Source organism: Burkholderia sp. 9120 (genome assembly GCF_000745015.1).
In the GTDB taxonomy this organism is placed as follows: Bacteria; Pseudomonadota; Gammaproteobacteria; order Burkholderiales; family Burkholderiaceae; genus Paraburkholderia.
Genome location: NZ_JQNA01000002.1, coordinates 56,362 through 171,383 on the forward strand (window position 1 = coordinate 56,362; position 115,022 = coordinate 171,383).

Annotated in this window: 103 protein-coding genes (2 of these 103 only partly in view); 57 read left to right on the plus strand and 46 right to left on the minus strand. The window is 62.8% G+C overall.

Annotation, left to right across the window (positions count from 1 at the left end; genetic code table 11):
• Positions 1–21: the 3' end of an AAA family ATPase gene (locus FA94_RS08635; RefSeq protein WP_035549714.1), read on the plus strand. It extends 957 nt beyond the left edge of the window; the window shows 21 of its 978 coding nt (coding positions 958–978); its start codon lies beyond the left edge, outside the window; it ends in the stop codon at positions 19–21.
• The gene (locus tag FA94_RS08640) at positions 18–1,742 is read left to right on the plus strand and encodes a cobaltochelatase CobT-related protein (protein ID WP_035549716.1); all 1,725 of its coding nucleotides are present in this window, start codon (positions 18–20) and stop codon (positions 1,740–1,742) included. The genes FA94_RS08635 and FA94_RS08640 overlap by 4 nt, the downstream gene beginning before the upstream one ends.
• A 68-nt stretch (positions 1,743–1,810) precedes the next feature.
• On the opposite strand, the gene FA94_RS08645 is transcribed toward FA94_RS08640, so the two are convergent.
• The 11 genes from FA94_RS08645 to tauA form a co-directional block, all read right to left on the minus strand.
• The gene (locus FA94_RS08645; protein ID WP_035549718.1) at positions 1,811–2,239 is read right to left on the minus strand and encodes a lipocalin-like domain-containing protein; all 429 of its coding nucleotides are present in this window, start codon (positions 2,237–2,239) and stop codon (positions 1,811–1,813) included.
• A 151-nt stretch (positions 2,240–2,390) separates the two neighbouring features.
• Positions 2,391–3,071 carry a hypothetical protein gene (locus FA94_RS08650; RefSeq protein WP_231584901.1) on the minus strand — a complete coding sequence of 227 codons (681 nt, stop codon included), beginning with the start codon at positions 3,069–3,071 and terminating at the stop codon, positions 2,391–2,393.
• A gap of 385 nt (positions 3,072–3,456) precedes the next feature.
• Positions 3,457–4,218: a hypothetical protein gene (locus tag FA94_RS08655; RefSeq protein ID WP_197070192.1), complete on the minus strand. Its 762-nt coding sequence runs from the start codon at positions 4,216–4,218 to the stop codon at positions 3,457–3,459.
• Positions 4,219–4,226: 8 nt separating this feature from the next.
• Entirely contained in the window at positions 4,227–4,355 is a 129-nt protein-coding gene (locus FA94_RS39740; RefSeq protein WP_286165981.1) for a hypothetical protein, read from the minus strand.
• Positions 4,356–4,661: 306 nt separating this feature from the next.
• A complete protein-coding gene (gene flgM / locus FA94_RS08660) occupies positions 4,662–4,973 on the minus strand; it encodes a flagellar biosynthesis anti-sigma factor FlgM (protein ID WP_035549724.1) in 312 nt (103 codons plus the stop codon).
• Between the two features lie 659 nt (positions 4,974–5,632).
• Entirely contained in the window at positions 5,633–6,520 is an 888-nt protein-coding gene (locus FA94_RS08670; RefSeq protein ID WP_035549729.1) for an SDR family oxidoreductase, read from the minus strand.
• An 84-nt stretch (positions 6,521–6,604) separates the two neighbouring features.
• Positions 6,605–7,624, minus strand: coding sequence for a phosphate acetyltransferase (gene pta, locus FA94_RS08675; protein WP_035561665.1), 1,020 nt, complete (start codon positions 7,622–7,624; stop codon positions 6,605–6,607).
• 165 nt (positions 7,625–7,789) lie between these two features.
• Positions 7,790–9,622, minus strand: coding sequence for a sulfoacetaldehyde acetyltransferase (gene xsc / locus FA94_RS08680; protein WP_035549733.1), 1,833 nt, complete (start codon positions 9,620–9,622; stop codon positions 7,790–7,792).
• Between the two features lie 187 nt (positions 9,623–9,809).
• Positions 9,810–10,739, minus strand: a complete 930-nt coding sequence (locus FA94_RS08685; RefSeq protein ID WP_156126596.1) for an ABC transporter permease subunit — start codon at positions 10,737–10,739, stop codon at positions 9,810–9,812.
• On the minus strand, positions 10,732–11,547 hold the full coding sequence (locus FA94_RS08690; protein ID WP_035549737.1) for a taurine ABC transporter ATP-binding protein: 816 nt from the start codon (positions 11,545–11,547) through the stop codon (positions 10,732–10,734). Before FA94_RS08690 ends, FA94_RS08685 begins: the two co-directional genes overlap by 8 nt.
• 46 nt (positions 11,548–11,593) lie before the next feature.
• Positions 11,594–12,652 (minus strand): taurine ABC transporter substrate-binding protein, encoded by a 1,059-nt coding sequence (gene tauA / locus FA94_RS08695; RefSeq protein ID WP_156126597.1) that lies wholly within the window; start codon positions 12,650–12,652, stop codon positions 11,594–11,596.
• Positions 12,653–12,836: 184 nt separating this feature from the next.
• Here tauA and pdxR point away from each other — a divergent pair, with 184 nt between their 5' ends.
• Entirely contained in the window at positions 12,837–14,366 is a 1,530-nt protein-coding gene (pdxR, locus tag FA94_RS08700) for a MocR-like pyridoxine biosynthesis transcription factor PdxR (protein WP_035549742.1), read from the plus strand.
• A 135-nt stretch (positions 14,367–14,501) separates the two neighbouring features.
• On the opposite strand, the gene FA94_RS08705 is transcribed toward pdxR, so the two are convergent.
• The gene (locus FA94_RS08705; protein ID WP_035561669.1) at positions 14,502–15,254 is read right to left on the minus strand and encodes an IclR family transcriptional regulator; all 753 of its coding nucleotides are present in this window, start codon (positions 15,252–15,254) and stop codon (positions 14,502–14,504) included.
• A gap of 142 nt (positions 15,255–15,396) precedes the next feature.
• Entirely contained in the window at positions 15,397–16,233 is an 837-nt protein-coding gene (locus FA94_RS08710) for an IclR family transcriptional regulator (protein ID WP_035549744.1), read from the minus strand.
• Positions 16,234–16,456: 223 nt separating this feature from the next.
• Between FA94_RS08710 and FA94_RS08715 the strand changes: the two genes are divergently transcribed.
• Together FA94_RS08715 and FA94_RS08720 are read left to right on the plus strand one after the other, a co-directional pair.
• Positions 16,457–18,112, plus strand: coding sequence for a GMC family oxidoreductase (locus tag FA94_RS08715; protein WP_035549747.1), 1,656 nt, complete (start codon positions 16,457–16,459; stop codon positions 18,110–18,112).
• Positions 18,113–18,329: 217 nt separating this feature from the next.
• Positions 18,330–19,637: an MFS transporter gene (locus tag FA94_RS08720; RefSeq protein WP_035549751.1), complete on the plus strand. Its 1,308-nt coding sequence runs from the start codon at positions 18,330–18,332 to the stop codon at positions 19,635–19,637.
• Positions 19,638–19,731: 94 nt separating this feature from the next.
• Here FA94_RS08720 and FA94_RS08725 read toward each other — a convergent pair whose 3' ends face one another.
• Positions 19,732–20,496, minus strand: coding sequence for an IclR family transcriptional regulator (locus FA94_RS08725; protein WP_035549754.1), 765 nt, complete (start codon positions 20,494–20,496; stop codon positions 19,732–19,734).
• 204 nt (positions 20,497–20,700) lie between these two features.
• Between FA94_RS08725 and sauS the strand changes: the two genes are divergently transcribed.
• From sauS to FA94_RS08740, 3 genes are all read left to right on the plus strand, one after another.
• The gene (gene sauS / locus FA94_RS08730) at positions 20,701–22,146 is read left to right on the plus strand and encodes an acylating sulfoacetaldehyde dehydrogenase (protein WP_035549756.1); all 1,446 of its coding nucleotides are present in this window, start codon (positions 20,701–20,703) and stop codon (positions 22,144–22,146) included.
• The gene (locus tag FA94_RS08735) at positions 22,143–23,822 is read left to right on the plus strand and encodes an AMP-binding protein (protein WP_035549759.1); all 1,680 of its coding nucleotides are present in this window, start codon (positions 22,143–22,145) and stop codon (positions 23,820–23,822) included. The genes sauS and FA94_RS08735 overlap by 4 nt, the downstream gene beginning before the upstream one ends.
• 189 nt (positions 23,823–24,011) lie before the next feature.
• A complete protein-coding gene (locus FA94_RS08740; RefSeq protein ID WP_035561673.1) occupies positions 24,012–25,394 on the plus strand; it encodes an MFS transporter in 1,383 nt (460 codons plus the stop codon).
• A gap of 15 nt (positions 25,395–25,409) precedes the next feature.
• On the opposite strand, the gene FA94_RS08745 is transcribed toward FA94_RS08740, so the two are convergent.
• Together FA94_RS08745 and FA94_RS08750 are read right to left on the minus strand one after the other, a co-directional pair.
• A complete protein-coding gene (locus FA94_RS08745) occupies positions 25,410–26,330 on the minus strand; it encodes an NAD(P)-dependent oxidoreductase (RefSeq protein ID WP_035549762.1) in 921 nt (306 codons plus the stop codon).
• 68 nt (positions 26,331–26,398) lie between these two features.
• Entirely contained in the window at positions 26,399–27,364 is a 966-nt protein-coding gene (locus tag FA94_RS08750) for a LysR family transcriptional regulator (protein ID WP_081935827.1), read from the minus strand.
• A 111-nt stretch (positions 27,365–27,475) separates the two neighbouring features.
• Between FA94_RS08750 and FA94_RS08755 the strand changes: the two genes are divergently transcribed.
• Both FA94_RS08755 and FA94_RS08760 read left to right on the plus strand, forming a co-directional pair.
• Positions 27,476–28,210, plus strand: coding sequence for an SDR family oxidoreductase (locus tag FA94_RS08755; protein ID WP_231584902.1), 735 nt, complete (start codon positions 27,476–27,478; stop codon positions 28,208–28,210).
• Between the two features lie 255 nt (positions 28,211–28,465).
• Positions 28,466–29,134: a Type 1 glutamine amidotransferase-like domain-containing protein gene (locus tag FA94_RS08760; protein ID WP_051980489.1), complete on the plus strand. Its 669-nt coding sequence runs from the start codon at positions 28,466–28,468 to the stop codon at positions 29,132–29,134.
• Positions 29,135–29,473: 339 nt separating this feature from the next.
• Here FA94_RS08760 and FA94_RS38545 read toward each other — a convergent pair whose 3' ends face one another.
• The 3 genes from FA94_RS38545 to FA94_RS08770 all read right to left on the minus strand — a co-directional run bounded on the left by FA94_RS38545 (position 29,474) and on the right by FA94_RS08770 (position 32,778).
• Positions 29,474–29,875: a hypothetical protein gene (locus FA94_RS38545; RefSeq protein WP_156126598.1), complete on the minus strand. Its 402-nt coding sequence runs from the start codon at positions 29,873–29,875 to the stop codon at positions 29,474–29,476.
• Positions 29,876–30,031: 156 nt separating this feature from the next.
• Positions 30,032–31,810, minus strand: a complete 1,779-nt coding sequence (locus FA94_RS08765; RefSeq protein ID WP_035549767.1) for a serine hydrolase — start codon at positions 31,808–31,810, stop codon at positions 30,032–30,034.
• A gap of 374 nt (positions 31,811–32,184) precedes the next feature.
• On the minus strand, positions 32,185–32,778 hold the full coding sequence (locus FA94_RS08770; RefSeq protein ID WP_156126599.1) for a hypothetical protein: 594 nt from the start codon (positions 32,776–32,778) through the stop codon (positions 32,185–32,187).
• Positions 32,779–32,978: 200 nt separating this feature from the next.
• On the opposite strand from FA94_RS08770, the gene FA94_RS08775 reads away from it, so the two are divergent.
• Positions 32,979–33,482 carry an ASCH domain-containing protein gene (locus FA94_RS08775; RefSeq protein WP_231585110.1) on the plus strand — a complete coding sequence of 168 codons (504 nt, stop codon included), beginning with the start codon at positions 32,979–32,981 and terminating at the stop codon, positions 33,480–33,482.
• A 410-nt stretch (positions 33,483–33,892) separates the two neighbouring features.
• On the opposite strand, the gene FA94_RS08780 is transcribed toward FA94_RS08775, so the two are convergent.
• On the minus strand, positions 33,893–34,321 hold the full coding sequence (locus FA94_RS08780; protein ID WP_353611438.1) for a TetR/AcrR family transcriptional regulator: 429 nt from the start codon (positions 34,319–34,321) through the stop codon (positions 33,893–33,895).
• 126 nt (positions 34,322–34,447) lie between these two features.
• On the opposite strand from FA94_RS08780, the gene FA94_RS08785 reads away from it, so the two are divergent.
• Positions 34,448–35,068: a DJ-1/PfpI family protein gene (locus tag FA94_RS08785; protein WP_035561685.1), complete on the plus strand. Its 621-nt coding sequence runs from the start codon at positions 34,448–34,450 to the stop codon at positions 35,066–35,068.
• A gap of 178 nt (positions 35,069–35,246) precedes the next feature.
• Here FA94_RS08785 and FA94_RS08790 read toward each other — a convergent pair whose 3' ends face one another.
• Entirely contained in the window at positions 35,247–36,092 is an 846-nt protein-coding gene (locus tag FA94_RS08790; protein WP_051980490.1) for an alpha/beta fold hydrolase, read from the minus strand.
• 433 nt (positions 36,093–36,525) lie between these two features.
• Here FA94_RS08790 and lspA point away from each other — a divergent pair, with 433 nt between their 5' ends.
• The 3 genes from lspA to FA94_RS08805 all read left to right on the plus strand — a co-directional run bounded on the left by lspA (position 36,526) and on the right by FA94_RS08805 (position 38,580).
• The gene (lspA, locus tag FA94_RS08800; RefSeq protein WP_035549775.1) at positions 36,526–37,035 is read left to right on the plus strand and encodes a signal peptidase II; all 510 of its coding nucleotides are present in this window, start codon (positions 36,526–36,528) and stop codon (positions 37,033–37,035) included.
• Positions 37,036–37,206: 171 nt separating this feature from the next.
• Positions 37,207–37,737: a hypothetical protein gene (locus tag FA94_RS38550; RefSeq protein ID WP_231584904.1), complete on the plus strand. Its 531-nt coding sequence runs from the start codon at positions 37,207–37,209 to the stop codon at positions 37,735–37,737.
• A 318-nt stretch (positions 37,738–38,055) separates the two neighbouring features.
• The gene (locus FA94_RS08805; protein ID WP_035549777.1) at positions 38,056–38,580 is read left to right on the plus strand and encodes a P-loop nucleotide/nucleoside kinase family protein; all 525 of its coding nucleotides are present in this window, start codon (positions 38,056–38,058) and stop codon (positions 38,578–38,580) included.
• 386 nt (positions 38,581–38,966) lie between these two features.
• Here the strand turns inward: FA94_RS08805 and FA94_RS08810 are convergent, their stop codons facing one another.
• From FA94_RS08810 to FA94_RS08820, 3 genes are all read right to left on the minus strand, one after another.
• Positions 38,967–40,040 carry a hypothetical protein gene (locus tag FA94_RS08810; protein ID WP_035549780.1) on the minus strand — a complete coding sequence of 358 codons (1,074 nt, stop codon included), beginning with the start codon at positions 40,038–40,040 and terminating at the stop codon, positions 38,967–38,969.
• Between the two features lie 28 nt (positions 40,041–40,068).
• Positions 40,069–41,088, minus strand: a complete 1,020-nt coding sequence (locus FA94_RS08815) for a sulfotransferase family protein (RefSeq protein WP_156126601.1) — start codon at positions 41,086–41,088, stop codon at positions 40,069–40,071.
• A gap of 465 nt (positions 41,089–41,553) precedes the next feature.
• Positions 41,554–42,438: an NmrA family NAD(P)-binding protein gene (locus FA94_RS08820; protein WP_035549783.1), complete on the minus strand. Its 885-nt coding sequence runs from the start codon at positions 42,436–42,438 to the stop codon at positions 41,554–41,556.
• Between the two features lie 105 nt (positions 42,439–42,543).
• Here FA94_RS08820 and FA94_RS08825 point away from each other — a divergent pair, with 105 nt between their 5' ends.
• From FA94_RS08825 to FA94_RS08840, 4 genes are all read left to right on the plus strand, one after another.
• On the plus strand, positions 42,544–42,963 hold the full coding sequence (locus tag FA94_RS08825; protein WP_035549785.1) for a winged helix-turn-helix transcriptional regulator: 420 nt from the start codon (positions 42,544–42,546) through the stop codon (positions 42,961–42,963).
• Positions 42,908–43,399 carry a DoxX family protein gene (locus FA94_RS08830; protein ID WP_231584905.1) on the plus strand — a complete coding sequence of 164 codons (492 nt, stop codon included), beginning with the start codon at positions 42,908–42,910 and terminating at the stop codon, positions 43,397–43,399. Before FA94_RS08825 ends, FA94_RS08830 begins: the two co-directional genes overlap by 56 nt.
• A gap of 174 nt (positions 43,400–43,573) precedes the next feature.
• Positions 43,574–44,977, plus strand: a complete 1,404-nt coding sequence (locus tag FA94_RS37220; RefSeq protein ID WP_176058323.1) for a GGDEF domain-containing protein — start codon at positions 43,574–43,576, stop codon at positions 44,975–44,977.
• Between the two features lie 453 nt (positions 44,978–45,430).
• Complete coding sequence (locus FA94_RS08840) at positions 45,431–46,663, plus strand: lactonase family protein (protein ID WP_035549788.1); 1,233 nt, start codon at positions 45,431–45,433, stop codon at positions 46,661–46,663.
• Between the two features lie 55 nt (positions 46,664–46,718).
• Here FA94_RS08840 and ftrA read toward each other — a convergent pair whose 3' ends face one another.
• Positions 46,719–47,747: a transcriptional regulator FtrA gene (gene ftrA, locus FA94_RS08845; RefSeq protein ID WP_035549790.1), complete on the minus strand. Its 1,029-nt coding sequence runs from the start codon at positions 47,745–47,747 to the stop codon at positions 46,719–46,721.
• A 125-nt stretch (positions 47,748–47,872) separates the two neighbouring features.
• Here ftrA and FA94_RS08850 point away from each other — a divergent pair, with 125 nt between their 5' ends.
• From FA94_RS08850 to FA94_RS08885, 8 genes are all read left to right on the plus strand, one after another.
• Positions 47,873–48,292 (plus strand): rhodanese-like domain-containing protein, encoded by a 420-nt coding sequence (locus tag FA94_RS08850; RefSeq protein WP_502690836.1) that lies wholly within the window; start codon positions 47,873–47,875, stop codon positions 48,290–48,292.
• Positions 48,293–48,599: 307 nt separating this feature from the next.
• Positions 48,600–49,319 carry an ABC transporter substrate-binding protein gene (locus FA94_RS08855; RefSeq protein ID WP_035549793.1) on the plus strand — a complete coding sequence of 240 codons (720 nt, stop codon included), beginning with the start codon at positions 48,600–48,602 and terminating at the stop codon, positions 49,317–49,319.
• A gap of 398 nt (positions 49,320–49,717) precedes the next feature.
• Positions 49,718–50,629, plus strand: a complete 912-nt coding sequence (locus tag FA94_RS08860) for a GHMP family kinase ATP-binding protein (RefSeq protein WP_231584907.1) — start codon at positions 49,718–49,720, stop codon at positions 50,627–50,629.
• A gap of 8 nt (positions 50,630–50,637) precedes the next feature.
• On the plus strand, positions 50,638–51,642 hold the full coding sequence (locus FA94_RS08865) for a pyridoxal-phosphate dependent enzyme (protein ID WP_035549796.1): 1,005 nt from the start codon (positions 50,638–50,640) through the stop codon (positions 51,640–51,642).
• A gap of 3 nt (positions 51,643–51,645) precedes the next feature.
• Positions 51,646–54,216, plus strand: coding sequence for a lyase family protein (locus FA94_RS08870; protein WP_035549799.1), 2,571 nt, complete (start codon positions 51,646–51,648; stop codon positions 54,214–54,216).
• A complete protein-coding gene (locus FA94_RS08875) occupies positions 54,213–55,088 on the plus strand; it encodes a formyl transferase (RefSeq protein WP_231584908.1) in 876 nt (291 codons plus the stop codon). The genes FA94_RS08870 and FA94_RS08875 overlap by 4 nt, the downstream gene beginning before the upstream one ends.
• Positions 55,085–55,681, plus strand: a complete 597-nt coding sequence (locus FA94_RS08880) for a LysE family translocator (RefSeq protein ID WP_035549802.1) — start codon at positions 55,085–55,087, stop codon at positions 55,679–55,681. The genes FA94_RS08875 and FA94_RS08880 overlap by 4 nt, the downstream gene beginning before the upstream one ends.
• Before the next feature lie 55 nt (positions 55,682–55,736).
• Positions 55,737–56,693, plus strand: coding sequence for a D-aminoacyl-tRNA deacylase (locus tag FA94_RS08885; RefSeq protein WP_035549805.1), 957 nt, complete (start codon positions 55,737–55,739; stop codon positions 56,691–56,693).
• Between the two features lie 20 nt (positions 56,694–56,713).
• On the opposite strand, the gene FA94_RS08890 is transcribed toward FA94_RS08885, so the two are convergent.
• The 3 genes from FA94_RS08890 to FA94_RS08905 form a co-directional block, all read right to left on the minus strand.
• Positions 56,714–57,520 (minus strand): helix-turn-helix transcriptional regulator, encoded by an 807-nt coding sequence (locus FA94_RS08890; protein ID WP_231584910.1) that lies wholly within the window; start codon positions 57,518–57,520, stop codon positions 56,714–56,716.
• Positions 57,521–57,798: 278 nt separating this feature from the next.
• On the minus strand, positions 57,799–59,100 hold the full coding sequence (locus FA94_RS08900) for a UDP-N-acetylglucosamine 1-carboxyvinyltransferase (protein WP_035549813.1): 1,302 nt from the start codon (positions 59,098–59,100) through the stop codon (positions 57,799–57,801).
• Between the two features lie 153 nt (positions 59,101–59,253).
• Entirely contained in the window at positions 59,254–60,201 is a 948-nt protein-coding gene (locus FA94_RS08905) for a LysR substrate-binding domain-containing protein (protein WP_051980495.1), read from the minus strand.
• A gap of 113 nt (positions 60,202–60,314) precedes the next feature.
• On the opposite strand from FA94_RS08905, the gene FA94_RS08910 reads away from it, so the two are divergent.
• The 3 genes from FA94_RS08910 (at position 60,315) to FA94_RS08920 (ending at position 66,159) form a co-directional block, all read left to right on the plus strand.
• Complete coding sequence (locus FA94_RS08910; protein WP_035549816.1) at positions 60,315–63,851, plus strand: ABC transporter ATP-binding protein/permease; 3,537 nt, start codon at positions 60,315–60,317, stop codon at positions 63,849–63,851.
• A 224-nt stretch (positions 63,852–64,075) separates the two neighbouring features.
• Positions 64,076–65,482, plus strand: a complete 1,407-nt coding sequence (locus FA94_RS08915; RefSeq protein ID WP_035549818.1) for a selenium-binding protein SBP56-related protein — start codon at positions 64,076–64,078, stop codon at positions 65,480–65,482.
• On the plus strand, positions 65,479–66,159 hold the full coding sequence (locus tag FA94_RS08920; RefSeq protein ID WP_035549819.1) for a hypothetical protein: 681 nt from the start codon (positions 65,479–65,481) through the stop codon (positions 66,157–66,159). Before FA94_RS08915 ends, FA94_RS08920 begins: the two co-directional genes overlap by 4 nt.
• Here the strand turns inward: FA94_RS08920 and FA94_RS08925 are convergent.
• Genes FA94_RS08925 through FA94_RS08945 form a run of 5 tightly spaced genes read right to left on the minus strand, consistent with a single transcriptional unit; the run spans position 66,149 to position 70,358 of the window.
• Positions 66,149–66,460, minus strand: coding sequence for a DUF971 domain-containing protein (locus FA94_RS08925; protein WP_035549821.1), 312 nt, complete (start codon positions 66,458–66,460; stop codon positions 66,149–66,151). The genes FA94_RS08920 and FA94_RS08925 overlap by 11 nt on opposite strands.
• The gene (locus FA94_RS08930; protein ID WP_035549823.1) at positions 66,457–67,497 is read right to left on the minus strand and encodes a HEAT repeat domain-containing protein; all 1,041 of its coding nucleotides are present in this window, start codon (positions 67,495–67,497) and stop codon (positions 66,457–66,459) included. The genes FA94_RS08925 and FA94_RS08930 overlap by 4 nt, the downstream gene beginning before the upstream one ends.
• Positions 67,498–67,508: 11 nt before the next feature.
• Positions 67,509–67,754 carry a 4Fe-4S dicluster domain-containing protein gene (locus FA94_RS08935; RefSeq protein WP_035549825.1) on the minus strand — a complete coding sequence of 82 codons (246 nt, stop codon included), beginning with the start codon at positions 67,752–67,754 and terminating at the stop codon, positions 67,509–67,511.
• Between the two features lie 46 nt (positions 67,755–67,800).
• On the minus strand, positions 67,801–69,549 hold the full coding sequence (locus tag FA94_RS08940) for a fumarate reductase/succinate dehydrogenase flavoprotein subunit (RefSeq protein WP_035549827.1): 1,749 nt from the start codon (positions 69,547–69,549) through the stop codon (positions 67,801–67,803).
• Complete coding sequence (locus tag FA94_RS08945) at positions 69,546–70,358, minus strand: GntR family transcriptional regulator (RefSeq protein WP_051980496.1); 813 nt, start codon at positions 70,356–70,358, stop codon at positions 69,546–69,548. Before FA94_RS08945 ends, FA94_RS08940 begins: the two co-directional genes overlap by 4 nt.
• A gap of 212 nt (positions 70,359–70,570) precedes the next feature.
• Between FA94_RS08945 and FA94_RS08950 the strand changes: the two genes are divergently transcribed.
• The 9 genes from FA94_RS08950 (at position 70,571) to FA94_RS08995 (ending at position 82,158) form a co-directional block, all read left to right on the plus strand.
• Positions 70,571–71,563, plus strand: a complete 993-nt coding sequence (locus tag FA94_RS08950; RefSeq protein ID WP_035549830.1) for a succinylglutamate desuccinylase/aspartoacylase family protein — start codon at positions 70,571–70,573, stop codon at positions 71,561–71,563.
• A 305-nt stretch (positions 71,564–71,868) separates the two neighbouring features.
• Positions 71,869–72,420 carry a GNAT family N-acetyltransferase gene (locus FA94_RS08955; protein WP_035549833.1) on the plus strand — a complete coding sequence of 184 codons (552 nt, stop codon included), beginning with the start codon at positions 71,869–71,871 and terminating at the stop codon, positions 72,418–72,420.
• Between the two features lie 187 nt (positions 72,421–72,607).
• Complete coding sequence (locus FA94_RS08960; protein WP_051980497.1) at positions 72,608–75,043, plus strand: TonB-dependent receptor plug domain-containing protein; 2,436 nt, start codon at positions 72,608–72,610, stop codon at positions 75,041–75,043.
• Between the two features lie 166 nt (positions 75,044–75,209).
• Complete coding sequence (locus FA94_RS08965; RefSeq protein ID WP_035549838.1) at positions 75,210–76,211, plus strand: LLM class flavin-dependent oxidoreductase; 1,002 nt, start codon at positions 75,210–75,212, stop codon at positions 76,209–76,211.
• Positions 76,212–76,254: 43 nt separating this feature from the next.
• Positions 76,255–77,577, plus strand: coding sequence for an LLM class flavin-dependent oxidoreductase (locus FA94_RS08970; RefSeq protein ID WP_035549840.1), 1,323 nt, complete (start codon positions 76,255–76,257; stop codon positions 77,575–77,577).
• A 34-nt stretch (positions 77,578–77,611) separates the two neighbouring features.
• The gene (locus tag FA94_RS39745) at positions 77,612–79,456 is read left to right on the plus strand and encodes an amino acid ABC transporter permease/ATP-binding protein (RefSeq protein WP_081935837.1); all 1,845 of its coding nucleotides are present in this window, start codon (positions 77,612–77,614) and stop codon (positions 79,454–79,456) included.
• A 100-nt stretch (positions 79,457–79,556) separates the two neighbouring features.
• Entirely contained in the window at positions 79,557–80,453 is an 897-nt protein-coding gene (locus tag FA94_RS08985) for an ABC transporter substrate-binding protein (protein ID WP_051981162.1), read from the plus strand.
• 91 nt (positions 80,454–80,544) lie between these two features.
• Entirely contained in the window at positions 80,545–81,627 is a 1,083-nt protein-coding gene (locus tag FA94_RS08990) for an LLM class flavin-dependent oxidoreductase (RefSeq protein ID WP_081935841.1), read from the plus strand.
• A 3-nt stretch (positions 81,628–81,630) separates the two neighbouring features.
• On the plus strand, positions 81,631–82,158 hold the full coding sequence (locus FA94_RS08995; RefSeq protein ID WP_035549843.1) for a GNAT family N-acetyltransferase: 528 nt from the start codon (positions 81,631–81,633) through the stop codon (positions 82,156–82,158).
• Between the two features lie 95 nt (positions 82,159–82,253).
• On the opposite strand, the gene FA94_RS09000 is transcribed toward FA94_RS08995, so the two are convergent.
• From FA94_RS09000 to FA94_RS09015, 4 genes are all read right to left on the minus strand, one after another.
• Positions 82,254–82,898 (minus strand): thiol:disulfide interchange protein DsbA/DsbL, encoded by a 645-nt coding sequence (locus tag FA94_RS09000; protein WP_035549846.1) that lies wholly within the window; start codon positions 82,896–82,898, stop codon positions 82,254–82,256.
• A gap of 76 nt (positions 82,899–82,974) precedes the next feature.
• Positions 82,975–84,282: an MFS transporter gene (locus FA94_RS09005; protein ID WP_035549848.1), complete on the minus strand. Its 1,308-nt coding sequence runs from the start codon at positions 84,280–84,282 to the stop codon at positions 82,975–82,977.
• 114 nt (positions 84,283–84,396) lie between these two features.
• Complete coding sequence (locus FA94_RS09010) at positions 84,397–85,431, minus strand: dihydrodipicolinate synthase family protein (protein ID WP_081935843.1); 1,035 nt, start codon at positions 85,429–85,431, stop codon at positions 84,397–84,399.
• Positions 85,432–85,559: 128 nt separating this feature from the next.
• Positions 85,560–86,471 (minus strand): LysR family transcriptional regulator, encoded by a 912-nt coding sequence (locus tag FA94_RS09015; protein WP_035549851.1) that lies wholly within the window; start codon positions 86,469–86,471, stop codon positions 85,560–85,562.
• A gap of 127 nt (positions 86,472–86,598) precedes the next feature.
• On the opposite strand from FA94_RS09015, the gene FA94_RS09020 reads away from it, so the two are divergent.
• Positions 86,599–87,744, plus strand: coding sequence for a mandelate racemase/muconate lactonizing enzyme family protein (locus FA94_RS09020; protein ID WP_035549854.1), 1,146 nt, complete (start codon positions 86,599–86,601; stop codon positions 87,742–87,744).
• Here the strand turns inward: FA94_RS09020 and FA94_RS09025 are convergent.
• Positions 87,738–88,871 carry an AraC family transcriptional regulator gene (locus tag FA94_RS09025; protein ID WP_035549857.1) on the minus strand — a complete coding sequence of 378 codons (1,134 nt, stop codon included), beginning with the start codon at positions 88,869–88,871 and terminating at the stop codon, positions 87,738–87,740. The genes FA94_RS09020 and FA94_RS09025 overlap by 7 nt on opposite strands.
• Positions 88,872–89,130: 259 nt before the next feature.
• Between FA94_RS09025 and FA94_RS09030 the strand changes: the two genes are divergently transcribed.
• A complete protein-coding gene (locus FA94_RS09030) occupies positions 89,131–90,786 on the plus strand; it encodes an AMP-binding protein (RefSeq protein ID WP_035549860.1) in 1,656 nt (551 codons plus the stop codon).
• 18 nt (positions 90,787–90,804) lie between these two features.
• Here FA94_RS09030 and FA94_RS09035 read toward each other — a convergent pair whose 3' ends face one another.
• Together FA94_RS09035 and FA94_RS09040 are read right to left on the minus strand one after the other, a co-directional pair.
• On the minus strand, positions 90,805–91,545 hold the full coding sequence (locus FA94_RS09035; protein ID WP_051980498.1) for an SDR family NAD(P)-dependent oxidoreductase: 741 nt from the start codon (positions 91,543–91,545) through the stop codon (positions 90,805–90,807).
• An 89-nt stretch (positions 91,546–91,634) separates the two neighbouring features.
• Positions 91,635–92,219, minus strand: coding sequence for a TetR/AcrR family transcriptional regulator (locus FA94_RS09040; RefSeq protein WP_035549863.1), 585 nt, complete (start codon positions 92,217–92,219; stop codon positions 91,635–91,637).
• Between the two features lie 259 nt (positions 92,220–92,478).
• Between FA94_RS09040 and FA94_RS37225 the strand changes: the two genes are divergently transcribed.
• From FA94_RS37225 to FA94_RS09095, 11 genes are all read left to right on the plus strand, one after another.
• Complete coding sequence (locus FA94_RS37225) at positions 92,479–93,354, plus strand: AraC family transcriptional regulator (RefSeq protein ID WP_051980499.1); 876 nt, start codon at positions 92,479–92,481, stop codon at positions 93,352–93,354.
• 87 nt (positions 93,355–93,441) lie between these two features.
• On the plus strand, positions 93,442–94,371 hold the full coding sequence (locus tag FA94_RS09050; RefSeq protein WP_035549866.1) for a PhzF family phenazine biosynthesis protein: 930 nt from the start codon (positions 93,442–93,444) through the stop codon (positions 94,369–94,371).
• Positions 94,368–94,829, plus strand: a complete 462-nt coding sequence (locus FA94_RS09055) for a RidA family protein (RefSeq protein ID WP_035549869.1) — start codon at positions 94,368–94,370, stop codon at positions 94,827–94,829. The genes FA94_RS09050 and FA94_RS09055 overlap by 4 nt, the downstream gene beginning before the upstream one ends.
• A gap of 137 nt (positions 94,830–94,966) precedes the next feature.
• Complete coding sequence (locus FA94_RS09060) at positions 94,967–95,719, plus strand: transporter substrate-binding domain-containing protein (RefSeq protein WP_035549872.1); 753 nt, start codon at positions 94,967–94,969, stop codon at positions 95,717–95,719.
• Positions 95,716–96,372 carry a glutamine ABC transporter permease GlnP gene (gene glnP / locus FA94_RS09065; RefSeq protein WP_035549874.1) on the plus strand — a complete coding sequence of 219 codons (657 nt, stop codon included), beginning with the start codon at positions 95,716–95,718 and terminating at the stop codon, positions 96,370–96,372. Before FA94_RS09060 ends, glnP begins: the two co-directional genes overlap by 4 nt.
• Positions 96,369–97,097 carry a glutamine ABC transporter ATP-binding protein GlnQ gene (glnQ, locus tag FA94_RS09070; RefSeq protein WP_035549877.1) on the plus strand — a complete coding sequence of 243 codons (729 nt, stop codon included), beginning with the start codon at positions 96,369–96,371 and terminating at the stop codon, positions 97,095–97,097. The genes glnP and glnQ overlap by 4 nt, the downstream gene beginning before the upstream one ends.
• 47 nt (positions 97,098–97,144) lie before the next feature.
• Positions 97,145–98,329, plus strand: a complete 1,185-nt coding sequence (locus FA94_RS09075) for a serine hydrolase domain-containing protein (protein ID WP_035549881.1) — start codon at positions 97,145–97,147, stop codon at positions 98,327–98,329.
• 153 nt (positions 98,330–98,482) lie between these two features.
• A complete protein-coding gene (locus FA94_RS09080) occupies positions 98,483–98,872 on the plus strand; it encodes a MarR family winged helix-turn-helix transcriptional regulator (RefSeq protein ID WP_156126603.1) in 390 nt (129 codons plus the stop codon).
• 297 nt (positions 98,873–99,169) lie between these two features.
• Positions 99,170–100,978, plus strand: coding sequence for a chloride channel protein (locus tag FA94_RS09085; RefSeq protein WP_051981167.1), 1,809 nt, complete (start codon positions 99,170–99,172; stop codon positions 100,976–100,978).
• A 55-nt stretch (positions 100,979–101,033) separates the two neighbouring features.
• The gene (locus FA94_RS09090) at positions 101,034–101,288 is read left to right on the plus strand and encodes a hypothetical protein (RefSeq protein ID WP_035549885.1); all 255 of its coding nucleotides are present in this window, start codon (positions 101,034–101,036) and stop codon (positions 101,286–101,288) included.
• A 248-nt stretch (positions 101,289–101,536) separates the two neighbouring features.
• Positions 101,537–102,937, plus strand: coding sequence for an MFS transporter (locus tag FA94_RS09095; RefSeq protein WP_035549888.1), 1,401 nt, complete (start codon positions 101,537–101,539; stop codon positions 102,935–102,937).
• 23 nt (positions 102,938–102,960) lie between these two features.
• Here the strand turns inward: FA94_RS09095 and FA94_RS09100 are convergent, their stop codons facing one another.
• From FA94_RS09100 to FA94_RS09115, 4 genes are all read right to left on the minus strand, one after another.
• Complete coding sequence (locus FA94_RS09100) at positions 102,961–104,205, minus strand: citrate synthase (RefSeq protein WP_035549891.1); 1,245 nt, start codon at positions 104,203–104,205, stop codon at positions 102,961–102,963.
• Between the two features lie 108 nt (positions 104,206–104,313).
• Positions 104,314–104,706, minus strand: a complete 393-nt coding sequence (locus FA94_RS09105; protein WP_035549893.1) for a VOC family protein — start codon at positions 104,704–104,706, stop codon at positions 104,314–104,316.
• Positions 104,707–104,732: 26 nt separating this feature from the next.
• The gene (locus FA94_RS09110; RefSeq protein ID WP_035549896.1) at positions 104,733–106,049 is read right to left on the minus strand and encodes an MFS transporter; all 1,317 of its coding nucleotides are present in this window, start codon (positions 106,047–106,049) and stop codon (positions 104,733–104,735) included.
• A 54-nt stretch (positions 106,050–106,103) separates the two neighbouring features.
• Positions 106,104–106,862, minus strand: coding sequence for an SDR family oxidoreductase (locus FA94_RS09115; protein ID WP_035549898.1), 759 nt, complete (start codon positions 106,860–106,862; stop codon positions 106,104–106,106).
• A 290-nt stretch (positions 106,863–107,152) separates the two neighbouring features.
• Here FA94_RS09115 and FA94_RS09120 point away from each other — a divergent pair, with 290 nt between their 5' ends.
• Positions 107,153–108,115 (plus strand): 2-hydroxyacid dehydrogenase, encoded by a 963-nt coding sequence (locus FA94_RS09120; RefSeq protein ID WP_035549901.1) that lies wholly within the window; start codon positions 107,153–107,155, stop codon positions 108,113–108,115.
• A 104-nt stretch (positions 108,116–108,219) separates the two neighbouring features.
• On the opposite strand, the gene FA94_RS09125 is transcribed toward FA94_RS09120, so the two are convergent.
• Complete coding sequence (locus tag FA94_RS09125; protein WP_035549905.1) at positions 108,220–108,609, minus strand: hypothetical protein; 390 nt, start codon at positions 108,607–108,609, stop codon at positions 108,220–108,222.
• Positions 108,610–109,048: 439 nt separating this feature from the next.
• On the opposite strand from FA94_RS09125, the gene oxlT reads away from it, so the two are divergent.
• The 4 genes from oxlT (at position 109,049) to FA94_RS09145 (ending at position 114,021) form a co-directional block, all read left to right on the plus strand.
• Positions 109,049–110,380 carry an oxalate/formate MFS antiporter gene (gene oxlT, locus FA94_RS09130; RefSeq protein ID WP_035549908.1) on the plus strand — a complete coding sequence of 444 codons (1,332 nt, stop codon included), beginning with the start codon at positions 109,049–109,051 and terminating at the stop codon, positions 110,378–110,380.
• A gap of 85 nt (positions 110,381–110,465) precedes the next feature.
• A complete protein-coding gene (gene oxc, locus FA94_RS09135; protein WP_035549911.1) occupies positions 110,466–112,208 on the plus strand; it encodes an oxalyl-CoA decarboxylase in 1,743 nt (580 codons plus the stop codon).
• Between the two features lie 25 nt (positions 112,209–112,233).
• Positions 112,234–113,484 carry a formyl-CoA transferase gene (gene frc, locus FA94_RS09140; RefSeq protein WP_035549914.1) on the plus strand — a complete coding sequence of 417 codons (1,251 nt, stop codon included), beginning with the start codon at positions 112,234–112,236 and terminating at the stop codon, positions 113,482–113,484.
• 108 nt (positions 113,485–113,592) lie between these two features.
• Complete coding sequence (locus FA94_RS09145; protein ID WP_035549917.1) at positions 113,593–114,021, plus strand: PAS sensor domain-containing protein; 429 nt, start codon at positions 113,593–113,595, stop codon at positions 114,019–114,021.
• 36 nt (positions 114,022–114,057) lie between these two features.
• On the opposite strand, the gene FA94_RS09150 is transcribed toward FA94_RS09145, so the two are convergent.
• On the minus strand, positions 114,058–115,022 hold the 3' portion of the coding sequence (locus tag FA94_RS09150) for a methyl-accepting chemotaxis protein (RefSeq protein ID WP_035549920.1). Its footprint extends 835 nt past the window's final position; 965 of the gene's 1,800 nt are visible here — the last part of the coding sequence; its start codon lies beyond the right edge, outside the window — the gene reads right to left on this strand; its stop codon occupies positions 114,058–114,060.

A 115,022-nucleotide genomic window follows, 5' to 3' on the forward strand; every position in this document is an offset into this window, starting at 1 on the left:
CGCTCCACGGAGGCGCAATGAGCGCCGCCGAGCGACAAGCGGCGCGTCGTGCGGAGCAGCGGCAGAATCTGTGCGCGGCGGCCGCGCGCGCGTTCACCGGCGACGCGCAATTGCATTACCGCGCCGGCCGTTTGTGTCGCGGGTTGCGTCCGCTGCCGCTGCATGCACCGCATCTGCGCACCGATCCGCAAGTGGACGATCTGGCCTCGCTGCGCGGTGCGGCGGATGGCGCGGCGTTGCGGCTCACGCATTCGGACGCGGTTCTGCACGCGAGCCTTTGCCCTACGGAGCCGGTCGAACGTTTGCTGTTCGAACTGTTCGAGCAACTGCGGTGCGAAGCGCTGGCGCCGGTTGCGATGCCGGGGCTTGTGCACAATCTGCGGCATCGTTTCGAAACGTGGTCGCGTGCTTTTTGTCGCGCGGGATTGGCGGATGGGCACCTTGGGATTCTGCTTTATACGGTTGCGCAGATCGTCTGGTCGCGATTGTCGGGCTGGCCCGTGCTGGAGGAAAGTGAAGGTCTGATCGAAGCGACGCGCGCCGCGATCACGCCGACGTTGGGCGTGTCGCTCGCGGCACTGCGTCGGCATCGCGCAGAACAGCGCGTGTTCGCGCTTCATGCGCTCGAACTGGCGCGTCTGGTTGGCGTGATGATGCGCGAAGCGCGTGGGGACGCCGCAGAAGAGGACGTAGACGCGCTCGAAGACGATGAAGCCGTGCGCGTGATGTTCGCGCTATGGTTCGATTCCGACGCCGGCGAGCAGGTCGACATGGGTCTTGCGGCCACTGGTGACAGCCGCGTGCTGCGAGAGGCCGATCAGCGTTATCAGGCCTACACGACACGCTATGACCGCGAGCTTGTGCCCGCCCCAGGAATTCGAAGGGAGTTGCTCGCGCAATACCGCGACCAGCTCGATCAACGAATCGCCGCGCAACGCATCAACGTGCCCCGGCTCGCGTATGCGCTGAAGGCGGCGCTTGCCGTGCCGCGTCGCGATGGCTGGTCGTTCGGCGAAGAGCAGGGGCGTGTGGACGGTCGCCGGCTCGCGCAACTCGTCAGCTCGCCGGGCGAGCGGCGTCTGTTTCTGCTCGATCGTTACCGGCCGATGGCCGATTGCATGGTGAGTTTTCTGATCGACTGTTCGGGGTCGATGCGGGCACATATCGAACAGGTCGCGGTGCTGGTCGACGTGCTCACGCGTGCGCTCGATCAGGCCGGCGTCGCGACTGAAGTGCTCGGGTTTAGTACTGGAGCATGGAATGGTGGGCGGGCAAGGTTGGACTGGTTGGCCGGTGGCAGGCCACAGCATCCGGGACGTCTGAACGAAGTCGCTCATCTCGTGTTCAAGGATGCCGCGACGAGTTGGCGGCGCGCGCGCACGAATCTCGCCGCGTTGTTCAAGGCCGATCTGTTTCGTGAAGGCGTGGACGGTGAAGCGGTCGATTGGGCATGCACGCGTTTGCGCGCGCGCACGGAGCCTCGGCGGATTTTGATCGTGATTTCGGACGGTAGTCCGATGGACAGCGCGACCGCGCAGGTCAACGACGCGTATTACCTCGACAATCATCTGAAGCTGGTGGTCGCGCGCAATGAAGCGGCGCGCGATGTCGAAGTGTTGGGGCTTGGGGTAGGGCTTGATCTGAGTCCGTATTACCAGCGCTGTCTTGCGGTGGATCTGTCGACGCCGCCGGATATGGCGCTGTTCGGTGAAGTGGTGAGCTGGATTGGCGCGCGGCGGTAGGGGGCTTGGGCCGTGCGGATGGTGTGAGGTTGCACCGATCACGTCGCGCTGCGAATTCAACGCAGGGACTATGACTCTCGTTGAAGACTGAGAATCGCCCTTCCTATCGGGTTGCCTGGCACTAACGGATTCGGCATCCAGGCCGTACTGACTTCGAGCGTGTCTCCGTCGAGCTTGTAGAAGCGTTCCTGCTCAGTGCCGTTCCAGGCTTCGTTCCAGCACGAGTCGATCTTTACGATGAACCTGTCGCGTTCTATCCGATATCGTCCTGTATAGGCCATCACGGTGCGGAAGAGTGCCACCATTTTCTCGTCTGTATTGCCTGGCTCGCGTGCCTGTGCAGTGACTAGTACCATCATTCGGTCATCCGCGCTGAACATAAGGTACCCGTTGGGATCGGCGCCCCACGGTTGAGTACGCTCCTTTGAATCCTGAAGCTCGGTTTCAAAGGAAACCAATCGCCAGTTACCGTGGAGATTTGTGTCGTGCTCGGACATATTCCCTTCCCGTAGTGGTTCGCCTGAATGTAGCTGCATGTCGAATGTTTGAGATAGCGCCTGTTTTTCAAGAAGCCCGACGGCCGAATGACCAGGAGAATGTCTCCATTGCCGATAGGCTTGCTCAACGTGTACCCACCGGCTACGGATCTTACTGTTCCTGGGCGCTTGTGGCTCGCCTCCATACGCCTGCCAGCGTCGCAGGCACCCATTGCTCGGCCGGGCAGCGACTCCAGGTGTCGGCAAGGAAAATCATCGATTCGTCACCACTCGTCTGCCGAGCCTTCTCCAGCTCCAACAACAGCAGCGTACCTGCGGAGTAGGGGCAGCCACCGACCGTTCCACTCGATGTCGCTTGGCGAAGGACCACGCCCGGGGCGAAAAGGCAGCGATCGCTGACCATCTCGGGCGAGAGTGTCTGCCGCACCGAGGCATCGAGATAAAGACTATGCATTTGATTCAGGCCTTTTGCGACATTGTGTATTGCTACGGCGACCGCGTGGACACCTGCAAGGTCTCCGCCGACCATTGGAGCGAGTAACGCCTTCGCGCGGGTCATTTTGCCGGTTATTTGCCAAGCCAGATTGCGCAGCGTATTTCCCGGCGCAAGCGACGCGGCAATCACTTGCGCAGCGGCCCAGGTGGCTTCGCCGGCTTCGAAGCTGGGACTGAATAAACGGCCTATGACCTGCTGCACAAGCGGCCCGACTGCTACGGCAGAGTTTGTGTCGCGAACCCACGCTGCCAGCGGCTCCAGATCGACGGGGGCCGCGCGAAATATCTTGCAGGAAGTACGGCGCTCGTAGGTGTGGCAAACGAGATGGTCAAACATGGCGCACTCCCGGCATCGGTGCTTAATCGTTACGCCGGGTTTTGGCTTCATCCGCTTGATCTGCCGCGAATTGCAATTTTGGTCTCAGTCGGCTCAAGAATCGCAAAAGTTGCAGCGCCGGCTATCGCTGGCGCTTGCATTGGGATCGCTATCCGCTCGGCTTGCGGGGCGCTTCTTTAAGCTCGACGCTCACCCGATGGCGAAATTATGGACATGTCTGAACGTCAGACACAATCGGACATTCAAAACGGGCCATCGGCACAACCCCGAGCGGCCGTACCCGGCCGAACCCAGTCTCCGCCCGCATGAATTGGCTACTTTTTCTGAAAGTACAACCTCGATGCAAATCAGGAGGCACCACGGCGATAGACACAAGGTGCTGCCATTACGCAGCATCGCGCCCACTATCAAGGGTTCTCTGCAATCTCCGACGCTCAAGCCCGTTACGCAATTGCCCCGCAACAAAAGCGCTGGCGATCACCGCCAGATAAAACGTAACGAGGTTATGACGCCAGCTTTCGAGGGCGAATTGATGCGCAACCAGTTTCGGATCGAGCGCTGGCAGAGTGAAGTTCTTTGCCTCGACGGCGCGCATCATCCGGAAAAAGCCCACCGCGGACAGCAGCGGCAACAGGGTGACTAGCGCCAGCAGCGCAGGCTTCAGTCGACGAGCCAACGGATAGTGGCGCAATCGGAACCACAGTCCAAGGCATCCGTGTATCCAGCCGGGTGCGAGCAGAGCAAGTTGCAAACCCTGCTTGCCGCTCATGAGCAGCGCGACGATGACGCGTTCATAGTCGGGTTCAAAGCCATAGAGCGAGGACGCAAGGCGCGTTGTCACCGCATGGCGTATGAGCAGCAGCGGCAGGCTAAGGCCTGCCCAAAGGCGGATCCATTCGGCGGGTGGCAACGTCCAGTGGCGACGGTCATATATCGTGCGCAACGCCAGCGAGAAATGCAGCGCCGCCGCACCGTATAGCGCGATCGTGCCAGCCTTGCTTCGCCAGAGTCGCAGCGCCAATGCGAGTCCGTGTCCGGCAAGCTCGAGTGACCAGATCCCGAGCGCATGATTGACCAGGTGGAAAAAAAGATAGATGAGCAGCACCACACCCGACCCGAGTTGCAAACGGCGCAGAATGGAGTGCATCTGAACGTTCAACTCGCGGTAGCGGCGAATATGCCGATCATCGCTTTGCCATTTGCTTTCTGGTGAGCACGGCGCTCCCGCTTCGTGCGGGCAAGGTGCGCCGGGTGCAATCGAATAAAACGCTCGATGATGTCCATTTTGACCCTCTCTTCCGTGTGTGCTTTCCTTGCAAGACTATTCGCGAGGGCCGTTTATTCCCTCATTCGTCCGGCGACAGGCGACAGGCAAGGGCAGGCAGACGCGCGTCGTTGCCGCGTTGAGCGCGTGGAAATCTCACGGGAAGAGGGGCGACCAATCTCTCGAAAGCGTCGCCCCGATGGCTGCGCTATGACCTATGGCCGCCGGCGGGTTCGATCCGGTTACCGGGTTCCAGGAGTTGATGATCCATAGCGAGCCGCGAGGTCAGCCGGGCTGAGTCGCGCACGCCGTTGTTCAGCTTTTGCTCAAGGCGTTTTCGTTTGCAGCAAATCACGCGCGTGGCCGAGCATGCCATCGGCGATCTTGCCCGAGTCGATCTGGTAGCTACCGTCACGCAACGCGGCCTTGATCGACTCGACCTTCGCCGTATCGATGTCCGAATCGCCTGACGTGTGCACCGCCGACATTGACGAGAGACTGACGGTCGAATTCTGCGCGTCGGCAGCGCTGATCGGTTGCACGGACTCGACCGCGCCCTCCGCATCGCTATTGACGGTTGTGCCTCGTGCGCCGCTCTGTCGAGCTGTGAGCGGATAATTGCTGGATTCAATCTTCATGGTATATGTTCCCCATCTGTTGAATCCTTTAACGGTCCCGCGTTTGAAATCTTCACCCTGTCGCATGAAGCGCAACGGTGCCAGGGGTCCGTTTCAAGCCGCCAAGCCTTGCTGGGCGGGACCTGCAGCCACCTGGAACAAATTGAAACAAAGTGTGAGCAATACCACACAGCACCCCATTTACCACGTGTGAACAAACGTATCCGCCGCCCTTTACCGCCGCAATGGCCCTTTCCGCCGCGTCGCGATGTCGCTGGTCGCTCGTTAGGCGATCTCGTCGCGCTTCAATATTGCGGCGCGGAGTCGTGGCTCTGGCAATGCCGCTGCGGCGGGCATGTAACTGCCGCGCTGAAGAAGGTGGAAAGCGGAGAAGTGCAGGATTGCGGTTGCCGTGAGCAGCGTCGTGTGTGGCGGTCGCGGCCGGGCTCCCCCGCGCTGAAAAGCGGCGAGGTTTTCGGCCAGTTGACAACGCTGCGGTACGCCGGCGATGGATTGTGGACTTGCCGCTGCGAATGCGGTGCCGAAACGACCGTGAGCGCCGGTCGGCTGCGAACGGGCAGGGCGCGCTCGTGCGGCGTTTCTTGCCTTGCGGCGTCGACGGATCGGGCGGCATAGCCCGACCCTCTGCCCATCAGATAGGCTTCAAAGCGCAACGATCCTTACACGTATCGTGCTTCGTCGAGATCGGCAAGCAGCGTCGGACCCGTCGGCTTCCAGCCCAACCGTGCCTGCGTCAGCGCGCTCGACGCCGGCATATCCAGACCGACAAACATCCCCATCCATCCGAAGTGCGCCGCCGCTTCTTCCCTCGAGATCGACACGACCGGCAGGTTCAGACCGCGTCCGAGCGACTCGGCAATCTCGCGGCTGCTGATGCCTTCTTCTCCGACCGCATGGTAACGGGCACCCGGCTCGCGCTTTTCGATCGCGAGCCGATACAGACGCACAACGTCGGAAAGATGACCCGCGGGCCAGCGATTACGCCCTTCGCCCACATAGGCCACCACGCCTTTCTCTTGGGCAATGGCGACCAGCGGCGTGATCAGCCCCTGCTTGAAAGGATTGTGAACTTGCGGCAGCCGCATCACCGATACATTGATGCCGGCCTCAAGCAGCGCATTGCCGGCCAGTTCCGAGCCGATCCGCGGATTGGGGTGGGCGGTGTTGAAAACGTCTTCGCTCGCCGGTTCGCCGTGCTCACCGCTGCCCACACCCGTTCCGGACGTAATGAGCAGTGGACGATCCGAGCCGGTGAGCGCGGACCCGAGTGCGGCGATGGCACGCTTATCCTTCTCGCAATTCGCGACGAAGTTCGAGAAGTCGTGATCGAAGGCCGCGTGGATGACGGCATCCGCTTTCGCGGCGCCTTCGCGCAAGCTCGCGGGGTCCTCCAGGGTGCCGCGATGCACTTCGGCGCCCGCATCGGCAAGCGCTTGCGCGCCGGCGTCCGAACGCGTCATGCCGATTACGTGATGGCCGGCTGCGATGAGCTCGGGAACGAGGGCCGATCCGATAAAACCCGTCGCGCCCGTGAGAAAAATACGCATAGTGAACTCTCCGTGTGTGTCACCCGTTCACTATCCGATCATTTCTCCTTCCGTAGAAGTGGTGAGCTCATCATGGTAAACCGACTAACAGGATCCGACGCGCGCAAGCGCCGCTTGCGCCTGGACCGCCGTCACGGCGATCACATAGTAAATATCATCCGCACTGCACCCGCGCGACAGATCGTTAGCCGGTTTTTGTAAGCCCTGCAGCAACGGCCCAATCGCCTTCGCACCGCCGATCCGCTCCGCGAGTTTGTAGCCGATGTTGCCCGCTTCGAGACTCGGAAACACCAGCACATTCGCGTGCCCCTCGACCTGCGAATGCTTGACCTTGCGCAGCGCGATTTCGGAGACGATCGCGGCGTCGAGCTGCACGTCGCCGTCGATCATGAGATGCGGCCGACGTTCCTGCACTCGATGCGTCGCGTTGACCACTTTATCGACCGCGGCATGATGCGCGCTGCCGCTGGTCGAAAACGACAGCATGGCGACACGCGGTTCATCCATCAGCAGGCTGCGTCCGCTGTCGGCCGCGGCAATCGCGATCTCGGCGAGCTGGTCGGCATCCGGTTCGACAACGAGCGCGCAGTCGGAAAAGATCAAGCCGCCCTTGAGCGTGTGGAACGGCTCGCACAGCATCATCAGGAAGAAGCTCGACACGAGTTTGAACGACGGCGCAATGCCGATCACCTGAATCGCGGTGCGCACCACGTCGGCGGTGGTGTTGACGGCGCCGGACACGGAACCGTCGGCGTCGCCGAGACGCACCATCAGGTTCGCGAAGCACAGCGGCTTGAGGATTTCCTGTTGCGCCTGATCCAGCGTCATACCTTTCTCGCCGCGCAGCGCGAACAGTTCGGCGGCGTAGGCAGCGGCGAGCGGCGAACTCGCGGGCTCGACCAGTTCCATACCGGACAGATCGATATCGAAGCTCGCGGCGGCCTCGCGAATGCGCGCGGCGTCGCCCACCAGCACGATACGCGCGACACCTTCACGGCTCGCGCGTTGCGCGGCCTGCAGCACGCGCGGATCGTCGGCTTCGCTCAGCACGATGCGCATGGGCGATGCGCGCGCCTGGTCGATGATGCGAAGAATGGCTTTCATGGCAATGCCCGATAACGGAGGCCGCAAGACACGCAGCGAAGGGGCCGTGCAGAGGAACGCCGCGAACGGCATTCGAACCGGCGACCCGCAAGCACGGCGGGCTCCGACCGCCTCAAGCTACAAGACGAAAACCGGAGCCCGCCGACACTCAGATGCCTGCTGTGCTCAAACGTAGTCCTTGTACTTGTCGAGCATGCGCACCGGCTTGGCGAGCGCATCGCGGCGGAACGGGTCGCCCAGTTCGCGGGTACACATGATCTCGATGATCGTGGTCTTGCCGTGATTCATCTGCAGATCGATGGCGCGCTTCAATGCCGGGCCGACGTCCTCAAGTCGGTCCACCACGATCCCTTCGGCGCCCATTGCCTTCGCGATCTCCGCGAAGCTCTGGTTGTCGAGTTCACCGGCGACGAAGCGGCGGTTGTAGAAGTCCACCTGGTTCTTCTTCTCCGCGCCCCATTGGCGGTTATGAAACACCACGGCCGTCACCGGAATGTTGTGGCGCACGCAGGTCATGGTTTCCATCATGCTCATGCCCCACGCGCCGTCGCCGGCATACGAAATGGCGGGGCGGTGCGGCGCGGCAACCTTCGCGCCGATGATGGTCGGGAACGCGTAGCCGCAATTGCCCCAGCTCATCGCCGCGAAGAAGCTGCGCGGCTTGTTGAAGCGCAGGTAGCTGTTGGAGACGGAGTTGATGTTGCCGATGTCCGTCGAGACCATCACGTCTTCCGGCATGGCCTTTTCCAGTTCGCGCAGCACCTGGCGCGGATGCAGATAGGTGCCGCCACCCGGCGTGCGTTCCTGCTTCTGCTCCTCGATCATGTCGAGGCTGTACGGGTCGCGTTCGTGGGTCCACTCATCGAGTTCTTTCTCCCACGCCGCTTTTTCCGAGGCGATCTGATCGCCGCGTTCGTTGCGGGTCGCGTCGCAGGCAATCTTGCGATCGGCCAGACGCTGCGTCAGCGCAATGGCGGCCGCCTTCGCATCGCCGCAGATGCCGACCGAGATCTTCTTCACGAGGCCGAGCATCTTGTGATCGGCGTCGATCTGGATGATCTTCGCGCTGGTCGGCCAGTAATCCATGCCGTGCTGCGGCAACGTGCCGAACGGCCCGAGCCGCGAGCCGAGCGCGATCACCACGTCGGCGCGCGAGAGCAGCTTCATCGCCGCCTTGGAACCCTGATAGCCGAGCGGGCCGCACCACAGCGGATGATTCGCCGGGAACGAGTCGTTGTGCAGATAGCTGTTGACCACTGGCGCGCCGAGGCGCTCGGCGAGCGCCTTGCATTCTTCGACGGCGTCGGCCATCACCACGCCGCCGCCGGAAATGATCACGGGGAATTTGGCCTGCGCGAGCAGTTCGGCGGCTTCGTCCAGACGCTGATCGCCGCCGGCGCCGCGGTCGAGCCGCTGCGGTTGCGGAATCTCCACCTTGACCTGACCGTAGAAGTAATCGCGCGGAATGTTGAGCTGGGTCGGGCCCATTTCCGCCATCGCGCGGTCAAAGCAGCGGCCGGTGAATTCCGCCATCCGCGCAGGGTGCGTGACGTGGCCCTGGTACTTGGTGAACTCCTGGAACATGGGCAGTTGTTTGGCTTCCTGGAAGCCGCCGAGACCGATACCCATGGTGCCGGCTTCCGGCGTCACGATCACCACCGGGCTATGCGCCCAGTAGGCCGCCGCGATCGCCGTGACGCAATTGCTGATGCCCGGGCCGTTCTGGCCGATCACCACGCCGTGACGGCCCGACACGCGCGAATAACCATCGGCCATGTGGCCGGCGCCTTGCTCGTGAACCACGGGAATCAGGCGGATGCCGGCGGGTGCGAAGATGTCCATCGCGTCCATGAACGCCGAGCCCATGATGCCGAACATGTCGGTCACACCATTGGCCGCCAGGGTTTCGACGAAGGCTTCGGACGGCGTCATGGCTTGCGGGCCGCTCGCGCGGTGGTCGGCGCTGGCGTCACGCGGGGAAGGATTCTGCTCGCTCATGGGGGTGTCTCCGGCTCTTTAAGATAAGTGGAACAAAAAATACCGAAAAATGCTTGGTGTCTAAAATGTAGGGCAGGCTTTTCGGGGCGTCAATCGAAAATACAATAAGTGGAACGTTTTGTACCAATATGTTCCGATATGCGAAGGGCGACACGGCAGCGCTTTACGAGCGTTGCCGCCCGAGCCGTTAAACCCGGCCTTTCCACGGCACCAGCACGCGTTCGAGGTAGCGCATCAGCAGGTCGAAGCAGAGCGCGAAGAAGCCGATCACGATGATCCCCATGATCACGACGTCGCTTGCGAGGAACTCCGCGGCGTTGAGCACCATGAAGCCGAGGCCGCTGGTTGATGCGACCATTTCGGCGGCCACCAGCGTGGTCCAGCCGACGCCGATGCCGATCCGCATGCCGGTGAAAATCTCCGGCATCGCCGACTTCAGGATCACGTACAGCACCACTTGCGTACGCGAGGCGCCCATCGAATACGCGGCGTGAATCTGTTCGATCGACACCGAGCGCACCCCGGCGCGCGCCGCGATGGCGAGCGGCGCGAAGATGGCGAGATAGATCAGCAGCACTTTCGAAAATTCGCCGATGCCGAACCAGATGATGATGAGCGGCAAATACGCGAGCGGCGGCAGGGGCCGGTAGAACTCGATCGGCGGATCGAAGGCGCCGCGCGCGAAACGCGACACGCCCATCATCACGCCGATCGGAATCGCCGTGACGCAGGCCAGCGCGAACGCGCCGAACACGCGCAAGAGGCTCACGCCTGTGTGCTGTGCGAGCGTCGAGTTGGCGAAGCCTTCGGTGGCGACGAAGATGAACTTCGCGTAGACGGCCTGCGGCGACGGCAGGAACAGCGGTTTGATCCAGTGCAGGTTGGTCGCGGCGAACCAGAGGCCGAGAAACGCGGCCACGGTAATCAGGCTCGTCACGACGCTGCTGCCCTGGCCCGGCACGCCGAAGGTGTCGCCGGGGCGGGCGGGTTTCTTCGCCAGCACGCGGGTTTTGCGGCCTGGCCGGCGGGGTGGTTCGATTGGTTCGATCGGCGCGTTGGTGTCCATCGGCGAGACCTCGTGCCGCAGAACGGCTTGTGCGGATTTGGAACTAAACATGCGCCACCCCGGCTTCGACGGCGTGCAGCTTCTCGTCGCCGTAAATGATGTTGAGGACCTGCTCGCGCATCGCGATGAAATCGGGACTCGATTTGATGGCGCGCGCGTCGCGCGTGTCGAGAAAACCGCGGTTGAAATCCAGTTCGTAGGTGTGCGTGATGCGCCCCGGCCGCGGCGACATCACGATCAGGCGGCTCGCCAGAAACAGCGCTTCCTCCACGCTGTGGGTGATGAAGAAATACATCTTGCCGGTCTTCTTCCAGACGTCGAGCAGCAGCTCCTGAATGGTCTCGCGGGTGAGGGCGTCGAGCGCGGCCATCGGTTCGTCCATCAGCAGCATGGCCGGGTCGCAGGTGAGCGCGCGGGCAATCCCCACGCGTTGCTGCATGCCGCCCGAGAGCTGATAGATCATGTGCTTGTGGAAGTCCTGCAGGCCCACCAGCGCGAGGTTTCGCACAGCAATCTCACGACGCTGCGCGCGCGGCACGCCTTGCAGCTTGAGGCCGAATTCGGCGTTGTCGATCACGTTGAGCCACGGCAGCAGCGCGTGCTTCTGGAACACCACGCCGCGATCCGCACCGGGGCCCGCAATCGGCTCGCCGCCCAGCAGCAGTTCGCCCTGGGTCGGCGCGATGAAGCCGGCCATCAACGACAGCAGCGTCGTCTTGCCGCAGCCGGACGCGCCCAGCGCCACCACGAAATCTCCCGGGCGGATGGTCAGGTTGATGTCGTCGAGCGCCCGTACGGTCTGGCCGGGCCGACGCCCCGGAAACGTCACGCTGACGTTCCTGATAGTCATGTTTTCCATATTGCCTCCTGAAACGCGTCAATCTCTGTTGAAGCCCAAGGCGACGTCACTTGAGTTTGGCCGCGGCTTCGGCATAAGCCGGCGTCACGAACTTCGAGTAATCGGGCAGCACGGTGCCGATCTGCTTCTGGCTCTTCAGGAACTCCGAGGTGTCCTTGAGCGCCAGCGCCGCGCGGCTCGTTGTGCCGCCGCCGAGCCATTGCGCGGAGGCCTGCTCCTGCAGCGTCGGGAACGCATACAGCGACAGCGAGTCCGGCACGTCGGCAGGCGTGCCGCCGATCATCTTCGCGATCGCCGCGGCTTGCGGCGAGGTCGCGTTCCATTGCGCCGGATTGGCGCGGTATTGCTGGTCGGCGTCGGCGATGGCCTTAACGAGCTTCGCCATGAAGTCCTTATGTGCTTCGCCCCATTGACGGTCCACCGCGATGCCGTCGAAGGTCGGCTTGCCGAGTTTCGACAGATCGCCCGACGTGATCAGCACCTTGCCGCTTTTCTTCAGCTCGGCGAGCGCGGGATTCCACACGTAGGCCGCGTCGATATCGCCACGCTCCCAGGCCGCGACGATCTGGTTCGGCTGCATGTTCAGGATCTTCACGCTGGACGGATCGATGCCCCAGTGCTGCAGCGCGAACATGGTGTGATAGTGGGTCGTGGAGACGAACGGCACGCCGATGGTTTTGCCCTTCAGCTCGGCGGGTTTCGTGATGCCGGCGCCGTTGCGCACCACCATCGCTTCAGCCTGGTTGATGTTGTCGAGAATCCAGAACAGTTGCAGATCGAGCCCCTGGCTGACCGCGGCCGCGAGCGGGCTAGAACCGATCACGCCGACCTTGACGTCGCCTGAGGCCAAAGCGGTCGCCACTTTCGCGCCCGACTCGAATTGCCGCCAGTTGATCTTGTAGCCGGTGGCTTTTTCGATCGAGCCGTTCGCGATGCCGACCACCCACGGATCGACGATCTGCTGATAGGCGATCGTGATTTCCTTGTCTTCGGCGTGGCTGGGCGTCGCCACGAGCGCCGCCGTGGCGGCGAACAGCAGCGACAGCACGCAGCGCGCCGTCCATTGGAACCAGGGCCTTGATGTCGAGTTTTTATGGCGTTTCATAATAGGTCTCAGAAGGTCTTGCCGATGGAGCAGGAAGATCGTGTGGCCACGACCGGTGCTTGTCCCGATCGCGTTGGACGGGGTGAGTCGAGTATCGTCAGTAAAAAATGGAGCAAGTTAGTGCCAGACGGCGGCGATCGTTGAGTCCACATCCGCCCGGCTCCCTGTCATTTGAGGAGGAAGCATGTCCAGCCGTACCGCGACAGCCCTATGGACGCAGCGTTTTCAGCGTCCGGGCGACTCGACCATGAGCCTGCAAGGGCAGATCCGGCGGATGCTGGTGGCCGCGATTCTGGACGGCCAGCTGCCCCCGCAGACCGCGCTGCCGTCGAGCCGCGAATTGGCCGATCAACTGAGTGTCGCGCGCAATACGGTCGTGCTGGCGTATCAGCAGCTGGTCGAGGAGGGCTATCTGATTTCGCGCGAGCGCAGCGGCCATTTCGTCAATCCGGCGATGCTGGAAGGGCGTCACGGTTTCACGCCGACGCAGACGGTCGCGACGAATGGGCACGAAGACGCGCATGCGCGGCCCGACTGGGCGCAGCGCGTGCAGCGGCCACCGTCGGCGCAGCGCAACATCGTCAAGCCGGGCAACTGGCAGAACTACGACTATCCCTTCATCTACGGACAATTCGACCAGACGCTGTTTCCCACCAACGACTGGCGGGAATGCTGCATGAAGGCGCTTTCGGTGATGGAGATCCGCAACTGGGCGCCCGATCTGATCGGCCGCGACGACGACACGCTGATCGAGCAGATTCGCACGCGCGTGCTGCCGCGGCGTGGCGTGTTCGCCATGCCGGACGAGATCGTCATCACGATCGGCTGCCAGCAGGCGCTCTATCTGATCGCGGATCTGCTGGCCCGCGAGCGCACCACCGTGGGTTTCGAAAACCCCGGCTATCCGGATGCGCGCAACATCTTCGAGAATCGCAACGCGCGGCTGGTGCCGCTGCCGGTCGATGCGGGCGGCGTGCGTCCCGTCGAAGATGCTCACCTGTTCGCGCAGTGCGACTACGTGTACGTGACGCCGAGCCATCAGTGCCCGACCACGGCGACCATGCCGATCGACCGCCGTCATGCGCTGCTGGAACTCGCGCAGCAGCACGATTTCGTGCTGATCGAAGACGACTACGAGAGCGAGAACAACTTCTCGGGCACGCCGCATCCGGCGCTCAAGAGCCTGGATACCGCCGATCGCGTGATCTATATCGGCAGTCTGTCGAAGACGTTCGCACCGGGTTTGCGGCTGGGTTATATCGTCGGACCACGCGAACTGGTGCTGGAATTGCGCGCGTTGCGGCGGCTGATGGTGCGTCACCCGGCGGCTTATATTCAGCGCGCGTTCGCGACGTTTCTGTCGCTGGGTCATCACGACGCGCTGCTGCGGCGGCTGGCGTTTGCGTACCGCGAGCGTGCGTTGGCGCTGATGGCCGCGCTCGACGCGTATCTGCCCGAGGCCCGCTATCTGCCGGTGACGGGTGGCGCGTCATGCTGGGTGGAAGGGCCGCTATGGCTCGACGCCGAACGTCTCGTCGCCGATGCCGAAGCGCATGGCATTCTGATCGAACGGGGCGACGTGTTCTTTATGGATGGGCTGGAGCAGAAGCATTGCTTCCGGATGGGCTTCTCGGCGATCAAGCTGGAGAAGATCGATGAGGGCGTGCGCCTGCTGGCCGGGTTAGTGCGTAAGCAGAAGCCCGCGGAAGAATGAAGCGGTGAAGCGGCCAGGACCGTATCGCGCGCGATACGCGAACCCGGCGGCGCGCCAACATACGCACAACGCACGCTTAACGCAGGCACGTGCGCGAAGTTTGCGCCTCACGCACCTCCCGCGCCCCACACCGCGTCAGAAGGTCTTGGCGAGTTCTCTAGCCGCTTCCTGAAGCCGCGGCACAAATTCCAGCGTCCGTGACAGCGGCGCGCGCGACACCGGCGCATGCACGGCGATCGCCGCGATACACGCACCGCTGTCATCCACCACCGGCGCCGCGACGCACACAATACCGGCCAGAAACTCTTCGTTATCGATCGCGATGCGCTTGTGCGCGGTGCGATCGAGTTCCGCCTCAAGTAACTCCGGATCGGTAATCGTGTTCTGCGTGAAGCGTTCGAGCTTCAGCGCGCGCACCAGCGCCGAGCGCTGTTCGCGCGGCAGCATGGACAACAGCAGCTTGCCGCTCGCGCTGCAATACGCGGGCACGTGCGAGCCTGGTTTGAGATCGAGGCGCAACGGCCAGGGCGCTTCCATGCGGTCGAGGTAGAGCACCTCGGTTTCATGCAGCATCGTCAGATTGCAGGTTTCGCCGAGATCGGCCACCAGCCGCGCGAGGATCGCGTGACGCAAGCGCCGCGTGCCCGGATGCATCACCACGCCCAACGCGAGTTGCGCGAGGCGCGGCCCGATCACATACGCGTTCTTCTGCCCCGGTTCGCGGATCACCAGGCCGCCGGCCTCCAGCGAGGCGAGCATGCGATGCAACGACGCCTTGGGCAGCGCGACGTCTTGCGCGATGTCGGCGAGCGACACCGGGCCGTCGGTATTGACGAGGTGTTCGAGCAGCGCGAAGGCGCGCAGCGTCGGGGTATCCGCTTTGGTCATGCCTGCCGTTCCGGAAAATGGATCGGCGTCATTGTACCGTTCCGTTCCGGGCGGCCCGGCCTTCGCACGCGCGGTTTGCGCGGCGGCGGAAGCGTCGGCGGATACGTGGCCCGGATCGTACGGATCGCTCATCGGCAAGGCGTCAGCGGTCATGGTTCGCGTGCTCCATGGAGGTCGTGGCGGACAACAGCGGCGCGAGCTTCAGCGCCGCCTCCTTGAGCCGCGGCACGGTCTTCAGCAGATCGTTCAGACTCGCGCGCGCGGTGGGCGCGTGAATCGCCAGTGCCGCCAGCAGATGCGTGCCGCTCGCGTCGCGCACCGGCACCGCGACCGCCACCATGCCGCGCACCAGCTCTTCATTGTCGATCCCGATACCGCGCACCGCGAGCCGGTCGAGTTCCGCTTCCAGCAGATTCATCTCCGTCAGCGTGTTCTGGGTTTTGCGTTCGAGCGTCAGCCGCGCCAGCATCGCGCGACGTTCTACGGGCGGCATCTGCGCGAGGAACAGTTTGCCGCTGGCGGTGCAGTGCAGCGGCACGCGGGTGCCCGGTTGCAGATGCAGGCGCAACGGCTCGGCGGTTTCCACACGCTCCAGATACAGCACCGTGTCGCGGTCGAGCGCGGTCAGGTTGCAGGTCTCGCCGAGCGCATCCACCAGCGCGCGTAGCAGCGAGCGGCAGGCGCGCCCGAAGGTGTTGTTGGCCAGCGTGGTGAGCGCGAGTTGCGCCGCTTTCGGCCCCAGCGTGATGCCGCGATCCGTGCCGCGCGAGTCGGGCAGATGCGTGACATAGCCCTGCGCTTCGAGCGATTCGATCAGGCGCATCAAGGTGGCTTTGGGAATGTGCAGGCGCAGCGAAAGTTGCGACAGCGAATACGGCTGTCCCGCCGCCGCCAGTTGTTCGAGCACCGCCAATGCGCGCAACGCCCGTGAATCTTCGGTGAGGGGTTCGCTGCGTGGGGACGGGCAGTGTGCCTGCATACGCTTCCTTGCTGTCGATCGAGGAGTGCCCGGCGTCCGCGACCGTTGCGCAGCGGGGCGGTCATTGCGAAAACTGAAACAAAAAATCGTGTTTCTGTTTCACATGGGCCGATCTTAGCGGGAATTTCTTGAACAAGAAACCGGCTGAACATAAATTTCAACGAAACATACCGGTTTTTATAAAACGCTCGCAATTCAGGTTGCGTGATCGGAGACACGTCACATGGCAGATCGATTCGACTTCGTGGTCGTCGGCGCGGGTTCAGCGGGCTGCGTGCTCGCCAACCGGCTTTCCGAAGGCGGCCGCTACTCGGTGTGTTTACTCGAAGCCGGCCCCGCCGATCGCTTCATGTGGATTCATATCCCCATTGGTTATGGCAAGACGATGTTTCACCCGGTCTATAACTGGGGCTTCTATACCGATCCCGATCCGAACATGCACAATCGCCGGCTTTACTGGCCGCGCGGCCGCACGCTCGGCGGCAGCAGTTCGATTAACGGCCTGATCTATGTACGCGGCCAGAAAGACGATTACGACCAGTGGGCGCGGCTCGGCAATCGTGGCTGGAGCTGGAACGAATGTCTGCCGTATTTCAGGCGGCTGGAGCACAACGAACTCGGGGAAGGGCCGACGCGTGGCGTCGACGGGCCGTTGTGGGCCTCGACCATCAAGCAGCGGCATGAACTGGTCGACGCGTTTATCGCGGCGTCCAATTCGTTAGGCGTGGCAAGCGTCGATGATTTCAACACGGGCGATCAGGAAGGCGTCGGCTATTACCAGTTGACGACTCGGCGCGGCTTCCGCTGTTCCACGGCGGTGGCCTATCTGAAGCCTGCGCGGCAACGCAAAAACCTGCACGTCGAAACGGATGCGATGGCCTCGAAAATTCTGTTCGAGGGCACCCGCGCCTGTGGCGTGCAATACCGGCAGCGCGGCGAACTGCGGGAAGTGCGCGCGAATCGCGAAGTGATCCTGACGGCCGGCGCGCTGCAGTCGCCGCAGTTGCTGCAACTGTCAGGCGTGGGACCGGCCGCGCTGCTGCGCGAATTCGGTATTCCGGTGGTGGCCAATCGGGCGGGTGTCGGCGGCAATCTGCAGGACCATCTGCAGATCCGTCTGATCTATGAAGTCAGCAAGCCGATCACCACCAACGATCAACTGCGATCGTGGACGGGCCGCGCAAAAATGGGCCTGCAATGGGCGTTGCTGCGCAGTGGCCCGCTGGCCGTCGGCATCAACCAGGGCGGCATGTTCTGCCGCGCGTTGCCGCAGGAATCGCCAACGCCGGATATCCAGTTCCATTTCTCGACGCTATCGGCGGATTCGGCGGGCGGCAACGTTCACGCGTTTCCCGGCTGCACGTATTCGGTGTGCCAGTTGCGTCCCGAATCGCGCGGCGCGGTACGGATTCGCAGTACCGATCCGCGTGAAGCGCCGTCGATCCAGCCGAATTATCTCGACACCGAGTTCGACCGTCGCACGACGATTGCCGGCGTGCGCTTTGCGCGCCGCGTCGCGGCGGCCGAGCCGATGGCTGGTCTGATGAAGCGCGAAGTCCGGCCCGGCGCGGACGCGCAGACCGACGACGAATTGCTCGAGTTCTGCCGGGAATACGGACAGACAATTTTCCATCCGTCTGGTACAGCGAAGATGGGGACGGCCGGCGATCCGCTCGCGGTGGTCGACGAGCGTTTGCGCGTGTACGGCACGCAGGGCTTGCGCGTGGTGGACTGTTCGATCATGCCGACGCTGGTGTCGGGTAATACGAATGTGCCGATCGTGATGGTGGCGGAAAAAGCGTCGGACATGATTCTCGACGACGCGCGCGGCGTCGATCGCGGCGCGGCGGTGGCGCCCGCGGCGAAGGTGGCGGCTTAGAAGTTTGCAGGTGCAATACAGCAGGTGCAACACAGCAGATGCAAAACAACGCGGCCGAAACGCGCCGCGCAATGCAGTCGCGAGCCCGCCGTTTCACGAACGGCTCGCTGTCTGCCAACAACACCCCCGGAGGAGACAACTGGGGTTTTCGTCCGGCCGCCTGTGAGCACGAGTGCTGAACACAAGTGGCATGGCCGTCCATTGAGGAGCAACTGCTATGGCAATCGATCCCCGTACTATCCGGCGCGTGGCCTTCGCCAGTGTGATCGGCGCAACCGTCGAATGGTATGACTTTTTCCTGTACGGCGTGGTGGCCGGCATCGTCTTCAACAAGCTCTATTTCCCCGCCAGCGATCCGCTGGTGTCCACGCTGCTCGCGTATTCGACCTTCGCGGTCGGGTTCGTCACGCGGCCGCTGGGCGGCGTGCTGTTCGGCCACTTCGGCGACAAGATCGGCCGCAAGTCGGCGCTGATCCTGACGCTGATCATCATGGGGATTTCCACGGCCGGCGTCGCATTCGTGCCAACGTATGCGCAGATCGGTATCTGGGCGCCGATTCTGCTGTTGTCGCTGCGCGTATTGCAGGGCATTGGTCTCGGCGGCGAGTGGGGCGGGGCGGTGCTGATGGCGTACGAATACGCGCCGCCCGAAAAGCGCGGGCTCTACGCGAGCTTGCCGCAAATCGGTCTGTCGATTGGCCTCTGTCTCGCGTCGGGGATGGTCGCGAGTCTGTCGCGCCTGCTGCCCGAAGCGGCGTTTCTGTCATGGGGCTGGCGGATCGCGTTCGGCGCGTCGCTGGGGCTCGTGGTGATCGGCCTGTATATCCGCTCGAAAGTGATGGAAACGCCGGAATTTATGGCCCTCAAGCGCGGCGGACGGGAAGCCAGGATTCCGTTCATCGATATGATCACGCGCTATCGTAGCGAGGTGATGCTCGGCATGGGCGCACGGTATATCGACGGCGTGTTCTTCAATGTCTTCGCGGTGTTTTCGATCGGTTACCTGACGCAACACGTCGCGATGAGCCGAACAGATGCGTTGCTCGGCGTAATGATCGCGGCTGCCGTGATGTGCTTCTTCATTCCGCTGTTCGGCAGTTTGTCGGACCGGATCGGCCGCGCGAAGGTGTATTTCTGGGGTTCGCTGATTTGCGGCATCTCGGTGTTTCCGTCGTTCTGGCTGATCGAAATGCAGCCGGGCAACACGCTGCTGATCTGGACCGCGATCGTGATTCCGTTCGGCATTTTCTACGCGATGGTCTATGGTCCGGAGGCCGCGCTGTTCGCCGAACTGTTCGACGCGAAAGTCCGCTATACCGGCATCTCGTTCGTGTATCAGTTCTCGGGCATCTTCGCGAGCGGCCTTACGCCGATTATCGCGACGATCCTGATGCGCCTGAACGGCGGCAAGCCGTGGACGGTGTGCGCGTATGTGCTGTTCTCGGCGCTGGTGTCGGCGTTGTCGGCGCGTGCGATAGAGCGGAGACGGGCGGGGGCGTTCGATTCGGTGGTGCACGCGCAGTGAGCGGGCGGGCGTGCCCAGCTAGCGTGTAAGTCGCAGCGCGTGTTTGTGCCTATATGTTCGCGGTGCCGCGCTTGCGCGCTGAGTCATGACCGCCTCACTCGCGAAACGTTTTCGCGGTTTCCTCCGCCGCGTAACGCAGATCGGGCACGAAGGCGAGCAGATCGTCGAGCGTGACGCGGCCCACCGGCGCCTGGACCGCAATCGCCGCGCACGCGCGATTGCGGTCCAGCATCACCGGCACGGCGATTGCAATCAGCCCTTGCAGATGCTCCTGATTGTTGATCGCGAGCAGGCGCCGCCGTGTGGTCGTCAACTCCTTGCGCAACGCGTCGCGGTCGGTGATGGTCCGTTCCGAATAGCCGCGTAGCGGCAGCGTTTCAATCACGCGTTCGCGCCGATCCTTCGGCAGAAAACTCAGCAGCAGTTTGCCGCTCGCCGAGCAATGCAGCGGCACGTGCGAGCCCGGTTGCAAATGCATCCGCAACGGCCATTCGGTTTCGACGCGGTCCACGTAGACCACGTCGTTGCCGGACAGCATGGTCAGATTGCAGGTCTCGCCGATCTTCGCCACCAGCTGTTCGAGCAAAACGTGCCGCGCCGCAGCAGGCCCCGCGTGCATCAGCACGTTCACGGCCAGCATCCGCACGCGCGGCGAGCACTCGTACAGACGGTCGCCCGCGCCACGCGTGACGAGCCACGCGTCCATCAATTGCACGAGAATGCGGTGCACGGTCTGCTTGGGCAGGCCGAGCGCGTTGACGAGCTCCGTCATCGACAACGGGCCGCCCGCTTCGGCCAGCGTTTCGAGCACGCGAAACGCGCGCACCGCCGCTGCATTCGACTGATTCGACGTCGACATTCCGCTTCCTTGCCCACGTGGCTATAAGTCTGATTTTGCATCGGATTGAACGGTTTTCGGGACTGTGGAAAGTACCGAATTCCGCACTTTCCGATGCGCGCGAAAGCGTTGCGACGCTTAGCGCGAAAAACGGGACTTCGGTCTGCGTGCCGGTGGCTAGATTGGTAGCACTGCAATCGAAACCGCTATCCGGAGCATACCGATATGAACGTCAGGGCCACAGGAGCCGAAATCGCGGGCGAACGCACGGACGGCGAAGCCGAACGTGTGGTTGCCGCACTCGTGGCGAAAGCGCGCGCGGCGCAGCGCGTTTTCGAAAGCGCGGGGCAGGAGGCGCTCGACACCGCTGCCGCCGCGGCAGCGTGGGCCATCATGGAGCCGCAGCGCAACCGCCAACTGGCCGACCTCTCGGTGCGCGACACCGGCCTCGGCAACGCGGACGACAAGTTCCGCAAGAACTATCGCAAGACGCTGGGTTTGCTGCGCGATCTGCAAGGCGAGAAAACCACCGGCGTGATCGCGCGCGACGACGCCAGCGGGATCGTCGAGATCGCTCGCGCAGTTGGCGTGGTGGCGGCGATCACGCCGTCGACCAATCCGGCCGCGACGCCGGCCAACAAGATCATCAACGCACTCAAATGCGGCAATGCGGTCATCGTCGCGCCGTCGCCGAAGGGGTATTCGTCGTGCGCGCTGCTGATCGGGTTCATTCACGCGCAGTTCGCCAAAGCCGGGCTCGACCCCGATCTCGTGCAGATGCTGCCCGCGCCGATCAGCAAGGCCGCAACCGCCGCGCTGATGCGGCAGTGCGATCTGGTGGTCGCCACCGGTTCGCAGGCGAATGTGCGGATGGCGTATGCGAGCGGCACGCCCGCGTTCGGCGTGGGGGCGGGCAATGTCGCGTCGATCGTGACTGCCTCCGCGGATCTGCATGATGCGGCGCAAAAAATTCTGCGCTCGAAGACCTTCGACAACGCCACGAGTTGCTCATCCGAAAACAGCATCGTGATCGAAGAGGCCGTTTATCAGCCGATGCTGGCCGAATTGACTGCCTGTGGCGGCATCCTGCTCGACGCTGCGCAGAAAGCCCGCCTACAGGCGGCGATGTGGGTCAACGGCAAGCTCTCCGAACACTGCACCGCGAAATCCGCCGAGGTCGTCGCCCGCGTGGCGGGTCTGGATGAGATAGCCGAGCGGCATCCCGCATTTTTGATGGTGGAAGAGAGCGGCGCCGGCAGCGACTATCCGTTCTCCGGCGAAAAACTCTCGCCGGTGCTGACCGTCTATCGCGCGGCGAATTTCGACGCCGCCACCGATGTGGTGCGCGACATCTACGCCTACATGGGCGCCGGCCATTCGGTCGGCCTGCATTCGAGCGACGCGGCGCAAGCCGTGCAACTCGGCGTGAGCTTGCCGGTGGCGCGCGTGATCGTGAATCAGGCGCATTGCCTCGCGACCGGCGGCAACTTCGACAACGGCCTGCCGTTTTCACTGTCGATGGGCTGCGGCACGTGGGGCCGCAACAACTTCTCGGGCAACCTGGGTTTCCGCCACTACCTGAACACGACGCGGGTCGCGTACCCGATCGAAGAGCGCGTGCCGGATACGGACGACCTGCTCGGCGACTTCTTCGCGAGGTACGGTCGATGAACACGCCCGCCACGCTCCGCGCGCTGATCGACGAGCGCGCCGCGCAGTATCCCGACAAGCCTTTTCTGCTGGCCGCGCTCGACGACGAAGAAACGGTCGCCCCCGAGCGTCGTGCGACCGTGCTGACGTTCGGCGCATTGCGCGACGATTGCCGCGTGCTGGAGACGCGTTTCAGGGACGCCGGACTGCGGCCGGGCGACGTGATTTCGGTGTTCATGGGCAACGGCATCCAGACCGCGCGGCTGTTGCTTGCCGCGATGTACAGCGGGCTGGTGGCGAATCCGCTGAATCTGTTGTGCCAGCCGTCGCAGGTGCGCTACATCGTCGGGCACTCGGATACGCGGATGATCTTCGCCGCGCGCGACACGCACGCCACGATCGAAACGGCGCTCGCCGCTCTGCGCGCCGAAGGGCTGACGCGCGAGATCGCGTTGATTGAAACGGAACCGGACGATCCGGCGCCGCCGTTGCTGATGCGATGCGAGCCTGCGTTGGCGGAAACCGGAGCGCACAACGCTGCGCTGGCTGCGGCGTCGGCTTTGACTTCAGCTTCCACTCCGCTTGCGCCGCGCAGCGTCCCGCACCTTGTTACCGACGAACCCACCGACGCCTCGACCGAACCCGCCGCCAGCGACGTCGCGTTGCTGATGTACACCTCAGGCACCACCGGCACGCCCAAAGGCGTGCTGCTGACTCACCGCAATCTGGTTGCGAACGCACGCAACATTACCGCCGAACATCGGCTGAACGCGGACGATCGCGTGCTCGCGTCGCTGCCGCTTTATCACATCAACGGTCTGGTGGTGACGCTGCTCGCGCCGCTGTTTCACGGCGGCTCGGCGGTGATGACGCCACGGTTTTCCGCACGCACCTTCTGGCGCGATGTCACGTTGCATGCGTGTACGTGGATCAACGTGGTGCCGACCATCGTCGCCTATCTGCTCAATGCCGATGAAGCCTGCACCTACGATCTGGCCGCGCTGAAGTTTTGCCGCAGCGCGTCGGCGGCGTTGCCGGCCGACCATCATCGCGCGTTCGAGGCGCGCTTCGGCATCGGCGTGATCGAAACGATGGGGATGACCGAAACCGCCGCGCCAGTGTTCAGCAACCCGTACGAGATGGAGCGGCGGCGGGTGGGCAGCATCGGCCTGCCTTCGGGCGGCGAAGCGCGCGTGATCGATCGCGAGGGGCGCGACTGCGCCGCCGACGAATGCGGCGAGCTGATTCTGCGCGGCGAACAGGTGATGGGCGGCTACTACAAGCGCCCCGAAGAAACCGCCGCCGCGTTCACCGCCGATGGCTGGCTACGCACCGGCGACCTCGGTTATCGCGATGCGGACGGTTACTTCTACATCAACGGCCGCGCGAAGGAACTGATTATCAAGGGCGGCGAAAACATCGCGCCGCGCGAGATCGACGAGGCGTTGCTGCGTCATCCGGGCGTGCTGGATGCCGCAGCGGTCGGCGTGCCCGATCCGGCGTATGGGCAGGACATCGTCGCCTTCGTGGTGCCGCGCCTGAACGACGGACGCGCCGCGCCCGATCCGGCCGAACTCCGCGAGCACTGCCTGCGCGAACTGGGCCGCTACAAGACGCCGAAGGAATTCCGTTTCGTCGACGAATTGCCGCGTGGGCCGTCGGGCAAGGTGCAGCGATTGAAGCTGGTGCCCACGTGAGTGACGTTGAAGCAGGGGCGTTGAAGCAGAGGCGTCGAGCCACGCGGAAAAGTGCCGAAGGGCCAGAGAGCCGATGAACCGCGCACCGCATCGCGCCAGCAGTCGCAGCAGAACGGCAGCATCGAACGGCGGTTGATCGACACCGCTCTCGACACACAAAAGACAGCAACTACGTTGCATGGAGACAGCATGGAAACGCGCATCCGGCGTATCAAAACACGCCATATCATCCTGGCGGTCATGTGTCTGATGTACTTCATCTCATACATCGATCGTGTGAACATTGCCGTAGCCGGTCCGTTGATCCGTCATGAGATGGGCCTCACCACGGTTCAGCTTGGCCTGGTGTTCTCGGCCTTCGCGTACCCGTACGCGGCAATGCAGATCGTCGGCGGCTGGCTCGCCGACAAGTTCGGGCCGAAGCTGGTGCTGACCGTGCTGTCGCTGATCTGGGGCGTGGCCACGCTCGCCACCGGTTTCGCGGGCAGCGTGACCATGCTGGTGCTGATGCGCTTCGCGCTCGGCATCGGCGAAGGCGGTGCGTTTCCGACCGCCACCCGTGCATTTACCTACTGGATGCCGGTCTCGGAACGCGGCTTTGCGCAGGGCATCACGCACAGCTTCGCGCGCCTGGGCGGCGCCGTCACGCCGCCGCTCGTGCTCGCGGTGGTGGCCACCGGCGGCTGGCGCGATGCGTTCATCCTGCTCGGGATCGCCAGCCTCGCGTGGACGGTGCTGTACCTGTTCGTGTTCACGAACTCACCGGAGCAGAACCGCCGCATCACCCCCGAAGAAACCAGCGAAATCGGCTACCACACCGGCGATTGCGACCGCGCGAAACACGCGGCGACGCCGTGGCGCAAACTGATTCGGCGCATGTGGCTCGTGACCTTCGTCGACTTCTGTTATGGCTGGCTGTTGTGGGTGTATCTGACCTGGCTGCCGTCGTATCTGCGCGAATCGCGCGGCTTCGATCTCAAGCAACTGGCGCTGTTCACCGCGTTGCCGCTGCTGGCGGGCGTGGTGGGCGATACGCTCGGCGGCGTGGTGTCGGACAAGCTGTTCAAGATCACCGGACGCCTGCGCTTTGCGCGCTGCGCGGTGCTGGTGGTCGGCATGGGCGGATCGCTGGTATTTCTGGTGCCGATGGTGTCCGCCACGAATCCGCTCACCGCCGTGTGGTATCTGTCGGCGTCGTTCTTCTTCCTCGAAATTACCAATCCGGTGCTCTGGACTTTGCCGCTGGATATTGCCGGTAAGTACGCGGGCACGGCCGGCGGCATGATGAATACCGGCTTCGGCGTGGCGGGGATGATTTCGCCGGTCGTGTTCGGCTATCTGATCGAGAAGACCGGCAGCTACAACGTGCCGTTCACGATTTCGGCGGGGCTGCTCGCGGTCGGCGTGCTGGCTGCGTTGTTCATCGACACCAGCAAGACCGTCGAGGCCGACGAGGAACGCGAACGCGCCATCGGTGCGCCGCTCGATGGAATGCCCGCGTTTCTGCATGCGGGGCCGGCGGTGCGGCTGGAGCGGCACCACTTGCGCCGGCCGTTGCGGTGGTGGAAGTGAGGGCCGGGCGCGCGCTTACTCAACAGCCGGTTTAAGCGCCCGCAAACGCCAGATCAGACTCGACGTGTCGAACCGGTTGCCGCCCAGCGCCTGCACGTCGGCGTAAAACTGGTCGACGAGCGCGGTCACCGGCAGCGACGCGCCATTGCGTTTCGCTTCATCCAGACAGACGCCCAGATCCTTGCGCATCCAGTCGACGGCAAAACCGTAATCGAACTTGCCGTCGATCATGGTCTTGCCGCGGTTGTCCATCTGCCAGCTCGCCGCCGCGCCTTTGCCGATCACCTGCAGCACCAGCGGCATATCGAGGCCCGCGATCTGGCCGAAGTTGATCGCCTCCGCCAGTCCCTGCACCATGCCCGCAACGCAAATCTGGTTGACCATTTTCGCGAGCTGACCCGCGCCGGCGGGGCCGATCAGCGTGACGGCCGCCGCGTAATGCGCGAGCACGGGCGATGCCTCGTCGAACACCTCCGCTTCGCCGCCGCACATGATCGTCAGCTTGCCGTTCTGCGCGCCGGCCTCGCCGCCGGAGACGGGTGCATCGATGAAATGCAGGCCTTGACCGCTCGCCAGTGCCGCGAGTTCACGCGCGACGTTCGCCGACGCGGTCGTGTGATCGACGAACGCGGTATTCGCCGCCATGCCGGCAAACGCGCCGTGCTCGCCGAGTACGACGCTGCGCAGATCGTCGTCGTTGCCGACGCAGGCGAGGATCAGCTCCGCGCCGTCGGCGGCTTCACGCGGCGTGCGTGCCGCGCGGCCGCCGTATTCGGCGACCCATTGATCCGCTTTCGACGCGGTGCGGTTGTACACGGTCACGTCGAGGCCAGCCTTCGCGAGATGGCCGGCCATCGGATAACCCATCACGCCGAGGCCGAGAAACGCGACGCGACGAATGGCGGGGCGGGAAGGGTGGGTGGCGGGATGGCTCATGGAGGGCTCCTTGAAGTGGCGTCGGAAAACGGCATCATGCCCGTTAAGACGCAGGATGTGGCTAGCAGCTACGAAGTCTTGCTGCGCCGCCGGGACGATCCTGGCCGGGGTTCTCCAATAAGCGGGTTCCGCGGCGCGCTGCCGTGCCCGAAAGATTCCTGGAGAAAGGCAATGAACGTCACCAGCTTCGGTGGCAGGTGCGCGTCGGGCAGATGCACCAGATGGATAGGCCAGGTTTGCGCAGGCCAGTCGGGAAACAGACGAACGAGCCGGCCCGTGTCCAGATCTTCCTGCAGCATCATCTGAGGTTGGAAAATTATCCCCAATCCCGCGAGCGCGGCCTCGCGAAGCGCCAGACCGCCATTCACGTCGAGGCGGCCTCGCACCGGGATCTGCTCCACGCCCTTGCCGTCGGGGCGTCGAAAACTCCATTCGCGTTCGGGACCGGTCGCGACCATAAAGGCCAGGCAGTTGTGCTGGGCGAGATCGGCGGGCACTTGTGGATGCCCATGGCGCGCCAAATAGGTCGGCGATGCGCAGGCAATGCGCGGCGAACAGGCCAGCGGCCGTGCAATCAAACCCGAGTCGGGCAGCACGCCGGCGCGAATGGCGGCGTCGAAGCCGTCTTCCGCCAGATCGACAAAGCGGTCGTTGAGCGACAACTCGACCTGCACCTCCGGATAGCGATCGAGGTAAGCGGCAAGCGCCGGGACGAGCACACGCGTGCCGTAGATCACAGGACAGCTCACCCGCAGCCGGCCACGCGGTTTGCTCTGCATCTCGCGCGCGTCCAGTTCGGCGGAGTCCACCAGCGCCAGGATTTCGAGGCACCGCGCGTGATAGCGCTTGCCGAGTTCGGTCAGACTCTGACGCCGCGTGGTGCGATTCAGCAGCCGGCCTTTGAGGCGCCGCTCCAACTCGCGGATGTGGTTGCCGACCATGGTCGGCGTCATGCCGCTGCCTTCGGCCGCCGCGGTAAAGCTGCCGCATTCGACCACGCGCGCAAAAATGGTCATGCTGCTAAATCGATCCATTCGCAAGTCCTGTTAAGAGGTGCTCGAAGATAAGTCGGGTTTATCAACTTTAGTTAAAGAATAATACTGGCGTCCTTGCTTCACTCACAACTCGCTTGCAAGGAATTTTCAATGACTACGGCAGACATGAAGCTTCGGAATCAACGCGTCGTCCTGTTGGGCGGCACCTCGGGCATCGGCCTCGCCACGGCTCGTGCCGCGCTGGCCATGGGGGCCTCGGTGATCGTGGTTTCGTCGAGCGCTAAACGTGTTGCCGACGCCGTGAGCGAGCTTGGCGAGCGGGCCTCCGGATACGCGGTCGATTTGAGTGATCAGTCCGACGTGCGCGCTTTGTTCGAACAACTCGGGCCGTTCGATCATCTGGTCTACAGCGCAGGCGATGCGCTGCAAACCGGGCCGCTCGCCGGGATGGATCTCGACACGGTGCGGCGGGTTTTCGATGTGCGTGTATTCGGTGCCATTGCCGCCGTAAAACATGCCACGCCGTATCTGCGTCCCGGCGGCTCCGTGGTACTGACGGGCGGTGTCGCCAGCCTGCGGCCGCAGCGGGGTTGGGTGGCGCTTGCCAGTGCCTGTAGCGCCATGGAAGGCCTCGTGCGGGCCCTGGCGGTGGAGTTGGCGCCGGTTCGCGTCAATCTGGTGAGCCCGGGGCTGGTACGCACGCCGCTGTGGGCCAATTTGCCCGATGCCGACCGTGAGGCGCTATTTGCTGCCAGTGGGGAAGCGTTGCCGGTGGGGTATGTCGGCGAGGCCGACGATCTGGCGGGCGCTTATGTTTATCTGATGACCAACCGTTATGCGACTGGGCAGACGGTCGTGGTGGACGGCGGCGGGGTGTTGGTCTGAGGGCGGTGCTGTTGGATTGATTTGTTTGCCTTTGCCGGTAGGGATCTTTGGGGGCTTTTGTCGGAGATTCTCTCCTGGCACAGATGCGTTAAACCTTCCGAGTGCTCGGGCGGAGTGGCGGACGGTCTCGAGTCCGTGTTGGTTCGGCCAGTTTCGGACGGTCGACCAAAGGTTCTGAAATGACGATAATTCGTGGTTACGAGGTGTGCCACATAACCAGCAGAGACATCCAACCAGGGCGAATTTAAAAGCAACATGGCCTTCTATCGAAAACTGGCGTTATATAGTGACCAGGAGATGCCTGCCAATGAAGAAATGGATGCGCGTCTTCTACGGCTGATCGGGCGAGCGCAGCCGAGGATTGGTTATATTCCCGCGACAAGCGATCCCGAGCGCATCTATTTTCGGCGCAAAGCCGAGTACTACGCCGGGATTGGCGCGAATTTGGCCGTGTACGTAGACCCGACTCAAGACACATCGGAAGCGGATTGGTCGTCTCTGCTGACATGCGACGCGATCCACCTCTCTGGCGGGAATACGTTTTCATTCTTATCCTGGTTGCAGCGACAAAGCGTACTGCCGCTTCTGGCTCGGTACGTTTCCGAAGGAGGGGTGCTGATCGGTGTAAGCGCGGGCGCTATCTTGATGACGCCGAGTGTGAATTCCGCATTGCTGTGTGGCGACGTTCGGGACGAACCGTTGACGAATGAAGCAGGACTCGGCCTTGTTGATTTCAACTTCTGGCCGCACTTCAATGCCGAATGTGTGACTCAGGAGCAGTCGAAGTTGTCCTGTACGATCCCGGAACTCTATGCTTGCCCGGATGGTTCGGGGATCGTCGTCGATGGCAAGGAAGTCGAGCTATTCGGACAGGTGCATCGTTACGATTTGGGAGTAGTTCGCCCTACTCCGCTCGAGGATTGAAGTCATCCCGTTGTTTCGCACGCACTGTGCGGGTGGCGCATGTTCGGCCCGGGAGCGGCCGTTTCCGGGAAGAGCGAACATCACCTCAGGGTCGAAACGGGAGGGCCGTTGTTCGTCTCGGTTCGGCCAGAAAGGGACTGTCGACGGAGCTACTCGATACTCGATTGGTCAAGTTTGCTGCAAGATATTGCGGACTCCATAAACAACGTCAGCGCGATATTGGGGGCCAACACTTGCCACACTATTTTCAGCAGGTCGCGTGCCGCAAGGTGAGCTTGATGTTGGGCCGGAACTGAAGATCTACCTTCATTTGCTCCGCCAATTGTCGATGTGACGTGCTTAAACATCGCATCCAGACTGGGCATTTTCCGAGGTTGCAAGCCCGCGCCCAGTGCGCCGCCAGCCGCCAGCCGCCAATGACCCAATACAGCGATTCCCGTCGGCTTCAGTTTTGGGTAGGAGCATGTTGTTCAGTGCATCGCCATACCCGTACTGTTGCCCAGACTTCGCGCCTACGCAATGGATGTTGCGCCCGACAACCGGTGGCGTCTCGGCGAATAGCGTGCGCTGCGCAGCGTAGCCCGCAATTGCCCCGACCGCCGAAATATAGGTTTCGGCGTGGACACGGCGATTGCCCTTCAATCGCGGCTGAAGGTTTATTAGAAGATGACCCATTGCGAGACTGCACGCCATCTCATCTGGGGTATTTTTTAAGGGAAGTACGTTCGGCGTGGATTGCATCTGGTCTTCGATATCGGTTGGATATGATTTTTGGCGGCCCACAGTTCGTGGAATTCTATCGATTCAGGCCACGCACCCGGAATACGTTGTCGTCAATTTCCACGCGGCGTGCTGGGCTCTTTCAGCCACACCGTTCCCGTCGCCCGGCAAGACACGCTAACTCCTGAGTAACGCGTTGTCCTCGAGCGTGTCCGCGGGGACGGCGTCGCCAATGCGAGGCCACACGATCTCCACGTGTGCGTCCCAGTGACGCAGCGCCGTTACGCGCTCCTCATGGAAGACGAATTCGAACGTGACGTCAGGAAAATCGTCGCTACGAAATTGCAGGCCTTTGAGCGGCTTGAGAACCTCGGCAGGATCGCCCGGGGCGGAGAGCACGATATCGCCGTCCCGATTCAGTCTGACGCCGATCTTCGTGCCGAGAGGCGTCTCGTATGTCCCGACCAGCTTTGCGAGCACGTTTGCTTCAGGGCGTATAGCCAGACGGACAAACACCGCTTCGATCTGGTCAAGCTGTATTACCGCACGGTCGATGTCGCCGAGCGTGCTCGTCAGGAACGAAACCGACCATGCACCTTTTGCTTCGTCGTCAGGGGTGTCGAAGCGGTCGTAATGGAAATGGATCAGAGGCAGGTCGGTATGTCGGAAACCGAACAGAAGCTGCGTGCCGTCCATGGTGATATTCATTTTGCCGTACGCCGGATGCTCGTACGAGCCAACGTAGTCGGCGAGATCGTGCGACGGGCGCGTATTCGGAACCGCTCGCGACCCGGAGCGTTCTCGCGCCTCGCGCATCGTGGCCTTGGCCTTTAAGCAAAGGTCGCGGAATCGCGCCGTCCAGTCGGTCGCCTCCAGGCCAAGCGCGCGACTATAGATGTCGAAGCCAATCGCGTTGCACAGCGGTGCGCAATGGTCGCCGATCACGAACACCGATACGCCGATCTTTTCGTTCGGCAGATAGGAAACCTGCGAATGAAATGCGCGCAGATTGCCGCCGTGACTCGCCAACAGATGGCCGCGAAACACCGACGTCATGCGTCCCATGCCGTAAATACTGTTCAATTCGGTGTCGAAACCGAGCAGGTCGCTCATGCCGTTTGGCCATGCCAAGCCGGGAACGAGCGTCGCTTTCAGAACGCTCGCGGGAATCAGCTGCTTGCCGTCGATCACACCGTCGTTCATCAGCATGATCGACCAGCGCGCGATGTCCTCCAGACTCGTGACGATGCTGCCTGCGGGGCTTCTCTCGTCGTCCTTGGGTGCAGGCGGTTGCCAGAATTCGTCGCTATCGCGTCGTTCGGAGAAGGGTAATGCGTAGTCACCTTTGGCCTTGGCATCACCATACGTGAACAGGGTTCGTTGCATGCCAAGCGGTGCCAAAATCTCGTCGCGCACGAATTGATCCCACGGCTTGCCGCTCATCAACTCGATAATATGGCCAACCGCTTCGTACATCATGTTGTTGTAGATCATCCGCGAACGGAGTGGCGCCACCGGCTTCATGAAGCGGATACGCTCGAACAGCTCTTTTGTCGAATAATCCGAGTCGTCCCAGATCATGTCGTAGCGCGGCACACCCGTTCTGTGTCCGAGCATGTCGCGCAACGTCACCGCGGCATCGAGCGATGGGTCGTAAAACCGCAGACTGGGTACTGCATTGCGAATCGGCTCATCGAAACTCAGCAGGCCACGTTCGACCAGCAAACCTGCGGCGATGGCAGTGAACAGTTTGGTGTTGGACGCGATAGGAAAGAGCGTCGAGGGCGTAAACGAAAGTAAGTTTGCGGCGTCGCGATAACCGTAGCCGCGCGTCAGCACGATCTGATCGTTTCTGACAACGCTCACGCCGACTCCCGGCGCATGCCAGTCACGTATTAAGGCTTGCATGTACTCATCGACATTTCCCAAATCCAAATCACGCGAATCGCTCAGCATCGAATTTCCTTTGAGTGGAGAGTGAAGCGTCAAAATGCGGACTGTATTGCAGGAACCCGCGACGGGGCCATTGCCGGCCAGTGATTCTAGTCGGGAAACTAAAGCAGCGGCGATTCATGCATCTCGTCGCGCGAGCAACGATTCATGCCGATTGCATGGGGTGGCGGCCGGCGGCCAGAAGCGGCTGGTCGTGGCCGCGCCACCAATGTCCGCTCGCCGGGTGTTAGGTTAGCGCTAGCAATCTCAGCGCAAGATCGCCGACTCATTGCCGTAATCGGGCGACAGCGCCACGAACTGTTGCGACGTCGTAAAAAGACAAACCCGGCACTCAGGCCGGGTTTCTATGGTCGCTACCGTTCTGGCAAATTTCGCTGCTATTGCATACCAGAAGAAACATAACTCACATCAGTGACGATTCCATTCGGATCGACTGTTACGGTCAGATCCCGCTTCGAGAACTTCAAATTAAAGGCTGAGCCACTAGTCGTGTGGTATGAGTACACCAATGCCTGTTCATTCTTTTCCTTGGTGACCGGGTAGATAGCATAGCCGGCAGGCCTGCCCAGTAACTTGACAACTTCTTCGCGTGTCGTCTTGCCTTTGACGATTGCACTGCGCGTCGATTCGTCGAAGGTACTGGCATCGTCCTTGAACGAAGAGATAAAGACGTTAGACACCAGCCTGTCCTTCCAGAAGGCAAGTTCCAAAGAGCGAGCCGGTATCACGCCGGCTTCAAGTGGTGTGCCGCCTGTCGATGCATACGCATAAGACAACAGCGTTATATCCTCATCGTTCTTGGTGACCTTGCTCTCGCGAAACGGGCTGCCGTAGGTTGTCCGTGCCTCAGCGATGGTGGTTTTGCCATTTTGCAAGGCCATATCATCCGGACGTACAAAGTTCGTACCCGCACAACCGCTTAGCGCGCCGACCAGCGCTGCACCAAGGCAAATCATTCCAAACCTGTTCATTAAGTCCCCGTGGAAACGTAGAAGCAAATCAGTTTTTCGTCTTTCATGGAAGGCTATTTGTAATGTTATTGGCCTGTGCATCTTCTTCCCGTAATGAAATGTCGGCGGCATGGCGGAAAACTTTAGAAGATTTTTTTCATGAAAGACTGGAGATCAGTCGCAGCCTTGCAAGGTCAAGGCTTCGATGCTATTTGCATGAAGTGAAAATCGGTCAACAAGAGACGGTCGATGCGATCACCCAAATCGTCGACAATGAAACCCGGGTAACTCACGATGAAATGCAACGCGAACGGATGCGCATGAACAGACGAAAACGATTGACCTTTTGGGGCGCGGACGAAGACGATGACAGTTTGCCGCGTGCGGTCATGGATGGTCGAAAAACTGTCACTGCCGATACGGTCGCAGAGTATTACAAACAGTCCGGCGAATATGGCGACGGCAGTTATGCACCGGGCGATATCATCGAGGTCTACGATTTAAAGCAGAGGCTTCGCTGCATCATCAAAGCCACGAAGGTAGACACGATCAAGTTTGGGAACATCCCGGACGAGGTCTGGCGTGGTGAAACATTCTCCAGCGCTGAGGAGTTCCGGGAGGTTCATATTCGATGCATGCCACACGAGGACCTGCATGACCGTTTCGAACTGGTAACGCTGCATTTTGAATTGGTCGAGATCATCGCGCGCGACGTCATCTGCTGACGCGACGGTTCGCACAACCGAGAGGCCTTAGTGGGGCGACGGCGGTCGGTCGCGACAAGCGGCGTTCAACCGTAGGCCAGTGGCATGGACGCTAGCCCTAGGAAACCAATGGCGTGCACTAGAACTGGAGATTTGTAGATCGCGTTAGCCAGGCGGCTTAACTTGAAGGGAATGGCGTTCAAGCAGCCATTCGGTGAAGGAATTGAGTGCTGCCGAGAATTTAGCTGCCGCTGAGGTTGGATTTTTTGCGTGCTTTAAAAAAATGCTCGATGTTAGCTCATGACTTAGGCTCGCCACGGTGGAAGAGCCCCTTCGAAAAGTGAAAAAGCTCGATGTAGGAAGCTGTTGAAGCGAGCGGCATCACGCCGCAGCCCTGCCTGTTGACCACCAATCAGGCACAGATGGGCCACCTAACCAATCACTTCAGCTTCGCCTGGCATAGGGACCAAGCGGCGGCACGTCCGTATCGCGAAGTCCAGTCGTTTTGTGTCAACGCGCTGCTGAAACTCGCCTACTAACGGATCGTGCAGCGACCAGGCTCGGATGGAAACTTCTCGCCCTGGTTGTTTCTCAGCGGCAATACTCAAATAGCGTTTCAAGGTTTCGCCCGCGCTGTGACCCTGCGCCGCATAAGCGAGCATGCGCTCCGTGTAGTCTTCTTCCCAGGCGGCCAGCAAGGTGCGGACAAAGTCTTCGCGACTGCGGAAATGGTGATAGAACGATCCGCGGGTCACATTCAATCGGCGCGATAGACTCTCGGCCGAAACGCCAATATGCCCTATTTGGTCGAGGGCTTCAAAACCAGCCGCGATCCAATGGTCACGAGTTAGTTTTCTCACCAGTTATTTCACTCCATATTTAGCGCCATACAGACTGTGTATGGTGCGCAACCGATTGATACGCTGCGAACACCAGCAAAGATGGCCATTGCGTTTTGCACGCCAGCACTTTTCATGGAGCTCGCCTTGAAGAAAATCGTTCTGGTTGCTTTCGACCAATTCACTGATATCGACCTGTTCCTGATGTGGGACATTTTAGGCCGCAATACTGAGGACTGGCACGTCCGAATAGTGGGTTCCAGCTCTATCGTGCGATCGGCACACGGCCTACCTGTTTCGGTGCACGGTCCGCTTTCCGAGGCCAATAGTGCCGACGCGGTATTGTTCGTCAGCGGCAAGGAAGGGATACCCGCTGCACTTGCCGCCCCAGATTTCCTGCCGTCGTTTGAACTCGACCCCAGACGCCAGCGAATCGGCTCCATATGCGCCGGCGCGTTCATTCTCGCACGGCTTGGGCTGCTCAGCGGCCAGGCAACGACACATCCGGACGCACGGTCGAGCTTGCAAGCTCTGGGACTTGAGCCCGTGGACCAGCCTCTTGTATGGCAAGGGAACGTTGCAACCGCTGGCGGATGCCTTTCGGCGCTTTATCTGGTGGGATGGTTGGTTGAATCCTGGTTCGATGTCGACAAGCGCCGTGCGACGTTGCTCCCTGTTCTGCCAGCTGGGCAGCAAGAACTCTATGATGCCTTGATCGGGCTCAGTATCCGGCAAGGCGAAGTCGGCCCCTCAGCAACATCAAGTTAATCCATGCTCGCTCAGCGAGGCTCTGGATATCATCAAGGCGTGGACATTGGTTATCCGGACGGCATCGCCACGACCCACCTCGTGTGTACGCTGCTTTGAACCTCGCCCAACAACGTGACAGTAACGGCGGCGTCCCAGGGAATTCGCGCCAACGACCGCCGCTATGTCAAAGTCGGATTTACTTGCCGGCCGCGGCAATAGCCTGCTCGACCACCTCGGCCACCACGAAGGGCTGGGCCGCCGGAACATCATGACCCGACTTCGTTCTGACAATCTTGGCGCCGGCCCGGTTTGCCATGAATTCCTGCACCTGAGTAGGAATTGCATGGTCCTGAGTCGCGACGATTTCCCATTTGGGAACAGACGCAGGCGCCGCTAGCGTGGCCGCTTCCGCGAAGGCCGCCGCGGCAAGTGGGCGTTCGCCAGCCGCAGCGACGCTTATCTCGGGCTGGCTGAGTCCACCGGCATAGACGGTGCCGTATTTGTCCTGGTTGATGTACACGTCGGTCTGCCCGCCAGCGGCAGCGACGGAATGCAGGTTCGCGGAGACAAGTTCGGATCCCGGAAACTTCGTGACCAGGTCATTAGTGCTCTCGCCCACCACGGGGATCAGCGCGGCAACGTATACGATCGCTTTCACCGACGGCTCCAGGGCGGCGACCTGGCTGACCACCATGCCCGCGTAGGAGTGACCCACCAGCACCACGGGGCCGTCGACGGACTTGACCAGCGCGTCCAGGCCAGCGGCGTCATTGGTAATGCCGCGGAGTGGATTCGCATAGGCAATGACGCGATACCCGGCACTGCGTAGCACACTGATCTCCACGTTCCAACTGGATGAGTCGGCGAAAGCCCCATGGACAAAGATCACCGTGGGATTGGTATTGTCAGGGTGATGACGGAAACCATCCGCCGCAGTCGAGGCAGGTGCCATAGCGGTGTCTGCGGAAATAGGCGCGGCGGATGCGTTGAAGCTGACGCTGGCGGCGAGAAGTGCGGCGATGAGGCTGCTTATCTTGTTCACGGGAATACCCCTTCTCAGTAGTTTTGAACGGTGTTTGCACATCGCGCGGTCGTGCGATATCTGACGTCACGGCTATCCATTGCGTGGGGCTCTTGCCTGAGTCCCATGACGGTCGATGACTGGTCGTATGCTGCCTACTGAAAAGGACGTCGTCTTGAAGGTCCTTGCTGGCCATGGAACCCTGTTGCGCACGCGATGATGCTGAAGACGTTCCAGATTTATTTGGGCATCGGGTGCGTTGCGATTGCAGCAACGTTTTATTTTTTAACGAAATCAGACCGTCAAAGGCAAGACTTCGCAAACAGAACGGTTGCCGCTACGGCATCGTCAAATATCGGGCAGGAAGGGACGTTCGACACCCCGGGGCGATCGTCCACAATCTCGCGTGACACGGCTAAAATGTGATCCTGGCCGTCTACAGACCATTTCTCAGATGACAACGAAAAAGAGACTTGCCACTGCGCTGCTTGGCGCGGTTGTCTGGATAATCATCGACCAGCTGACAAAGGCATTATTCAAGCATCTATTGACGCCTGGCGAGGTCGTATCGCTTTTGGCCGGAAGCCTTCTGGTTCTTCCCACCTATAACCACGGCGCGTTCCTCGGCTTTGGGGCTGACATGTCTGACGCGACTCGCAATATCGTTTTCATATACGGCGTTCTTGTGCTTCTTGTTAGCTTGCTCGCATGGCTGGTGCGGTCGCCAAAGCTCGGTGGTGTCGAAGTCGCTGCGATAGCTTGCATTCTGGGCGGCGGAATTAGCAATCTGCTCGATCGCTGTGTCTATGATGGCCGGGTTTTCGATTTCCTGAACATGGGCATCGGGCACTTGCGAACGGGTGTGTTCAACGTTGCAGATGTTGGAATTACGCTTGGCGTGGCGCTACTTCTCCTCAACGGTGTGAAACGTAGGCCCACTTTGCCAGGGTCTGCGACGGCCTGACGATTTGAGTTTTGCATCGTGTGCGGATGGCTGCTTTCGGTTGCCTCGATAGTCCGCAACGGGTCGAGCTTAGCCAAAACGCATGAGGCGGCAGTTCTGCCAGGAACGGCCGGTGGACTTAACCTGCCAGATTGGTGACAATTGGGGCCTTTCTCCGTTCTGTTCACCTAGATGCACGAGAACCGCATATTTCAAACATTTGTTTTCCTTAGCTCCGTACTGTTTATCGCTTTGGGTACTACGCGCCCTGCTGAGGCATCGGGTGCGTTCGACGGAAACTGGATATTCAAGTACTCGTGTAATGGGACGACAGGTGTGTTTGCCGACCGGTGCCGCCGTGGAGAGGGAGACTCGTTCACGCTGATCAATCTGACCGAAAGCGGGAATCGTGTTTGCGGATATCACGTCGCCACAGGTTATGTACAGAACAAGGTAGACGAAGGAGACCTGGACGGTGGCGGTCCTTCAATATATGGCGCTGTCTCAGGCGATACTGCGACCGTGCGGTTCCGCAGCGCGTGGAACGGCGCTGTTGGCATCGCAACGATGACCCGTCGCAAGGGCTCGATTGTCTGGCATGTCGTAAAGCCCCTGACCGAGCAAAGCGTGTTCCCGGACGATGCCGTATTGAGCAAGTACATTTCGCGACTTCCTTACCGACCGACTCCCTGCGATGCCGCTCTGAACAAGACCGTAGAGTGACGGCTTTGGCCCAATTTTGCTCGAATCTGAGGAAGCTTCCCTGCGTCATGTACTTCCCTAGTCGGCCGAGGCTGTGTGAAAACGCGTGTTGGAAAGGGCCTTCTAAAAAATCGACTCTTTAGATGGCGCTGTATTGGCTTGGTAGCAACTCGGGAAGGGTAACGCGACACCCGAAAACCGAGTACTTTTGCGTTTTCACACAGCCTCGGTCGAACTGAATCGCTCATCAACTCTGAGCCCGGTCAACTCCGGCCACTGGAGTTCACGGCAGAAATCCGCGACAATCGGACCAAATTCGATAAGCAGGGAGCGTCGAAAATGTTGATTGCCTTAGCCGGACTGCCGGGCACCGGGAAAACAACGATAGCGCAAACACTGGCTCGCAAGCTCGCCGCAGTTTATCTGCGTATCGATACATTGGAACAGGCATTTATCGCGTCCGGGAGCAGCGCGACCCAAATTGGACCTGCCGGATATCTGGCAGGCTACGGCGTTGCGAAGGATAATTTGCGCCTTGGGTTGACCGTCATTGCGGACTCCGTCAATTCGTTGCACGTGACGCGTAGCGCCTGGAGAAATGTGGCACTTGAAGCCGCCGTGGGCTTCTTCGAAATTGAGTTGATTTGTTCCGATACGACGGCACACCGTCTTAGAGTCGAGGGACGAAGGGCCGATATCACCGGCCATGAACTGCCGACATGGCAGAGCGTGCTTGAACGTCAATATGATGCATGGGAATCAGAGCATCTTGTGGTCGACACCGCTAGCGTTTCGGCTGAACAGGCCGTCGAAACTATCATTCATCGCCTGTCGCAGGCATCTCTAGAAAATCGAATGGCTTAGCGTATCACGCATCAGATATGCTGATTGTCTTGAGCGGCGCTCTGCCACAAGCTTGACTTTCAACCGCGTATCCGCGATCTCTGACAGCCTGAAAACTGGCTGTATCAACGCAACGGCACGTTGCTAACATTCGCTCTCACGTAGCGATCAAAAGGAATGATCGATGGCAGACATATTCATCCGCGTGGCAGGCGGCTCAGACAGAAGTGTACGTCGTTGAACGGGATGGCGCGTCGGTCGGAACGTTGTCGCTCGATCTGGACGGCGAAAGGCACTGGGGACCTCAAGAACCGATCGCCGGTTATGTGCCTTGACTGTGTGTGCGGAATGGTTTTAACGGACGTGGACTCGGCAGCTCCATGCATGACGAGGCGTTCGAACGTCGCTTAAACCCACGCAGCAGACCGTCCCGACCGATCTATCTGAGCGTTGGCTGCCGATATGGCGGCTTGCTCCATGGCGGATGCTCCCGGCGGTGCCTTGAGGCGTCCCGTCGTCGTATCCACCGCCGAGTCATGGTAGTGAAGCAGCGCGATACCGGTGCGTTCATCGAACCACCTGTGCCGTCCTGCAAAATGCAAGTAGTAGTTGGCGTTCGAAGGTGCGTGTCGGAACGGAATCTGCCCGACGTGAATAGCCAGCCACATCGCCACCTGGTCGACGTGCGTTTGCTTGCGGGCTCTTTTTAGCGGTTCGATGTTCTGCAACAGCCAGAGCGCCCAATATCGCCAAGCCGTGTCCACTTGCTCGACCAGATGTTTGGGGATGCCGTACATACCACCGTTGCAATTCCCCACGAACGTCAGATCCTGCTCGGCATGCTTCCTGGTGGACCCCACCAGTTCTCGCAGCGCTATTAGCGGCTTTCGCAACAGATGAATCATCGCCGGCCTGGACGCGTGGCCAGCCTGTTTGTCCGAAGACTCGTGAGCGGCGCGCTTGCCTCCATCGCTACTCGCCACGAGCCCCAATCCGCTCGAAGCATCGACTTCAATCAGCTGCGGTTCCTCGCGCATTCCAGCAAGGCGGGCGACCTGTCGCAATACGGACAGCGGCGGGTTCGGACCGTCGACGACCTTGGCCGTCAGCTCCGCGTTGCTGAGATGAGGGCGTAGATCATCAAGAGCGATCATGTCGGTATCGAGCAGGACAACAATCGAAAAGTCGAGGTCTTTCAGATTGCCCAGCTGCGCCAGCTTATTGCAGTAACGACCGTCGCCGAACGGCTTGATCTGGTGCGTCGTGCAGCCCAGCTCTTCGAAGATACGCCTGGCTTCATCCGGCACGCTCTCCGTAAACTGGACGTGAATATCGGCCGGGTCGTCGCAGCTATGCCGACGCAGAGACAGCGCCAACTGATACCCCATGGAGGCGAACTTGGGGTGCCGGTCGACAACGAATGAAAACAACGTTTTCCGGACGTTGATGGGGCCGCGAGAATCGTGCGCTAAAGAGGGCATGGCGAATGCGTGACTCGTCAAATTTCGGCTAGGACAAGCGAACCGCGCGCAGGGCTCGCACCGCAGCCGAGACCATTCTCGAGATCGACTGAACCGCCGCGGGCGTTCGCGTCGGTTCCTGTTGAGACAAGGCGTAATGCTCGGCGTCTCTGAGCGCCAGGACGAGCGCGGATCTGGACTCTTCTTCCTTGTGTGAAAGCATGGCGCGCAGTGCCTGGAACAGGCGCTGTGCCAGTTGCGGCGCGGCGTGCGCGGCGTCGAACTCCTCAGGGGTAAATTGCCAATGCCGAAGGCGATTATCGAGGAACTCTTGCGCGTAGACGGCGACTCGCTGAGCGTTCAACGCAAGTCCCAGGCACGTCGAGACACGCGTGAGCTCCGCGATCGGCGCATCGATAAGCGTATCGTAGTCGACGAGTACCCGCCGTTGCCCGTCTGTTGCGCGAATCGCGGGCACCATGTGAGCGAGCCACAAGCGGCACGATTTCTCAATGCTGAAGCGGTCCCGACGTTTCAGCGAACGGGCCACGCTGAGCGGATTTCTGATTGCAATGACGTAGGCAATGCGTATCCCGGTGCGCTCGAACACCGGCATCCAGAACGGCAGCAATCGCGACAGGCGAGGGTCCTTGAGCGCGAAGATTCCCGTTCGACACTTCTCGCGCAGCACCGAAGTCGCGCGCTCGCGAAAGACATCGAGCATTGCGGGTGCGATCCGATCGAGATCGATGGGGGCCAATGAGTCCCAACTCGCGCCGGCAGCGTGCAGCAGTTCGGCGTTGATGCGGTGAATATCGAGATCTTCGAAAAAGCCCTTGTCGTTTTCTCCTGCGACAGGACTCCCAAGGTTGGTGCCGAAATCGGCGCCTATTGTCTCCATGGCCCGAGTAATGGCGCTAGTTCCGCCTCGGTGCATGCCTAAGACGACAATGAGCGTCGATTCAGTATGTGAACGATTGACAGCGGGGAGGTCATTTTCTAAAGAGGGATAGGAATGCGAATAGACTTCCGTCACGATATGCCCTAGTAGCGCATTAATGCGAGTCATCAGGCGGTTCGAGCCGCGAGACGCTTAACACAGTCATGCATAGGCCGAGGACGACCCAACGCAGAAGCGAAAGAGGTGCGGAAACCGTGGTCAGGTTGATGGGCTGAATAGCTTGAACCATCATAGCAGCGGACCGGGCGCTGAGTCGGCGAAACAGGACGGAAAACGGCTCGCTGGCGGAGGGATTCGATTACCGAATATTCGGGTTGCTTGCGAAATTATCAGGTTACAGAATATTCCGTAAATTGCCGAAATAAATCGGGCGCTCTTGAAAGTCTCCATGCAGTGATGTTGGACTGCCCTCTGATGGAGAGGGGAGGCTGCCTCGTTGTCTGTTGTAGCCTTATGAGAGCGTGTCCAATACATCGCTTGAGCCTGAGATTCGCAAATTCTCTTATGTGTTCGACAAGGAAAGCCGAACCGCGTCATCCGCTCGATATTTTTCCGATCCCGTAGCAAAGACAATCACCCCGCATAGCTGGACTGAGCCTCTTCCAGATAATCGGCAAGCCGCTTCGAAGCACGGCCGATAAGCGATTCAAGATGGTCCGTCACGATAGAAAGATTGCCGGCCCGAACCTCTGCTTCAATCGACACCAGGACAGCAATAAACACGTCAGGCACACCCGCCGCTTTCAACCCCGTGGCGAGTTGCTGGTCGGTCACAGGGACGACGGCAAGGGGCTTGCCTGTCGCCTGGCGAGCAAGCTCGGCGATCTCTTCGTTCGACAGCGCCTCGGGGCCCGTGAGCGTGTAGGTCCGGTTATCGGGAGTTGACGTAACCAGCGCTGCGGCAATCGCTTCAGCGATTTCCTCTCTTGCGGCGTATGACGTTCTGCCGCCTTCAGCCGCCGAATGCCATTGCCCGCTCTTCAGCGCATTGGGGAGCGACCTGAGCAGATTCTCCCGATACCAGCCGTTCCGGAAAATCACGTGCGGCAGACCGGTGGCCTTGATGGCCCGCTCGGTTTCCAGATGATCCGGCGCGAAGGTCAGCAGCGAACTGTCCGGATTGGGCTGCGATGTATAGGCAAGACGCTCGACGCCCGCGGCGACGGCTGCCATGACCGCATGGCGATGCTGCTTCAGGCGTGTGTCCGCGCCATCCAGCGCATCGGTTGAAATGATAAGGACCGTTCCCGCGCCTTTGAACGCCTCGGTCAGGCTCGTCGGATCTTCGAAGTCCGTCTTGCGAACCTCGATGCCCGCCGCAGCGAAGCCGGCAAGTTTCCCGGGGCTGCGGGTGCCGGCGATGATGCGGCTGTGTGCCACGCCGCGCGCAAGCAGATGCTTGACAACAAGTTGACCGAGTTGACCGGATGCACCGGTGACGAAAATCGTATCGCTCATGGCCTGGCCTCGTTTTGAGTGTTACTCTCGTTTTGAGAGCGAGCAGATCATCGAGCTTTGGCAGGCTTTCGTAAAGAAGGCAGTTTTTCAGGAGATAGTTACCCGATGGGAACCACCAACGCATCGCCAGGCGCCCTCAAAACGAGGCTGGAGGCGGCCCGGGCCCAATACGGTCCTTTGACGAATTGCCCGGTGCGCGATGTCATTGACGTCATTAGCGGGCGATGGAGTTCATTGTTGATGATGGCGTTAGCCGAGCATCCGCATCGGTTCGGCGAACTGCGCCGGTTGGTGCCGGACATTTCGCAGCGAATGCTCACGCAGACACTGCATGAGCTACAGCGCGATGGTTATGTGCATCGCAAGGTCTTCCCGACAAAGCCGCCCGGCGTTGAATACAGCCTGACCGAACTTGGTCGTTCGATGTTCGACGCGTTGAACGTTTTGATTATGTGGGCCGACGGGAATCATGCCGCGGTCACCGCAGCTCGCCTCGACTTTGATCGTGAGAAAGAATCTGCCTAGGAGACGCGCCATCGAACAGCAGACAAGCGGTATCGGGCGAAAGCTGGGCTTGGGTTTCGTGTTTTTATGGTTCTTCATAGGGGGGATTGCGCATTTTGCCGCGACCGATCTGGAGATGCGCATTGTGCCGCCATGGCTGCCAGAACCCAGGCTTCTGGTTCTGGTGAGCGGCGTGTTCGAATTGCTCGGCGCGATCGGTGTGCTGATACCACGCACCCGGCAGGCAGCCGGGTATGGGCTCATGCTGCTGACCATCGCGGTGACGCCCGCGAATATCTACATGTGGCAGCAAGCGAGCCAATTCCCGTCGATTCCCTACTGGGCGCTGACACTTCGCCTGCCGCTTCAGGTCGCGCTGCTTGCCTGCATCGCGTGGTCGACACGTGACGTGCGGCGACGTTGGCACGCGGGACCGCAACCCGGCTCGCGACGATAGTTCTGACGACGTTCCATCGAATGGTTCAGGCAGGCGTGCCATCGATCTGTCTCAGCCGGCGTTCAGCCAGGAGGAAACTGTAACGTCGTGAAAATGCTGGCGAGCTCCGGCATCGGAAACGCTACACTTCGCTCTCTCGTCCAGAGGAAAGTCACGCATTACGATGTCGCTCCAATGTCCATTGCCGATCCGTTAAAACTATTGTCCAGTCGGCCTGACTTGAAGGTCATCGCCCGGCTTGCCTCCCTGCAGATGGTGTCGCTCGCGCTCGTCGCACTCACGGCGGGAATTGTCCTGTGCGCCTGGCTGATGCCTGCTCTAGCGACGCTGCTTCCGCATGGCTGGTCGCTGATGAAGGTCAACACCGCGTTGTGCCTGCTGCTCGGAACGGGCAGTCTGGCATTGTCCCGAAACAGGCAAACCGCCCGTCAGCTGATGGTAAGCCGCGTTCTCGCCGGGGCGCTGCTGCTCATCGCCGGATCTGTGTTGCTTGAGCATTTGACCGGAACGGCGAGCGGTTTCGATATCCTGCTGGCCGCCGATCCGACATCGAGCAGGCCAGGACGCATGGCCCTGCAGACGTCGGTGTTTTTTCTTCTGCTTGGCGTGACATTGCTGTTTGTCCGCTCGCGCAAAAGCCCACTTTCAAACATGGCCGACGCGCTGACGCTGGCGATGGTAATTCTGACGCTGGTGGTGCTCTCCGGATATTGCTTTGGGGCAGCCAGGCTGTTTGGCGAATCGTCCGACACGCGGACCTCGCCCCATACCCTCGTTTGCATGGCGCTACTGGTGTTCGTGGAAATCGGCCGCCGGGCCGAGAGCGGCCATTTTTCCGTTCTGCTGGGCATCGGCATCGGCAGCCGGATTGCACGGAGCGTTCTGCCATTCGCGCTGCTCTTGCCGTTCCTGATGGTGAGCGGCAGCGCTTATACGACCCGACAGGGCTGGCTGTCCGCGTCGTACGCAGCGGCACTGAGCGCGTCCGTTATCTCTGTCGCGTTGTTCGGCCTGGTCGTTCTGATGGCCGGGCGGATCAACGAGCTCGAACGGGATCTGCGCGACATGTCGCTCACCGACGATCTGACTGGAATATTGAATCGCCGCGGATTTAATCTGCTCGGCGAGCAGGCGGTGCTGCAGGCGCGACGGGACGAGTCCCCTCTGACGGTGCTGTTCTTCGACCTCGACGGCTTGAAGCAGGTCAACGATAGTTTTGGCCACGAAGCAGGATCGCGATTTCTCGTGGATGTTGCAACGTTGCTTCGGAACACTTTTCGCGGCTCGGATATCGTCGCGCGGATCGGTGGTGATGAATTCGCCGTGGTGATACACGACGGTAGCGCAAAGGCCAAAATTGCCATGGCGCGGATGGATGAGAGCGCTGCGGCCATGAATCGAAACGGCGGCAGGTTTTATCCGATCAGCTATAGCGCCGGTGAAGCGAGCCGCGATCCGACCGGGGACGAATCGTTCGAGCAACTGGTCTCACGGGCCGACGCGATGATGTATGAGGCGAAACTGGCGAAGCGTCGTCACGGCAAACAACGTGCAACCGTTGGGGTGATCGGGGTTTAAGCGAGGCGGCGGTGCGATAGGTGCACCGGGTGCGACTGGGCTAACTCGGTGGAGGTGCCGGTAGGTGGCCCATGTTCGGTTCGTGAGCGTCCGCATCGAGGAAAACTGAACGTCAGCTGAGGGCGGCGGCTGCCGATCGCTACCTTGCGGAGTTGGGGTGATATATGCTTACTGCAGGAGGCAGTGATTAGCCGAATTTTGCCAATCATCGCGTGATAACTCCCCTTAAACAATTCAAAATAGATGGGCAATGATCATCGTGGGTAATTCAGCCAAACCTACATAAAAGTCGGGAGCGCATTTATGTCACGGGGTCAAGAAAGGGGTGTGCCAGACCTGTTCCGGCGTTTGGCTGGTGTTTCGCTGTGCACCGCGCTCGCGCTAGCGGGCTGCGGCGGATCGTCGGCGCCAGCAAATCCGCCGCAGCCGCCAGCGGGGCCCCCGACTTTCACCGTGGGCGGCACCGTATCGGGGCTGGCCACCGGCACCACGCTCACGCTGAATGACAATGCCGGTGATCCGCTTACTGTGAGTGCGAATGGCGGGTTCACCTTCGCTACCCCGGTGCCGCTCAATGGCGCTTACGCCGTCACCATCGGCGCTCAGCCCGCAGGACAAACCTGCACGTTGTCGAACGGCTCCGGGTCGGGCGTGACGGCCAATGTCGCCAGTGTGGGAATCAACTGCGTAATCGGCCCGGAATTCGCCTATGTAGTGAACATACTCGGCAACTCGGTTTCGCAGTACGCCATAGGCGCTAACGGGGCGCTCACCCCCATGGCTGTCCCGTCTGTGCGGACGGGAGAGGAACCAGATTCCATCGCCATCGATCCTTCGGCTCGCTTCGCCTATGTGACAAACTCAATCGACGGCACGGTTTCGCAGTACACGATTGGCGCTGACGGTGCGCTCACCGCCGCGAGTTCCACGAGCGTATCGAGCCCATCGATTGGCGGCTTCATAATGTCCGTCACGGTCGAACCTTCAGGTCGCTTCGTCTACGTGGCACAGGGAACTACGATTTATCAGTACGCGATAGGCACTAACGGCGCGCTGATGGCCGTGAGTTCGCCGACTGTGACGACGGGACGTTATTCGGAGTTCATCATCACCGATCGCACGGGTCGCTTCGCCTATGTGCCCTGCCAGGACAACTCGGTCTGGCAGTTCACGATTGGCACGAACGGTGTGCTCACGGCCATGAGTTCGCCAAGCGTGCCTACGGGAAGCCTTCCAGAATCCATCGCCCTCGATCCTTCAGGCCGTTTCGCCTATGTGCCAAACAGGGACAGCAACTCGGTTTCGCAGTACACGATAGGTGCTGACGGCGCGCTCACGGCCATGAGTGCCCCGACCGTGCCAGCGGGACTCGGTCCACAATCCATTACCATCGATCCGTCTGGCCGCTTCGCCTACGTGGCAAACGGCACCGACGACACAGTTTCGCAGTACACGATAGGTGTTGACGGTGCGCTCACGGCCATAAGTCCCACGACCATCTCGACCGAAGACTCTCCAACAACCTTCGCGGTTGATCCTTCAGGTCGCTTCGCCTATACGGCAACCTCGCCCTACGGCACGGTTGTGCAGTACACGATAGGTCTTGACGGCGCGCTCACGACCATGAGCGGCCCGGCCGTGCAGGCGGGACCGACGCCCGTGTCCATTGTGATATTTCGCCGGTAGAAGCGTAATCAGGAGTCAATGACCGAGGCCACCCTTGTCACGCATCGCATCGTGATCAGCCAGGCTGAGTATCACCCCGCGTTCCCCGCGACCGCCGCTCGATTCCGGAATCGAATTTCTGAGCCCTCGCGCCATGGCCGAACTTCTCCCGGTATGCTGCCGGACTCGTGAGCGCGATACGTCGGAAGTGCCTGCGCATCGACTCCTCCGAGCCGAACCCCGCCAGCTCGGCGATGCGGCCAATCGGCAATGGCGTTTGCGCTTCGAGCATCTCACGGGCCACCGCCACGCGTTCACGCACAAGCCATTCGTACGGTGCCATGCCGGTGGCGTCATGAAATTGCCGTTGCAACGTGCGCGGGCTCATCGCAGCCCGTTCTGCCAGCGAGCGCAGCGTGTGCGGCAAAGCAGGATGCTGGCGCACCCAGTCCATCAACTTCGCCAGACGTCCGCTTTCGTCCCGCGGCATGGGACGCGGCACAAACTGCGCCTGACCACCCTCCCGATGGGGCGCCACCACGAGCCGCTGTGCGACCCGATTCGCCACCGCGCCACCGTAATCGCGTCGCACCAGATGGAGCAGCATGTCCAGCCCCGCTGCCGATCCCGCCGACGTGATGATCTGTCCTTCGTCGACATACAGCGCGTCGGACTGCACGCGCACTAGTGGGTAGCGCTGTTGCAGTTTCGTCGCGTATCGCCAGTGGGTCGTCACGGTCTTGCCGTCGAGCACGCCGGCCGCTGCCAGCACGAACACGCCGGAGCAGATCGAGCAAAGACGCGCGCCCCGCTGGTAGGCGGCGCGGATCTTCTTTAGCAGCGCGTCGGGCGGCAATTCGTCCGCATCGCGCCAGCCGGGCACCACGATCGTATCCGCGCGATCGAGCAGCTTGAGCGTGTAGGGTGCGGCGACCGTGATGCCGCCTGCGGCGCGGAGCGGGCCGGGCTCGCCCGCGCAAACCGCGAACCGATACCAGTCGACGCCCAGCTCCGGACGTTCGAGCGCGAACAGTTCGGTCACGCAGCCGAATTCGAAAGTACAGAGCCGGTCGTAAACCAGCGCGACGACGAGATGCTTGTCCATGGCGCGATGTTACCGGAGATTGACGATTACGCCACTTATCCGGTTCGCGACTCGACGCCAGAATGAGGCTCCTGGATCACTTTTCCAGGCCCATGTTCACCGGACCACTCATGCAGGATTCAAACATGTCGACTACCAACGCCGTCACCGCCGTTCCCGCCGCCGACAGCGCGGCCGCGCTTGCGCACTTCCGCGCGACTTTGCAATTCGAAACCGATTGCTCCGATATCGCCGGCGCGCTCGCCAGCGGCGCGCCCGGTTTCGTCCTGCTCGATGTGCGCGGTCCGGCGCTGTTCGCGAAGGGCCATGTGCCGGGCGCGCTCAATCTGCCGCACGGCAAAATAGTCGAGTCGAAGCTGGTGAACTATCCGTCCGATACGCTTTTCGTCACGTACTGTGCGGGTCCGCATTGCAACGGGGCGACACGCGGCGCGATACGGCTTGCGCAACTGGGCCGGCCGGTGAAGGTCATGATTGGCGGGATCACGGGATGGCTCGACGAGGGCTGCAGCCTGGCTGTGAGCGAGGCCGTCGCCGTTCCCTGACCCAGGAAAAGCGACACACGCCGCCGCGTTGCGCCGCCCGGGGTGAAGTATTCCAGCGACCACCCGCATAATGTCGCTCTGGTTCGCTAACCCAAGGCAGCCGAAGATGAACAAGCTTTCAATAATGAAATCCCACCGCGCCGCGTTCAAAATCAAAACGCGGGCCGCTGCTGTCTTACTGGCAACGAGCGTGCTCTTGCCTATCGCGCTCCTGTCCGCAGCCCCATCCGCATTCGCACAAACCCAAAACGCAAGCGCCTCGCAACCGGCGGCTCCGACAAACCCCCTCAACCGACCAGGGCCCGCCATGACCTCCGTATTCGCGCCGCACGGCACGCTCCGCGCGTCGATCAATCTCGGCAATCCGGTGCTGGCCAGTCTCGATCCGGCCACCGGTCAACCGGTCGGCGTATCCGTCGATCTTGCCGCCGAATTCGCCAAACGCCTCGGCGTGCCGCTGCAACTGGTGCCGGTCAAATCGGCGGGTCTATCGGTCGACAACGTCAATCAGGGCAAAGCCGACATCGGCTTCTTCGCCGTCGATCCGAAACGGGGCGAAGAGATCGCGTTCACGAAGCCGTACGTGCTGATTGAGGGCTTCTATCTGGTGCGCGACGCGTCGCCGATCAGCAGCAACGCGCAGGTCGATCAACCGGGCGTGACGGTCGCGGTCGGCAAGGGCAGCGCCTACGACCTGTTCCTGACGCGCGAACTTCAGCACGCCACGCTGGTGCGCATTCCGACGTCGCCGGCAGTGGTGCAGGGTTTTCTGGATCAGCATCTGGACGTGGCCGCGGGCGTCAAACAACAACTTCAGAAAGACGCTGCCCACACAGGTGGATTACGCATACTCAATCAGCGCTTCATGGTGATCCGTCAGGCGATGGGTGTGCCTAAGGCGAGAGGCGAGGACGCGGCCGCGTATCTCGCGCGCTTCGTTGAGGAGATGAAGGCGTCGGGCTTCGTGAAGGCGTCGTTGGCGCGGCACCATATCGACGGCGCGGCCGTCGCGGGTGAGGGCGACTAGCAAGCGCTGTCGTCGGGTCCTCGCCGGTACGAAACACAAATCGGCGCATGAAGTTTTACGCGCCGACTTCTCACGCAAACGTTTCCGCGTTTATGATTCAATCTTCATAACGATTCAAGACTCATAAACACGACGCGCGTCGCAGAACGCGGCAATCAGGCGTCGTTCATACACCGCGTAATCCACTGCGCTTATTGCCTTGATCGCGCAGCAACTCATGTCCCGCGCATCGATTCCCATCGCCTCAACGGCCGATCAAGCAAAGGCGAAGCCCACTCGCCGCCAGACAGCAATTTTCAGATAGCACTGCGCAATTTCCCCTAAGAACTGACCGGCCAACCGTCGCTATGCTCCGGGCTCGGCTTTATCAAATCGTCGCGTCTTTTACGAGGAGATATATGGTTGTTCTATTCGGGCACGATGAGCTGGACGAGGTGCTTCAGCGTCACGATTCCGCACCGCGGGCATCGACGGGTCAGTGCCATGGAACGTTCGGCGAATTGATGCAAGGCGTATTGCCGGACAACCGGCATATTCTCGTCACGCTGCCGATCAACCTGAAGAGCGTGATCGAATTCAGCGCCGCGCGCACCGACCGGGTGGGCGCCGACGTCAGCCGCAAGACCAAGGCGTGTCGCGCCGTCGAAGACTATTTGCGCCTCGCGGACCTGCCGCCCGGCGGCCTGCTGAATTTCAGATCGACGTTCCCGGTCGGCAAAGGGCTGGCGAGTTCCTCTGCCGACATGGTCGCGGCAATCCGCGCGGCAGCCGGCCATTACGGCCAGACGCCCGCGCCGGAAACGATCGAATCGGTGCTGCGCTTCATCGAACCGACCGACGGCGTGATGTACGACGGCGTCGTGTCGTTCTATCACCGCGAAGTCAAACTCGACGAACAGCTCGGCGCCACGCCGGGCCTCGCCATCGTGTCCGCCGATCGCGGCGGCGAATGTGACACCGTCGAATTCAACCGCCGCAAACACGAGATGCCCAGCGCGGTACGCCACGAATACCGGGACATGCTGGCCGGCATGAAAGAGGCGATCCGCGCGTCCGACCTGCGCACCATCGGCGCCATCGCGACGCGCAGTTGCGATCTGTCGCAAGCGTTCAATCCGCATCCGCACATCGACCTGATGCGCGAACTGCGTGCCGGGACCGACGCGCTCGGCCTCGTGGCGGCCCATTCCGGCACCTGCATCGGCCTGCTTTACGACACCGAGGACCCCGAGCGTCACGCCAAAACGGCGCACGTTCAGGCGTCGCTGCGCGCGCTACAGATTGAATCGAGTCAATACACGACGGTATAGGAATCCAGATGCTCAGATATGAATCCTCGCTGGACGCGATGCGGGACGCCACGCTGTTTCCGATTGACGATGCGCTGCACATGGTGTCGTTCAAGGCGATGAAAATCGTGCCCGCGAACTTCATCATCCAGAAGGCAATCGCGCGCGGCGATCTGAAACCGGGCGGCACGGTCGTGGAAACGTCGAGTGGTAATTTCGCGCTCGGCATGGCGATTGTCTGCAACCGCCTGAAGCATCGTTTCGTCGCGATCGGCGATCCGGCTATCGAGCCGTCCTACCAGCGCCAGTTGGAAATGCTGGGCGGCCAGGTCGAAATCATCACGGAAAAAAAGGGCAGTCAGGGTTATCAGAAAGCGCGCCTGGACCGTCTGCATGAAATTCTCGACGACGAACCCGGCTCGTTCTGGTGCCGCCAATACGACAACGAGGACAACGCGAACGCGTATGGCGAGCTAGGCCGCGAGTTGCTCGCCGCCGTGGGCCAGCAGTTGGTGCTGGTCGCGCCGGTCGGCTCGGGCGGTTCGAGCTGCGGGATCGCCAGTGCATTGCGCGCGGCCGGCGCGGACTGCACGCTAGTGGGCGTCGATACGTTCAACAGCATTCTGTTCGGCCAGCCGGACGGACCGCGCAAACTGCGCGGCCTCGGCAACACGGTGATGCCGAAGAACCTCAGGCAAACCCTGTTCGACGACGTGCATTGGGTCGGCTCGGACTTCGCCGAGCATTTCACGCGCAAGCTGTATTCGTCCACTGGACATTTTCGCGGACCGACCACCGGCGCGGCTTTCGCGGTGGCGCGCTTCGTCCGCGAGCGCTATGCAGCGACGCCCGTGGTGTTCCTGAGTCCGGACGACGGTTCGCGCTACGTCGACACGACCTACGCCGCCGACCCCGCCAACGCCACCTACGACACGCTCGCACCGCAACAGATCGCGCAGCCGACCGCGTACGCGCCTGACGCCGACTGGGCATGGATGAACTGGCAACGCGCCGATATTCAACAATACCGTTAAGCCATGGCGATCATTTACGTCGAATCGAACACCACGGGCTTTGGGCACCGCTTGCTGGAGGTGTCGTGTCTGTATGACAGTGTCCATTTCTTCATTAGCGACCCGGCGCGCTATGCCTTTCTGGACCAGTTGCCGGCCGGGGTGAATGTCGTACGTTGCGATACGCGTTCAGTCGACGCGCTTCGCGAGGCGTGTGCGCAGATCGACGCGATCCGCTATGTCGTGTCGACGAGCGATGCGTTCATCGACATCGCCGCGCGGCTGTCCGACGAACTCGGTTTGCCGACCAACTCCGCCGCGGCCATTGCGCTATGCCGCGACAAGCTGCGCTTGCAGGACGTGCTGCGCGACAGCGGCGTCGCGTATCCGCACACCACCACGATCCGCTCCGCCGACGCCGTGGCGCGCCTGAGCTTTCCGGTGATCGTCAAGCCGAGGCAAGGCACGGGCAGCATCGGCGTTCGGCTGGTTGAAAGCGCGCAGGACTTTCCGGATCAATTCGACGACGACATGATCTGCCAGCGCTTCATTCCGGGCACGGAGTTTTCGGTCGAATCGTTCAGCGACGCCGACGGCCATCAGATTCTCGGCGTCACGCGCAAGTTCGTCACCAAGCCGCCGCACTTCCTCGAACTGGCCCACGTGTTTCCGGCCGACCTCGACACCGCGATTCGCTCGCGGATCGTCGATACGGTGCGGCGCGCGCTCGACGCGGTCGGCTACAGCTTCGGCCCCGCGCATACCGAGGTGAAGGTACACGACGGCGCGGTATCGATCATCGAAATCAACGCGCGGCTCGCCGGCGGCATGATTCCGACGCTGATGGAGCGCTCGTTCGGCTGGTCGATGGCGGAGCTGTATATACGCAGCTATCTGGCCGGCCGCAGCCAGTTCGTGGTGCCGACGCCCGCGCTCTACAGCGCCGTTGCGTTCGTGGTGCCGGAGGTAGGGCGTCGCTATGTCGGCATCGACTTTCCGAGCGATTGCGCCGACGCCGGCATGTTTCGCAGCGAAGGCGTCAACGCGGGCAAGTTCGACTTTTCCGACCGCGCGGGTTATGTGATTTCGGTTGGCCGTAGCGCAATGTCGGCGCTGCGGCAAAGCCTGTCGCTGCGTATGCGTTCTGCTGTGCTCTATGACGACCGGCGCGAACCGCCGCCCGACGCGCAGACGATTCACGAGATCGTCTACCGCAAAAACGGGCCGAGCTTCGGCGCACTGACCGACACGCTGCTCGTGATCGAAAAAGCTCACCTGACGATGCTGCGTCAGCAACGCATGCTCAGCGCTCCCCAGTTCGAGGCGTTGAAACAGGCCGTGCTCGCGCTGGAAGCCGATCCGGGTCTGCTACGCAATCACAACTCCGGCCGCGGCGATTACTTCGATTACGAAAACTACGTGATCGACCGGTGCGGACGCGAAACGGGCGGCATGATCCAGGCGGCTCGCTCGCGCAACGACATCAACAGCACGCATCTGTCGCTGACCTTGCGCGAGGCGCTGTCGCGGGTGAGTTCACGCACCGTCGATCTGGCCGCCGTGCTGGCGCGCCGTGCCAACGAAACCGCCGACATACTGTTGCCGATTTACAGCCAGTATCAAACGGCCATGCCGGGTTCGGCCGGTCACTATCTGGTCGCGCAATGCCAGATCCTGCTGGATACGCTGGGTGCGTTATCGGCTTTGCATGACAGCCTGAGCGTGTCGCCGCTCGGCGCCTGCGCGGGCGCGGGGACGACGTTCGCCACCGACACGCACAGCACCGCGGCCTTGCTCGGCTTCGCGAGCGGCCCGTCGAATTCGTTGCGGGCGATCAGCGACAAGAATCATGCGCAGCGCGGCGTGTATCTGCTGACCGAACTGAGCGGCAACCTGAACCGGATCGCCAGCGACCTGCAACTGTGGACCATGCGCGAGCTGGCGCTCGTCGCATTGCCGGACGCGATGTATGGCGGCTCGTCCAACATGCCGCAAAAGCGCAACCCGTACCTGCTCGAATGGCTGCGTCTCGGCCACGAACGCAACGCCGCCCGCTTGACGATGGCCGTATCGTCGCTGTCGCATCTGCCGACCGGCAACTCCTATCAGGCGAGCCGCACGGCTATCGAAACGCTGGTCGAATCGACCGTGCAGATCGTGGATATGCTGACCGTGCTGACCTATGCGATCGACGGCGCGCGTTTCGATGCCGACGCCGCACGTCGCGCGCTTGAAGCGGGTAACGGTTGCGCGACGCTCGCGGCGGAACGGCTGGTGCAGCAGCACGAGGCGTCGTTCCGCGATGCCCACTCGCGGGTGGGCCGCGCACTCGCGCCGGCCGCCATGACCACAGCGCCCACATCCGGCGACGCAAGCGCGCGAGCTTTGCTCGCCAGCATCAACGACGAACTGACCACCGGCCACGTATTCGAGCGGCTCAGCGGCGGCGGCGGCCCATCGGCGGATAACACGCGCGCGGCATGGAAAGCCCTCGACGCGCAACTCCGCGACGCCCGCCGACATCATCTGGCGCGCGACGCGCGTGCCGCCGCGCTCGCGCGCGAACTCGATCGCCGCTTCAGGAGAACCCTGTGAACAGCTTGACCCCATCGCCCCAATCGCCCCCGTCCACCCCATCCAGCCCGTCGATGCCGGCCATCACCGTGCTGTGCTCGGACGGGCCGCATCATCTGTATCTGGCGGGCGAAATCCTGAAGACCTTCGGCAAGGTGCGCCTCATCGTCGAACCCGGCCACGCTCAGGTGTCGCGTTTGTGGCGTAACCGCCAATACCGCGCGTATGGCTGGACGCGTTATCACCAATGGCGGCGCAGCCTGTTCGGCTACGACGCGTACCGTCAGCGCTATTTCACGCAAGGCGAAGCGCCGCTCACCTGGGACGCGCTGCTCCGCGACGCCCGCGTTCGGCTGATCGAAACGCCGTGGATCAACGATCCCTGCGTCGTCGAAACCTTGCAGGAAGAGGGCGCCGACGCGTATATCGTGATGGGCACCAAGAAGATCGGCGAGGCCGTGCTCGCGCAGATTCCGCCGGACCGGATTCTCAATCTGCACGGCGGTCATCTGCCTCACTACAAGGGCAATCACTGCTTCTTCTTCGCGCTGCATCACGGCGAATTCGACAAGCTGAGCACAACGCTGCACCGCGTGGCGTCCGGTCTCGATACCGGCGAGATCGTCTCGCACCACACGGTGCAATTCCAGCAAGGCGACAATTCGGAAACGCTCTATTCGCGCGCCGAAAAACGGGCCGTGGACAACCTCGTCGCCCGCCTCAAGATGGACCCGGATGTCACGCGCTGGGACAGCGAACCGCAACCCGACGCGGGCGCGACTTACCGGATGCGCGATCGCGGCCCGCTGCTCGAAATCGCGCACCGCTTCGCACTGTTGCGCCACCTGCATGCGGTGTCGGCCGTGCGCCGGAAAGGGAATCAGGCTCGATGAACAGCGCCCTGATTGCCCAGCTTTCGCAGGTCGCGCTGTTTTCGATCCCGCTGACCATTTCGCCGGGGCCGAACAATCTGATGATGACCACCAATTGCGCCCAGTTCGGTTTCCGGCGCACGCTGCCTTCGCTGGTCGGCATTTCGCTCGGCGTGTTCGTGCTGTTCATGGTGGTGGCGCTGGGTCTCGGCGGCGTGCTGGCCCGCTATCCGCAACTGCATCTCGCACTGAAAGTGGTGGGTTCCGCGTACATTCTGTATCTGTCGTATCTGCTGTTCACGTCGCATTCGTCGAGCGCGCAGAAGAAATCGACCGAACGGCCGATCACTTTCGTTCAGGCGGCCTTGCTGCAGGTGTTGAATCCGAAGATCTGGCTGCTCGCGGCAACGGCCTGTTCCACGTTTCTCCCCCTGACCGGCAACGTGCATGTCGACGCGATTCTGCTGTCGCTCACGCTCGGCGCGATCTTCTTTCCGTGCAACTCGATCTGGGCGCTGTTCGGACTCGTGATGCGCGGGGTCATGCGCGGCCGGGCGTTTTACCGGACCATGGGGTTGATGACCGCGTCGTCGGTCTTTTTCGTGCTGTTTTGAGTTGGCTAATTCGCCGCGACGTCACGGCTTGCGCGCATTTCTATCAAGGACGGCCATGAACCACATCGTGCTAGCTTTTTGCATCGACCCGGCAAAAGATCCTGTTTCGTCGCATGTGCTCGCGCGACTGCTGGCCTCGGGCGCTTTCACGCCGACCGACGACAGCGTCGACGGCCACCCCGTGTTGCGTGCGCAACTGGGCAGCGTGCGCTGCGATCTGCTGCAACTCGACGACGTGCTGAGCCACGACTATCCCCGCTACGCGCCGATCCTCAACGACGGGTTCGGCACCGCCGACGCGGTCATCATCGTCAACTGGCACGAAGGCAAGAACGCGCCCGATCCAATCTTCACCGTGCAAACCACGGGCGACATCGAAACCGGCACCTTCAGCCCCGTCGATCCCACCGTGACGCGCGCGCTGTTCCTCGCGGTGGAAGCGCAGCGGCAAAAGGCCGGCCTCGGGCAATTCTCGACGTGGATGGAGGCGACGCACTGGTCCGGGCCACTGTACGGCGCCGCGTCGGGCAAGCTGGTCAACCTCGTGAAGCCCTCGGTGATCGATCTGGAGATCGGCAGCACGCCGCGCGCGTGGTCGTATCCGGCCGCCGCCGCGGTGCTCGCGCGGGCGCTGCTCACGGCGTTCGAGTCACCGCGGAAACCGGCGATTTCGCTCCTCGGGATCGGCGGCACGCATTTCGAAGCGGGCTTCACGCAACTGCTGCGCGACTACGGCGAATCGCAAGGGCTCGCGTTTTCGCATCTGCTGCCGAATCACTGGCTGGTTGCGCATCGTTATGAATCGTCGGCGCGGCTGCCTGATCTGCTGGCCTGCGCCCGCTCGATCAAAGGCGGCGTGGACGCGATTGCGTTCCACGACAATCTGAAAAGCAGCTACAAACATCAGGTGCAATTGCTTGCCAGCGAGCTTGGCGTGCCGGCGTTCTCGCACCGCAAACTGCGATCGGACGACATAGCCGGTCTGATTCGCGACGCCCGCGTCGAATCGTGATGCGTGATGGACGTGGCCGATCAAAGCCCTCGAAGCGCTCTCGGCGGATAGCCGAAGTGCTTCTTGAACGCGGTCGTGAACTGGCTATGCTGCGCGTAGCCGCATTCGAGCGCGATGGTGGTGATCTTCTGCGGACTGTTCTTCAACAGGTTGTGCGCACGGCTCATTCTCGCGTGGGTCAGAAACGCATGCGGCGAGTGGCCGAAGGTGGTCTTGAATTTACGCAGAAAGTGATACCGGCTGAGACTCACCAGGCTCGCCAGATCTTCGAGCCGCACCGGTTCGCCGAGGTTGTCGCTCAGATAGTCGCGCAGCAGTTTGGTCTGCTGGGCCGAGAAACGGCCGCGCGTATTCGGCGCGTCCAGATCCGTGGCGGCATACGAGCGGATCGTGTTGAGCAGAATCCAGCTCATCAGACCGTCTACGCCGAGCAGCAGCGACTTGTCGTCCCAATCGGCGAGCGCGATGCTCGCGGCCGCTGCGCTAATGACCGGCGACGCCTCCTGGAACACCTCGCGGAACGAATAACTCTCCGGCGGCTGGCGCAGCGACTGCAGCAGGCTTTCCTCGAAGTTGCGCGGATCGAAATACACGTGCAGGAAATTCAGCCGCTCGGTGATCTGCCACTGCGACTGGCCTTCGCCAATAGGGAACAGGCAGACCGCGTTCTTGAAGCCGCGCCGCAAAATCTGCCGGCCCAGCACCTGGTTGCAGTTTTCCCCGCCCGACAGATACACGCTCAGCACGTTTTCGTTCGAGCTTTGATACTCGGTGAGCGTATTGCGGCCGGTCCATTCCGACACCACGATGCCCGACGGCAAGTGCATGGACCGGACGAGCTCGGCACCCGCCGATTTCAGCGCGCCTCTGACGTTAATCGAGTTTGAAGACCGCATCTTGCAAATGATCGCTTATCGGCTGGTGGTAGAGCGGGGGGCGGCGCGCTGTGCCATGGAAATCAGCAGAAGCGGGCCGCCGGTCCGGAATGCGTTGTGGCTAATAGAGGTGGCCAACGAGGTGGCTATTGTGTCAGAAGATGAGGGTGGTGAGCGCGCGGCTGGGCGGGGTAGCCAGCGCGCATAAAGCAACCTGTTTTCAGCGGCTTTTATTCGCTGCTGGTCCACTCCACGTTCGCGCCCACCGAACGCAAATTCTCGACGAAACGCGGATGCGCGCGGCGGATCGGCAGTGCATTCATGATCTCCGAGCGTCCTTCAATACTGGCCGCGACCATCAGCAACGCAATCGCCACGCGAATGATGTACGGGCTCTCGACGCGCGCCGGGCTCAGCGTCAGCCCGCCGAACGTGATCAGCCGGTGCGGATCGGACAGGAACACGTGCGCGCCGAACTTGGACAGTTCGCTGGTCCAGCCCATCGCGCCGTCATAAACCTTGTTCCAGAACATTGCGCTGCCCTCGGCCTTCACGCCGAGCGCGACGAAGATCGGCAGCAGATCGACCGGCACATACGGCCACGGCGCGGCTTCGACCTTGGTGAGAATGTTCTGGGTGAACGGCCGGCGCACCTGCAGCGCGCCGTTGCTATGCGCGCGCGACCAGCCATCGCGATGCACCACGTCGACACCGAACTTCGCGAAGGTGCGGTCGATCAGCGGGAACTGCTCGGGCGCCGAGTTCCTGACCACGATGTCGCCGCCGGTGATCGCGCCCAGCGCGAGAAACGTGGCGATTTCGTGGAAGTCTTCGCTGAAGCGGAACTCGCCGCCGCCGAGCCGCTTGCCGCCCGTCACGCTGAGCCGCGAGGTGCCGATACCGTCGATGCCTACGCCGAGCATCGCGAGAAAGCGGCAGAACTCCTGCACGTGCGGCTCGGACGCCGCGTTGGTGAGCGTGGAGGTGCCGTCGGCCGCCGCCGCGCACAGTGCGAAGTTTTCGGTGGTGGTCACCGACGCATAGTCGAGCCAGTGATCGTTGGCGGCCATGCGCCGCTCGGTACGCACGATCAACGACTCGTCGGTGCGCTTGACGCGAGCGCCGAAACGCTCGAACACCTCGACGTGCGGGTCGATCTCGCGCACGCCGAGCGTGCAGCCTTTCACGTCGCTTTCCAGCCGCGCCACGTTGAAACGCGCGAGCAGCGGCGGCACCAGCATGATCGACGAACGCATCTCCTCGGGCAGCTTGTTTGTGACCGGATCGAAGGTGGTGGCGTGGTGATGCAGATCGAGCAGGCCGGTCGAGAAGTCCACCGACACATCGCTGCCCAGCGCGCGGAAGATGTCGAGGATTTTCTTGACGTCGGTGATCTCGGGCACGCCGATCAGGCGTACCGGTTGATCGGTGAGGAGGGTAGCGCAGAGAATCGGCAGAACAGCGTTCTTGTTGGCGGACGGCGTGATTTCGCCGCGTAACGGCAGGCCGCCGTGGACGATCAGGTTGGACATGTTCGGAAAGCTTTGAAGAATGAAGACGCGAGGCCGTTATGATGCCATCGCCGGGGCGTGCCTGCTGCAACTATCCGCGGGGCCAGGGCAGGACCCGGCGAATCGCACGCCTGAGCGCTTATTGAGCGCTCATTGAGCGTTTAGCCTGAGTGTTTACACGCCCGCCGCCACCGTCGACGAACTCGCCTGCGCCGCCGGCAACGCCGCCTCCAGACGCAGAAACTCGATCAACGGTTCGAGCAGCTTATGCCGGCGTTCCGGCGCCGTGCGCAGCACGAAGCACCACGACGCCGGCCGCGACAGGTCCGGAAAAAGCCGCATCAGACGGCCGCTGCGCAGATCCGCTTCGATCAGCGGCAAGCGTCCGAGCGCGATTCCAGCGCCGCCGATCGCCGCGCCGAGCACCTGGCTAAAGCCGCTATAACGGACGATCTTGGTTTCGAAGTCGCTGGGCAAGCCGAACTGCCCCTTCCAGTTGCGCCATTCGAATTCGGGCGCGTTCTCATGGGTTTCCTGCAGCAGACGGCAGCGGCACACCGCCTTCGACGCGAACGGATGCAGTTCCGGCGCGCAGACCGGGAAGACCTCCTCGCGAAACAGCACGAGATCGTCGGCACGCACCTTGTCCACATGAATATGCACGATGGCGACATCGACCTCATGACGGGCGAACTCCGGCTCGCCATCCAGCGTGATCGCGCTCAACGGCGTCTCGGGATAGCGCGCCGAAAATTCGGCGAGACGGCGCGCGAGCCACATCGACGAAAACGAACCGTTGGCCGCCACGGTCAGTTTCTTCGGTACGCCCTTGACCTGCGAGCAGGCCTCTTCCAGCAGCGACAGCGCGTGGCTCACGGCGGGCAGCAGGCTCGCGCCCGCCTCGGTGAGGCCAATGCCGCCGAGGCCCGTGCTGCGTTCGAGCAGCCGCGCGCCGAGCAGGTCTTCGAGGCCGCGAATCTGATGGCTGACCGCGCTGGTCGACACACTCAGTTCGGTCGCGGCGCGGGCGAAGCCGCCGAGCCGCACGGTCGCTTCGAAAGCGCGCAGCGAGGCCAGCGGCGGGATATGCGACTTGGGGGACGTGGGAGACTTGAGGGTCATGCGGGGTATTGTAGGATACTCAACACCCGTTGAAAAACCATCTTTTGCCTCGCTTCGCGCGCCCCTGTAACGTCGCATCCATCCAATACGACAAGCAATCAAAGGGGGCAGGCATGTATTTCGACGGCAGGTTATGGGCGATGCTGGCCGGGCTGAGACTACGCGTGGCAGCGGCAGTCGGGCTGGGTCTGATCGCCATGGTGTTCGGTGTGTTGCGTTTCGTGTTCCTTGGCCGGATGCTGGCGCTCGCGCTGCAGGGCGCGCCGGTGCGCCAGATCGCGCTGGCCGCGGCGGGCGTTGCGGTTTGCGTGCTGTTGCGCGCCGCGCTCGATCATCGTCGCGTGGTGGTCGCGCAGCACACGGCAGGGCGCGTGCAATCGGTGCTGCGGGCGCGGCTGTTCGACCGGATCGTCGAACTCGGCCCAGCCTGGTTCGGCGCGGAGCGGACCGGCGGCGTGATGCTGGCGGTGATCGACGGTGTCGAGCAGTTGCAGACCTTCTTCGGCGCGTACGTGCCGCAGTTGATCATCGCCGCCTGCGCACCGCTGATGATCTTCGCGGTGCTGGCCTGGTGGGGCGTACCGACCGCCGCCGTGCTGCTGGTCGCCGCGCTGGCCACGCTCGGCTTGCCGATGCTGGTCCACAACGCCGACAAGCAGGCGGCCATTGCAAGGGCGCGTGCGTTCAAGGCGTTCGGCGAGGAGTTTCTCGACGCGGTCCAGGGCCTGCCCACGCTGAAGGCGTTCGGCCAGAGCGGCGCGTTCGCGCAGAAGCTCGCCGAACGGGCGCGGGCGTTATCCAGCAGCACCTTCTGGGTGCTCGCGCTCGGCTTGCTGACGCGCTTCTTCACCGACCTCGGCACGGGACTCGGCGCGGCCGCGGCGATTGCCGTCGGCGCGTGGCGGGTCAGCCATGGCGAGATGAGCCTCGAAGCCCTGCTGATCGTTCTGATGGCGGGCACCGAGGTGTTTCGTCCGTTGCGCGATCTGCGTAACGTGCTGCATCAGGGGATGATCGGCCAATCGGCGGCGACCGCGATTCATACGCTGCTGGAGGCGCGCAGCGACGCCCCCGCCACGGGCGCCGGGCAAGTGCCGGATCTCAGCCCACGCATCACGTTCGAGCAGGTCGGCTTCAGCTATCCAGGACGTCGCGCGGTCGCGCATACCGGTCTGAGCTTCGAGATCGCCGCGGGCGAAACCGTCGGCATCGTGGGGCCGAGTGGCGCGGGAAAGTCGACGATTCTGCGTCTGCTGTTGCGCCAGCACGATGTGCAGGCCGGCACGATCCGGATCGGCGGACAGGACATCCGCACGCTCGACCCCGACCAGATTCGCGGCATGATCGCGATCGTCGCGCAGGACACCACGCTGTTCGACGGCACCATTGCAGACAATCTGCGGCTCGGGCGGCACGACGCCGCCGAAGCGGACGTGATCGCCGCAGCCAAAGCCGCCAATATCCACGATTTCATCAAGGCGCTGCCCGACGGTTACGCCACCCGCATCGGCGAACGCGGCGCGACGCTGTCCGGCGGCCAACGCCAACGGATTGCGATTGCCCGCGCGCTGTTGCGCGACGCGCCGATCCTCGTGCTCGACGAAGCGCTGTCGGCCGTCGACGCCGAGAACGAAGCCGTGATCCAGCAGGCGCTGGACCGGCTGATGCGCGGCCGCACGACCTTGATTCTGGCGCACCGTCTGTCGAGCGTGATCGGCGCCGATCGGATTCTCGTGCTGGACCAGGGGCGCGTGGTCGAGAGCGGCAAACACGCCGAGTTGATCGCGCGTTCAGGGGTCTATCGGCAGTTGATGGGGCCGCAGGTCGCCGCACCCGTCGAGCGTTCCACGCTAGCCGCGCCGGCCCGTGCCGCGTCGCGTGCGTCGGGGCCCGAGGAACGCGCGCTCGCCGTCGACGCCGCCGAGATCGGCTGGGTCGACACGCTGCGCAGTTTGCTGCGCTTCGTGCGGCCGTGGCGAACCCAATTGACGCTGACGGTGCTATGCGGCATCGGCCGGGTGCTGGCGTTTATCGGCGTCGGTGTGCTGGGCGCGCTGGTGGTCGCGGGCATTGCGTCGGGCCGGCCGGTCACGACGCTGACCATTGCGCTGCTGATCAGCGCACCGGTCGCGGCAACGCTGCACTGGCTGGAGTCGTGGATGGCGCATGCCATGGCGTACCGTCTGCTGTCCGAGATGCGGATCGCGCTGTTCGCGAAGCTCGAACGGCTCGCGCCCGCGTATCTGTTGCGCCGTCGCTCCGGCGATCTGGTGGCGCTGGCCACCCAGGACGTCGAGACCGTCGAGTATTTCTACGCGCACACCGTGGCGCCGGCGTTCGTCGCGCTGCTGGTACCCGCCGCCGTGCTGGCGCTGCTCGCGTGGACCGCCTGGCCGCTCGCGCTGGTGTTGCTGCCGTTTCTCGCGTCGGCCGGTTTAACGCCGATCCTCGCGCGCGGCAAGATCGACCGTCTGGGTGGTCGTGCGCGCGCCGCGTTGGGACAGGTCGGCGCGCATCTCACGGAGACGATCCAGGGGCTCGCCGAACTGATCGCGTTTCAGGCGACGGGGCGTCGCCGCGCGGTTTTTCTCGATGATCTCGCCACTTACCAGGCGCAGCGCTCGGCCTTGCAGGACGATCTGTCGCGCCAGAGCGCCGCGCTAGAAATCGCGACCGGCCTGGGCGGTCTCGCCGTGGCGTTGCTTGGCGCGGTGCTGGCCGCGCGCGGCTGGTTCGCGCATGAATGGCTGCCGTTGCTGGTGCTGGTTTCGGTGGCGGCCTTCATGCCGGTGGCGGAGATCGGTCAGGTGGCGCGCCAGTTGGCCGATACGATTGCGTCGACACGCCGACTGCATGTCGTGGAGTCCGAGCCTGAACCGATCGTGGATGGCGATCAGCCGGTGCCGTCGAACCCATCGGTGCGTTTCGACACGGTGAGCTTCGCTTATCCGGGCCGCAGCGCAGGCGCACTGGACGAGGTGAGCTTCGCGGTGCGTCCTGGTAGTACGGTGGCGCTGGTCGGCGCGTCGGGCGCGGGGAAATCGACGGTGGCGAATCTGTTGCTGCGTTTCTGGGACCCGCAGCAAGGGCGCATCACGCTGGGCGGCGTCGATCTGCGTGACTTGCACTCGGACGGCTTGCGCCGCCACATCGCGCTGGTCGCACAAGACACGTATCTGTTCAACGACACGCTGGAGGCCAACATCCGTCTCGCCGGCCGCGACGTGTCCGATGCCGATGTGCGCCGGGCGCTGCAACGCGCCGCGCTGAGCGACTTCGTGGACAGTCTGCCGGAAGGCCTGGCCACACGCGTGGGCGAACGCGGCGTGCAGTTGTCCGGCGGGCAACGTCAGCGGGTGGCGATCGCGCGCGCGTTTCTCAAGGACGCGCCGATCCTCATCATGGACGAAGCGACCTCGCATCTCGACACGATCAGCGAACAGCAGATTCGCGCGGCATTGGAGGAATTGATGTCGCAACGGACGTCGATCATCATCGCGCATCGTCTGTCGACGATTCAGAACGCCGATACGATTCTCGTGATGGACGCGGGCCGTGTGGTTGAGGCCGGCAGTCATGACGAGTTGCTGGCCGCGCGCGGTGCCTATGCGCGGCTTGTCGCGAACCAGTCGTGGATGGTGACCGCGTAGCACGGCTTAAGGCGACCTCGGCGACCTATCCGTTTTGCTAGTGTCCGATACGTGGCGTGGCACGTATCGTCACAGTCTTTGCCGGAATCGGCAAAACTTCCGGTTGCTCTCGTCGCCGCCGTGCACTACAAATCTAAACCGGAGCGCGTGCATGGCGTGGCGCGCACGGTCAAGATCATCCGGTATCCAACCTTCCGAATCAGACAAACCAGGAGACTCCCGTCATGGGTATGCGCCCCGATCCCACGTTCCACGCATCGCCGAAACTCGCGATGGAGGCGCCGCCGGAAGATTACGCGTACACGTTGCTGCTGAGCCCCGATTTCTCGCAACCCGACGCGCTCGCCGTGATCGACGTGAAACCCGGCTCACCCACCTACAGCCAGGTGGTGCACACGGTGACCATGCCCAACACCGGCGACGAATTCCATCACTTCGGCTGGAATGCGTGTTCGTCGTCGTTGTCGCCGCTAACCGGACATGCGTTTCTCGAACGGCGCTATCTGATCATTCCGGGGCTGCGTTCTTCGCGCATCTACATTGTCGATACCAAGCCGCATCCCACGCAGGCGCGCATTCACAAAATCATCGAGCCCGAGGAAATTTTCCGCAAAACGGGGTACTCGCGTCCGCATACGGTGCATTGCGGACCGGAAGGGATTTACATCAGCACGCTGGGTGGCGCGGGCAAAGACGGCACCGACGGGCCGCCGGGCATTTTCATCATGGATTGCGAAACCTTCGAGGTGCTCGGCCGCTGGGAAATCGATCGCGACATGCAGGCGAAGCACTACGACTTCTGGTGGAATCTGCCGCGCGACTACATGGTGTCGAGCGAGTGGGCGTTGCCGCCGCAGTTCGAGAACGGGATCGTCCCCGAAGATCTGCTTTCCAATCAATACGGGCACCGGGTCCACTTCTGGGATCTGCGCGCCCGGCGCAACGTGCAGACGCTCGACCTCGGCGCGAATCATCAGATGGCGCTCGAAGTGCGGCCTGCGCATGATCCCAGCCGCGAATACGGCTTCCTCGGCGTGGTGGTCGACACGACCAATCTGGAAGGTTCGATCTGGACCTGGTGGCGCGAAGGCGGGCAGTTCCACATTGAAAAGACCGCGACCATTCCGGCCGAGCCCGCTGCCGCGGAATTGTTGCCGCCGCTGCTGCAAGGTTTCGGCGCGGTGCCGCCGCTCGTCACCGACATCGATCTGTCGATCGACGACAAATTCCTTTACGTCGCCTGCTGGGGCACCGGCGAATTGCGCCAGTACGACGTGACCGAGCCGCGCAAGCCGAAGCTGACCGGCTCGGTGCATATCGGCGGCATCGTGCGGCGCACGCCGCATGCGAACGGCAAGACGTTCGGCGGCGGCCCGCAGATGATCGAGATCAGCCGCGACGGCAAGCGCGTCTACTGGACCAACTCGCTATATTCCACGTGGGACGACCAGTTCTATCCGGAGGGCGTACCCGCAGCCAAGGTCATGGCGCATGTGGAGCCGGGCGGCGGTCTCACGCTGGACAAGGAGTTCTGGGTCACGTTCCCCGACGGCTACCGGTCGCATCAGATCCGGCTGGAAGGCGGTGACTGCTCGACCGATTCGTTCTGTTATCCGTCGGTGGGCAGTTGATCGGCGCAGGTTGGTCGCAGACCGGCCTGTGGCTGGCGGTGCTCGCGAGCGGCCTCTATCACGGGCTCAACCCCGCTATGGGATGGCCGCTCGCGGTGTCGAGCGGATTGATGCAACGACGCGCGCGGGCACTCGCCGGCGCGCTGCTTTATCTCGCGGCAGGACACGTGCTGGCCATGCTCGCGGTGATGATGCCGTTCGCGATGCTGGCGGTTCTGCTCGCGTGGCAGCGTGAGATCCAGGCCGGGGCAAGCGTACTTGTGATCGGCTTCGGCGTGTGGCTGCTGATCCAGCGACGGCATCCGCGCTTGCTCGCGAGGATTCCTCCGTCGCGGCTGGCGCTGTGGTCGTTCTCCGTGGCCATCGCGCACGGCGCGGGGTTGATGCTCGTGCCGGTTTATCTCGGACTGTGCCGCTCGTACGGCATGGATCACGCGCATCGGGCCGCGCAGACGCTGATCGATGCGAATCTCCAGATGGCCTTGCTGGTTTCCGCCGTGCATGCCGCCGCGATGATGGCGGGCGGTGGTCTGCTGGCGTGGCTGGTTTACCGCTACCTCGGCCTGAAATTCGTGTCGCGGAGCTGGTTCAATCTGGATACGGTCTGGGCCGTGAGCCTTGTGCTGGTCGGCACGCTTTCGCTGGCGCTGATCGCGGTCGACGGTTTCAGGCTGTGAGCGCAGTGGCGGTGACTGTGCTTGCGATCTCCGGCAGAGCCTGGAGATACGGCCAGGGAAAAATGCCGCGATCGTGTCCGTCGCTGAAGACCAGCTGCACGCCGTAACCCATCGGCTGGACTGTGCTTACGACCACATCTTGCGCGTGCACAGTTTCACCGGCCTCCCTACGCAGACGACGGCATCCCGCACACGGACACGCGTCGCGCAACGTGCGGTGTGCGATCCGCTGCGCGGCCGCGCCGGGCCAATGCAAAATCACGGCGTCGGCACTCAGTTCGACGCGCTTCGGTATGTTCATCGGCTGGCGTCCTCGATCTGCTGAAGCGCGATTCGCACCGCTTTACGCACGTCGGGGTCCGCGTCGTTCAACGCGTCGCGCAGTGCGGGCAGCGTCGCGGGTTCGCGCAATTCGCCCAGCGCGAGCGCGGCTTCCTTGCGCAGATTGCTGATCGGATTCGACAACAACGCGGCGATAGGCAACGCGGCGGCGCGTTCGCCCATGTGTCCCAGTGCACGGACCGCGCGCAGGCGGACTTGCCAGTAGTCGTCGGCGAGTGCGGCGATCAGTGCGTCATGCACCTTATGCACCTTATGCACGTCATGCACGTCATGCACGTCATGCGCGGCGTTCGCGCGCAGTTTGCCGAGCGTCGTCGCGGTTTCTTCGCGGACTTGCCAGACCGGATCGCTCAGCGCTTGCAGCAATGCGGTCAGCGTCGCCGTGTGCGTGGCCGGTGCGAAGCCCAGCGCGCCGACTGCCGCGCGACGGATATCCGCGTTGGTGTCGCCGGTGACGGTGTCGGCGAGCGGCGCCAAGGCGCGCGTGTCCTTCAACCAGCCGAGCAGCACGACGGCTTCAGTGCGCACGCTGTCGTCGGTATGGTCGAGCGCTCGCAACGCGGGTTCCAGCGCGTCGGCGTAACGCAGCTCGCGCAAGCCGCGCAACACGGCGGCCTGTACGAACGGTTCGGCGTGATCCGTCCAGCGGTGCAGCACTGGACCGCACGCGTCGTCCTTCAAGGCGGACAGACTCTGCGCGGCGGCCGTACGCACGTCGTGATCGGCGTCGAGCAACGCGTGGCAGAGCGCGTCGACAATCCACGCTTCTTCCCACGAACCGAGCACGCGCGCCGCTTCGCGCCTGACCTCGGCCGATACATCATGGGCCAGCGCGTGCGCGATCAGCGGCAGGGTATCCGGTTCTTCGAGATCGGCCAGTTCGAGCAGCGCGATCCGGCGCACGACGGGATCGGTATCGGCGAGACGCGGCAGCAGCGCAGCGGCTTCGGGCGCCAGCGTGTCGGGATCGTGCGTCAGTAAAGTGGAATCGGTCATGAACGGGGCGGCTAGCGAAGCAGATAGGGAATCTCGACCTTCACCGCGCCGGTCGGGCAATCCTGCTCGCACGGCATGCAGTACCAGCATTCGTCGAACTGCATGTAGGCCTTGCCTTTGCTCACGTCGATCGCGAGCAGGTCGAGCGGGCAGACGTCGACGCAGACGGTGCAGCCCTTGTCCGCGATGCATTTGTTTTCATCGATCGTGACGGGCGCGCTACTGCGCTGGAAAATCTCGTGGGGCGTATAGGACATCGCGGGGCTTCCTTCCTTTCGTTCTGGCGTTCTTACGTTCTTTCTTTCAGGCAGTGGCATCGGCGAGCGGGCGGCTCTCCGCTTCGGGGATGCGCAGCTTGCGGTACGAGTCGAGTTCGGTCTCGGTGAGCGCCACGACATACGGTTCGACCGCGCGCTTCTCGCTGACCATGCGGCCCGCGTCGTCCTTGCGCAGATGCGTGTGGCAGAACCAGTCGGCGTCGTTGCGCTGCGGATAGTCGACCCGATGGTGATACAGCCCCCAGCGGCTCTCGGTACGAAACAGCGACGCCCGCGCGGCCATTTCCGCGCAGTCGCGAATCGCGCGGACTTCGGCGGCGCGCATCAGCTCGTGCGGATGGTTGGCCTTGATCGCGGCGATGTCGTCGGCGATTTCCGCGAAGCGTTGCAGGCCGATTTCCATCTTGCGCGTGACCTTGGGCGGTTGCAGATAATCGTTGACCATGCGGCGCAGCTTGTATTCCACCTGCGAAGGTGCGAGACCGTTGTCGCGTTCGAGCGGCGCATAGATGCGCGCGCGTTCGGCGTCGATCTGTTCCTGATCCAACGCAGCATGCTCGCGACCCGCTGCATACGCCGCCGCGTTCTGTCCCGCGAACCAGCCGTACGTGAAAGCGCCGAGCATGTAGTTATGCGGCACGGCGGCCATATCGCCGGCAGCGTAAAGGCCCGGCACGGTCGTCTCCGCGCGCGCGTTCACATACACGCCCGAGGCGCTGTGGCCGCTGCAGAAACCAATCTCCGAGATATGCATCTCGACCATCTGTTGACGGTAATCGGTGCCGCGTCCCGCATGGAAACGTCCGCGACTGGGGCGCTCGTTCGTGTGCAGGATCTGCTCGATGGTCTGAATGGTTTCTTCGGCGAGGTGATCGAGTTTCAGGAACACGGGGCCGTTGCCGCTTTGCAGTTCCTGGTAAAACTCCCACATCATCTGACCGCTCCAGTAGTCGCATTCAATGAAGCGTTCGCCCTTGCCGTTGGCCGTGAACCCACCCAGCGGGCCGGTCACGTAAGCACACGCAGGGCCGTTATAGTCCTTGATCAACGGGTTGATCTGGAAGCATTCGAGGTTCGCGAGCGCGGCGCCCGCGTGATAGGCCATCGCATAGCCGTCGCCGGCATTGGTGGGGTTTTCATAAGTGCCCATCAGATAGCCGGACGCGGGCAGGCCGAGTCGTCCGGCCGCGCCGCACGACAGGATCACCGCCTTGGCGCGCACCACGTAGAAATCCGCGGTACGGCAGTCGAAACCGAGCACGCCGCACACGTTGCCCTGCGCGTCCTTGAGCAGACGCGTGGCGACGATACGGTTCGTGATCGCCACCCGCGCGCGCTTCAATTGCCGGTACAGCACCTTCTTGATGTCGTGGCCTTCGGGCATGGGCAGCACGTACGATCCCATGTGATGCACTTTCTTCACCGCATAGTCGCCGGTGCCGTCCTTCTCGAACTTCACGCCCCAGCGATCCAGTTCCTCGATGGTCTTGAAGCTGTGTTTCGCGTACGCATAGACCGCTTCCTGATCGACGATACCGTCGTTGGCGATCGTGATTTCGCGTGTGTATTGCTCGGGCGTCGCGTGGCCGGGAATCACCGCGTTGTTCAGGCCGTCCATGCCCATCGAAATCGCGCCGCTGCGCTTGACGTGTGCTTTTTCCAGCAGCAGCACCTTGAGGCCGGGATTCGCTTCCTTCGCCTTGACGGCGGCCATCGGGCCCGCCGTGCCGCCGCCGACGATCACGATGTCGTAGTCGAGTACATGGGTAATCATGGTGCTGTCCTGGTTGCGTCGGGTTTGACCGTGTGGTCGGCGCCGGCCGTCCTGTCCCGGTCGACCCGCAGCCGGTACTGGAACGCGTCGCCGCGAAAGTAGAGGTGCTCGTAGTCAATCGGCGCGCCGTCGGCGTCGTGGGTCAGACGGTCGATGCGCAACACGGGCCCACCTGGTTCAACACGTAACGCGTCGGCGATTTCGTCGTCGGCGAGCATCGCGTCGATCGCGATGTCGGCATGACCGAGCGGCATGCCGCAGTCGTTTTCGAGGATCAGGAAGATGTCGCGCGTGACCAGGTCCGCGTTCGCGAGGCGCTTGCCGAGTGCTTCCGGCAGCCACGTCAGTTCGAGCGACACCGGCTCCCGATCGAGCAAACGCACGCGATGAATTTCGACAACCGGCGCGCCTTCGTCGAGCTTCAGCCGCGCGGCGACCTGGCGATTGGCCTCGACCACACGAAAGCTGCGCAACCGGTTGACGATCTCGTGGCCCATCGACGACATCGCTTCGGCGAAGCCTTGCAGCGAACTCACGTTCTGAAACGCCCTGGGCTTGGAAACGAAGGTGCCTTTGCCATGCAGCTTGAACAGCAAGCCTTCTTTCTGCAGATCGCCGAGCGCCTGGCGCACGGTGATGCGGCTCACGCCGAACATCGCGCAGAGCTCGTGTTCGGACGGCATCTGGCTATGCGGCGCGTAACTGCCGTCGAGGATGCGTGTGCGTAGCGTTTCCTTGATCTGCGCGTAGAGCGGCAGAGGCGAGGGCGAAGCAAACTGGGGGAGCGGGCTAGACAGCGAGTTCGTCATGGTTCAACTTGTTATGACAAGATGAGTCGCAGTCTAGTGAGCGGATTGGGCGGATCAAACCAACTATTTCTGCTATCGATCTGCGCAATCGTGCAAGCGGCGCGCGCGTTCCTTTCCGATGCGCTGATGGGAATCCAAATGCGCAATGCCAGGTTCACGGATAGTCGGGATTCCGGTAACGTGTCCCACTCCCGGTCGTTCATGGAGCCCCGATGACTACCTTGCACAACGAAATCGATCTGGATGCCGATGGACGTCACGTCGGCTATCTGCGCCTGCCGCATTCGGTGCACCGTTCCGCGTACGGCTGGATCCCGATTCCGATCGCCTCGGTGCGCAACGGCGAAGGCCCCGTCGTGCTGCTGATGGGCGGCAATCACGGCGATGAATACGAAGGTCAGGTTTTAGTCTCCAGCCTGATTCGCGACATCGAGCCACAGTGGGTGCGCGGCCAACTGATCTTCCTGCCGATGGCGAATTTCCCCGCCGCAGCGGCGGGTCTGAGAACCTCGCCGCTCGACGGCGGCAATCTGAACCGCAGTTTCCCCGGCGATCCGCAAGGCACGCCGACGGCAGCGATCGCCGACTACATCGAGAACACGTTGCTGACTCGCGCGCAGTATCTGATCGACCTGCATTCGGGCGGCAGTTCGCTGCTCTACGACGGCGCGAATATGCTTGCGATCGAACCGCGTGACCCCGAAGAAGAGCAACGCCTCAAAGCCTTGCTCGCCGCGTTCGGGTTGCCGCGGGCGTTTCTGCATCGGCCGAATCCGGTTCATTCGGCCAGCGCGGCACGGCGGCAGGGCGCGCTGTCGATCCTCGCGGAACTCGGCGGTGGCGGCACCGTGCAGGCGAGACTGTTGCGCGAAGCACGGCAAGGGCTGCTGCATCTGCTCGGCTTTATCGGTCTGCTGAGCGGGCCGCTCGTACCGGACGCGCCGCCGTCGCAAACGCGTTTCTTCAGCGTGTCCGGCTCGCGCCATTATGTCTACGCCTACGATCGCGGTGTCTATGAGCCGCTCGTCGAACTCGGCGATCAGGTCGTGGCAGGGCAGCCCGCGGCACGTATTCATTTCCCCGACACGCCGTTGCGCGAACCCGTCACGACGTTTTTTGCGGGAGCCGGGCAGGTGGTCTGCAAACGCGTGCCCGCCGCGGTGGAGCGCGGCGACTGTCTGTTCCATCTCGCCGAACCGGTTTGAAGCCGGGCAGACATTCGTTCACCGGCGTTATCCTGGAGAAACGCGCGTTTCATTTGCAATAACCGGCATCCGAACGCGCGATTTCTGAATTCCCATCTTTCTCTAATGGCTAAATCTCGCCGCTATAGCGCGAATAACGACGCCAATAAAACTCCATTAATCATGGAATAACCATTCGCTAAATGTTTGGTTCATTCCGCATTACCGGCCTGTTATCTTGTTTCCAGTTCGACAGCATTCGAAGTCGGACAGGATAAAGATCCACCGGACAATCGACCGGCGTCCGCGCCATCCCCGCATCTATCATGACCTACGAGATTATCGATACCACACCGCTCGATCCCATCGCCCAACCGCTATTGGCCGCGTTGGAGATCGAATACACGACGCGTTATCGCGAGTTCCGCAAAGACAGCGCCGCGTCGGTGAGTGAAGAGATGTTGCGTTATCCGGCCGAACTGTTCGCGCCGCCGGAGGGCGCCTTTATCGTGATCCAGCGCGACGGGCGGACGGTCGGCGGCGGTGCGTTCAAGCGCTACGACACGGACACGGCGGAACTCAAGCGGATCTGGACCCACGAGAGCGAACGTCGCCAGGGACTCGCTCGCCGCGTCGTGGAGGAACTCGAAAAGCGCGCGTTACGCCAGGGCTATCGCCGCGTTTACCTGACCACGGGTTTCAGGCAGCCGGAAGCGGCTGGGCTCTATGCGAGCACGGGCTACGAAGCGCTGTTCGATCGCTCGATCGCGCCGGAGATTCATTTCCGGCTGCCGTTCGGCAAGGACTTGCTGGCGCCGGGCCGCCTCGAATCGCTCAGCGATCTGCGCCGCGCCGAGCCGCTCGGTCAACGGTCGTAGCGCGAGACTCCCGGCTTGCCCAAGAGCTGGAAACGGCAGTTGGAACACTAGCTGGACCGTGAGGGCAGCGATCGCTGCCTGGCGGGAATTCGCTTTCCATCGTTTTCATCACCACGTTACTGCCTTGCGCACGGCTGCGATCAGCCGGTGTGCCGGCGCCCTTCGTCCATACAAAACGGAACAGTCGATGCGCGGGACAAACAGCAAGCATCGGGCGACTCAGCCCGTCATGGAGGTTCGCAGGACCATGCTGTCGATGGCCGTGCTGGCGGTCGCCTGCAACGGCACGGCATGGGCGCAGGGTGCGCCTGCGTCGGGCGCCGTGGCCAACAGCGTCAACACCGTGCAGCAGGACACGGTCGTCGTCACCGGCACGCGCACCGATACCAAAGCGAGCCAAAGCCTGACGCCGGTCGACGTGATCAGCGGCGCGCAATTGCGCTCCACCGGCCAGAACAATCTGCGCGACGCGCTGGTCCAGTTGTCGCCGTCGATCTCGCGCGAAACCTACGCAGGCGACGCCGCGTTGCTCACCGACGCGCTGACGCTGCACGGCCTGAGCCCCGACCACGTGCTCGTGCTGGTGAACGGCAAGCGCCGCCACACCACGGCGAATATCGCGCTCGACGGTGGCCTCAACCAGGGCTCGACCGGCGTCGATATCGACATGATTCCGGTCGGGCTGATCGATCACATCGAAGTGCTGCGCGACGGCGCGGCGGCGCAATACGGCTCGGACGCGATCGCGGGCGTCATCAACGTCATCCTGAAGCGGAGTTCGCATGGCGGCGAGTTGCAGACCACCAACGGCCAGACCTACGCGGGCGACGGCTTCAAAAACGGCGAAACGGCCACCATTGGCCTGAATCTCGGCGGTAACGGCTTTCTGGATCTGAGCGCGGACTACAACCGTCAGAACCATACGGTACGCACCGGCCCCGACGACTATTTCGGCTCGTTCAAGCCGGGGCACGGCTACTACAACCCGATTGAAGGCGACCCGGCCAGCACGCGCGAAGCGGTCGGCTACAACGCCGGCTACTACGTCGGCGACGACGTCGAGTTGTACGGCTTCGGCACCTACGCGCACCGCAATGCGCAGGCGTATCAGAACTACCGTCCGCCTGGCGTGCTGCCGCAAATCTACCCGAACGGTTTCGTGCCGACCGAGACGGTCAACGAAAACGACTTCTCGGTGACTACCGGTATCAAAGGTCAGAACCTGTTCGGCTGGTCGTGGGATCTGAGTTCGACCTACGGCGGCGACCACGATGTTATCGGCATGACGAACTCGGCGAACACGGGGCTGTTCGCAAGCCAGGGCTATACCCCGACCAGTTTCCATCTGGCGACGGTCAGCAACACGCAGTTGACCAACAACCTCGATTTCTCGCGCGCGTTCCAGTTGCCGGTGCTGCCGGCGCCGGTGACCGTGTCGTGGGGCGTCGAGCAGCGCCGCGAGACGTACACGGTGGGGGCGGGCGATCCCGCTTCGTATCTGGACGGCGGCTCGCAGGCGTTGCCGGGTCTCGCGCCCGTCAGCGCGAGCGACAACTCGCGCAACGTGGTCGCCACGTATATCGATCTGTCCACACATCTCACGCCGAAATGGACCGTCGATCTGGCCGGACGCTTCGAGCATTACAGCGACGTGGGCAACACGACCAACGGCAAGTTCTCGACGCGCTACGACTTCACGCCGGCATTCGCCGTGCGCGGCAGCGTCAGCACGGGTTTTCGCGCGCCGTCGCTGGCCGAGGAGTACTACAGCAACATCAACGAATCGCCGGCCTCGGTCGAGGGCCTGCTGGCGGCCAACTCGGGCGCGGCCCGACTGATCGGCGCCGCGCCGCTGAAGTCGGAGAAGTCGACCAACTACAACCTCGGCTTCGTGCTGACGCCGGTCAAGGGCCTGCACCTGGCGCTCGACACGTACCAGATCGATATCCGCAACCGTATCGTCGAAGGCGGGACCGCGTCGGGCGCGGCCGCGATCGCCGCGATGCAGGCCGCGGGGTTGTCGGTGCCGAGTTCAATTCCGGCCTCGGCGGTGTCGGCGAGCTACTTCACCAACGGCGCGAACACCCGCACGCGCGGGCTCGATCTGACCGGCACCTATCACACGGGTTTCGGCGCGTTCGGGCAGGTGGACTGGGACCTCGGCGTGAACATCAACACGACGTCGGTCACGCATATCGCAACCGGTGCGAATGGCGGGCCCGAACTCAACGCGCAGCAGATCGCGTGGCTGAGCACGTCGACGCCGAAGAACAAGATCATCGTCGGCGGTACGTGGCATCTCGACAAGTGGGGCGTCAGCCTGCACGAGACCCGTTTCGGCTCGACGTCGAGCGAGGAAACCTACATTGTCGGGCCGAATGCATTTTCGACGACACAGTTCCTTCACTTCGAGAATGCGGCGCGCTATATCACCGACGTCGAAGTCCGCTACGACGTGACGAAGAAATTCCAGATCGCGTTGGGCGCGAACAATCTGTTCGATGTGTATCCGACCAGGCTGCCTTACGTCGCGCAACTCGAAGGCGCGCAATACGATTCGTTCGCGTCGACGACCGGCGTGAACGGCGGGTTCTATTACGCGCGCGCCCGCTACCTGTTCTGACGATTTGCTGATATGCAAAGAAAAATTTGCTCGAACGGAATCGGGCGCGGATGACCATAATGGATCAACGGTTTCGTTCGCCGCGTTCGGCTCGTTCGGCGCTTCGTTTGGCTTATTCCCCACAACTTATCCCCATGTACCTGGCGGTACACCAGGAGGGCTCACTGTGTCCTATTCACTTTCGATTCTCGACAAGAGTCCCATCGCCGACGGTAAAACGGCCCACGACGCGCTGCGTTTCACGGTGCGTCTCGCGCAGCGCGCGGAGGCGTTGGGCTACAAGCGTTACTGGATCGCCGAGCATCACGGCGCGCCTGGTCTCGCGAGTTCCGCGCCGGAAATCGTCGTCTCGCATCTGCTCGCGCATACATCGCGCATTCGCGTCGGCTCGGGCGGCGTGATGCTTCAGCATTACAGCCCGTTCAAGGTGGCCGAATCGTTTCGCGTACTCGCTGCGCTGGCGCCGGGGCGTGTCGATCTCGGCGTCGGCAAGGCGCCGGGTGGACTGCCGCTGACCACGCGCGCGCTGCAGTGGTTTCACGACAAGGCGAAGAAGCCCGACTTCGCGCATCAGCTCGCCGAACTCGACGCGTTCCTGAAGTGGGGCGTGGCCGAAGATCATCCGCTGGCCGGCGCGGTGGCGCTGCCCACACCGCCTGAGCCGCCGCAGCGCGTGTTGCTGGGCGGCAGTCCCGAGAGCGCGGCGCTCGCCGCGCAGCACGACTGGCAGTACTGCTACGCCGGCCATTTCAATGGCGACGAGGCCAACATCGAGCGTTCGTTCGACGCCTACCGCAGCGCGACGGGCCGCACGCCGTTGCTCGCGGTGTATGCGTTCGCGGCGGAGTCGAAGGCCGAGGCACAGCGTCAGGTCGGCGCACTGCGGGTGTTCAAGGTGCGCCTCGCCGGTGGACAGACCGTGAACCTGCCGAGCCCGGAAGCGGCGGCGGAATTCGCGCGGCAAATCGGCGTGACCGACTTCCGGCTCAACGAACTGCGGCCGCATGTGATCACCGGCACGCCCGATGAAGTCCGCGGCGAACTCGACGCGTTGCACGAACGCTTCGGGATCGAGGAATTCGTGATCGACACCCCGGTGACGGATTACGCGTTGCGGCTCGCATCGGTTGAAGCACTCGCCGCAACGCGGCAACCCGCCAGCGTTTAATCGCATCCCGCTTCTCCCCATTCCCCCTTTGACGGACCCGACCATGACTCAGCGAAACCTCACTTTCGGCATCATGCTGCACGGCGCAGGCGGCCACATGAATTCGTGGAAACATCCCGCCGGTCCCGCGGACGCCAGCGTCAACCTCGACTTCATCACCGGTATCGCGCAGAAGGCCGAAGCCAACGGCGTGGCGTTCGCGTTCGTAGCCGACGGCCTGTATATCAACGAGAAGTCGATCCCGCATTTCCTGAACCGCTTCGAGCCGATCTCGGTCCTGTCGGCGCTCGCGACCGCGACCTCGAAGATCGGGCTGGCCGGCACGCTGTCGACGTCGTACAGCCATCCGTTTACGGTGGCGCGGCAATTCGCGTCGCTTGATCTGATCAGCGGCGGGCGGGCCGGATGGAATGTCGTGACGTCGCCGCTCGAAGGGTCGGCGAAGAACTACGGCGGCGAGCATCCCGATCACGAACTGCGCTACGAGATCGCCGACGAATATCTCGACGTCGTGCAGGGCCTGTGGGATAGCTGGGATGACGACGCGTTCGTGCGCGAGCGCGACAGCGGCCGTTTCTTCGAGCGCGACAAGCTGCATACGCTCGATTACAAAGGGCGCTTTTTCCAGGTCGCCGGGCCGCTGAATATTCAGCGCTCGCCGCAAGGTCAGCCGGTGATTTTCCAGGCGGGCTCGTCGGATTCGGGGATCGCGCTGGCCGGTAAATACGCGGACGCGGTGTTTACGCATTCGCCGTCGCTGGAGGAAACCAAAGCTTTCGCGCAACAGGTACGGCAAAGCGCGGTCCTGCATGGCCGTGCGGCGGACGACGTGAAGATCTTCCCGGGCATCGGCCCGATCGTCGGCGCGACGGTGGAGGAAGCCGAGGCGAAGTATCGCGTGATCCGCGACCTGCTGACCGTGGACGATGCGCTCGCCTATCTGGGCCGCTTCTTCGAACACCACGACTTCACGCGATACGAGCTCGACGCGCCGTTCCCCGAACTGGGCGAACTCGGCGCGAACAGTTTCCGTTCGACGACCGACCGCATCAAGACCGAAGCGAAGCGCAAGGGCTCGACGCTGCGCGAGGTCGCGCTCGAAGTCGCGACGCCGAAGTCGCAATTCATCGGCACGGGCGAGCAGATCGCCGACGAACTGATCCGCTGGTTCGACGCCGGCGCGGCCGACGGTTTCATTCTCGGCTTTCCGGTGCAGGCCGAAGGGCTCGACGATTTCGTGCGCTACGTGATTCCGGCACTGGAGGCACGCGGCCGCTATAGCCGCACCTTGGCCGGCACGACGCTGCGCGATCACCTGGGTCTGCCGCGCCGCGAAAGCCGCTACGCGGCCGCGGAAACGGCATGAACCACGACGGTTTGCAACGCAGGAGGGCAACATCATGAGCGACACCACCACGCCGTTTGCCGGGTCCGTCCACTCGGGCCAGCTACCGGACACCACCGAGCGGCACGAGTACGCGCACTACCGGATCGTGCCCACGCGGCATCACGCGCGCACCGCCGGCACGGTGCTGGCCATCGTGCTGATCGGGCTCGTCCTGAACTCGGTGCTGGGCAATCCGCGCTGGGGCTGGGGCGTGTTCTCGGCGTGGTTTTTCGCGGAACCGGTGCTCTCGGGCCTTGGACGCACGCTGGTGCTGACGGCGCTCGGTGCGCTGTTCGGCTTCGCACTGGCGACGCCGCTCGCGCTTGCGCGTGTGTCCGGTTCGCCGTTGCTCGCCAGTTGCGCGTGGGCGTTCATCTGGCTGTTCCGCTCGATTCCGCTGATCGTGCTGCTGCTACTGCTGAACAACCTGGGTTATCTGTACGAGACCATCTGGATCGGCGTGCCGTTCACGCATATCGCGCTGCTGAATGAGTCGACCACCGATCTGATCAGCCCGTTCTTCGCGGCCGTGCTCGGGCTCACGCTGAATCACGCGGCGTTCGCGGCCGAAGCGATTCGCGGCGGGCTGCTGTCGGTCGATCACGGGCAGCGTGAAGCGGCCGCCGCGCTTGGCTTGCCGGGTGGACGGCAGGTGCGGCGCATCGTGCTGCCGCAGGCCATGCGCGCGATCCTGCCGACCGCGTTCAACGATGTGATTGGTCTCGCGAAAGGCACGTCGGTCGTGTATATCCTCGCGATGCCGGATCTGTTCTACACGGTGCAGATCGTCTATCACCGCAACCTGGAAGTCATTCCGCTGCTGATGGTCGCCACCGTCTGGTATCTGATCATTCTGACCGTGCTGTCGGCGATTCAGGTGCATATCGAGCGGTATTTCGCGCGTGGCGCGACACGCGACCAGGTGGCGGTGTCGCCGTTGAGCGCGCTGTTTGGGCGCTGGCTCGGTGCGCGCGGCAGCGCGCGGGCGGAACGCCTGGCGCAACGGGATGCGCAACCGCGTGCGGTGAACACGGCGAGTACGGCATGCCCATCTGACACGGCGGCAGTGGAAGCGGCGGGCTGGGCGCAGCGGCGAATCGGCGGCCGGGTCGGCATTCACAACCTGTCGAAGAGCTTCGGCGCGCTGAAGGTGCTCGATGACATCTCGCTGTCGTTCGCGTCGGGAAGCGTCACGGTGATCCTCGGACAGTCGGGCTCGGGCAAATCGACGCTGCTGCGCACGATCAACCATCTCGAACGCGTCGACGATGGGTTTATCGATATCGACGGTGAACTGGTCGGGTATCGGCGCGATGGCCGCACGCTCTACGAACTCAAGGAAAAAGATATCTTGCGACGACGGCGCGCTGACGTCGGCATGGTGTTTCAGAGCTTCAATCTGTTCCCGCATCTGAACGTGCTCGGCAACGTGATCGAAGCGCCGCTCGCGGCGGGCGTGCCGCGTGCGCAAGCCGAGGCGGAAGCGCGCGCATTGCTCGCGCGCGTGGGACTCGCCGACAAGGCCGACGCGTGGCCGCGCCAGTTGTCCGGCGGTCAGCAGCAACGCGTGGCGATTGCCCGCGCGCTGGCGCTGAAGCCGAAAGTACTGCTGTTCGACGAGCCGACTTCCGCGCTCGATCCCGAACTCGTCAACGAGGTGCTCGACGTGATCCGCCAGCTCGCGCGCTCCGGCACCACACTAATCATCGTCACGCACGAAATCGGCTTTGCGCGCGAGGTGGCCGACACGATCGTGTTCATGGACGGTGGACGTATCGTCGAATCCGGTCCGCCGTCGAACGTGCTGGGCGACCCGGCTCATCCGCGCACGCGCGAGTTTTTATCGAAGGTACTCTGACCGTATGCGACGACGACAACGACAACTCGACACGCAGAATCCGAATCCATCGCTCAAGCTACGCCGTACGTTCCTGCTTGAGCTAACCGCGCTGGCCGCAATGCCGCTCGCGTGGCATGCCGGTATCGCGCAGGCCGCCGCGCAGTCTTTCGACTTCAGCGCGGAGCAGAAAGGCCGCGTGCGCGCACCGAAAGACGCCGAAGCGCTAAAGGCCGCCGCAAGCTACCGCTTCGTCACGCCCGGCGTGTTCACCGTGGCGGTCGCGCCGGCCGCGCCGCCTATCGCCACTTATGCGACCGATGCGCACAGCGTGGTGGGCGCCGATCCCGACTACGCTCAACTGCTGGCCGACGCGCTCGGCCTGCGGCTTCAACTGGTGCCGGTCGCGTGGGCCGACTGGCCGCTCGGTCTGACGTCGGGCCGCTACGACGCGGTGATTTCGAACGTCGGCGTGACCGAGGGGCGCAAGAAGAAGTTCGACTTCACCACCTACCGGCTCGGTCTGCACGGCTTCTATGTGCGCAACGACAGCCCGATCAAAGCGATTCGCGAGCCGCGCGATATCGCGGGTTTGCGGATCGTCACCGGCTCCGGGACGATTCAGGAGCACATCCTCCTCGAATGGAGCCGGCGCAACGTCGCGCAAGGCCTGAAGGCGGCCACGCTGCAGTACTACGACGACGACCCCGCGTCGGGACGGCTCGCGCTGCTGTCGCGACGCGTGGACGCGATCTTCAATCCGGATGCGCAACTGGCCTACGAGGCCGCGACGCAAGGGCAGACCCGGCGCGTCGGCACGGTCAACGCGGGCTGGCCGCTCAAGGCCGACGTCGCGATCGCGACGCGCAAAGATAGCGGGCTTGCGTCGGCGCTGACGGCGGCGACCAATCAGTTGATCCACGGCGGGCAGTATCGCGCGGCGTTGACGCGTTGGGGTGTGCAGGCGCAAGCCATCGAGCATTCGGAAACCAATCCGCCGGGGTATCCGGATGCGTGAACCGGGGGGGCGTTGTCCGATATCGGTTTGTCGGCACCGGGCGTTTCAAGCGCGGCATCGACGCAGTTTCAGAACAATAACGAGGTCCACTATGTGCGCGGTTCGCATCGATCATCTCGCTTTCCTGACGCCGGGTAATTATCCCGACGATGCGCCGCTCGCCGGTTTCGAGCGCACGCTCGACCTGTTTCGCGCCGGCGAGTCGCTCGGCTACGACAGCGCGTGGGTACGTCAGCGACATCTGGAGCGCGCGGTGTCGTCCGCCGCGACGTTTCTGGCGGCGGCGAGCCAGCGCACCACGCGTATCGGACTCGGCGCGGCGGTGATCCAGATGGGTTACGAGAATCCGTTCCGGCTGGCCGAAGATCTGGCCACCGTCGACGTGCTGTCGCACGGCCGCCTGAATATCGGCCTGAGCGCGGGCGCGCCGGCGCACGGCATTCTGCTCGGCGAGCGGCTGTTCGATGCCAATCCCGAGTTGATCGATTTTTCGCACGCGCGTGTCGAGCGCTTGCGGCGCAATCTGGCGGGCGAATGGCTCGGCGAGGAAGACAGTTTTGTCGAATCGGCGGCGGGTCGCGTGCGGCCGCGCGTGAGTCCGTATGCACCGGGGCTGACGGATCGGCTCTGGTACGGCGGCGGCTCGCAGCGCTCGATCGAATGGGCCGGCCGCAACGGCTTCAATCTGCTGATCGGCAACATCACGACCGGCGAGGGCACCGACAACTATCGCGACGCGCAGGTGAGCCAGCTCGAAATCTTTCGTTCGCACTGGCGCGAGACGCGCGCGCCGCGCATTGCGCTGGGTCGCGTGATCGTGCCAACGGATGGCGCCGATGCTCGCACCCGGCAGCGCTATCGCGAGTTCGCCGAACCGCGCCACGCGCGCACGCTGGCGCCGCAGGGCGAACGGCGCACGCTGTTCGTGCCCGATCTGGTGGGATCGGCCGATGAAATCGTCGGCCGTTTGCTCGATGACCCGGTGCTCAACCAGGTGAGCGAACTGCGGCTCGAGTTGCCGTATGATTTGCCGTTCGAGAACTATCAGCAGATCCTCGAAGACGTCGTCACGCGAGTCGCCCCCGAACTGGGCTGGCGGCCGGCCGACGCGCCGGGACCGCAACTCACCACACCCGCGGAACTGCCGGTTCGTTACGCGCAGGCAAGGAGATAGGGTATGTCAGCGGTGCTTCCCTCCGTCGCAACAGACGATCAACTCGTCTACGTTTCGGTTCTCGATCCGTTGGCACGTCCGCTGTTCGACGAACTGGCTCAGGAATATGGCAGCCGTTACGCCGGCCTGATCGACGAGCAGGAGATCGCGCAGGAAATGCAGCGCTATCCGGTCGAGGCGTTCGCCGCGCCGGAGGGGGCGTTCGTGCTGGTATTGCGCAATGGCGAAGCGATTGCGGGCGGTGCGTTCATGCGCCATACCGATCCCGGCACCGTCGAATTCAAACGCATCTGGGCGAGCAGCCGGCATCGCCGTCAGGGGCTCGCGCGGCGTGTGCTGACCGAACTGGAAGCGCAGGCCGTGCGGCTGGGCTATACGCGCGTGTTTCTTGGCACGGGGCCGCGTCAGCCTGAAGCGATCGCGCTTTATCGAACCAACGGCTATACGCTGCTGTCGGCGCATGACTTCGGTGAGGATGAGCCGCCGGGGTATCTGTTCGAGAAGGCTTTGCCCGCGTTGCAGGGCGGATAGCGCAAGCGGCCGGGGAATCTAGCCGCGGCCTCAGGTTGAACGCGGCGCGCCTCGTGGGTTAGAAGGCGGTCGCCGCTGTTATAGCACGTGTGTCTTTACATCTTTTTCGCCCGCACCGACGCCACCAGGTAATCCAGCACCTGAATCGTGCCCGGCAAGCTTTCCGTGCTGGCGGGACCGGTTAAATACTTGCCCTGCACGGCTAACGTAGGCGTCGCGTTGACCTGATAGTCCTTGATCAACCGGGTGTCGCGCTGCAACGCGCTTTGCGTCGAGAACGAGTTATACGCCTGCAGGTATTTGGTTTTATCCACGCCCTGGGTGGCGAGGAAGGCCGCTTGCGAATCCGGCGTCAGCAAATAGTCTTTCTTCACGTAGATTTCGTTGAAGACCACGGGCGTCAGGCGCGATGCCAGGCCCAGCGCGTCGAGTGCATGAAACATCCGCGAATGCGGCACGAAATCGTCGCGGAAGGCGACCGGGACTCGCTGAAACACCACGTCCGGACCCTGCTTTTTCACCCATGCTTCCAGATACGGATCGAACTCCGCGCAGTGCGGGCAGCCGTACCACATGAATTCCGTGACGACGATTTTGCCGGGCGCATCCACCGGTTGCGGCGTGGAGAGAACGGTGTATTCCTTGCCGGCCACCGGTGCCGACGTCGATGCATGGGCAGTGGAAAGCGCGCCGGCAAACAGCGTAACGGCGAAGATCGAGGCGCGGAAGAGGGTTTTCATGATCGCAAAAGGGAGGGAACGGGCCCCGAGCAAAACATAGAAAAATTAAACGATGCTTAAGGGGTTTGGACTGGCCTCAGCGATTCACCAGCCGTGCCGGAATAAACACCAGAATCAGCACCGCCGAGAGCGTCAGCGTACACGCCGTCAGCACCAGCCCGGACGCCAGCGTATGCGTGTACCCCTTGAGCCAGCCGATCACGGTCGGACTGATAAAGCCCGCCAGATTGCCGGTGCAATTGATCAACGCAATGCCGGCCGCCGCGCCGCTGCCGCCGAGAAACGCGGTGGGCAGCGCCCAGAACATCGGCAGCGCGGTGACCACGCCGGAGACGGCCAGCGTGAGGCCGAGCATCGACAGCACGGAGCTGTGGCCGTTGGCCGCGCACAGGCTGAAACCGGCCGCGGCCACCAGCGCGGGCACGACGATATGCCAGCGGCGTTCGCGCGTGCGGTCGGCATGGCGGCCTACCGTGAGCATCGAAACCAGCGCGACCGAATACGGAATCATGGTCAGCAAGCCGATCATCAGCGGATCGTCGATGCCCGTGCCGCGAATAATGGTCGGCTGCCAGAAGCCGATCGCATACGAGCCCATCACGATGCCGAACAGCACGAGGCACAGCAGCCAGACCCGCGCCGACCCGAACACCGCGCGCACCGAACCGTGTGTGCGGACCACGCCATCGGCATCGATTTCGCCTTGAATCAGGCGCTTTTCCGCGTCGGTGAGCCAGCTGGCGTCGGCTACGCGATCGTCGAGACAGCAGTAGATCACCACGCCCAGCACGATGGACGGCAACGCCTCGACGATGAACAGCCACTGCCATCCTTCGAGTCCCCATGCGCCGTTGAACGCATGCATCAGATAGCCGGACAGCGGACCACCGAGCAAACCGGAGACGGGAATGCCGGCCATCAGCAGCGCGGTCATCTTGCCGCGCCGATGTGACGGAAACCAGTACGTGAGGTACAGGATCATGCCCGGGAAAAATCCGGCTTCGGCCACGCCGAGCAGAAAGCGCACGATGTAAAACATCAGCGGCGTGCTGACCCACGCGGTGACCATGGAAAGCAGCGCCCACGTCACCATGATGCGGGCGATCCAGCGTCGCGCGCCGAAGCGGTGCAGCAGCAGATTGCTCGGCACCTCGAACAGGAAATAGCCGATAAAGAAGCAACCGGCGCCGAGACCATACGCCGCTTCGCTGAAATGCAGGCTGCTGAGCATTTGCAGTTTCGCGAAGCCGACATTGACGCGGTCCAGATAAGCGACCACGTAGCCGACGAACAGCAGCGGCATGAAGCGCCACGCGACGCGGCGGAACAATGAGTCGGCGGACGTCGCGTCGAGCGCGACGGGGTAGGACGTGTGACTGAGCAAGGCTTGTCTCCTGGCCCGCCGTACTGGTTATTTTGAGTGCGGTGGCGGGCGAACGATGTGAGAGTGTACGGGGCCGTGAGCCGCGCTTCCAGGGCCGGGCCTCACGGGTCAGGGTCAGGCGGTGCTGCTCTCCTGACGACGCGGCTTGTGGTTTGCAAAGCCGTTCTGCGGCTGAAAACCCGCCGCAAGCCTCACCGCGCCTTCCATTTCGAAACCGTCGCGCGTGAGCGCCTGTTGCAATTCGCGTTGCTGTGCGTCGTCGAGTTCGACCAGCGGCGCGCGCATTGTGGTCCATTGCGCGTCGCCCGATTGCCAGGCGATCGCGGCCTTCATCGCGGCGATGATCGGGTAGCGCTGGAAAATCGCGCGCGTGTCGTTCAGGCGCTGCTGCCGGTCCGCGGCGTCGGCGTCGCGCCAGTGCCGCGCGAGACTGACGATCGCCGCCGCGTTGACGTTGCCGGTCGCCGTGATGCAGCCGGCGCCGCCGTGTTGCAGCGTGGGCAGCAGGGTCGTTTCGGTGCCGGCGAACACGTCGAAGTGTTCGCTCTGGAATGTCTCGATCAACGCGGCCGTGTGTTGCCAGTCGCCGCCGCTGTCCTTGATGCCCGCGACGACGCCCGGATAGCGCTTGAGCAATCGCTCGATCAACCCAAAGCTGAGACCGACCTGCGAAACCGGTGGGATGTGATACAGGTAAAGACGCAGGCGGCTGTCGGCGACCGCGTCGATCACTTCGGCAAAGCCGCGAAACAGGCCTTCGTCGCTCACGCCTTTGTAGAAGAACGGCGGCAGCATCAGCACACCGGCGCAACCGCTGGCCACCGCATGACGGGTCATGTCGATCGCGTCGGGCAGCGCGCAGGCACCCGTGCCCGGCATCATCCGCTCGGGCGGGAGGCCGGCTTCCAGCAACGCGTCAAGCAGCGCGCGCTTTTCGTCGACGGTGAGCGAGTTCGCTTCCGAGTTGGTGCCGAACACGGCGAGCCCGACGTCCTGGTCCAGCAGCCAGCGGCAGTGATTGACGAAGCGGACCGGCGAGGGCGTGCCGTCCGCATTGAACGGCGTGAGGACCGGCGACAGGACGCCGCCTAAGCCACGGACGCCACGTAAGCCGCGTGTGTCGGGTAAGCAGGACGAGGGCGTGCTCATGTTTTTGTCTCCTTCGGTGTTCAGAGTGGCCGCGTCCTTGAATGCCTTTTGACGGCATTCAGGCGCCGAAGCAGTATTGCGTGACCATGAACAGCGAAGAAGCGTGAGCCGCTTGCTTCAAACGTTAATTATTTTTGTGTCCCGGGTCGCGGCGGTTTCGTCGCGGGCATCGCGTCGAGCTCCTGCGCGGTCTTCAGAAACGCCTGCACCAGCCGCATACGCGCCGACGAACGCCCCCACAGCAGGCCCACCACGCGCTTCGGGAACGCATGCGGCAGCGGCCATCGGGCGAGCGCGAGTCCGGAGAAACGCGTCATCAGCCAGTCCGGCACCAGCGACACGCCCAGCCCCCGGTCCACCATCACCGCGATCGCATCGAGGCCGTCGAGTTCGCAGCGCTGATGCGGCTGGATGCCGTGCTGACGCAAGTAGCCGTCGGCGAGCTGACCGCCGACGACATTGCGGTCGTAACGCACGAATGGTTCGCGCCGCAGCACCTCGTGCGGATCGCCGACCTGCATCGATGCGGGCGTCAGCAGCACCAGCGGTTCTTCGCGGAAGGTGTGCCAGTCGCAGCTTTTCGGCAGCTCGAACAGCGGCTGCACCAGCATGGCCGCGTCCAGATCGCCGCTCACCACCTTGCGGTACAGATCGACTGAATTGCCGGGCTCCAGATAGATATCGATCTGCGGATGCCGCGCGAGCAAAGCGGCCAGTACGTCCGGAATCACGCTCGTCATCATGGTCGGCGTGCCGCCCAGCCGCAGTTGACCCGCCAGCACGGACGCGTCGTTCAGATCGGCGGAGAGGTCGCGAATGTCGTGCAGCACCGCACGGGCGCGCGCCAGAATGCGCTCGCCGGCCTCGGTCGTGCCGACCGTGCGGCCGGACCGGCGCACCAGCTTCGCGCCGAGTTCCTGTTCCAGCATCTTCACGCGCTGCGCCACCGCAGCCGGCGTCAGATCGAGACGCCGCGCGGCTTCGGCGATCGAACCGAGTTCGACCACATAGACAAAGCTCTGCAGATAGCGCGAGTCCATCGAATAGAATTTTTATCTTTTGAAGAAGCCAAAGGATACTGTTTTTGATGCCACGCGGCTATCACACTTCGATCTCACCGAACGCGCATCAGACGCGAACGGTCCGCCAACATGGAGGAGTGTGGAAATGCCAAAGATTGAATCGGTATCGGTTTGCGCGGCGGGTGTGCCGCTCGATCGGGTGACTTCGTTTGCTACCCGCACGGTGACGACACGTCACTACGGCCTGGTCAAAGTGCGTTCGACCGATGGCGTCGAAGGAATCGGTTTCTGTTATGTGGGCAGCGCGGGCGGTGAGCTGCTGCGCGTGGCTGTCGAGCAGTTGCTCGCGCCGGTGCTGATCGGCAAGGACTCGTACGCGGTGGAAGGCCTGTGGCAGGCGATGTACCAGGAAGCCCTGCTGCACGGCCGCGCCGGCACGGTAATGCGCGCGCTCAGTATTCTCGACACGGCGCTGTGGGACCTGAACGCGCGCAGTCACAACGTGCCGCTGCACAAGTATCTCGGCGCGGTGGAACTCGAAACGGTGCCGGCGTATGCGAGCGGCGGCTATTACCTCGACGGCAAATCGGCGGGCATGCTCGGCGAGGAAATGGCGAGCTATGTCGAGATGGGTTTCAAGGCGGTGAAGATGAAGGGCGGCCGTCTTTCGCCGCGCGACGAAGAAGCGCGCGTGCGCGCCGCGCGCGAAGCGATCGGCCCCGACGTCGAACTGATGATCGACATCAACAACGGCTGGACCGACACGACCCAGGCGTTGCAGCATTTGCGGCGTATCGAGCAATACGATCCGTACTTCGTCGAAGAGCCGTTCTCGCCGGACGATATCGACAATCACGCGCGACTCGCCAAGCTCACGCGCGTGCCGGTCGCCACCGGCGAGATCGGCTATGGCCGTTGGTATCACAAGGAACTGCTCGACAAGGGCGGCGCGGCGATCCTGCAAACGGACGCGGTGGTGTGCGGCGGCATCAGCGAATGGCGACGAATCGCGGCAACCGCCGCGAGCTACGGCGTGGTGATGTGCCCGCACTGGTTTCACGACGTGCACGCGCCGTTGGTTGCGGCCACACCGAATGCGCGCTATGTCGAGTACTTCTGGGACGATCAGGTGCTGAACTTCCGGCGGTTGATCGACCGGCAACTTGGCCACAAGAATGGCCGCATCGTGCTGCATCAGACGCCCGGACTCGGCTTCAATTTCGACGAGCGGGAAGTCGCGAAAGTGGGGAAGTGGACGGTGATCGACGCTGCCGGCACCGGCAATCACTGATCGCCGTTCGACCCGCTAGCCGCCGTCGTGCGGTTTTGCCGGACCTCATGGGGCGTTTTGCCCGTCCACCGCTTGAACGCATGCCGAAAACCCACGGCATCGCTAAAGCCCAGCGTCAGGGCAATGTCTTCGGTGCCGAGCGTGGTGGTCGTCAGATAGTCGATGGCGAGCGCTTTGCGCACGCTGGTCAGCAATTCGCTATAAGAGGTGCCCTCGGCGTCCAGTTTGCGACGAAGCGTGCGTGAGGTCATGCACAGGTTCCCGGCGATCTGCTCGATCACCGGGAACTGGCCGGGCGTGCGAATCAGCTCCTGATACACGCGCCGGCTGAGGCCCGCCTGCCAGCGGAATGTTTCGAGCAGACGGGCGCACTCCGTCGACACCTGCGCGGCCGTGATCGGGTTGGCGAGTTGCGGCGCGCGCGACAACCACGCCGCCGGATAGCTGAGCGTGTTGCGCGGCTGGCCGAAGGCAAGCGGACATTCCAGCGCCTCGGCCAACGCGGCGGCATGGGGCGGCTCCGCTTGCGTGAAGGACGCATGCGCGGGCACACACCAGGTGCCCATCACATCTCTGGTGACGGTTGCGTGCACGGTGATTTGCAGGTCGATCAGGAAGCGGTAGAGCTGATCGTCCACCTCGGGCAGCAGGACTTCTTCGCGCTGCGGAAAGAGCCATGACGCCACACCTTCGTGCTCGACCCAGCACAGATCGAGCACGCCATTGACCAGTTCGAAGTATTTGACCGCCGTGTCGAACATGCCGGCCATGGTGCCGGCACAGAGCAGCGCGTAGCCGTACATGCCGTAACTCGACGCATGCATCTGACGCCCAACCCGAACCCCCAGGTCCGACTCGCCGTACTGGCTGACCGCATTGCGCGCGGCGGTGAGAAACTGCAGCGGCGACGTCAGCGTGAACGGGTCGGCGATGGCCTCGACGTCGAGACCGGTGCCGGCCAGCACCGCGCTCGCGTCCAGACCGGCTTGCGAGGCGACCCCAATCAGCACCGCGAGCTTGGACGGCGAGAAGCGTTTTTCCCGCAGGACGATGGCCGACGACGCGTGTTTCCATCGATTGCTTTGACGTCGTGTTGCCGGCGCCAGGGTCGCCGTGCTGTGCTGCATGTGAGGCCTTGTGTCCGAATCGATATCCATGGTGGGTGCCAGATTTTGCGCTCGTCCGTGCTTCGATGCCATAGGGTTCACCCTGATCGTCGGCGCGGGGGCTGGCTTTTGTGGTCCGGCTGGCACGTTGCCCATGGCGCGCAAGCGTTGCGTTTGTCCATTTCAATCACGGTTTTGGCCGCGTAGAGCATTTGCAAGTTGCGGCGTCGCGCGCCATAGTCGCAGCATCCGATCCTCTGCCTTTGCGCGAAAAACCGACATGAACAAGAGACACTGGCTCCAGTCGTATGGCTCGATTCCCGCCGAGATCGACGCCGACCGTTATCCATCCGTGAATGCGCTGCTGGACAGCGCCATGCGCGAGTTTGCCGGGAAGCCCGCCTTCCACGCGTTGGGCCAGACACTGACTTTCGCCGATGTCGACCGTGGCTCGCACGCGTTTGCCACGTATCTTCAGCAAGTAGCGGGCATCAGGAAGGGGGACCGGGTGGCCGTGATGCTGCCCAATCTGCTGGCGTTTCCGATTGCCTTCATTGCGATCGCCAAGATCGGCGGGGTCCAGGTCAACGTCAATCCGCTCTATACCGCGCGCGAACTCGAGCATCAACTCAACGACGCGGGCGCCGAAGTCGTCGTGGTGTACAACGGCTCGACACCCACGCTGGCCCAGGCGATCGGCAAGACGCGTATCAGAACGGTTATCACGGTCAGCCCAGGCGACTGGGGTAACAACGATCGCAACAGCGGCGGTGCTGCGATTCCAGGACCCGCCGTCGATGCATCGTTGAGCGATGCCATCACGTTCTCCGCCGCCATCGCTCAGGGTGAGAGGTTGCAACTGGAACCGGTGGAGGTGGGCGGCCACGACCTGCTGTTCCTGCAATACACGGGCGGCACGACCGGTCCTTCAAAGGGCGCCGCGTTGTCGCACCGCAATCTGGTCGCCAACATCGAGCAGTTCAAGGCCTTCATGCCCGATGTGCAGCGCCCCGGCGAAGAGGTGGTCGTCACCGCGATTCCGCTGTATCACATCTTTGCGCTGATGGTGAATTTCCTCACCTTCTTCTCGGTCGGCGCGGCGAACTGGCTGGTGGCCAATCCACGCGATGGCGATGCGTTCATCGACGTGCTGAAGGCGGCGCGGCCGACCGTCTTCGCCGGCGTCAACACGCTCTATGCGAGCCTCGTGGCCCACCCGCGACTGACGGAGGTGGACTGGTCGCGTCTGAGGCTTGGCGCGGGCGGCGGCACCGCGGTGATCGACGTCGTCTCGGCGCGCTGGGAAAGCCTCACCGGCAGCTTTATTCGCGAGGGTTATGGCTTGTCGGAGACGTCGCCCATTCTGACGTTCAATCCGCAGGCCATTGCCGCGTTCACGGGCACCGTCGGGTTCCCCGTGCCGTCCACGGATGTGATGCTGCTGGACGAGCAGGACAGGGCGGTCGGCGTGGGGGAGGCCGGCGAGATCTGCGTCAAGGGGCCGCAAGTCATGCTCGGCTACTGGAATCAGCCGGAGGCGAATGCGAAGGCGTTTACCGACGAGGGTTATTTCCGCACCGGCGACATCGGCGTCTTCGACGCAGAGGGCTTCCTCAGGATTGTCGACCGCAAGAAGGACATGGTGATCGTGTCGGGCTTCAACGTCTATCCGAACGAAGTGGAAGCGGTCGCGACCGCGTTCCCCGGCATCGCCGAATGTGCCTGCGTCGGCGTGCCGGACGAACGGACCGGCGAGGCGCTCAAGCTCTTCGTGGTGATGGCGCCGGATGCTGATGTCACGGAACAGGCGCTAATCGCCCACTGCCGCGCCAGCATGGCCGCTTATAAAGTGCCGAAGATCGTCCGCTTTGTCGACGCGCTGCCGAAGTCTCCGGTGGGCAAGATTCTGCGGCGGGCGCTTCGTCAGGTGGAATGAGCGGCTCGCGAGAGACGGTCACAACGCCATGCCGCCATCGATGGTGATGCTGGAGCCCGTCATATAGCCTGACTCCTTGCTGGCGAGGTAGGCCACCAGGCCGCCGATCTCATCCGGATCGGCCGCGCGCTTGAGCGGAATGAGCGGCGTGATCCGTTCGATATGTTCGACCGTCATGTCCGTGACGGTCGGCCCCGGCTGAATGTTGTTGACGGTGATACCGCGGTCGGCGAGATCGACCGCGATACCTTTCACCATGACCGCGACGGCGGCCTTGGTCATCGAATAAACGCTCGAACCCGGATGTCCGCTGCGCACCGCCGTGTTGCTGCCAATCGTGATGATGCGGCCACCTTCAGTGAGACGCGCGGCCGCCGCCTGAATCGCAAGAAAGACGCCCCGCACATTGACGTTCAACATCCGGTCGAGATCTTCCACGCTCACCGTCGCCACATCGCCACGCAACAGAATGCCCGCGTTGACCACCGCGATATCCAGTCGCCCAAAGCGCTCCACCGTCTGCGCGACCGCCGCTGCGATCGCTGCCGGGTCAGCGCTGTCGGCCTCGATGGCGAGGCCGGCCCGTCCGGTGGACTCGATCGCCGCGACCGTCTCGGCTGCCCGTTCCGGCGCCGATACATAGGTCACCGCGACATCGGCGCCCTCGTTGGCCAGCCGTCTCGCGGCCGCCGCGCCAATGCCTCGCGAACCGCCGAAGACAAGGGCAACCTTTCCTGTGAGCTGGCGAATTTCATTCATTTGCATCTCCGTTTTTGACAGATCAGTCCATAATGGGGCGCACGCAAACCACGTCGGGCGCTTCTTGCCCGACGTGGCGCTAACGCGGCTTAACGTGCTCTAAAGCGATTGATGGCGAACCTGGCGAGTACCCGCAGACTTTTCGCGTCGCTACCCGCACGCGCGCCGAGTTGAATGCCTTGCATCGTCATCTGCAAAAAGGCGGCGGCTTCGCGGGCGTCGAGGCTCGGGTCGATTTCTCCGCCGGCCTGTCCCTCACGAATGCGCTCCACCAGGCGTCGCGACAGCTTCGGCCCGGCTTTGCTCCGTAGCATCAGCAGCTCCGGGTCCGCGGCGCCAAATTCACCCACCGCGCCGACGCCCATGCACCCGAGTGCGCGCTCGCTCTCGTCTTCGGCAATCAGACCGAGCAGAAGCGCTTCCAATCCTCCCAGCGGTGACGTCGCGCTGTTCAGCCGCTCCAGATGGCCCGCCGTGCTTTCCCGTTGATATCGTTCCAGTGCTTCAAGGTAGAGTTTCCGCTTGTCGCCGAACGCGTTGTAGAGACTCTGCCGCCCGATATTCATCGCAGCGAGCAGGTCTTCCGTTGAAGTCGAGGCAAAGCCTTTCTCCCAGAACACGCGCGTCGCGCGCTCCAGCGCCTCTTCCCGATCGAACTCTCTAGGTCTCACCATGAACGGAGATTATTTGTTATGGACTGATATGTCAATAACAAATGTGCGGCCGACTCCGACACGAAAGAAGCAACAGCGGCGCTACCTGTCGGGATGTAAGACAGGGCGAAGCCCGATACCCGCCGCTATTTTGAGTTGCTATCCTGCGTCGGAACCCGTTCATCCCCGGCCGACGCCTTGTCCAGCGCCTTGCGAATCAAACGTCGTCGCGGCCGGCGAACGGTGTGACACCGATTTCGTATCGCCCAGGAGTACCGCCATGCTGCGTTCGTTCGATCAACTCTGTCAGCCGGTCAACAAGGACCTGCTGGTCGCTGCCGACGACGGCCACGCAACACTCACCGGCGGCGGCACCTACGCGATGCCTTGGCACTGGCACGACTGCCTGATGTTCATTCTGCCGAGCCATGGCGCGGTAGAGCTGCGGCATGAAGACCGTCGCGCGGGCACCTGGTTGTCGCAGGACCGCTTCGCGGTGGTGCCGCCCGGCCGTGCCCATCAAACCCGCGCGGGCTGCGGCACGCACACGCACGTCGCCGTCTACGTGACCGGCGACGCGCTGCACAAGCTCGACGTCGGGGTCGGCTCGCTGGGCGAATTCCGCCGCCGCACGCGCAACCCGATCCTCGTGCGCCGGACCGCCGCGATCCGCACCTTGCAGGAACTCTCGTTGCGCAACGACCGCGACGCCTACGGCAGCGCGGCGACCCGCCAGGCGCTCTCGTCGGCGCTATTGATGCAGTGCATCGGCGAGGTGATCGCGGGTAAAACGGAACCCGGAACCTCGCCGCGCGAACACGGCATGGCGCTCGTGGCCGACCTCGAAGCCTTCCTGACCCGTCATGCCGATCAGGACATTCCGCTCGACACGCTGGAAGAGCGTTTCGGCATCTCGCGTCGCCACATGACGCGCCTGTTCCGCGAAAACACCGGACGCTCGATCGGCGAATTCCAGCAACAGGTGCGTTACGAGAACGCCCGCCGTTTGCTCGCCGACACGGACCTGCCGGTCGGCGAGGTGGCGTTCCGCGTCGGTTTCGAAAGCGGCGCGGCGCTCTCGCGCGCGATGCGCCGTATCGGCGGCCAGTCGCCCTCCGAGTTGCGCGCCGGCGTGGCCCGTTCGGTCAAATCTTAGGGCCCGCTCGACCGCGCGGCGCGGCGCCGATCCCCGTAATCTGGCCGGATGGAAACACATCCCCCGGTCAGCGGGGCGCACGCCGCCATGTCTTTACGTCATACCGTCGAACTCGTCAGCGTGTTCGCCGCCGGTCCCGGCGGCGGCAATCCAGCACCTATCGTGGTCGACGCCGCCGGCATGTCCGACAGCGACATGCAGCAGGTCGCGCGGCATTACGGCCACGAAAGCGGCTTCGTGCTGCCGGCGCCACCTGATTCCGATTGCGATTACGAGTTTCGCTTCTGGGTCCCGAACCACGAAATGCCGATGTGCGGCCACGCCACGGTTGGCGCGGTCTGGCTGCTGCATCGAAACGGGCATCTGCAGCGCGACCGGCTGACCGTCCAGACCCGCAGTGGCCGGGTCGGCGTACGCATCACCGGCGCCACACCGGAAGGCGCCGCGGTCGAAATCTCCCAACCCGTGGGCCGGATCGAAGCCTTGCCGCAAGCGCAACTCAGCCGCGACGAGATCCTCGACGCGCTCGGCATTAGCGCCGCGCAACTGGCGCCGCTGCCAATCCAGAACGCCTGCACCAGCCGGGTCAAGACGCTGATTCCATTGGCCAGTCCCGCCTGTCTCGACGCGCTCGAACCGCGCTTCGAGAAAATCGAGGCCCTGTGTGAGCGCATCGGCTCCACCGGCCTCTATCCCTACGCGACCTTCGACGCCGGCCGGCAAATCTTCGACGCCCGGCAGTTTCCGCGCGCCTCCGGTTATCCGGAAGACGCGGCCACGGGTATCGCGGCTTCCGCGCTGTCGTTCGGTTTGCTCGCCAACGGCATGGTGGACGCGTCCACGCGAACCATCACGATCCGTCAGGGACGCGCGATGCAACGGCCGTCGCAGATCTCGGTGCGCTTCAGCTTCGACGCCGAAGCCGGCGCCGACTCCGGCCGCCCCGACGGCTGCTGGCTCGGCGGTCCGGTTCGCCTTGAGGCACACAGCAGCGAGCACAGCGGAGCGCCGTCATGACGATCGACATTCCAGCCCGGCTCGCGGAACTGGGCATGACGCTGCCGCCCGCGCCGACGCCGCGCGGCGCCTATCAGGGCGTCGTGATTCACAACGGTATCGCCTACGTCAGCGGTCAGGTGAGCCGTACCGCCGACGGGATCATCGCCGGGCCGGTGGATCGCGACACGCCGTCCAGCGTCGTCCAGTGCGCGGCACAAACCTGCGTGCTGCGCGCGTTGAGCGCGCTCGTGGCCGCGCTGCCGGCGTCGAGCGCGGTCGAACGCATCCTGTTCCTGCGCGGCTTCATCAATGCCGTGCCCGGTTTCGTGAATCACAGCGCGGTGCTGGATGAAGCCTCGGCCGTGCTGCACCACGTGTTCGGCGATCACGGCCGGCACGCGAGATCGGCACTCGGCGTCTCCAGTCTGCCGGGCAGCGGCCTGCTCGAAATCGAACTCACCGTGGCGCTGATGTAAGAGGTAATAGCGCACGAGCGGCATCCGCCTCCCGCTGAAACGCGGCGGCAGCCGTAGCGACACCGACGCATGACACACCATCCGGTCGCGCTGAAAACGACGTGCCGGGCACGATCACCTACCGTGGAGTAACAACCATGAATCGCCGTCAATTGCTGCAACTCGGCCTGGCTGCCGGGCCCGCCATTCTGCTGTCCCGCTCAGTACTGGCTGCCGATGCCGAACTGGTGGTCGGTTCCAACGTGGGCGCGCCGCCGTTCGCGTTCAAGCAGGGCGACACCTATTCCGGCTTCGACGTCGAAGTCTGGGGCGAGGTCGCCAAAGGCCTGAACCGCACATGGCGTTTGCAACCGATGGAGTTCGGCGCGCTGATCCCGGCGCTGCAGACGCACAACCTCGACGTGATCGTCTCGCAGCTCTTTATCAAGCCGGAGCGCCAGCAGGTGATCGACTTCTCGACGCCGTACTACAAGAGCGGCCTGATCGCGCTGACCCGCATCGACAACACCAGCATCCACACGCCCGCCGATCTGGCCGGAAAACACATCGGCACCGAAACGGGCACGGTCGCGGTTGCCTACATCAAGGATCACGTCAAGGACGCCACGCTCGAACAACTGCCCAGCATCAACAATGCGCTGCTCGCGCTGGAAGCGGGTCGCACCGACGCGGTCGTCTACGACAAGCCGCAACTGCTGTACTACGCCAACACCGCCGGCAAGGGCAAGGTCCGCGTGGTGCAGCCGCCGCTCGAAGGGCTCGATGTCGGCATGGGCTTCCAGAAAGGCAGCCCGCTGGTCGCCGCGGCCAACCTTCAGCTCGCCGCCATGCGGGCCAACGGGCGGCTCCAGGCGCTCAACCGCAAATGGTTCGGCGAGGCAGCGTCATGAGTTTCGACTGGGCAGCAGTGTTTGCCGCGCTGCCGGACCTGCTGCAGGGTCTGCGGCTCACGCTCCTGATCGCACTCGCCGGGCTCGGCGGCGGCATCGTGCTCGGCGTCCTCGCGGGCGTGGCGCTAACCTACGGCGGCCGGCTCGCCGTCATTCCGGCGCAGGTTTACGTGGCCTTGATTCGCGGCACGCCGATCGTGGTGCAGGTGATGTTCGTCTACTTCGCGCTGCCGATCATGATGGATATCCGCATCAGCGCGACCAGCGCCGCGATCATCACGCTGATCGTCAACTCGGGCGCGTATAACGCGGAAATCATCCGCGGCGCGCTGGATGGCGTGCCGCTCGGACTGCGCGAGGCCGGACTCGCGATGGGCCTGCCGTTTCACAAGGTGCTGGCTCACGTCATCAGCCCGATCGCGTTTCGACGCGCGCTGCCGGCAATGGGCAACCAGTTCGTCAATCTGGTCAAGGACACCTCGATCTTTCTCGTGATCGGCGTGGGTGAGTTGACCCGGCGCGGCCAGGAGATCATGGCCGAGAACTTTCGGGCGGTGGAAATCTGGACCGCCGTCGCGATCATTTATCTGCTCGTGATCAGCCTGCTCGCGCTGAGTCTGCGAGTGCTCGAACGGAGAGTGCGTTTGCCATGAGCATGATCGAATTCAAGCAAGTCTCGAAGCGCTTCGGTCACAACGTCGTGCTGCACCCGCTCGATCTCGCTATCGAACGCGGCGAGGTCGCGGTGATCGTCGGCCCGTCCGGCTCGGGCAAGTCGACGCTACTACGCTGCATCAACGGACTCGAAACCATCAGCGCGGGCGATCTGCGCGTGGACGACATCAGCGTGCTGGGCGCCGCGCGCGACGTCAGACGTATCCGGCTCGAAGCCGGCATGGTGTTCCAGCAGTTCAACCTGTTTCCGAACCTGACGGCGCTGCAGAACGTCATGTTCGGACCGATTCGCGCACGCGGCCAGACCAAGGCGGAAGCGCGCGAGATCGCCGGGGCGCTGTTGCACAAAGTCGGCCTGGCCGAGCGCATGCAGCACTACCCGTCGCAGCTTTCCGGCGGTCAGCAGCAACGCGTCGCGATCGCGCGAGCGCTGGCGGTCCAGCCGAAGCTGATGCTGTTCGACGAACCGACCTCGGCACTAGATCCCGAATTGCGCCAGGAAGTTCTCAAGGTCATGCAGACGCTCGCCGGCGAGGGCATGACGATGGTTGTCGTCACCCACGAAATGGGCTTCGCACAGCGCGTGGGTTCGCGTCTGCTGTTCATGGAAGCGGGCCGCGTGGCGCACGACGGCAAGCCCGCCGAAATGCTGTCTGCGCCGCCCGGGGATCGCTTTCGCGAGTTCCTGCAGCACGTTCATTGATGCATTTGCGTTTTCACGATCGACCGCCTCAGGAGTTTGTAGTCAAGATGATCTCTTCAAGCTTCGAAAACGACTACGGTTTTCGCCGCGACAGTGTGCGGCACGGCAACTGGCGCGAGGCGCCCTGGAACGTCTGGGCGTTTCGCCACGTCCACGAACTGATTCCGACGGCGCGCATCGTGGCCACGCCCGGTCTCGCGGAAGAACCGAAGCTCGACGCCGACGCGCTCAGCGCACACGAATTGATGCACGACGGCGAACGCCGCACGGTCGCCTCGATTCTGCGGCAGACCTCGACCGACGCGCTCACGGTAATGCGAGCCGGAAAGTTCGTCGCCGAGTTTCACGGTCCGCATTTCACGCTGCAGAGCCGCCATATTCTGTTTTCGGCCAGCAAGTCGGTGGCGGGTCTGCTCGCGGGGATGCTGGTCGGCGATGGGCTTCTCGACCCCGAGGCGCTCGTCGCGCACTACGTGCCGGAACTCGCGCATTCGACTTTCGGCGATGCCCGTGTCAGGCATGTGCTGGATATGCGCACGAGCCTCGAATTCGACGAGGACTATCTCAACGCGAACGGCATCTACGCCCGTTATCGCCGGGCCGGTCTGCTGGATCCGCGGCGCGACGGCGAGCCGGCCGAGACGGTGATCGAGCTGCTCGCGTTGCTGCGCAAAGGGGCAGGGGAGCACGGCGGTCCGTTTCATTACTGCTCGCCCAATTCGGACGTGCTCGGCCTCGTGATCGAGCGCGCTTCGGGCCAGCGCTATGCGGACTTCGCGTCAACTCGTTTGTGGCAACCGTTGGGGCTGCGCCAGGACGGTTGCGTGACGGTGGACATCGCGGGCACCGCGCGCTCGGGCGGCGGCCTGTGCATGACGGTGCGCGATCTGGCGCGGATCGGCGAGCTGGTGCGTCTTGGCGGCGTGGTCGACGGACGCCGGCTGATCGCGGCCGACTGGATGAACGACACGTTGACGGGCGGCAGTGCCGAAGCGTGGCGCCAAGGCAGTTTTTCGGACTGGCTGCCGAACGGCAAGTATCGCAACAAGTGGTATCAGGTCGGCAACGCCAGCGGCGCGTGCTTCGCGATCGGCATTCATGGCCAGTGGTTGTACGTCGACCCGTTACGCGAGACGGTGATCGCCAAGTTCTCTTCGCAGCCGGACCCGACGAACAACGAAGTCAAGCGGTTGAACCTCGCGTTGTTCGAATCGATTGCGGCGGCTGGCTGAACGCTGTCCTCGCTTGACGGACGCTCGCGTGCTGCGTGGGAAAACGTCGTTTCATGGAGTGCATCGTGAGTATGATGGCGAATCAACCCGCCCATTCCGATCACGAGAGCCGATAGCATGACGACGCGCAGGAAACCTGCAGTTCCAGTAGGCATGCCGGCCAAACAGGACCTCGAAGCGATGTCGCTGTTTCGCTATCAGCTACGTCGATTTCTTCGTTTCTCGGAGGAAGTGACTCATGCCGAAGGGATCACGCCGCTGCAATATCAACTGATGCTGCACGTCCGCGGTTTCTCGGGCCGTGACTGGGCAACGGTCGGGGAACTGGCGGAGCGGCTTCAGGCCGCGCCGCACGGTACCGTCGCGCTGGTATCGCGCTGCGAGGCAAACGGTCTGGTCTCGCGCCACGCAAGCCGGGCCGACGGGCGTCAGGTCGAAGTCCGCCTGACACTCAAAGGCGAGCAATGCCTCGCGCGACTCGCGTCGAAGCACAAGCTGGAAATCGAGGCGTTCGGATGGGCGTTCGACCGCACGCCGTCTTGAGCAGGAGGACGGCGGAATCCCGCCTTGCCCGTCCTGGTCCGGAAAGAAATTGGGAAACCCGGCTTCCGCACACTATGATAGATCACAGGGTGACATATACCGTCATGCCGCGCTCGGCATTTGAGTAACGCGATGTTCGTTGTCGGGAAAGGGACTCGTCGGCGGCGAATCGAGGTGCAGGAGGTCCACGCCGACGGTTCGACCCGCGAACCCGCAGTGCTCTGGGGACCTCATACGATGCCGGGCGACGCCGATCGGTCTGATCAGACAGAAAGAAGCGAATCGCGCCACGTCAAGGTGGCGCCGCTTCAGCCGCGCGCGGTCAGCCATCAGGACGACGATGCCGTTGAGCCCATTGCGCTCCGTTGGCTATGCCTGCTCGCGTTTGTCGTCGGTATCGTCACGGGCTTCGGCGCGGTGGTGTTCCGCGCCTTGATCGGGCTTGTGCATAACGCGTTCTTTCTCGGCCGTCTGTCGTTCGCTTATGACGCCAGTCATTTCACCGCGGCATCGCCGTGGGGTGCGTTCGTGATTCTCGTGCCTGTGCTGGGCGGCCTCGTCGTCACGTGGATCGTCAGCACGTTTGCGCCGGAGGCCAAAGGTCACGGCGTGCCCGAGGTCATGGATGCGATCTATTACAAGCGCGGTGTGATTCGCCCGGTCGTGGCGGTCGTGAAGTCGATCGCGTCTGCTTTCGCGATTGGTTCCGGCGCCGCGGTGGGTCGCGAGGGGCCGATTATCCAGATCGGCTCGGCGCTCGGTTCGACGCTCGGCCAGGTCGTGCGGATGTCCGCCGGGCAACGCATCACGCTGGTGGCGGCGGGCGCCGGAGCCGGCATCGCCGCGACCTTCAACACGCCGATCGGCGGCGTGCTGTTCGCCACGGAACTGATGATGCCGGAAATCAGCGTCAACACGTTCTTACCGGTGGCGATCGCAACCGGCACGGCAACGTTTCTGGGGCGGCTGTTCTTTGGCGACGCCCCGGCATTCTTTGTCCCGGCGCAACTCGGCGCCATTCCGAATCAGCCGGGCAGCGTGTTGACGCTGATTCTCTACGCGTTGCTCGGCACCTTGACGGGCGCCGCGGCAGCGCTGCTGATCCGCGCGTTGCATTGGGCGGAAGACGCCTTCGACCTTATCCCCGGACGTTATCAGCGGCACGTCTGCGGGATGCTGCTGGTCGGCATGACGATGTATCTGCTGTTTCGCCTTGCGGGTCACTATTACGTGGAAGGCGTGGGCTACGCCACGATTCAGGCGACGCTTTACGGTCAGCTTCAGGGCGGCGCATTTCTATTGATGCTGGCGCTGTGCAAGACGCTGGCGACATCGGTCAGTCTGGGCTCGGGTTCGTCAGGCGGCGTCTTTTCGCCGTCGCTCTTTATCGGCGCCACGCTGGGCGCAGCCTTTGCGTCGCTGGTCGCGATGGTCATGCCCGGTGCGCCGGTTAGCGCGCCGGCTTTCGCGATGGTGGGCATGGGCGCGATGGTCGGCGGCGGCACCGGCGCCGCGATGACCGCGGTGGCGATGATCTTCGAAATGACGCGCGACTACGACATCGTGCTGCCGATGATTCTCGCGGTGGCGTTCAGTTTGGGCGCGCGCCGGCTGTTGTCGCCGGAAAGCATCTATACGCTCAAACTGGTACGGCGCGGCCACCCGATTCCGAATGCGATGCATGCCAACATGTTTCTCGTGCAGAACGCGGCTCAGGTGATGGAAACCGACGTGTTCGTGCTCGACGCCCAGGTGCCGTTCCGTGACTTGCTGACCCGTTCGGAGGGCCCGGCATTCCGGCACGTGGTGGTCACGCGCGAGCACGAGATCTATGGCGTCTTGCGCATCAACACGGGGCTGCGCCGGGCGGTGAGCGAGAGCGAATCGGATATCTCGCTCGGCGCGCTGGCACAGAGGAATTTCATCGTCGTGCGAGAGCATGACGTGGCGTTCGGTGTGATCACGCAGTTGTGGAAACAGCACGCAATGATGGCGGTGGTGGTGGGGCGTCACGAGGGGCATGGCCCCGCGCGCGTGCTTGGGATCATCGCGAAAGAGCACATCGCCGACGCGGTGGCGAGTAGCATCAGGATATTCCCCGGCTAGGCGGCAGGGGCGAATAGCATGCCGCCGCGCGGGGTGTATTGCGAAGGAGCGAACCGTGAAACTGTCCCATGAACTGGATGCGGCATGCAAACGCATCGGCAAGGCGTTGCACCTCAACGGGTTGAAAAGCGTGTCAGGCGAGAGGCGAACAACGAGAGAGGCGCCCGCGTGCGGATGGGTGATTGTCTACCGCACGGCGCAGGGGTTTTGCTGCATGTACGAGGGCGCACCGATCGAATTCGACGAAATGCTCGACGTTCAGATCTGGTCCGAGGAAATGGAGGTGCAGACTTATTTCATCGGCTTATGAAAGCCTTACGCTCGATCAGGACGCCGCACCCAAGCAACGCACACGACGCTCGTGTCGTGTCCCGCACCTAGCCTCAGCGCCTCAGTGTTCATGCGTATTGCAGAACCGGGCGATCCTATGGGAAATTGCAAAACGTGCCTTGGCTACCGGTGAACGATGAAGCCGCGTCGTCTTCATTCAGCCGGTAGGGCCACGGCGAACGCGCTCATTTCATTGCGGTCCTTTCTAACAAGAAACAAGAGGCGACTATGTCCAACCAGCAGGCCGCTGAAATTGCCGCACGTCTCGACCGGCTTCCCCCTTCGCGCACTGTCTGGGCCATGGTGATCCTGATCTCGCTCGGCGGTGTGTTCGAGTTTTACGATCTGTTTTTCACCGGCTATGTGGCCCCGGGGATGGTGCAGTCCGGGCTATTCAAGCCCGAATCGCTCGGCCCGTTCGCCGCGCTCGCGCCGCTCGCCGTGGCGGGGTTCGGCACCTTTGTGTTTGCCACGTTCGCGGGCCTGTGGGTCGGCGCGCTGACCTTGGGGTATGTGGCGGACCGCTTCGGGCGGCGCGTGATCTTCACCTGGTCGCTGGTCTGGTACATGGTCTGCACGATCATCATGGCGTTCCAGACAACCGGGTACGCACTCAATATCTGGCGCTTCGTCGCGGGCATCGGCATTGGTGTCGAACTGGTGACGATCGACACGTATATTTCCGAACTGATTCCGAGCCAGGAGCGCGGTCGTGCGTATTCGGTCAACCAGTTCATCACGTTCTCGGTCGTGCCGGTGGTCGCCTTTCTCGCCTACGCGTTGAACGGCACCAGGCCGCTCGGCCTCGACTATTGGCGGGTGGTGATCCTGATCGGCTCGGTCGGCGCCGTTGCCGTCTGGTTCTTGCGGCGCAACATTCCGGAGAGTCCGCGCTGGCTCGCACGGCATAACCGTTTCGACGAAGCCGAACGGATCGTCGCCGAGATCGAGCGGCGCGTCGCGCTCGAGAAAGGCATCACGCTGCCGCCGCCGCAAGCGGTGGAACCCGAGAAAGAGGGGCGCGGCGCGTTCCGGGAAATCTTCGCCCCCGGTTATCGGCGCAGGACGATCATTCTGTCGATCTTCAATATGGCGCAGGTGATCGGCTTCTACGGCTTTGCCGCGTGGGTGCCGACGCTGCTGATCCATCGGGGCATTCACGTCACGGCAAGCCTCGGCTATGCGTTCGTTATCGCGATCGCCAATCCTTTTGGTCCGCTCATCGGCACGTTGTTCGCCGACAAACTCGAACGCAAAACCCAGATCTGCGGCGGACTCATCACGATGGCCGTGGTGATCGCGGTCTTTTCGCAAGTGTCGACGCCCTGGATCCTGACCGTACTCGGCGTGGTGTTTACGCTGGCGGCGAACATCATGTCGTATGCCTATCACGGCTACCAGGCGGAGCTTTTCCCGACCCGGATACGCGCCCGGGCAATCGGCTTTGTCTATTCATGGAGCCGGATTTCGGCCGCCTTTGCCGGTCTCGCCATCGGCATTCTGTTGCACGGTTACGGCGTGCCGGGCGTTGCGGCTTTCATCGGGGTTTCCATGCTGGTCGCCATCTGCATGATCCTGCTTGGGCCCGCTACGAAGGGACTCTCGCTCGAAACCATCAACCAGCATTGAAGCCCGTGCGGTGGTGCGCCTGCTCAGCGTCCCACCGTTTTGAACACGCGATTCCTGTCGAGCGTGACCGGATCGAGCGGCTTACCGGCATCGGCCTGGGGTTTCGTTGCGCTCGCGTCTTCCAGCGCGCGTCCGGTGTAACGTCCGCGTGGCCGGATGACCTTGCCCACCCGCAGTTGCTCGATGCAATGCGCGAGCAAGCCCACGCTGCGCGCCGTGGCGAATAGCGCGAACGACGCATCGCGAGGCAGCGCCAGTTGCGCCGCGAGGCTGGCGAGCGCGACGTCGATATTCGGCTTGAGCCCGGTCAGCGCCACCACCCGCTCGATGAACGACATGATCTCAGCAGGCGGATCCAGCACGTCGAGCAGGGCCGCCGCGCGCGTATCGCCGTCCGGATACAGATGATGGCCGAAGCCCGGAATGGGAATGGCCGAGCGTAAGTGATGGGCCACCACGTTTTCCGCGCCGAGTCGCTCGACGTCGTCGAACACGGCACGCACGCGACCCGACGCGTCGCCATGTAGCGGGCCGGAGAAGGTGGCGAGCCCCGTGAGCAGGCAGCCCGGCAACGAGGCGCCGGTGGACGCGGTAATCCGCGCGGCGAACGCCGAACTCGTCATCTCGTGGTCGGCGACGAGCACCATCGCGCGGCGGATCAACTCGGCGCCGGCGCGGTCCTGGCCCCAGCCGAGCGCGAGCTGTTCATGCGTGCGTTGCCCGGGCGTGTCGCCGCGCGCGCCGAACGCTCGCGCGATCAGCGCCACGAGCCGGCCGGCCTCGACATGCAAGGCGCTGTCGGTACGCCCGAGCGTGGAGTGCCCACAAGCCGCGAGCGCCGCCAGCGACGTGAACGCGCATTGCCTGCCGCGCTCCTCGCCTTGTAACGGCAGGTCGCCGGTGTCGAACGCAATCGGTGCGCGCGCATTCCAGAGAATGGCCGCGACCTCTTCGAGCGTGGCCGTTTCCGAGAGGCGGATGCTGTCGCGTCCCCGGTAATACGGGCGATCTTTCGAGAAGGTCGTAATGCCGCTGTAAATGCAGGGCTCCGCACCGAATATCGTGCCGGCGGCGAGCGCCTCGCGCTTGCGTCCCACCTGTTTCTTGCGGCACAGCGCGGCGACGTCCTCGGCGCGATAGAGGCTCTTGCGCGGATCGAGCGGATCCGGCATCACCGCGATATTGCCGCGGCTGACGTACGCGTAGACGGTCTGCGCCTGCACGCCGAGTTGTCGGGCCGCTTCGGTTAGCGTGATCCAGTTTCGCATGGGATATCAGGCGCGATGCTGCGAGAGAAAAGGGCCGCAAAGAACGGTCGACGCGGCTCGCGGGTTGCCTGCACCCACGGCCGATGCTGGGTCGATTCTGGTCTTGTTTCAGGTAAAAGTCATCTCGGCGGGACGGCGTTCCAGAATCTCGATGAGGATATCGCCCGGCGATCGCACGAAGCAGGCTCGAACACCGGCGCGAACCTGCTTGACCGGTTCGACGATCTCCGCGTCGCAGCGCACCAGGTGATCGAACGCGGCGTCGAGGTCGTCCACGAGCACGCCGAAATGGTCGATGCCCTCGGCTTTCTCGCCTTCAGGCGACCGGCCGCTTTGCGCGCCCGGCAGCGCCGTGATGAACAGATTGATGCCGCCGATACGCACATCCACTCGCCCGGGCCGACGCACGATATCGGCGTTCAGGCAGCGCCCGAACCAGGCGGCGGTGGCTTCGGCATCCGCCGAGCACAGTTGCAGATGATCCCACTTGAATTCGATCATTCAGTTTCTCCGGATAGTCGACAGCATTACAGTTCGATGCGCGAAAGCTTCCCCAGCAGCACGGAGTACGAGAGCGTCCCCAGCAGGCAGATGCCGCCCATCAGGTTGAGTGCCCAGTAGAAGTGGCCGGTGTGCTGGGTGATGTAGCCGATCATCAGCGGCGTGGTGACCGCCGCGATGTTGGCCGCGAGGCTGGTGATGCTGCTGGTCAGGCCCACGTATTGCCGTGGCGCGATTTCGGAGACGGCGGCCCACGACATCGAGCCGACGCCCTGCGCGAAGAACGCGATCGTCAGAATGGCGATCACCCCCTCATTCGATTCGACGAAATTGACCAGCATGATCGACGCGCCGAGCAGGGTGCCGATGATGAGCGGCGCCTTGCGTGCGGTGGACAGCGAGACGCCGCGCCGGATAAAAAAGTCCGACAGCAAGCCGGCGATAAGAATGCCGAGCGTCGCGCCGATAAAAGGCAGCGCCTGGAAAATCCCCACCTTGATCATGGACATGTGACGCGCTTCGATCAGATAGGTCATGAACCACGTGGTGAAGAAGACCAGCAAGGTGTTGTTGCAGAACTTGCCGATGCAGATGGCGATCACCTGCCGGTAGCTGAGGAGCTTGAGCGCGAGGCGCCAGTTGAACTTCTCGCGCGGCTTGCGCGTGGCGGTCGCGCCTTCGTTGATGTAGTTCAGTTCGGCGGCATTCACGCTTGCATGATGCTGCGGGTCGCGATAAATCCGGTACCAGACAAAACTGAACAGAATGCCGAAGCCGCCCGTCACAAAAAATACCGAACGCCAACCGTACGTGGCGGAGATCCACAGCAACAGGCCGGTGAACAACGGCGTTCCGATGTATTGCCCCATCACGTAGACGCTGGTCGCGAAGCCGCGCTCGCGGGCGGGAAACCATATCGTCACGGCGCGCGCGTTCGAAGGAAACGCCGGCGCCTCCAGCGCGCCGATGGCGAGCCGCGAGCCGAGCAACATGTGATAGCCGGTCGCGAGACCCTGCGTCAGCGTGGCGAACGACCAGCCGACCAGCGACAGCGCATAGGCGAGGCGTGAACCGAGCACGTCGGTCAGCACGCCGCCGGGCACCAGCGCAATGGAATAGGCGAGGCCGAATCCTGCAAACAGCTCGCCCATTTCCATCCGGTTGAGCGCCAGCCCCTTCGAGAGACCCGGTGCGACGATGCCGAGCGCCGAGCGATCCACGTAGTTGAGGACGGTCGCCACGAGCAGCATCGAGAGCACGACGTAGCGGACTCTCGAGCGTTTTGTGGTGTCCGCGTAAGCCGGATTGCCAGCCGGCAAGCTGTGTTCCTCTGCGACTTTCATCGGTGTCTCCAAACAGTGGCCAGCTGATTTTTTTATATCTGGCTGAATGACGATTTATCCGCGGCCGACGAACGGCATAGCGCTCGCCATGATGGTCATGTTCAGAACATTGGCTTCGAGCGGGAGGCTGGCCATGTGCACGACCGCGTTGGCCACGTGTGTCACGTCCATTCGCGCTTCGGGCGCCATGCGTCCATCCGCTTGCAGGACGCCCTTGTTCATCCGTTCCGTGAGCGAGGTCGCTGCGTTGCCGATATCGATCTGACCGCAGGCGATATTGAACGCGCGTCCGTCCAGCGCAATCGACCTGGTGATACCCGTCACCGCATGTTTGGTCGCCGTATAAGCAATGGTATGCGGCCTCGGCGCGTGCGCGGAGATCGAGCCGTTGTTGATGATGCGCCCACCTTGCGGCGACTGCGCTTTCATCAAACGATACGCGGCCCGCGCGCACAGAAACACACCGGTCAGATTGGTGGCCACCACGTCGTTCCAGAAATCGGTGTCGTAGTCTTCGAGCGGAACGGCGCCGGCGTTTCGGCCCGCGTTATTGAAGAGCACGTCGAGCCGCCCGAATGCCGCAGCGATGTGCGAAAAAGCCTGATCGACCGAGGTGGCGTTGCTGACGTCGGCCTGAAATACCTGCGCTTCGCCGCCGGCCACGCCGATGACCTCTTTCGTTTCGAGCAGTGGCTCGGCTCGGCGCCCGATCAGCGCGACGGTGAATCCGGCTTCGGCGAGCGCCACGGCGGCGGCACGGCCGATGCCGGAACCGGCGCCCGTCACAGCGGCGAATTGTTTCGATGCAGGCATTTCGTCTCCTCCTGAGCATTCCATTGAACATGGGAAACAGAGTTGCATTCGCCCTGGTCGTTGAGCAAGCTTGATTGATTGAATCAACATCCAAGGGCTTGGCGGACGGGAATGCCCCAGGGTTTTCCTGAGGCGTTTTATTGCGGCGAGCGGCGGGACGTGGGCCGTGCCGGTACGAGAGCGGGGCGGAGGGGTCGGAGGGGTCGCAGGAGTTGATTGATCGAATCAATATTGACGTCGGAGTCGGCGGTTTCGTAGGCTCTCGACGTCACTCCATCGAAGGAAAAATCATGTCGCAAACTCACCGCACCCGTCTGTTGATTGCGCGAAAAGTCCCCGCCGCCGTGGCGAGTCGCGCCGAGGCCGAATTCCATGCGTTCGTGACCGAGTCCGATATGGACTCGGCGTCAGTGGTCGACTTCTGCAACCGGCACGACGTGCCGGCCATCCTGATCGGCAAGAAGTCCGGCCTGCAGGCCGAGCATATTGCCGCGCTGCCGTCGACGGTCAGGATCATTGCCAACGCAAGCGCGGGCTTCGATCACATGGATGTCGCCGCCGCCCGCGAACGGGGCATCGCCGTCACGAACGCACCCGACGCGTTGACCGAGTGCACCGCCGATTTCACGCTGCTGCTGGTGCTGGCGGCCTGCCGCCGCGCGTCGGAATACGAGCGCATCATGCGCAACGGCTGGGGTAAGTCGTTTGGGATGACCGACATGCTGGGCACGCGCGTGAACGGCAAGACGCTCGGCATCGTCGGCTTTGGGCGCATTGGACGTGCGGTCGCGAAGCGTGCGCAAGGTTTCGGCATGCGCGTGATCTACACCGACATCCGGCGCGCGGATGCGGCAGTGGAGAATGGCGCGACGTTTTACGCCAGCCTCGACGACATGCTGCCGCATTGCCAGGTGCTCACGCTGCACGTGCCGGGCGGCGGTGTGCCGTTGATGGCGCAAAAAGAGTTCGGCTTGCTGCGCAAGGGGGCGGTATTCGTCAACGCGGCGCGTGGCGGCCTGGTCGACGAAGATGCGCTGTATGACGCGCTGACCTCGGGCCATCTGTTTGGCGCGGGTCTCGATGTGTATCAACACGAACCCAAAGTCGACCAACGCTTCGCCGGACTCGACAACGTGTTCCTGACGCCCCACATGGCCAGCGCCACGATCGAGACGCGCGACCAGATGGGCTTCACGGCACTGGACAACGTGGCCGCCGTGCTGGATGGGCGCGCTGCGTTGAATCCGGTCTGATGCGCGCTTGCCCGGCATCCGGGCAAGCGATGGTTGAGTGGCCGGGGATGCCCCGGCTCACTCGCCACACGCGATAAAAACGCCCTGAACGTGCTGCGCCGCGTCTAGATACCGGCCAGCGCCGGCAACTCCATCTCAAACGAAAGCCGCTCGCTGCGGCTGATCGCCGTTTGCTGAGGCAACGCGCGATTCATCGGCGACGCGCTTTCAATCTGAATCTGCAAGCACGCCGGATAACGCAGGCGCTTTTTCTCAAGAATCGCCTCGCTTAAAAACACCGCGCTATAAGCCTTCAGCAAGTGCGCATGGTGTGCCTCGATGTAGGCCTCGATCTGCTCCCGCTCGCCGTTTATCGCGGCCAGCGACGCGAGCGTGCGCACGTCCCAACGAAAACGCAGGCCGAGTTCGTCGAACGCGGCGTTGTAGGCGCATAACTGCGCCCGGACTTCCGCATGGAGTGCGGGATCGGATGCTTCGAATGGCGAGGCGTTCATGGTCAATCTCCTCAGGGCAGGTGGCATGAACGGAGAGTAGAAGGACGAATCGATAAACAACAGTCAAAGTTTTTTCGAAAAACCATAGCGCTTTGTTTATGTGTTGGTTTACCCGAAGCCCCTCCGCGACGCGATCTCACTCGTCCCGACAGCGCATCACGTTATCCGTCGACCCATGGAGCGGGGCGGTGACCGGTGTATTAGGCATACCTAATACAAACCATAAAATGTTTTAATTTTTACTTATCGATCATCACGCGCAGCATCCACTCAGACACGCTACGCCCCCAACCGCCTGCTACCGGCTGGTTGCACGTACAACGAGTTCCCTCTGGCCGACCATTGGCGCTTCATTGCACTCAGACCGGCAGCGAAGCGATTCGATCACGTAAGTCCCACGCGCCGTTCGAGCGCGACGGAACATGCAGGAGACGCAGACATGGAACATTCCAACTCACGGGAGAGCGGCCGCACCGCCTTCTGGCATCACCGCTGGGCGCAACTCGCGATCGGCGTCGTGTGCATGGGACTCGTGGCGAACCTGCAATATGCATGGACGCTGTTCGTGGTGCCGATGGACAACGCCCACCACTGGGGCCAGGCGGCGATCCAGACCGCGTTCACGATCTTCATCGTCACCGAAACCTGGCTCGTGCCCGTCGAAGGCTGGCTCGTCGATAAGTTCGGCCCGCGTCCCGTGGTGATCGGCGGCTCGCTGTGCGCGGCGCTCGGCTGGATCATCGACGCGCATGCAAGCAGCCTCGCCGCGCTGTACGTCGCGGCCGTCATCGCCGGTATCGGTGCGGGCTGCGTGTACGGCACCTGCGTCGGCATGGCGCTCAAATGGTTTCCGGACAAGCGCGGCCTCGCCGCCGGTTTGACCGCGGCGGGCTTCGGCGCCGGCGCGGCCGTCACGGTGATTCCGATCGCCAACATGATCCAGCGCTCGGGCTACGAGCATACGTTCATGTTCTTCGGCATTTTTCAGGGCGTTTGCATTCTGCTGCTGGCCACGATGCTGGTGCGGCCCAAGCCGCCTGTCGGCGCGATCGCGGCTAAACGTGTGGTTGCCAGCAAGATCGACTACACGCCCGGCGAGATGATCCGCTCGCCGCTGTTCTGGGTGCTCTACCTGATGTTCGTGTTCGTGGCGGCCGGCGGCATTATCGCGACCGCGCAGCTTGGACCGATTGCAAAGGAATACGGCTTCGCGAAATTGCCGGTCAGCCTGATGGGCATCACGTTGCCGCTGCTCACGATGACGCTGTCGATCGACAATCTGTGCAACGGCTTCACCCGTCCGTTGTGCGGTTTTCTATCGGACCGCATTGGCCGCGAAAACACGATGTTCATGATCTTTCTCGGCGAAGGCGTCGCGTTGCTCGGGCTGATGCAGTTCGGCCATAACCCGTACGCCTTCATGTTCTTTGCCGCGGCCGTGTTCCTGTGCTGGGGCGAGATCTTTTCGATCTTCCCGGCCACCTGCGCGGACACGTTCGGCAGCAAATACGCCGCGGCGAACGCCGGGACGCTTTACACCGCGAAGGGCACCGCGTCGATGCTGGTGCCGCTTGCCTCGCTGCTCTCGGCGAACGGCGGCTGGAGCACGGTGTTCATCTCGGCGGCGGTGATCTCGATCGCCGCAGCCGTCTCCGCCAAGTTTGTCCTCGCGCCGATGAGAAAGCGCTGGATCGACAACTCGGGCACGACAGCCGGCGCGGCGATCAACGAAGCCCGACTGCAACCTTTATCCGGCGGCTCGCGTGAATAAACCATCACGCTGCACGACCACACGACCGCGCCGCTCACACCCCAACGCATAACAACCCAGCGATCAGCCACCAAGGAGAGCAGTCATGGCAGAAGCCGACCAGCCCGCAGCAGACGTTACGTCGAAACAGCAGGCCACTGAGACGACCGATGGATTCCATCTCGTCATCGATGCGCTGAAACTGAACGACATCGACACCATCTTTGGCCTGGTCGGTATTCCCATCACCGACCTCGCGCGGCTCGCGCAAGCGGAAGGCATGCGTTTCATCGGGTTCCGTCATGAGCAGCACGCCGGTAATGCGGCGGCGATTTCCGGCTTTATCACGCAGAAGCCGGGCATTTGCCTGACCGTGTCGGCGCCGGGTTTTCTGAACGGCCTCACGGCCCTCGCCAACGCGACCACCAACTGCTTCCCGATGATCCTGATCAGCGGCTCCAGCGAGCGCGAGATCGTCGACTTGCAGCAGGGCGATTACGAGGAAATGGATCAGTTGAATGCGGCGAAACCGTACGCGAAAGCGGCGTATCGCGTGTTGCATGCGGAGGATATCGGCATTGGCGTAGCGCGGGCAATTCGTGCCGCGGTGTCGGGCCGGCCCGGTGGCGTGTATCTGGATCTGCCGGCCAAGCTGCTCGCGCAAACGCTCGACGTCGTCAAAGCACAGCAGTCGCTGGTGAAGGTAGTCGACGCCGCGCCGCGTCAGTTGCCGGCGCCGGAATCGGTCGAACGTGCGTTCAACGTATTGAAGAACGCCAAACGTCCGCTGATCCTGCTCGGCAAGGGCGCGGCCTACGCGCAGGCCGACGCGGAGATTCGCGCGTTCGTCGAGCAAAGCGGCATTCCGTATCTGCCGATGTCGATGGCCAAAGGCCTGCTGCCCGATACGCACGAGCAATCCGCGTCCGCGGCGCGCTCGTTCGTGCTGGAGAACGCCGACGTCGTCGTGCTGATCGGCGCGCGGTTGAACTGGCTGCTGTCGCACGGCAAAGGCAAGACGTGGGGCGCGCAGCCGAAGCAGTTCGTGCAGGTGGATATTTCGCCGACCGAAATCGACAGCAACGTCGCGATTGCCGCGCCGGTGATCGGCGATATCGGCTCGTGCGTGGCGGCGCTGCGCGCCGGCGTCGATACGAGCTTCATGAAGTCGAACACCGAATGGACCGCCGCGATTGCCGAGCGCAAGAACAAGAATCTCGCGAAGATGGCCGCGACGCTCGACAAGAATCCGTCGCCGATGAATTTTCACAGCGCATTGCGGGCGATTCGCGATGTGCTGAAGACGCGCCCGGACATCAACGTCGTCAACGAGGGCGCGAATACGCTCGACTACGCCCGCAGCATCATCGACATGGCTGAGCCGCGCAAGCGCTTCGACTCGGGCACGTGGGGAATCATGGGGATCGGCATGGGCTTCGCGATCGGTGCGGCGGTGACGACCGGCAAGCCGGTGGTCGCGATAGAGGGCGATAGCGCGTTCGGTTTCAGCGGCATGGAACTCGAAACCATCTGCCGTTACGACCTGCCGGTTTGCACCATCGTGTTCAACAACAACGGCGTGTATCGCGGCACCGATGTGAACCCGACCGGCGGCAAGGACGTCGCGCCGACCGTGTTCGTGAAGGGCGCGCGTTACGACCGGATGATCGAAGCCTTTGGCGGCGTCGGCCACCACGCAACGACGCCGGAAGAGCTGACGAAGGCGCTGGTCGAGGCCATCGCATCGGGCAAGCCGACCTTGATCAACGCCGTGATCGACGAAGCGGCCGGCACCGAAAGCGGCCGCCTGACCAATCTGAATCCGCAAAGCGCGGCAACGAAAAAGTAATCCGGGCAACCCAGGAGATATCACCATGACCAAACCCCTCGAAGGCATCAAGATCATCGACTTCACGCATGTTCAGGCCGGCCCCGCGTGCACGCAGTTGCTCGCCTGGTTCGGCGCGGACGTCATCAAGGTCGAACGGCCGGGTTCCGGCGACGTGACGCGCAACCAGTTGCGCGATATACCCGACGCCGACGCGCTGTACTTCACGATGCTCAACAGCAACAAGAGGTCGCTGACGCTGGACACGAAAAAACCCGAAGGCAAGGAAGTACTCGAGAAACTGATCCGCGAATCCGATGTGCTCGTGGAGAACTTCGGTCCCGGCGCACTGGACCGCATGGGCTTTTCGTGGGAACGTCTGAACGAATTGAATCCGAAGATGATCGTCGCTTCGGTGAAGGGTTTTAGCGACGGCCACCACTACGACGACCTGAAAGTCTATGAAAACGTCGCGCAATGCGCGGGTGGCGCAGCGTCCACCACCGGCTTCTGGGACGGTCCGCCGACCATCAGCGCGGCGGCGCTCGGCGATAGCAACACCGGCATGCATCTGGCGATCGGCATTCTGACCGCGCTGCTGGGCCGCCACAAAACCGGCAAAGGCCAGAAGGTCGCGGTGTCGATGCAGGACAGCGTGCTGAACCTGTGCCGGGTGAAACTGCGTGACCAGCAGCGGCTGGAGCGGGTGGGATATCTCGAAGAATATCCGCAGTACCCGCACGGCGAATTCGGCGACGTGGTGCCGCGCGGCGGCAACGCGGGTGGAGGCGGTCAGCCGGGTTGGGTGCTCAAGTGCAAAGGCTGGGAAACGGACCCGAATGCGTACATCTACTTCACGATTCAGGGTCATGCGTGGGAACCGATCTGCAAGGCGCTCGGCAAACCCGAGTGGATCGACGATCCGGCCTACAAGACCGCGGAAGCGCGCCAGCCGCATATCTTCGAGATCTTCAAGACGATCGAAGAGTGGCTGGCCGACAAGACCAAATTCGAAGCGGTGGATATCTTGCGCAAGTTCGACATTCCGTGTGCGCCGGTGCTGACCATGAAGGAACTGGCTAACGATCCTTCATTGCGCGCCAGCGGCACGATTGTCGAAGTGCCGCACAGCAAGCGCGGCTCGTATCTGACCGTGGGCAGCCCGATCAAGTTTTCGGATATGAAACCTGAGGTGACGGCGTCGCCATTGCTTGGGGAACATACCGACGAAGTCCTCGCGAGCCTGGGCTACAGCAAGCAGGACATCTTCAATCTGCGCGAAGTCAAAGCGGTTTAACGCGCTCAGCGGCAGTCATGTTGGGCAGGCCCGGCTGAAGAGTCGGGCCTGCAGTCGTGATGTCAAGTTCTCGATTCAAATATTTACGCTCAACTTCGGGGAAGCGCCGTGCCGAGTGTCATCGATTTCCAGCAGCTGGCCAATGCGATCGGCGACGCGATCGTCATTTCCGACGCGCGCGGCCACATCGAATTCTGGAACCCGGCGGCCGAACGGATGTTCGGCTTTACTCAGGACGAGGCGATCGGACAGTCGCTCGATCTGATCATTCCGGAACGATTACGCGGCCGCCATTGGGACGGTTATCACCAGACCATGGCAAGCGGTGAAACGCGCTACGGCAACGACGTGCTGCGCGTTCCCGCCGTCCACAAGGACGGGCGGGCCTTGTCGATTGCCTTCACGGTCGCGTTGCTGCATTCGCCGCAAAACGAACTCAACGGCATCGTCGCCGTGATTCGCGACGAGACCAGCCGTTTCCACGAAGATCGTCTGCTGCGCAAACGGCTTGCGGAACTGGAAGCGTCGGCGGCCTAGTCCTGTGAGCGGCAACGTGAGTCCCCGCGGTGCGCGTTAGTCGAGCTTGAATTGCGTCACTGCGCCCGCGAGGCTCACCGCCTGGCTCTGCAACGCGGCGGCCGCCGCAGTCGATTGCTCGACCAGCGCGGCGTTCTGCTGAACCATTTCGTCGAGCTGGCTGACGGCGCGATTCACTTCCTGAATGCCGCGCGTCTGTTCGTTCGCGGCCTGGGTGATTTCGGAAATGATGGTGGTGACGTTGGCGACGTTGCTGACGATCTCCGTCATCGTTTCGCCGGCCTGACGCACCTGACCCGACCCCGACGTGACGCTCGCCACCGTCGATTCGATCAGCGCCTTGATTTCCTTCGCGGCCTGCGCGCTGCGTTGCGCGAGACTACGCACTTCGCCGGCCACCACCGCGAAACCGCGCCCCTGTTCACCAGCGCGTGCGGCTTCCACTGCGGCGTTTAGCGCAAGGATGTTGGTCTGGAACGCGATGCCGTCGATCACGCCGATGATTTCGGCGATCTTCACCGACGCGTGTTCGATTTCGCCCATCGTCGTAATCACTTCCGCGATCACCACGCCGCCGCGCGAAGCCACTTTCGACGCGGACACGGCAGTGTCGTCGGCCTGCTTCGCGGCGCTTGCCGAGTGCGTGACCGTCGAGGTGATTTCTTCCATCGACGCCGCAGTTTGCTGCAAGCTCGCTGCCGCCGATTCGGTGCGGCCCGACAGATCCACGTTGCCTGCGGCGATTTCATTCGCGGCCACGCGCACCGATTCGCTGGCATCGCGAATCTGGCGCATTACATGGCTGATTTTGTCGATGAAGGTGTTGAACGAGCGCGCGATCTGCGCGACTTCATCGTTACCGTCGGCGGGCAGGCGATGGGTCAGATCGCCGTCACCCGAGCCGATTGCGTCCATCGCGTCGCGTACGTTCGAGAGGCGCTTGAACGACACGGCGGTGACGGCCGCCACGACGGCTGCGGCAATCCCCGCGATTACGACCA

What these genes read in the sequence shown, in the direction of transcription:
- FA94_RS39745 (WP_081935837.1), top strand. Translation starts at nt 77,612, where the DNA reads ATGAGCGACACCACCACGCCGTTTGCCGGGTCCGTCCACTCGGGCCAG.
- FA94_RS08905 (WP_051980495.1), bottom strand. Translation starts at nt 60,201, where the DNA reads ATGACCCTCAAGTCTCCCACGTCCCCCAAGTCGCATATCCCGCCGCTG.
- FA94_RS09095 (WP_035549888.1), top strand. Translation starts at nt 101,537, where the DNA reads ATGTCCAACCAGCAGGCCGCTGAAATTGCCGCACGTCTCGACCGGCTT.
- FA94_RS38550 (WP_231584904.1), top strand. Translation starts at nt 37,207, where the DNA reads ATGCACGAGAACCGCATATTTCAAACATTTGTTTTCCTTAGCTCCGTA.
- FA94_RS08740 (WP_035561673.1), top strand. Translation starts at nt 24,012, where the DNA reads ATGGAAACGCGCATCCGGCGTATCAAAACACGCCATATCATCCTGGCG.
- FA94_RS09055 (WP_035549869.1), top strand. Translation starts at nt 94,368, where the DNA reads ATGACGATCGACATTCCAGCCCGGCTCGCGGAACTGGGCATGACGCTG.
- FA94_RS39740 (WP_286165981.1), bottom strand. Translation starts at nt 4,355, where the DNA reads ATGGACATCATCGAGCGTTTTATTCGATTGCACCCGGCGCACCTTGCC.
- FA94_RS08715 (WP_035549747.1), top strand. Translation starts at nt 16,457, where the DNA reads ATGGCAGATCGATTCGACTTCGTGGTCGTCGGCGCGGGTTCAGCGGGC.
- FA94_RS08970 (WP_035549840.1), top strand. Translation starts at nt 76,255, where the DNA reads ATGACTCAGCGAAACCTCACTTTCGGCATCATGCTGCACGGCGCAGGC.
- FA94_RS08825 (WP_035549785.1), top strand. Translation starts at nt 42,544, where the DNA reads ATGGGAACCACCAACGCATCGCCAGGCGCCCTCAAAACGAGGCTGGAG.
- FA94_RS08830 (WP_231584905.1), top strand. Translation starts at nt 42,908, where the DNA reads ATGCCGCGGTCACCGCAGCTCGCCTCGACTTTGATCGTGAGAAAGAAT.
- FA94_RS08855 (WP_035549793.1), top strand. Translation starts at nt 48,600, where the DNA reads ATGACCTCCGTATTCGCGCCGCACGGCACGCTCCGCGCGTCGATCAAT.
- FA94_RS08960 (WP_051980497.1), top strand. Translation starts at nt 72,608, where the DNA reads ATGCGCGGGACAAACAGCAAGCATCGGGCGACTCAGCCCGTCATGGAG.
- FA94_RS09060 (WP_035549872.1), top strand. Translation starts at nt 94,967, where the DNA reads ATGAATCGCCGTCAATTGCTGCAACTCGGCCTGGCTGCCGGGCCCGCC.
- FA94_RS09050 (WP_035549866.1), top strand. Translation starts at nt 93,442, where the DNA reads ATGTCTTTACGTCATACCGTCGAACTCGTCAGCGTGTTCGCCGCCGGT.
- FA94_RS08805 (WP_035549777.1), top strand. Translation starts at nt 38,056, where the DNA reads ATGTTGATTGCCTTAGCCGGACTGCCGGGCACCGGGAAAACAACGATA.
- FA94_RS09010 (WP_081935843.1), bottom strand. Translation starts at nt 85,431, where the DNA reads ATGAGCACGCCCTCGTCCTGCTTACCCGACACACGCGGCTTACGTGGC.
- FA94_RS08640 (WP_035549716.1), top strand. Translation starts at nt 18, where the DNA reads ATGAGCGCCGCCGAGCGACAAGCGGCGCGTCGTGCGGAGCAGCGGCAG.
- FA94_RS08735 (WP_035549759.1), top strand. Translation starts at nt 22,143, where the DNA reads ATGAACACGCCCGCCACGCTCCGCGCGCTGATCGACGAGCGCGCCGCG.
- FA94_RS08850 (WP_502690836.1), top strand. Translation starts at nt 47,873, where the DNA reads ATGTCGACTACCAACGCCGTCACCGCCGTTCCCGCCGCCGACAGCGCG.
- FA94_RS08925 (WP_035549821.1), bottom strand. Translation starts at nt 66,460, where the DNA reads ATGAACATACCGAAGCGCGTCGAACTGAGTGCCGACGCCGTGATTTTG.
- FA94_RS09000 (WP_035549846.1), bottom strand. Translation starts at nt 82,898, where the DNA reads ATGAAAACCCTCTTCCGCGCCTCGATCTTCGCCGTTACGCTGTTTGCC.
- flgM (WP_035549724.1), bottom strand. Translation starts at nt 4,973, where the DNA reads ATGAAGATTGAATCCAGCAATTATCCGCTCACAGCTCGACAGAGCGGC.
- FA94_RS08770 (WP_156126599.1), bottom strand. Translation starts at nt 32,778, where the DNA reads ATGAACAGGTTTGGAATGATTTGCCTTGGTGCAGCGCTGGTCGGCGCG.
- FA94_RS08750 (WP_081935827.1), bottom strand. Translation starts at nt 27,364, where the DNA reads ATGGATCGATTTAGCAGCATGACCATTTTTGCGCGCGTGGTCGAATGC.
- FA94_RS09100 (WP_035549891.1), bottom strand. Translation starts at nt 104,205, where the DNA reads ATGCGAAACTGGATCACGCTAACCGAAGCGGCCCGACAACTCGGCGTG.
- FA94_RS09030 (WP_035549860.1), top strand. Translation starts at nt 89,131, where the DNA reads ATGAACAAGAGACACTGGCTCCAGTCGTATGGCTCGATTCCCGCCGAG.
- tauA (WP_156126597.1), bottom strand. Translation starts at nt 12,652, where the DNA reads ATGAAACGCCATAAAAACTCGACATCAAGGCCCTGGTTCCAATGGACG.
- FA94_RS09075 (WP_035549881.1), top strand. Translation starts at nt 97,145, where the DNA reads ATGATCTCTTCAAGCTTCGAAAACGACTACGGTTTTCGCCGCGACAGT.
- FA94_RS08720 (WP_035549751.1), top strand. Translation starts at nt 18,330, where the DNA reads ATGGCAATCGATCCCCGTACTATCCGGCGCGTGGCCTTCGCCAGTGTG.
- FA94_RS09025 (WP_035549857.1), bottom strand. Translation starts at nt 88,871, where the DNA reads ATGCAGCACAGCACGGCGACCCTGGCGCCGGCAACACGACGTCAAAGC.
- FA94_RS37220 (WP_176058323.1), top strand. Translation starts at nt 43,574, where the DNA reads ATGTCCATTGCCGATCCGTTAAAACTATTGTCCAGTCGGCCTGACTTG.
- FA94_RS08935 (WP_035549825.1), bottom strand. Translation starts at nt 67,754, where the DNA reads ATGTCCTATACGCCCCACGAGATTTTCCAGCGCAGTAGCGCGCCCGTC.
- FA94_RS08995 (WP_035549843.1), top strand. Translation starts at nt 81,631, where the DNA reads ATGTCAGCGGTGCTTCCCTCCGTCGCAACAGACGATCAACTCGTCTAC.
- FA94_RS08985 (WP_051981162.1), top strand. Translation starts at nt 79,557, where the DNA reads ATGCCGCTCGCGTGGCATGCCGGTATCGCGCAGGCCGCCGCGCAGTCT.
- FA94_RS08860 (WP_231584907.1), top strand. Translation starts at nt 49,718, where the DNA reads ATGGTTGTTCTATTCGGGCACGATGAGCTGGACGAGGTGCTTCAGCGT.
- FA94_RS09110 (WP_035549896.1), bottom strand. Translation starts at nt 106,049, where the DNA reads ATGAAAGTCGCAGAGGAACACAGCTTGCCGGCTGGCAATCCGGCTTAC.
- FA94_RS08945 (WP_051980496.1), bottom strand. Translation starts at nt 70,358, where the DNA reads ATGACGAACTCGCTGTCTAGCCCGCTCCCCCAGTTTGCTTCGCCCTCG.
- FA94_RS09035 (WP_051980498.1), bottom strand. Translation starts at nt 91,545, where the DNA reads ATGAATGAAATTCGCCAGCTCACAGGAAAGGTTGCCCTTGTCTTCGGC.
- FA94_RS08690 (WP_035549737.1), bottom strand. Translation starts at nt 11,547, where the DNA reads ATGGAAAACATGACTATCAGGAACGTCAGCGTGACGTTTCCGGGGCGT.
- FA94_RS08880 (WP_035549802.1), top strand. Translation starts at nt 55,085, where the DNA reads ATGAACAGCGCCCTGATTGCCCAGCTTTCGCAGGTCGCGCTGTTTTCG.
- FA94_RS08940 (WP_035549827.1), bottom strand. Translation starts at nt 69,549, where the DNA reads ATGATTACCCATGTACTCGACTACGACATCGTGATCGTCGGCGGCGGC.
- FA94_RS09105 (WP_035549893.1), bottom strand. Translation starts at nt 104,706, where the DNA reads ATGATCGAATTCAAGTGGGATCATCTGCAACTGTGCTCGGCGGATGCC.
- FA94_RS09120 (WP_035549901.1), top strand. Translation starts at nt 107,153, where the DNA reads ATGTCGCAAACTCACCGCACCCGTCTGTTGATTGCGCGAAAAGTCCCC.
- FA94_RS09015 (WP_035549851.1), bottom strand. Translation starts at nt 86,471, where the DNA reads ATGGACTCGCGCTATCTGCAGAGCTTTGTCTATGTGGTCGAACTCGGT.
- FA94_RS08810 (WP_035549780.1), bottom strand. Translation starts at nt 40,040, where the DNA reads ATGCCCTCTTTAGCGCACGATTCTCGCGGCCCCATCAACGTCCGGAAA.
- FA94_RS09080 (WP_156126603.1), top strand. Translation starts at nt 98,483, where the DNA reads ATGCCGGCCAAACAGGACCTCGAAGCGATGTCGCTGTTTCGCTATCAG.
- FA94_RS08765 (WP_035549767.1), bottom strand. Translation starts at nt 31,810, where the DNA reads ATGCTGAGCGATTCGCGTGATTTGGATTTGGGAAATGTCGATGAGTAC.
- FA94_RS09040 (WP_035549863.1), bottom strand. Translation starts at nt 92,219, where the DNA reads ATGGTGAGACCTAGAGAGTTCGATCGGGAAGAGGCGCTGGAGCGCGCG.
- frc (WP_035549914.1), top strand. Translation starts at nt 112,234, where the DNA reads ATGACCAAACCCCTCGAAGGCATCAAGATCATCGACTTCACGCATGTT.
- FA94_RS08710 (WP_035549744.1), bottom strand. Translation starts at nt 16,233, where the DNA reads ATGCAGGCACACTGCCCGTCCCCACGCAGCGAACCCCTCACCGAAGAT.
- lspA (WP_035549775.1), top strand. Translation starts at nt 36,526, where the DNA reads ATGACAACGAAAAAGAGACTTGCCACTGCGCTGCTTGGCGCGGTTGTC.
- sauS (WP_035549756.1), top strand. Translation starts at nt 20,701, where the DNA reads ATGAACGTCAGGGCCACAGGAGCCGAAATCGCGGGCGAACGCACGGAC.
- FA94_RS08705 (WP_035561669.1), bottom strand. Translation starts at nt 15,254, where the DNA reads ATGACCAAAGCGGATACCCCGACGCTGCGCGCCTTCGCGCTGCTCGAA.
- FA94_RS08990 (WP_081935841.1), top strand. Translation starts at nt 80,545, where the DNA reads ATGTGCGCGGTTCGCATCGATCATCTCGCTTTCCTGACGCCGGGTAAT.
- ftrA (WP_035549790.1), bottom strand. Translation starts at nt 47,747, where the DNA reads ATGGACAAGCATCTCGTCGTCGCGCTGGTTTACGACCGGCTCTGTACT.
- oxc (WP_035549911.1), top strand. Translation starts at nt 110,466, where the DNA reads ATGGCAGAAGCCGACCAGCCCGCAGCAGACGTTACGTCGAAACAGCAG.
- FA94_RS08670 (WP_035549729.1), bottom strand. Translation starts at nt 6,520, where the DNA reads ATGCGTATTTTTCTCACGGGCGCGACGGGTTTTATCGGATCGGCCCTC.
- FA94_RS08950 (WP_035549830.1), top strand. Translation starts at nt 70,571, where the DNA reads ATGACTACCTTGCACAACGAAATCGATCTGGATGCCGATGGACGTCAC.
- FA94_RS08685 (WP_156126596.1), bottom strand. Translation starts at nt 10,739, where the DNA reads ATGTTTAGTTCCAAATCCGCACAAGCCGTTCTGCGGCACGAGGTCTCG.
- FA94_RS08645 (WP_035549718.1), bottom strand. Translation starts at nt 2,239, where the DNA reads ATGTCCGAGCACGACACAAATCTCCACGGTAACTGGCGATTGGTTTCC.
- FA94_RS08755 (WP_231584902.1), top strand. Translation starts at nt 27,476, where the DNA reads ATGACTACGGCAGACATGAAGCTTCGGAATCAACGCGTCGTCCTGTTG.
- xsc (WP_035549733.1), bottom strand. Translation starts at nt 9,622, where the DNA reads ATGAGCGAGCAGAATCCTTCCCCGCGTGACGCCAGCGCCGACCACCGC.
- FA94_RS08745 (WP_035549762.1), bottom strand. Translation starts at nt 26,330, where the DNA reads ATGAGCCATCCCGCCACCCACCCTTCCCGCCCCGCCATTCGTCGCGTC.
- FA94_RS08955 (WP_035549833.1), top strand. Translation starts at nt 71,869, where the DNA reads ATGACCTACGAGATTATCGATACCACACCGCTCGATCCCATCGCCCAA.
- FA94_RS08910 (WP_035549816.1), top strand. Translation starts at nt 60,315, where the DNA reads ATGTATTTCGACGGCAGGTTATGGGCGATGCTGGCCGGGCTGAGACTA.
- FA94_RS09020 (WP_035549854.1), top strand. Translation starts at nt 86,599, where the DNA reads ATGCCAAAGATTGAATCGGTATCGGTTTGCGCGGCGGGTGTGCCGCTC.
- FA94_RS08725 (WP_035549754.1), bottom strand. Translation starts at nt 20,496, where the DNA reads ATGTCGACGTCGAATCAGTCGAATGCAGCGGCGGTGCGCGCGTTTCGC.
- FA94_RS08655 (WP_197070192.1), bottom strand. Translation starts at nt 4,218, where the DNA reads ATGCACTCCATTCTGCGCCGTTTGCAACTCGGGTCGGGTGTGGTGCTG.
- FA94_RS09125 (WP_035549905.1), bottom strand. Translation starts at nt 108,609, where the DNA reads ATGAACGCCTCGCCATTCGAAGCATCCGATCCCGCACTCCATGCGGAA.
- FA94_RS08760 (WP_051980489.1), top strand. Translation starts at nt 28,466, where the DNA reads ATGGCCTTCTATCGAAAACTGGCGTTATATAGTGACCAGGAGATGCCT.
- FA94_RS08885 (WP_035549805.1), top strand. Translation starts at nt 55,737, where the DNA reads ATGAACCACATCGTGCTAGCTTTTTGCATCGACCCGGCAAAAGATCCT.
- glnQ (WP_035549877.1), top strand. Translation starts at nt 96,369, where the DNA reads ATGAGCATGATCGAATTCAAGCAAGTCTCGAAGCGCTTCGGTCACAAC.
- FA94_RS08870 (WP_035549799.1), top strand. Translation starts at nt 51,646, where the DNA reads ATGGCGATCATTTACGTCGAATCGAACACCACGGGCTTTGGGCACCGC.
- FA94_RS37225 (WP_051980499.1), top strand. Translation starts at nt 92,479, where the DNA reads ATGCTGCGTTCGTTCGATCAACTCTGTCAGCCGGTCAACAAGGACCTG.
- glnP (WP_035549874.1), top strand. Translation starts at nt 95,716, where the DNA reads ATGAGTTTCGACTGGGCAGCAGTGTTTGCCGCGCTGCCGGACCTGCTG.
- FA94_RS08890 (WP_231584910.1), bottom strand. Translation starts at nt 57,520, where the DNA reads ATGCACTTGCCGTCGGGCATCGTGGTGTCGGAATGGACCGGCCGCAAT.
- FA94_RS08900 (WP_035549813.1), bottom strand. Translation starts at nt 59,100, where the DNA reads ATGTCCAACCTGATCGTCCACGGCGGCCTGCCGTTACGCGGCGAAATC.
- FA94_RS09115 (WP_035549898.1), bottom strand. Translation starts at nt 106,862, where the DNA reads ATGCCTGCATCGAAACAATTCGCCGCTGTGACGGGCGCCGGTTCCGGC.
- pta (WP_035561665.1), bottom strand. Translation starts at nt 7,624, where the DNA reads ATGAAAGCCATTCTTCGCATCATCGACCAGGCGCGCGCATCGCCCATG.
- FA94_RS08815 (WP_156126601.1), bottom strand. Translation starts at nt 41,088, where the DNA reads ATGACTCGCATTAATGCGCTACTAGGGCATATCGTGACGGAAGTCTAT.
- FA94_RS08650 (WP_231584901.1), bottom strand. Translation starts at nt 3,071, where the DNA reads ATGTTTGACCATCTCGTTTGCCACACCTACGAGCGCCGTACTTCCTGC.
- FA94_RS08930 (WP_035549823.1), bottom strand. Translation starts at nt 67,497, where the DNA reads ATGACCGATTCCACTTTACTGACGCACGATCCCGACACGCTGGCGCCC.
- FA94_RS38545 (WP_156126598.1), bottom strand. Translation starts at nt 29,875, where the DNA reads ATGCAATCCACGCCGAACGTACTTCCCTTAAAAAATACCCCAGATGAG.
- FA94_RS08865 (WP_035549796.1), top strand. Translation starts at nt 50,638, where the DNA reads ATGCTCAGATATGAATCCTCGCTGGACGCGATGCGGGACGCCACGCTG.
- FA94_RS08820 (WP_035549783.1), bottom strand. Translation starts at nt 42,438, where the DNA reads ATGAGCGATACGATTTTCGTCACCGGTGCATCCGGTCAACTCGGTCAA.
- oxlT (WP_035549908.1), top strand. Translation starts at nt 109,049, where the DNA reads ATGGAACATTCCAACTCACGGGAGAGCGGCCGCACCGCCTTCTGGCAT.
- FA94_RS08915 (WP_035549818.1), top strand. Translation starts at nt 64,076, where the DNA reads ATGGGTATGCGCCCCGATCCCACGTTCCACGCATCGCCGAAACTCGCG.
- pdxR (WP_035549742.1), top strand. Translation starts at nt 12,837, where the DNA reads ATGTCCAGCCGTACCGCGACAGCCCTATGGACGCAGCGTTTTCAGCGT.